The sequence below is a fragment of the Nostoc sp. TCL26-01 genome, from assembly GCF_013393945.1.
GTDB lineage: Bacteria > Cyanobacteriota > Cyanobacteriia > Cyanobacteriales > Nostocaceae > Trichormus.
Genome location: NZ_CP040297.1, coordinates 3,129,257 through 3,244,599, shown reverse-complemented (window position 1 = coordinate 3,244,599; position 115,343 = coordinate 3,129,257). Strand labels below are relative to the sequence as shown.

The 115,343-nt window shown below is 40.9% G+C and carries 96 protein-coding genes and 3 pseudogenes (1 of these 99 cut by a window edge); 49 read left to right on the top strand and 50 right to left on the bottom strand.

The annotated features are described in order from the left end of the window. Positions 1-268 precede the first annotated feature (268 nt). The 4 genes from FD725_RS14020 to psbC all read left to right on the top strand — a co-directional run bounded on the left by FD725_RS14020 (position 269) and on the right by psbC (position 5,191). Positions 269-1,054 (top strand): PIG-L deacetylase family protein, encoded by a 786-nt coding sequence (locus FD725_RS14020; protein ID WP_179048689.1) that lies wholly within the window; start codon positions 269-271, stop codon positions 1,052-1,054. A gap of 38 nt (positions 1,055-1,092) precedes the next feature. Further along, a complete protein-coding gene (locus tag FD725_RS14015; RefSeq protein WP_179048688.1) occupies positions 1,093-2,202 on the top strand; it encodes a glycosyltransferase family 4 protein in 1,110 nt (369 codons plus the stop codon). 561 nt (positions 2,203-2,763) lie between these two features. Further along, complete coding sequence (gene psbD, locus FD725_RS14010; protein ID WP_179047466.1) at positions 2,764-3,819, top strand: photosystem II D2 protein (photosystem q(a) protein); 1,056 nt, start codon at positions 2,764-2,766, stop codon at positions 3,817-3,819. Continuing rightward, positions 3,803-5,191: a photosystem II reaction center protein CP43 gene (psbC, locus tag FD725_RS14005; protein ID WP_179048687.1), complete on the top strand. Its 1,389-nt coding sequence runs from the start codon at positions 3,803-3,805 to the stop codon at positions 5,189-5,191. The genes psbD and psbC overlap by 17 nt, the downstream gene beginning before the upstream one ends. Positions 5,192-5,349: 158 nt before the next feature. Here psbC and FD725_RS14000 read toward each other — a convergent pair whose 3' ends face one another. The 6 genes from FD725_RS14000 to FD725_RS13975 form a co-directional block, all read right to left on the bottom strand. Continuing rightward, a complete protein-coding gene (locus FD725_RS14000; RefSeq protein WP_179048686.1) occupies positions 5,350-5,904 on the bottom strand; it encodes a Uma2 family endonuclease in 555 nt (184 codons plus the stop codon). Positions 5,905-5,967: 63 nt separating this feature from the next. Continuing rightward, complete coding sequence (locus FD725_RS13995; protein WP_179048685.1) at positions 5,968-8,178, bottom strand: tetratricopeptide repeat protein; 2,211 nt, start codon at positions 8,176-8,178, stop codon at positions 5,968-5,970. Between the two features lie 253 nt (positions 8,179-8,431). Then, positions 8,432-8,611, bottom strand: a complete 180-nt coding sequence (gene psb34, locus FD725_RS13990; RefSeq protein WP_179048684.1) for a photosystem II assembly protein Psb34 — start codon at positions 8,609-8,611, stop codon at positions 8,432-8,434. Between the two features lie 319 nt (positions 8,612-8,930). Then, positions 8,931-10,904, bottom strand: a complete 1,974-nt coding sequence (gene thiO / locus FD725_RS13985; protein ID WP_179048683.1) for a glycine oxidase ThiO — start codon at positions 10,902-10,904, stop codon at positions 8,931-8,933. 193 nt (positions 10,905-11,097) lie between these two features. Further along, entirely contained in the window at positions 11,098-11,583 is a 486-nt protein-coding gene (locus FD725_RS13980) for a hypothetical protein (RefSeq protein WP_179048682.1), read from the bottom strand. 21 nt (positions 11,584-11,604) lie between these two features. Further along, positions 11,605-11,943 carry a 2Fe-2S iron-sulfur cluster-binding protein gene (locus tag FD725_RS13975; protein ID WP_179048681.1) on the bottom strand — a complete coding sequence of 113 codons (339 nt, stop codon included), beginning with the start codon at positions 11,941-11,943 and terminating at the stop codon, positions 11,605-11,607. 75 nt (positions 11,944-12,018) lie between these two features. On the opposite strand from FD725_RS13975, the gene cimA reads away from it, so the two are divergent. Continuing rightward, positions 12,019-13,758 (top strand): citramalate synthase, encoded by a 1,740-nt coding sequence (gene cimA / locus FD725_RS13970; protein ID WP_179048680.1) that lies wholly within the window; start codon positions 12,019-12,021, stop codon positions 13,756-13,758. A gap of 100 nt (positions 13,759-13,858) precedes the next feature. Here cimA and FD725_RS13965 read toward each other — a convergent pair whose 3' ends face one another. Beyond that, on the bottom strand, positions 13,859-14,092 hold the full coding sequence (locus FD725_RS13965; RefSeq protein ID WP_179048679.1) for a hypothetical protein: 234 nt from the start codon (positions 14,090-14,092) through the stop codon (positions 13,859-13,861). A gap of 161 nt (positions 14,093-14,253) precedes the next feature. Here FD725_RS13965 and FD725_RS13960 point away from each other — a divergent pair, with 161 nt between their 5' ends. Next, positions 14,254-16,425, top strand: a complete 2,172-nt coding sequence (locus tag FD725_RS13960; RefSeq protein WP_179048678.1) for an NAD(P)/FAD-dependent oxidoreductase — start codon at positions 14,254-14,256, stop codon at positions 16,423-16,425. 170 nt (positions 16,426-16,595) lie between these two features. Continuing rightward, a complete protein-coding gene (locus FD725_RS13955; RefSeq protein ID WP_179048677.1) occupies positions 16,596-17,732 on the top strand; it encodes a phosphoribosylformylglycinamidine cyclo-ligase in 1,137 nt (378 codons plus the stop codon). A 20-nt stretch (positions 17,733-17,752) separates the two neighbouring features. On the opposite strand, the gene FD725_RS13950 is transcribed toward FD725_RS13955, so the two are convergent. The 4 genes from FD725_RS13950 to FD725_RS13935 form a co-directional block, all read right to left on the bottom strand. Further along, complete coding sequence (locus FD725_RS13950) at positions 17,753-19,300, bottom strand: hypothetical protein (protein WP_179051538.1); 1,548 nt, start codon at positions 19,298-19,300, stop codon at positions 17,753-17,755. Positions 19,301-20,014: 714 nt separating this feature from the next. Continuing rightward, positions 20,015-21,505 carry an Ig-like domain-containing protein gene (locus FD725_RS13945; RefSeq protein ID WP_179048676.1) on the bottom strand — a complete coding sequence of 497 codons (1,491 nt, stop codon included), beginning with the start codon at positions 21,503-21,505 and terminating at the stop codon, positions 20,015-20,017. Positions 21,506-21,645: 140 nt separating this feature from the next. Then, entirely contained in the window at positions 21,646-22,404 is a 759-nt protein-coding gene (locus tag FD725_RS13940; RefSeq protein ID WP_179048675.1) for a TIGR03943 family protein, read from the bottom strand. 91 nt (positions 22,405-22,495) lie between these two features. Next, complete coding sequence (locus FD725_RS13935) at positions 22,496-23,545, bottom strand: permease (protein WP_179048674.1); 1,050 nt, start codon at positions 23,543-23,545, stop codon at positions 22,496-22,498. A gap of 742 nt (positions 23,546-24,287) precedes the next feature. Between FD725_RS13935 and FD725_RS13930 the strand changes: the two genes are divergently transcribed. Continuing rightward, positions 24,288-25,646, top strand: a complete 1,359-nt coding sequence (locus FD725_RS13930; RefSeq protein WP_179048673.1) for a sensor histidine kinase — start codon at positions 24,288-24,290, stop codon at positions 25,644-25,646. Between the two features lie 197 nt (positions 25,647-25,843). Here the strand turns inward: FD725_RS13930 and FD725_RS13925 are convergent, their stop codons facing one another. The 4 genes and pseudogenes from FD725_RS13925 to FD725_RS13910 form a co-directional block, all read right to left on the bottom strand. Beyond that, positions 25,844-26,227: a hypothetical protein gene (locus FD725_RS13925; RefSeq protein WP_179048672.1), complete on the bottom strand. Its 384-nt coding sequence runs from the start codon at positions 26,225-26,227 to the stop codon at positions 25,844-25,846. A gap of 238 nt (positions 26,228-26,465) precedes the next feature. Then, positions 26,466-26,690 (bottom strand): annotated as a pseudogene (locus FD725_RS13920) (transposase); the annotation flags it as partial. 125 nt (positions 26,691-26,815) lie between these two features. Further along, a complete protein-coding gene (locus FD725_RS13915) occupies positions 26,816-27,067 on the bottom strand; it encodes a type II toxin-antitoxin system HicA family toxin (protein ID WP_015131012.1) in 252 nt (83 codons plus the stop codon). Continuing rightward, a complete protein-coding gene (locus FD725_RS13910; protein WP_179048671.1) occupies positions 27,060-27,569 on the bottom strand; it encodes a DUF4365 domain-containing protein in 510 nt (169 codons plus the stop codon). The genes FD725_RS13915 and FD725_RS13910 overlap by 8 nt, the downstream gene beginning before the upstream one ends. A 75-nt stretch (positions 27,570-27,644) precedes the next feature. On the opposite strand from FD725_RS13910, the gene FD725_RS13905 reads away from it, so the two are divergent. Next, complete coding sequence (locus FD725_RS13905; protein ID WP_179048670.1) at positions 27,645-27,809, top strand: hypothetical protein; 165 nt, start codon at positions 27,645-27,647, stop codon at positions 27,807-27,809. A gap of 82 nt (positions 27,810-27,891) precedes the next feature. Here the strand turns inward: FD725_RS13905 and FD725_RS13900 are convergent, their stop codons facing one another. Together FD725_RS13900 and FD725_RS13895 are read right to left on the bottom strand one after the other, a co-directional pair. After that, positions 27,892-28,173, bottom strand: coding sequence for a type II toxin-antitoxin system RelE/ParE family toxin (locus tag FD725_RS13900; protein WP_179048669.1), 282 nt, complete (start codon positions 28,171-28,173; stop codon positions 27,892-27,894). A gap of 8 nt (positions 28,174-28,181) precedes the next feature. Next, the gene (locus FD725_RS13895) at positions 28,182-28,451 is read right to left on the bottom strand and encodes a type II toxin-antitoxin system prevent-host-death family antitoxin (protein ID WP_179048668.1); all 270 of its coding nucleotides are present in this window, start codon (positions 28,449-28,451) and stop codon (positions 28,182-28,184) included. 217 nt (positions 28,452-28,668) lie between these two features. On the opposite strand from FD725_RS13895, the gene FD725_RS13890 reads away from it, so the two are divergent. Beyond that, the gene (locus FD725_RS13890) at positions 28,669-29,058 is read left to right on the top strand and encodes a hypothetical protein (protein WP_179048667.1); all 390 of its coding nucleotides are present in this window, start codon (positions 28,669-28,671) and stop codon (positions 29,056-29,058) included. 82 nt (positions 29,059-29,140) lie between these two features. Here FD725_RS13890 and FD725_RS13885 read toward each other — a convergent pair whose 3' ends face one another. After that, positions 29,141-29,932: an IS5 family transposase gene (locus FD725_RS13885; protein ID WP_179048666.1), complete on the bottom strand. Its 792-nt coding sequence runs from the start codon at positions 29,930-29,932 to the stop codon at positions 29,141-29,143. 85 nt (positions 29,933-30,017) lie between these two features. Further along, positions 30,018-30,983, bottom strand: a pseudogene (locus FD725_RS13880) (AAA-like domain-containing protein). Between the two features lie 321 nt (positions 30,984-31,304). Between FD725_RS13880 and FD725_RS13870 the strand changes: the two are divergent. Then, on the top strand, positions 31,305-32,681 hold the full coding sequence (locus FD725_RS13870; protein WP_179048663.1) for an AAA-like domain-containing protein: 1,377 nt from the start codon (positions 31,305-31,307) through the stop codon (positions 32,679-32,681). A gap of 100 nt (positions 32,682-32,781) precedes the next feature. Beyond that, positions 32,782-33,255 carry a hypothetical protein gene (locus tag FD725_RS13865; protein WP_179048662.1) on the top strand — a complete coding sequence of 158 codons (474 nt, stop codon included), beginning with the start codon at positions 32,782-32,784 and terminating at the stop codon, positions 33,253-33,255. Positions 33,256-33,448: 193 nt separating this feature from the next. On the opposite strand, the gene FD725_RS13860 is transcribed toward FD725_RS13865, so the two are convergent. Then, positions 33,449-35,533: an elongation factor G gene (locus FD725_RS13860; protein WP_179048661.1), complete on the bottom strand. Its 2,085-nt coding sequence runs from the start codon at positions 35,531-35,533 to the stop codon at positions 33,449-33,451. A 278-nt stretch (positions 35,534-35,811) separates the two neighbouring features. Between FD725_RS13860 and FD725_RS13855 the strand changes: the two genes are divergently transcribed. Together FD725_RS13855 and FD725_RS13850 are read left to right on the top strand one after the other, a co-directional pair. Then, entirely contained in the window at positions 35,812-36,759 is a 948-nt protein-coding gene (locus tag FD725_RS13855; RefSeq protein ID WP_179048660.1) for a lipopolysaccharide assembly protein LapB, read from the top strand. A 52-nt stretch (positions 36,760-36,811) separates the two neighbouring features. After that, on the top strand, positions 36,812-37,372 hold the full coding sequence (locus FD725_RS13850; RefSeq protein ID WP_179048659.1) for a phosphate-starvation-inducible PsiE family protein: 561 nt from the start codon (positions 36,812-36,814) through the stop codon (positions 37,370-37,372). A 204-nt stretch (positions 37,373-37,576) separates the two neighbouring features. On the opposite strand, the gene hemB is transcribed toward FD725_RS13850, so the two are convergent. Further along, positions 37,577-38,557, bottom strand: a complete 981-nt coding sequence (gene hemB, locus FD725_RS13845) for a porphobilinogen synthase (RefSeq protein WP_179048658.1) — start codon at positions 38,555-38,557, stop codon at positions 37,577-37,579. Between the two features lie 356 nt (positions 38,558-38,913). On the opposite strand from hemB, the gene FD725_RS13840 reads away from it, so the two are divergent. Further along, complete coding sequence (locus FD725_RS13840) at positions 38,914-39,492, top strand: hypothetical protein (RefSeq protein ID WP_179048657.1); 579 nt, start codon at positions 38,914-38,916, stop codon at positions 39,490-39,492. Between the two features lie 191 nt (positions 39,493-39,683). Here FD725_RS13840 and FD725_RS13835 read toward each other — a convergent pair whose 3' ends face one another. Beyond that, positions 39,684-40,445: a TetR/AcrR family transcriptional regulator gene (locus tag FD725_RS13835; RefSeq protein WP_218653168.1), complete on the bottom strand. Its 762-nt coding sequence runs from the start codon at positions 40,443-40,445 to the stop codon at positions 39,684-39,686. Positions 40,446-40,613: 168 nt separating this feature from the next. Here FD725_RS13835 and FD725_RS13830 point away from each other — a divergent pair, with 168 nt between their 5' ends. The 8 genes from FD725_RS13830 to FD725_RS13795 all read left to right on the top strand — a co-directional run bounded on the left by FD725_RS13830 (position 40,614) and on the right by FD725_RS13795 (position 58,383). Beyond that, the gene (locus FD725_RS13830; RefSeq protein ID WP_179048656.1) at positions 40,614-41,567 is read left to right on the top strand and encodes a Rieske (2Fe-2S) protein; all 954 of its coding nucleotides are present in this window, start codon (positions 40,614-40,616) and stop codon (positions 41,565-41,567) included. A gap of 340 nt (positions 41,568-41,907) precedes the next feature. After that, entirely contained in the window at positions 41,908-42,459 is a 552-nt protein-coding gene (locus FD725_RS13825) for a Rid family hydrolase (protein ID WP_179048655.1), read from the top strand. A 188-nt stretch (positions 42,460-42,647) separates the two neighbouring features. Further along, the gene (locus tag FD725_RS13820; protein WP_179048654.1) at positions 42,648-48,044 is read left to right on the top strand and encodes an ATP-binding sensor histidine kinase; all 5,397 of its coding nucleotides are present in this window, start codon (positions 42,648-42,650) and stop codon (positions 48,042-48,044) included. Between the two features lie 350 nt (positions 48,045-48,394). After that, positions 48,395-50,017 carry a peptide chain release factor 3 gene (prfC, locus tag FD725_RS13815; RefSeq protein ID WP_179048653.1) on the top strand — a complete coding sequence of 541 codons (1,623 nt, stop codon included), beginning with the start codon at positions 48,395-48,397 and terminating at the stop codon, positions 50,015-50,017. 196 nt (positions 50,018-50,213) lie between these two features. Then, entirely contained in the window at positions 50,214-52,391 is a 2,178-nt protein-coding gene (locus FD725_RS13810; RefSeq protein ID WP_179048652.1) for a zinc metalloprotease HtpX, read from the top strand. A gap of 959 nt (positions 52,392-53,350) precedes the next feature. Beyond that, entirely contained in the window at positions 53,351-53,851 is a 501-nt protein-coding gene (locus FD725_RS13805; protein WP_179048651.1) for an RNA-binding protein, read from the top strand. Positions 53,852-55,178: 1,327 nt separating this feature from the next. After that, on the top strand, positions 55,179-56,447 hold the full coding sequence (locus FD725_RS13800) for a glycosyltransferase family 1 protein (RefSeq protein ID WP_179048650.1): 1,269 nt from the start codon (positions 55,179-55,181) through the stop codon (positions 56,445-56,447). Between the two features lie 187 nt (positions 56,448-56,634). Beyond that, the gene (locus FD725_RS13795) at positions 56,635-58,383 is read left to right on the top strand and encodes an NFACT family protein (RefSeq protein WP_179048649.1); all 1,749 of its coding nucleotides are present in this window, start codon (positions 56,635-56,637) and stop codon (positions 58,381-58,383) included. A gap of 135 nt (positions 58,384-58,518) precedes the next feature. Here FD725_RS13795 and FD725_RS13790 read toward each other — a convergent pair whose 3' ends face one another. From FD725_RS13790 to FD725_RS13755, 8 genes are all read right to left on the bottom strand, one after another. Then, positions 58,519-59,202 (bottom strand): Uma2 family endonuclease, encoded by a 684-nt coding sequence (locus tag FD725_RS13790; RefSeq protein WP_179048648.1) that lies wholly within the window; start codon positions 59,200-59,202, stop codon positions 58,519-58,521. A 73-nt stretch (positions 59,203-59,275) separates the two neighbouring features. Then, positions 59,276-59,809: a DUF4330 domain-containing protein gene (locus FD725_RS13785; RefSeq protein WP_179048647.1), complete on the bottom strand. Its 534-nt coding sequence runs from the start codon at positions 59,807-59,809 to the stop codon at positions 59,276-59,278. A 436-nt stretch (positions 59,810-60,245) separates the two neighbouring features. Next, positions 60,246-61,328 (bottom strand): photosystem II q(b) protein, encoded by a 1,083-nt coding sequence (psbA, locus tag FD725_RS13780; protein ID WP_179046298.1) that lies wholly within the window; start codon positions 61,326-61,328, stop codon positions 60,246-60,248. A gap of 536 nt (positions 61,329-61,864) precedes the next feature. Then, positions 61,865-62,923, bottom strand: coding sequence for a 3-deoxy-7-phosphoheptulonate synthase (gene aroF, locus FD725_RS13775; protein ID WP_179048646.1), 1,059 nt, complete (start codon positions 62,921-62,923; stop codon positions 61,865-61,867). Positions 62,924-63,294: 371 nt separating this feature from the next. Continuing rightward, positions 63,295-63,765, bottom strand: a complete 471-nt coding sequence (locus FD725_RS13770; RefSeq protein ID WP_179048645.1) for a PAM68 family protein — start codon at positions 63,763-63,765, stop codon at positions 63,295-63,297. Positions 63,766-63,777: 12 nt separating this feature from the next. After that, on the bottom strand, positions 63,778-64,047 hold the full coding sequence (gene rpsO, locus FD725_RS13765) for a 30S ribosomal protein S15 (RefSeq protein ID WP_179048644.1): 270 nt from the start codon (positions 64,045-64,047) through the stop codon (positions 63,778-63,780). A gap of 173 nt (positions 64,048-64,220) precedes the next feature. Continuing rightward, positions 64,221-65,087 carry a cyanophycinase gene (locus FD725_RS13760; protein ID WP_179051536.1) on the bottom strand — a complete coding sequence of 289 codons (867 nt, stop codon included), beginning with the start codon at positions 65,085-65,087 and terminating at the stop codon, positions 64,221-64,223. A gap of 341 nt (positions 65,088-65,428) precedes the next feature. Next, the gene (locus FD725_RS13755; RefSeq protein ID WP_179048643.1) at positions 65,429-65,632 is read right to left on the bottom strand and encodes a hypothetical protein; all 204 of its coding nucleotides are present in this window, start codon (positions 65,630-65,632) and stop codon (positions 65,429-65,431) included. Positions 65,633-66,109: 477 nt separating this feature from the next. Between FD725_RS13755 and FD725_RS13750 the strand changes: the two genes are divergently transcribed. The 3 genes from FD725_RS13750 (at position 66,110) to FD725_RS13740 (ending at position 72,095) form a co-directional block, all read left to right on the top strand. Next, the gene (locus FD725_RS13750) at positions 66,110-68,041 is read left to right on the top strand and encodes an acetate--CoA ligase family protein (protein ID WP_179048642.1); all 1,932 of its coding nucleotides are present in this window, start codon (positions 66,110-66,112) and stop codon (positions 68,039-68,041) included. Between the two features lie 146 nt (positions 68,042-68,187). Continuing rightward, the gene (locus FD725_RS13745) at positions 68,188-68,751 is read left to right on the top strand and encodes a Uma2 family endonuclease (protein WP_179048641.1); all 564 of its coding nucleotides are present in this window, start codon (positions 68,188-68,190) and stop codon (positions 68,749-68,751) included. A 143-nt stretch (positions 68,752-68,894) separates the two neighbouring features. Continuing rightward, complete coding sequence (locus FD725_RS13740; RefSeq protein ID WP_179048640.1) at positions 68,895-72,095, top strand: glycoside hydrolase family 15 protein; 3,201 nt, start codon at positions 68,895-68,897, stop codon at positions 72,093-72,095. A 58-nt stretch (positions 72,096-72,153) separates the two neighbouring features. Here FD725_RS13740 and FD725_RS13735 read toward each other — a convergent pair whose 3' ends face one another. Next, entirely contained in the window at positions 72,154-72,441 is a 288-nt protein-coding gene (locus FD725_RS13735; RefSeq protein ID WP_179048639.1) for a YkvA family protein, read from the bottom strand. Between the two features lie 310 nt (positions 72,442-72,751). Here FD725_RS13735 and FD725_RS13730 point away from each other — a divergent pair, with 310 nt between their 5' ends. Both FD725_RS13730 and FD725_RS13725 read left to right on the top strand, forming a co-directional pair. Continuing rightward, positions 72,752-73,474, top strand: a complete 723-nt coding sequence (locus FD725_RS13730; protein ID WP_179048638.1) for a MotA/TolQ/ExbB proton channel family protein — start codon at positions 72,752-72,754, stop codon at positions 73,472-73,474. Positions 73,475-73,536: 62 nt separating this feature from the next. Beyond that, positions 73,537-74,154: a biopolymer transporter ExbD gene (locus tag FD725_RS13725; RefSeq protein WP_179048637.1), complete on the top strand. Its 618-nt coding sequence runs from the start codon at positions 73,537-73,539 to the stop codon at positions 74,152-74,154. Between the two features lie 160 nt (positions 74,155-74,314). On the opposite strand, the gene FD725_RS13720 is transcribed toward FD725_RS13725, so the two are convergent. Beyond that, the gene (locus FD725_RS13720; RefSeq protein ID WP_179048636.1) at positions 74,315-74,464 is read right to left on the bottom strand and encodes a hypothetical protein; all 150 of its coding nucleotides are present in this window, start codon (positions 74,462-74,464) and stop codon (positions 74,315-74,317) included. Positions 74,465-74,652: 188 nt separating this feature from the next. On the opposite strand from FD725_RS13720, the gene FD725_RS13715 reads away from it, so the two are divergent. After that, positions 74,653-75,018 carry a phage holin family protein gene (locus FD725_RS13715; RefSeq protein ID WP_179048635.1) on the top strand — a complete coding sequence of 122 codons (366 nt, stop codon included), beginning with the start codon at positions 74,653-74,655 and terminating at the stop codon, positions 75,016-75,018. A gap of 85 nt (positions 75,019-75,103) precedes the next feature. On the opposite strand, the gene psb29 is transcribed toward FD725_RS13715, so the two are convergent. Beyond that, positions 75,104-75,811, bottom strand: coding sequence for a photosystem II biogenesis protein Psp29 (psb29, locus tag FD725_RS13710; protein WP_179048634.1), 708 nt, complete (start codon positions 75,809-75,811; stop codon positions 75,104-75,106). Positions 75,812-76,149: 338 nt separating this feature from the next. On the opposite strand from psb29, the gene FD725_RS13705 reads away from it, so the two are divergent. Continuing rightward, positions 76,150-76,437, top strand: coding sequence for a hypothetical protein (locus FD725_RS13705; RefSeq protein WP_179048633.1), 288 nt, complete (start codon positions 76,150-76,152; stop codon positions 76,435-76,437). 273 nt (positions 76,438-76,710) lie between these two features. Here FD725_RS13705 and arsS read toward each other — a convergent pair whose 3' ends face one another. The 5 genes from arsS to FD725_RS13680 all read right to left on the bottom strand — a co-directional run bounded on the left by arsS (position 76,711) and on the right by FD725_RS13680 (position 80,723). After that, on the bottom strand, positions 76,711-77,721 hold the full coding sequence (arsS, locus tag FD725_RS13700) for an arsenosugar biosynthesis radical SAM (seleno)protein ArsS (protein ID WP_179048632.1): 1,011 nt from the start codon (positions 77,719-77,721) through the stop codon (positions 76,711-76,713). 29 nt (positions 77,722-77,750) lie between these two features. Next, positions 77,751-78,710 (bottom strand): inorganic phosphate transporter, encoded by a 960-nt coding sequence (locus FD725_RS13695; RefSeq protein WP_179048631.1) that lies wholly within the window; start codon positions 78,708-78,710, stop codon positions 77,751-77,753. 15 nt (positions 78,711-78,725) lie between these two features. Next, on the bottom strand, positions 78,726-79,694 hold the full coding sequence (gene arsM / locus FD725_RS13690; protein WP_179048630.1) for an arsenosugar biosynthesis arsenite methyltransferase ArsM: 969 nt from the start codon (positions 79,692-79,694) through the stop codon (positions 78,726-78,728). A gap of 115 nt (positions 79,695-79,809) precedes the next feature. Next, positions 79,810-80,187 (bottom strand): response regulator transcription factor, encoded by a 378-nt coding sequence (locus FD725_RS13685; RefSeq protein ID WP_179048629.1) that lies wholly within the window; start codon positions 80,185-80,187, stop codon positions 79,810-79,812. 248 nt (positions 80,188-80,435) lie between these two features. Continuing rightward, a complete protein-coding gene (locus FD725_RS13680; protein WP_179048628.1) occupies positions 80,436-80,723 on the bottom strand; it encodes a Mo-dependent nitrogenase C-terminal domain-containing protein in 288 nt (95 codons plus the stop codon). A gap of 294 nt (positions 80,724-81,017) precedes the next feature. On the opposite strand from FD725_RS13680, the gene FD725_RS13675 reads away from it, so the two are divergent. Next, positions 81,018-81,632, top strand: a complete 615-nt coding sequence (locus FD725_RS13675) for a class I SAM-dependent methyltransferase (protein ID WP_179048627.1) — start codon at positions 81,018-81,020, stop codon at positions 81,630-81,632. Positions 81,633-81,822: 190 nt separating this feature from the next. Here the strand turns inward: FD725_RS13675 and FD725_RS13670 are convergent, their stop codons facing one another. Both FD725_RS13670 and FD725_RS13665 read right to left on the bottom strand, forming a co-directional pair. Beyond that, on the bottom strand, positions 81,823-82,014 hold the full coding sequence (locus FD725_RS13670) for a hypothetical protein (RefSeq protein ID WP_179051535.1): 192 nt from the start codon (positions 82,012-82,014) through the stop codon (positions 81,823-81,825). An 18-nt stretch (positions 82,015-82,032) separates the two neighbouring features. Further along, positions 82,033-82,227 (bottom strand): hypothetical protein, encoded by a 195-nt coding sequence (locus FD725_RS13665; RefSeq protein ID WP_179048626.1) that lies wholly within the window; start codon positions 82,225-82,227, stop codon positions 82,033-82,035. A gap of 402 nt (positions 82,228-82,629) precedes the next feature. Between FD725_RS13665 and FD725_RS13660 the strand changes: the two genes are divergently transcribed. The 3 genes from FD725_RS13660 (at position 82,630) to FD725_RS13650 (ending at position 88,486) form a co-directional block, all read left to right on the top strand. Continuing rightward, the gene (locus FD725_RS13660; RefSeq protein ID WP_179048625.1) at positions 82,630-85,158 is read left to right on the top strand and encodes a mannose-1-phosphate guanyltransferase; all 2,529 of its coding nucleotides are present in this window, start codon (positions 82,630-82,632) and stop codon (positions 85,156-85,158) included. A 373-nt stretch (positions 85,159-85,531) separates the two neighbouring features. Continuing rightward, complete coding sequence (locus tag FD725_RS13655; RefSeq protein ID WP_179048624.1) at positions 85,532-87,667, top strand: hypothetical protein; 2,136 nt, start codon at positions 85,532-85,534, stop codon at positions 87,665-87,667. 75 nt (positions 87,668-87,742) lie between these two features. Next, entirely contained in the window at positions 87,743-88,486 is a 744-nt protein-coding gene (locus FD725_RS13650) for a hypothetical protein (RefSeq protein WP_179048623.1), read from the top strand. A 55-nt stretch (positions 88,487-88,541) separates the two neighbouring features. Here the strand turns inward: FD725_RS13650 and FD725_RS13645 are convergent, their stop codons facing one another. From FD725_RS13645 to FD725_RS13625, 5 genes are all read right to left on the bottom strand, one after another. Then, positions 88,542-90,038 (bottom strand): aldehyde dehydrogenase family protein, encoded by a 1,497-nt coding sequence (locus tag FD725_RS13645; RefSeq protein WP_179048622.1) that lies wholly within the window; start codon positions 90,036-90,038, stop codon positions 88,542-88,544. A 100-nt stretch (positions 90,039-90,138) separates the two neighbouring features. Further along, complete coding sequence (locus FD725_RS13640) at positions 90,139-90,858, bottom strand: cyclase family protein (protein ID WP_179048621.1); 720 nt, start codon at positions 90,856-90,858, stop codon at positions 90,139-90,141. 298 nt (positions 90,859-91,156) lie between these two features. Continuing rightward, positions 91,157-91,870 carry a carbonic anhydrase gene (locus FD725_RS13635; RefSeq protein ID WP_179048620.1) on the bottom strand — a complete coding sequence of 238 codons (714 nt, stop codon included), beginning with the start codon at positions 91,868-91,870 and terminating at the stop codon, positions 91,157-91,159. A gap of 240 nt (positions 91,871-92,110) precedes the next feature. Further along, positions 92,111-92,404 carry a P-II family nitrogen regulator gene (locus tag FD725_RS13630; RefSeq protein WP_179048619.1) on the bottom strand — a complete coding sequence of 98 codons (294 nt, stop codon included), beginning with the start codon at positions 92,402-92,404 and terminating at the stop codon, positions 92,111-92,113. Between the two features lie 4 nt (positions 92,405-92,408). Beyond that, positions 92,409-93,386, bottom strand: coding sequence for a sodium-dependent bicarbonate transport family permease (locus FD725_RS13625; RefSeq protein ID WP_179048618.1), 978 nt, complete (start codon positions 93,384-93,386; stop codon positions 92,409-92,411). Between the two features lie 777 nt (positions 93,387-94,163). Here FD725_RS13625 and FD725_RS13620 point away from each other — a divergent pair. From FD725_RS13620 to FD725_RS13595, 6 genes are all read left to right on the top strand, one after another. Further along, positions 94,164-94,751 (top strand): COP23 domain-containing protein, encoded by a 588-nt coding sequence (locus FD725_RS13620; protein WP_179048617.1) that lies wholly within the window; start codon positions 94,164-94,166, stop codon positions 94,749-94,751. A gap of 247 nt (positions 94,752-94,998) precedes the next feature. Continuing rightward, complete coding sequence (locus tag FD725_RS13615) at positions 94,999-95,793, top strand: serine protease (protein WP_256871912.1); 795 nt, start codon at positions 94,999-95,001, stop codon at positions 95,791-95,793. Then, a complete protein-coding gene (locus tag FD725_RS13610; protein ID WP_179048615.1) occupies positions 95,794-96,624 on the top strand; it encodes a serine protease in 831 nt (276 codons plus the stop codon). 209 nt (positions 96,625-96,833) lie between these two features. Next, complete coding sequence (locus tag FD725_RS13605; protein WP_179048614.1) at positions 96,834-97,553, top strand: hypothetical protein; 720 nt, start codon at positions 96,834-96,836, stop codon at positions 97,551-97,553. Between the two features lie 67 nt (positions 97,554-97,620). Next, the gene (locus tag FD725_RS13600; protein ID WP_179048613.1) at positions 97,621-99,450 is read left to right on the top strand and encodes a tetratricopeptide repeat-containing serine protease family protein; all 1,830 of its coding nucleotides are present in this window, start codon (positions 97,621-97,623) and stop codon (positions 99,448-99,450) included. An 89-nt stretch (positions 99,451-99,539) separates the two neighbouring features. Then, positions 99,540-101,057 carry a tetratricopeptide repeat-containing serine protease family protein gene (locus FD725_RS13595; RefSeq protein ID WP_256871911.1) on the top strand — a complete coding sequence of 506 codons (1,518 nt, stop codon included), beginning with the start codon at positions 99,540-99,542 and terminating at the stop codon, positions 101,055-101,057. Positions 101,058-101,125: 68 nt separating this feature from the next. Here FD725_RS13595 and FD725_RS13590 read toward each other — a convergent pair. Continuing rightward, positions 101,126-101,263: pseudogene (locus FD725_RS13590) on the bottom strand (transposase); the annotation flags it as partial. 515 nt (positions 101,264-101,778) lie between these two features. Here FD725_RS13590 and FD725_RS13585 point away from each other — a divergent pair. From FD725_RS13585 to FD725_RS13575, 3 genes are all read left to right on the top strand, one after another. Then, positions 101,779-103,767, top strand: coding sequence for a glycosyltransferase (locus FD725_RS13585; protein WP_179048611.1), 1,989 nt, complete (start codon positions 101,779-101,781; stop codon positions 103,765-103,767). 282 nt (positions 103,768-104,049) lie between these two features. Further along, positions 104,050-104,751: a PIG-L deacetylase family protein gene (locus FD725_RS13580; RefSeq protein WP_179048610.1), complete on the top strand. Its 702-nt coding sequence runs from the start codon at positions 104,050-104,052 to the stop codon at positions 104,749-104,751. Between the two features lie 92 nt (positions 104,752-104,843). After that, positions 104,844-105,170 (top strand): STAS domain-containing protein, encoded by a 327-nt coding sequence (locus FD725_RS13575; RefSeq protein ID WP_179048609.1) that lies wholly within the window; start codon positions 104,844-104,846, stop codon positions 105,168-105,170. 38 nt (positions 105,171-105,208) lie between these two features. Here the strand turns inward: FD725_RS13575 and FD725_RS13570 are convergent, their stop codons facing one another. Then, on the bottom strand, positions 105,209-106,399 hold the full coding sequence (locus FD725_RS13570; protein ID WP_179048608.1) for a SpoIIE family protein phosphatase: 1,191 nt from the start codon (positions 106,397-106,399) through the stop codon (positions 105,209-105,211). A 257-nt stretch (positions 106,400-106,656) separates the two neighbouring features. Between FD725_RS13570 and FD725_RS13565 the strand changes: the two genes are divergently transcribed. Continuing rightward, a complete protein-coding gene (locus FD725_RS13565) occupies positions 106,657-107,082 on the top strand; it encodes an ATP-binding protein (protein WP_372726712.1) in 426 nt (141 codons plus the stop codon). Positions 107,083-107,210: 128 nt separating this feature from the next. Then, positions 107,211-108,578, top strand: coding sequence for a hypothetical protein (locus tag FD725_RS13560; RefSeq protein WP_179048607.1), 1,368 nt, complete (start codon positions 107,211-107,213; stop codon positions 108,576-108,578). Positions 108,579-109,891: 1,313 nt separating this feature from the next. Here FD725_RS13560 and hisA read toward each other — a convergent pair. The 3 genes from hisA to FD725_RS13545 all read right to left on the bottom strand — a co-directional run bounded on the left by hisA (position 109,892) and on the right by FD725_RS13545 (position 111,475). Further along, entirely contained in the window at positions 109,892-110,665 is a 774-nt protein-coding gene (gene hisA / locus FD725_RS13555; RefSeq protein WP_179048606.1) for a 1-(5-phosphoribosyl)-5-[(5-phosphoribosylamino)methylideneamino]imidazole-4-carboxamide isomerase, read from the bottom strand. A gap of 175 nt (positions 110,666-110,840) precedes the next feature. After that, a complete protein-coding gene (locus FD725_RS13550) occupies positions 110,841-111,134 on the bottom strand; it encodes a DUF3593 domain-containing protein (RefSeq protein WP_179048605.1) in 294 nt (97 codons plus the stop codon). After that, positions 111,131-111,475, bottom strand: coding sequence for a DUF2499 domain-containing protein (locus FD725_RS13545; RefSeq protein WP_179048604.1), 345 nt, complete (start codon positions 111,473-111,475; stop codon positions 111,131-111,133). The genes FD725_RS13550 and FD725_RS13545 overlap by 4 nt, the downstream gene beginning before the upstream one ends. 138 nt (positions 111,476-111,613) lie before the next feature. Here FD725_RS13545 and csaB point away from each other — a divergent pair, with 138 nt between their 5' ends. The 4 genes from csaB to FD725_RS13525 form a co-directional block, all read left to right on the top strand. Further along, positions 111,614-112,663, top strand: coding sequence for a polysaccharide pyruvyl transferase CsaB (gene csaB, locus FD725_RS13540; protein WP_179048603.1), 1,050 nt, complete (start codon positions 111,614-111,616; stop codon positions 112,661-112,663). A gap of 912 nt (positions 112,664-113,575) precedes the next feature. Then, positions 113,576-114,217 (top strand): hypothetical protein, encoded by a 642-nt coding sequence (locus FD725_RS13535; RefSeq protein ID WP_256871910.1) that lies wholly within the window; start codon positions 113,576-113,578, stop codon positions 114,215-114,217. Between the two features lie 236 nt (positions 114,218-114,453). Then, complete coding sequence (locus FD725_RS13530) at positions 114,454-114,657, top strand: hypothetical protein (protein WP_179048601.1); 204 nt, start codon at positions 114,454-114,456, stop codon at positions 114,655-114,657. Positions 114,658-114,838: 181 nt separating this feature from the next. Further along, on the top strand, positions 114,839-115,343 hold the start of the coding sequence (locus tag FD725_RS13525; RefSeq protein ID WP_179048600.1) for an NAD(P)/FAD-dependent oxidoreductase. 1,199 nt of this gene lie beyond the right edge of the window; the window shows 505 of its 1,704 coding nt (coding positions 1-505); the start codon lies at positions 114,839-114,841; the stop codon falls past the right edge of the window.

The window sequence follows — 115,343 nt, the reverse complement described above, 5'->3', positions numbered from 1 at the left end:
CATCGCTACAGTTTTTGCAAAAATCAGCCAGATTTCTATATTTCAATAAATCAGCAAAAGATTAGACATTTTCCCTACACAATCTTTATCATAAAATATTGATATGCGATTATTATCTTATAGGGATTTATTCAACAAATGAAAAATCATTTAAAGCAAACAATAACCAATTGAATTTGTTTTCAGAGTATAAATCCTTCATAATAAATATAGTTATCACTTCTATCACTAAAAATATCTAGATTTTTCATATTCACCAAACAAATATATGATCGTCAAAAAACAACTACAATATGTACAAAATTTAATTCCTCATACATGGCTGGAGAAGTTGCAATTTCTCCATGCTTGGCTGTTATGGAAATGGTTGTTATCAGGCGGTAGTCAACCATTAGCCAATAACCAAAAATCAGCCATAATATTTTCTCCACACCAAGATGATGAAACCTTTGGTTGTGGTGGGATGATTGCCCACAAAAGAGAACAGGGAATACCAGTGACAGTAGTCTTTTTAACTAATGGACAAGGAGCATTCAGTCCAGAGTTACAAAATCATATTATTCAAACTCGTCAACAAGAAGCAGTCAAAGCATTACAAATTTTGGGTGTAGAAGCAAAAAATATTCATTTTTTAGGTAAGCCAGATGGATATTTACCAGATTTAAATCATCAGGAACGCCATCAGACAATTCAACAAATAGCTCAATTAATCAAAGATGAGCAACCAGAAGAAATTTACGTTCCCCATAGCAAAGATTGCCATAAAGATCATGAAGCAACTTATGACTTAGTAAAAACAGCGATCGCTCAATTAAATGTGACAACAGATATCTTTCAATATCCAGTCTGGTTATTTTGGCGATCACCCCTATTTATTTTACTGAAATTATCTGATCTCACTGCTGCTTATAAATTCTCTATTGCCTCAGTTCAAGATAAAAAAAAGCAAGCAATTCACTCATACTCATCCCAAATTACTAATCTACCTAGAGGCTTTATTCAGCAATTTTTAAATACTCACGAGATTTTCTTTAAAGTTACCTCGCTCAGATAAAAAATTACACCTGTCTTATTCATATGGAAAAAATTTAAATGAAAATATTACACCTATCTAATCATATACAAGAAATTGGTAACGGCATTGTCAATGTAGCAATAGACCTTGCCTGTTTACAAGCTAAAAATGGCCATGAAGTAGCCGTAGCTTCTGCTGGGGGAGAATACGAAATATTATTAACTCGTTATGGTGCTAAACACTTTCATTTAGATCAGACTAGGCAACCACTAAATATTATGAAATCTGGTTGGCGTTTTCGAGAGATTATCACCAAGTTTCAGCCAGATATAGTTCACGCACACATGATGACAGGTGTTGTACTAGCAGGAGTTTTGCGAAGTGGTTTTGACTATAGCTTAGTTTCTACAGTACATAATGAATTTCAGCGTAGTGCAGTTCTCATGGGATTGGCAGATCGAGTCATCGCCGTTAGTCATGCAGTAGCCAATTCTATGGTACAGCGTGGTATCCCTAGCCACAAACTGCGCGTAGTTGCCAATGGTGGATTAGGCAGTCCCCGCCATCGTCAACTCCAAGATTATCAACCCCAGCCCTTGCACCATCCAGCAATTACCACTGTCGCCGGGATGTATACTCGTAAAGGCATTGCTGAGTTAATCACAGCTTTTAGCCAAATTGCTGATGAATTTCCCCAAGCACACTTATATCTAGTAGGTAACGGGCCAGATCGAGCCATATTTGAAACTATGGCACACAACACACCTGTGAGCGATCGCATTCACTTTGAAGGTTTTCAGCCAGAACCACAACGCTATATGCTAGCCACCGATATTTTTGTCTTGGCTTCCCATTGCGAATCTTTTGGTTTAGTTTTGACAGAAGCACGAGAAGCTGGTTGTGCCATTATCGCTAGCGACGTAGATGGGATTCCTGAGACGTTAGACAATGGGCAAGCTGGGGTTTTAGTACCATCTAGAAACAGTCGCACCTTGGCACAAGCTTTAACTCGGTTACTCAAAGATCCTCAGCAACTCCGTAAGTGGCAAATCCGCGCTCAACAAAATACAGAAAGATTCCGTGCTGCTAGAGTAAATGAAGAAACACTAGCCGTTTACCGTGAATTAGTCCCTAATTATCATTTTGTATCCAGAAGGGAATCACGGGAAGTTTTAGTGAGCAAATAACCTTACCCACAAAGGGATTCAGTAGCTAGTAAAACACGGCGTAAATAAGTCTACCCATTGAAAATGTCTGAAACCCTTGTAAAAACGTAATTAATTACGAATTACGTAGCTTGCTTCTCGCCTTTGGCGAGTATTACGAATGACGAATGACGAATGACGAATTCCGCCTTGCGGTACTAGTGGGATGCAGGGGCTGACAAAAAGATTTCTGAGAAAAGTTGTGTCAGATTGTAAAATTTCTGATATTGATAGTATTTGATAGGTTCATGTTAAATCCTTGATTCACTTGCGTGGATTAAGCAAAAACCCCAACAAATGTGATAAGTTAAGAAGCATTAAGTTACCACAAGCTAGGTTACTAGCTAATGGTAGGTGTAACGGTACAACCCTGAGAAATAACGACTTAACAAAGTTGTAGACTCTCAGGAACTCAGCAGCAAACAACTACTGAGAGTGCCAAAAAAAACGTTATTTCCTCGTGGCACAGGCCTAAAGTTGGTTTTACCAACTCAGGCAATGCCTAAAGAACGTTGCAATTTTAGTAAAAGAGGATTTAGTTAAATGACCATCGCAGTAGGACGCGCCCCCAGCAGAGGGTGGTTTGACGTACTAGACGACTGGTTAAAGCGCGATCGCTTCGTATTCGTAGGCTGGTCAGGAGTATTACTATTCCCCTGCGCCTTCCTAGCACTAGGCGGTTGGCTAACCGGCACAACCTTCGTCACCTCCTGGTACACCCACGGACTAGCATCATCCTACCTAGAAGGAGCCAACTTCCTGACAGTAGCAGTATCAAGTCCAGCAGACAGCATGGGACACTCGCTATTGCTGTTGTGGGGACCAGAAGCCCAAGGAGACTTTACCCGTTGGGTTCAATTGGGAGGATTATGGCCATTCGTAGCGTTACACGGAGCCTTTGCATTAATCGGGTTCATGCTCAGACAATTTGAGATTGCGCGGCTAGTAGGGATCAGACCATACAACGCCCTAGCATTCTCAGCACCCATCGCGGTATTCGTCAGCGTCTTCTTGATGTACCCATTGGGACAATCGTCATGGTTCTTCGCCCCCAGCTTTGGAGTCGCAGCCATATTCCGGTTCTTGCTATTCCTGCAAGGGTTCCACAACTGGACACTCAACCCCTTCCACATGATGGGCGTAGCAGGTGTCCTAGGTGGAGCGTTACTTTGCGCCATCCACGGGGCAACAGTAGAAAACACCCTGTTTGAAGACGGCGATGGTGCAAACACCTTCCGTGCCTTCAACCCCACCCAATCAGAAGAAACCTATTCCATGGTGACAGCTAACCGATTCTGGTCACAGATATTCGGGATTGCTTTCTCCAACAAACGCTGGTTGCACTTCTTCATGTTGTTCGTACCAGTCACAGGTTTGTGGATGAGTGCTGTCGGTATCGTCGGTTTGGCACTCAACCTGCGGGCTTATGACTTCGTATCGCAAGAATTGCGTGCGGCAGAAGACCCCGAATTTGAAACTTTCTATACCAAGAACATTTTGCTGAATGAGGGTATCCGCGCTTGGATGGCTCCTCAAGATCAGCCTCACGAAAAATTTGTATTCCCCGAAGAGGTACTACCACGTGGTAACGCTCTCTAATAGACCTGCGGTAATAAGCGGCGGACGTGACCAGGAGTCCACTGGCTTTGCATGGTGGTCTGGCAACGCTCGCCTGATCAACTTATCTGGTAAACTGCTGGGCGCTCACGTTGCTCACGCTGGTTTGATTGTATTCTGGGCTGGAGCGATGACATTATTTGAAGTCGCTCACTTTGTCCCAGAAAAGCCGATGTATGAGCAAGGCTTAATTCTGCTACCACACGTAGCAACTCTAGGCTGGGGTGTGGGCGCAGGTGGTGAAGTTATCGACACCTTCCCCTACTTTGTTGTCGGTGTACTCCACCTGATTTCCTCTGCTGTACTAGGCTTTGGCGGTATTTATCACGCCGTTCGTGGCCCAGAAACCTTAGAAGAGTACTCCTCTTTCTTTGGTTATGACTGGAAAGACAAGAACAAGATGACCAACATCATCGGTTTCCACCTGATCATTCTAGGTGTCGGTGCGTTACTGTTGGTGCTGAAGGCAATGTTCTTTGGTGGTATCTATGATACCTGGGCCCCTGGTGGTGGAGATGTGCGGATCATTTCTAATCCCACATTGAACCCGGCTGTCATCTTCGGTTATTTGATCAAAGCCCCCTTCGGTGGTGAAGGCTGGATTGTCAGCGTCAATAACCTAGAAGACGTAATCGGCGGTCACATCTGGATTGCTTTAATTTGTATTTCTGGCGGTATCTGGCACATTTTCACCAAGCCTTTTGCTTGGGCGCGTCGTGCGTTCATTTGGTCTGGTGAAGCTTACCTCTCCTACAGCTTGGGTGCTTTGTCCCTCATGGGCTTCATTGCTTCCACAATGGTTTGGTACAACAACACAGTTTACCCCAGTGAATTCTTTGGCCCCACAGGCCCTGAAGCTTCTCAAGCTCAAGCCTTAACCTTCTTGATTCGTGACCAACGCTTAGGTGCTAACGTCGGTTCTGCTCAAGGCCCCACAGGTCTAGGTAAATACCTCATGCGCTCACCTACAGGTGAAATCATCTTCGGTGGTGAAACCATGCGCTTCTGGGATTTCCAAGGCCCCTGGTTAGAGCCATTACGCGGACCCAACGGTTTGGATCTCGATAAGATCAAGAACGATATTCAGCCTTGGCAAGCTCGTCGTGCTGCTGAATACATGACTCACGCACCTCTAGGTTCTTTGAACTCAGTAGGTGGTGTGGCTACCGAAATTAACTCTTTCAACTACGTATCTCCTCGTGCGTGGTTGTCTACTTCTCACTTCGTACTAGGCTTCTTCTTCTTGATTGGTCACTTGTGGCACGCTGGACGCGCTCGTGCGGCGGCTGGCGGTTTCGAGAAGGGTATCGACCGTGAGACCGAACCAGTATTGTTCATGAATGAACTCGACTAATTAGCCAAGTTTCTTTCATCACTGACAATCAAACGCTTTTAATAGCTCTTGCTTAACAGCAAGGGCTTTTTTTATGGATTTTATGCTTAGTTTTAGAACTTACGCACTCAACCAGTCAATAGTCAATAGTCATTGGTAAAACTCTTACCCATTACCCATTACCTATTCCCCGTAATACTCTCAACTTGGACAAAAATATCAGGAAAGGCTAAGGGTGAAATAGTGCCTCTAGTTAGCGTCAGTTCAGTTGTGTATTGCCCATTGTTGAGGTCACGAAAGACCTGCAATTGCGAATTATTCAGGTTGACAACCCAGTATTCAGTAATGCCTGCCTCAGCGTAAATTTCCTTTTTCTGACCTAAATCTTTGCTGAGGGTAGCTTTAGAAAATTCGATAATCCAGAAAATATCTTCAGGATAAGGATGATGTTCTAGATAAACTTTGCCTAAAGGTTTGACAATGGCAATATCAGGAGCAGGTTCTGAGTTGTTGGGGAGTGTGATTGGTTTGGCATCGCGGATTTTTACCCGTTCACCGAGCAGTATACGGAGATAATCTGCGGCTTCTGTGTTGTAGTAGGCGTGAGGTTCTCGTTCTGGAGGCATAACTATGAGTTCGCCGCGCAATAGTTCAATTGGCTGATCATCAAAGATGCCTGCTGCTATTGCTTGGTGATAGCGTTCAATTGTCCATTTATAGGTAGTTATCGTCATAGCTTTTATTTAGCCTTTTTCTACCAATCAGACAAGAAGTTTAATTTTATTTTCTGTGAAAAATTACAACTTCGGCAAAATTTCTGGTAACAAATGACCAGGAACTTTAGATAAGGCGAGATTTTGTCCTTGAATGCCTAATTCGCTGTGGAAAGCTCGGACTGTTTTGACGACATAAGCAAAAGTTGTTTGATAAGCCTCTGGTTGTTTACTCAAACCATTTAAGGCTTGCAAATGGTTTTCTAATGCTGCTTCTAGATGTTGCGATCGCTCCATTTTATCCCCATTAAAAGTATTATCTGTGACTAACTGATAATGGGCTAGTCCCAAGTTATTATGGGTGGCAAATAAATCAAAGCTCAAGGATGTGTGACTCAGAGAATGAGCTAAAGCGATCGCTTCTTTATAAGCAACAATACATAGTTGTAGCAACTTTTGTCGTATATCTTTAGGTGTTTGAGATAAATTAGCTAAATGCCAGTAAGCTGTACCCAGATTATTTTGGGTAGCCGCACAAGCATTAGGAACGGTGGCTGGAGTGCGATATTTTAGAGCTTCGCGGTAGACATCAACGGCTAACTGGAGATGTTCTTTTGGTTGCTCGTACTGTGACAAATTCCAGTAAGCAGTACCGATATTATTTTGAATCATCCCATACTTTAAGGGTTCTTCCTGGGGATTGTAATGAGCCAGGGCTTGTTTGTAAGAGGCGATCGCCAGCTTTAAATGCAATACTGGTTGATTATATTGTGCTAAATGCCAGTATGCCGTACCTAAATTATTCTGACAAGCAGCGTATTTTAGCGGATCTAAATCAACTGTTCTATGGCGCAAAGCTTCACCATAAGCCACAACAGCTTTTTGCCAATTCTCCGCCGGACTCAAAAAACGTGCCAAATCACCGTAGGCTGTTCCTAGATTATTCTGTACTCGCGCATAGGTTTCTGAGTGTGTCTCTGGAGAAATCATCTTCAGCGCCAACTGATAAAACTCAATTCCCTGCTCTATGTAACTCTGTCCTTCCTCAATATTCGTTGGTGTACGATAAAGCATCCAATAGAGTGTACCCAAGTCATTGAGAATATCTGGCAATTGCGGCGAATTTTCGTCATAGCTAATCGCCTCCTGATAGGCAATAATTGCCACCATGAGATTTTCTAACGTTGACTGTCCCTGTTCAATCCGCAGACGGTATAAATTACCTAACTGATGATAAGCTACCGCCAAAGCTTCTCCCGTTGCTGAACGAGAATGCAACTCTTCAATTTCTAATAAAAATTGCTGTGGTTGCCAATTATCCTCATTTTCTAAAGGAATTTGGGGATTAATCGTTGCCCAGACCAACTCACTCAACTCCTGGCTGACATGAGAAAATGACACCAATGATGGGCGATTAGCCGTACTCGACCTAGCAGTGAATTCCTGCTGTTTTTGCTTGGTTGTGAATAACTCTGAGATTGACGGCAAAACCTCTTCTTTTGTATCTGTCTGCTGCGGCGTTTCTATTGGCAAGGCTAAGTCATCCCCAAACTTCAAGTCTGTAGGTGATATAGCACTCACTTCTGTCTCTATATCTAACTCATCCAACACAGATTGCTCGATTTTATCTAAATTTAGACTCCGGGAATTAGAAAACCGTTCTGGATGACTGGTATTTTGCGTTGTTGGTGTCGGTTCTCCCGCGAAGATAAACACACCAGTCCGCCAACGCCAAAATTGTGGCGCTGACTGCTGAATAGCAGATAACCAAGGACGTGATACCCATAAAAGTACACTAGATTCAAGAAATCGGCTAGATTCTTGACTAGCAAAATACTGCTCACTTAAGCGAAGATAGTGCAGAAATAAACGCTGACTCGCTACTGGTTGTTTAGTCAGTTGTTCCACACCAACAATTTGAAATGTGGGTATTGGTAAGGGTTTTCCTGGAGAATCTTTAGATGCTCCCACCACTGGCGGGGGATAATTAGCCAACCACTGATTAATTTGTGTAATGGGATTGGGTTCTTGGAAATTTAACCGTAAAGTCACTAATCGAGGATAAGCAGGTGTACTAGTTTCCTGTCCATCAGCAGGCTGGTATAGTACCTGTCCTACAGGATAAGCCAAAGTCGAATGTAACCTAGCTGCAACCTGATTTCTCAGATGTAAATCATCACAAACTGCCAAAAACAGTTGCCGCCGCAAACCAAGACTGAGGGCAAGTTTTAGACGATGATAGACTTGCCGATTCCAAGCAGAATTATCGGAGTGTGCAGTATCATTCACGCTCATGACGGCTCAAGAGCCAAAACAAATTTAAGCCCCTTATAAATTTCATCCTAACAGGATCAATTTTTTAACTATGACCATAATCCACTTAATATTACTTTGCTCAGGATAAATTTATACATTTTAGATTATAGGATAACAAGTATAAATATATACTGTAATTGGCTGCTATTTTCCCAAAATACAAAAAACCAGGTTCCTGAAAAAAATAGGAACCTGAAAGAGAAAAAAATTAAATTTTATTAAAATTTTTGTCTCAACTCACATGGGAAACGGAGAAAGCGACAACTATTAAACCGCTAACCAAAACTATGGCGGCGACTCCTAAAATGACGTAAGTACGCTTTTGTCCTGCTGTTGGAGGTTCCGCTTGATAAACTTTTGGCTCCTTGGCAAAATTGTTTAAAAGTCCGCCTTCTTCGGTTGTATAGGGCATGAATTAATTCCTTGCTCTGATTTCTTTGTATTTCATTTTATAAAGACTCGTATCTTTTACTCACACAATTAGAGACAAATCGTTACATTTGGTCAATAGTCAATAGTCAATAGTCAATGGTCAATGGTCATTGGTCAATAGTCAATAGTCATTGGTCAATAGTCAATAGTCATTGGTCATTGGTCATTGGTCAATAGTCAATAATTAAGAACTTGAAAACGATGAGTTACACAAATTCTTGCCTATTGCCTATTGCCTATTCCTCATTCCCCATTCCCCAGTACCCATTCCCCAGTCCCCAGTCCCCATTCCCCATTCCCTATCCCGTAACCTTGCCTGTTAGCGGTGAACTGGCGCTGGCGTAGTCTTTGATGGGCATTCTGCCGGATAGGTAGGCGAGACGACCGGCGATGGTGGCTAGGCTCATTGCCTGAGCCATTGCTGGGGGGTTTTGGGCTAGGGCGATCGCACTATTAATTAACAAGGCATCAGCGCCTAATTCCATCGCTTGAGCTGCTTCTGAGGGTGCGCCAATACCAGCATCTACTACGACAGGGATTTTGGCATTTTCGATGATGATTTGAATATTGGCGGTGGTTTTTAGCCCTTGTCCTGAACCTATGGGTGATGCTAAGGGCATGACTGTGGCACAACCTACTTCCTCTAAACGCTTGGCTAGCATGGGGTCAGCATTGATGTAAGGTAATACAGCAAAGCCTTCTTTGACTAATTGTTCGGCAGCTGCCAATGTGCCAATGGGATCAGGTAGTAAATATTTCGGGTCGGGGATGACTTCTAACTTGACAAAATTGTTATCTTCCTGTCCTAATAATTTAGCCATTTCTCGTCCCAATCGGGCAACACGAATTGCCTCTTCTGCGGTTTGACAGCCAGCCGTATTGGGTAACATCCAGATTTTTGACCAATCGAGGGCTTCTGCTAAACCTTCGTGTCCAGGAGCTTTGGTTTGCACTCGTCGCACAGCCACAGTCACAATTTCACAACCGCTAGCTACAACACTTTGCTGCATTTCTTCAATGCTGCGATACTTGCCTGTGCCAGTCATCAAGCGAGATTGGAAGGTTTTGCCAGCGATGATTAGTGCTGAGTGCTGAGTAAGAGAGTGTGAGAGTGTGGGAGTGTGGGAGTGTGGGAGTGTGGGAGTGAGTGCTGAGTGGGTGAGCATGGGGGGGATAGATGGTTGGTTGTGGAAACGGGAATGATGGAAGTGAGAGAGTAGGGGTTCGGGTTTTTGTTCCCAGATTAAATCGGCGATGAGTGTGGCAGTTATGGGCGCAAGTAAGATGCCATTGCGATAATGACCTGTAGCTAGGGTGAGGTTTGGACAGTGGCTAGTGCCTAAAATGGGTAATTCATCGGGGGTGGCTGGGCGGAATCCCCACCAGAATTCTTGTATAGGGTAGTGCTGTAGCTGCGGATATAGGCGAATAGCTTGTGCGAGTAAGTGTTGAATGCCGGTTGGGGTGTTGTGGGGGGTAAAGCCGACATCTTCACTGGTTGCCCCAATTATAATAGAGCGATCGCGTCTCGGTACGATGTAAATATTCTCACCAAATAAGACTCGTTTTAAGGGTAATTCTGTGACAAATTCCGGTACTCTTACCTTCAACATTTGCCCCTTACGAGGACTGACAGGTAAAGGTAATAATTCACTTGCCCAAGCACCTGTGGCTAAAACATAGTGATCCGCACGGATTAATCCTATATTTGTTTGTATACCAGCTATTTGTCCCTGCTGTTGTAAAAATGCTTCTGTAGTAACCTGATCTTTAATTTCCACACCCAGATTTTGGGCAGCTGTCCACAAAACATGAACCAAGGCACGATTATCAACTTGGGCATCCTCTGGATACCACCATCCACCAACCACATCCGCACCTAACCCCGGCTGATATTGATGAATAGCAGCTGTTTCTAACCAATAAGCAGGTGATTCTCCCTGACACCCCTGAATCCCTACACCTTTATTCCCTTGTTCTTGATAAACAGGGGCTAAGATCCCACAAGGCCAGTAACCAGTATTTAAACCAGTTAAGTCTTCTAGCTTGCGTGTCCACTCTGGATAGAGAGAACGCGATCGCCAGCACAACGATTTCATCGCCTCATCTGTAATGTGTTCCGCATCTGGGGCTAGCATCCCGGCGGCGGCGTGAGCAGCAGCCTCTTGGAAGTCACGACAAAGCACGGTGACTTTTGCCCCGCGCAATTTGAGTTCAATGGCGATCGCTAACCCAATAACACCGCCACCAATAATTACAATGTCACTAGTCATTAGTCAGTAGTCATTTATTAATAGCTATTTACCATTAGTACATAACTAATAACTCATAACTAGAAAAATCTGGGGAGTGGGGGAGTAGTGAGTACTGAGTGAGGAGTGCTGAGTGCTGAGTAGTAAGTAGTCATTAACTATTTCCCCTGCTCCTCTGCACGCCTGCACCCCTGCACCCCCTCCAGCCCCTCTCTTACCACAAAGCGCGAATTGGTTCTCTTGCTTGATTGGTATCTGTTGATTGCACCTCTGTAGTATTGGTGTTTTGTGTATTTTCCGAGGGTGAATTTAGATCATCGGTATTGTTATTATTTTGAGCAACACTGGTTCTGTTGCTGGTGGAACGGCGTTCTTCTGTGTTGCTGTTGCCTCTTTCTTCAGCAGTGTCAGTAGAAGTATCACTATTAGTGTTGAAATTATCTTGGGCTACACTATTTTTGTTGTCAGTGGTATTAGTATTCGCGTTGCTCCGGTTGCGATTAGCAGAGGAGCTATTAACATTAATGTTAGCCGGGAGTACCTTTGATGTTTTGCCGCCAGGAGCATTAGCATTACTCGTTGCCGTTTGATTGCTGGCGGTTTGCTGCTGTCCACCCATAGGGAAGTTGATGCCTAGCAAAGTACCCATGAGAATTGCCAAGCCTCCAGCCATTAAAATTAGCGGTGTCCATCTACCCATCTTGATTTTCTCCTTTTTAACCTAACCTTCTGGTTGCCACACTATCTGAGAACCTTGACCCCAAAATCCATCAAATTTTGTTACTCTTACATCACCTAAGACCTGCGTTTGGCTTGTCAAACTCAGGTCTTTTGTAGGAGAATGAGGAGGCAGCGATCGCCGTGTTTGATCACGCCAGTTTGCGGCAGACACTTCACCTTCTATTTTGACCGCACAGGTTCCACAACTACCAATACCCCGACAGTTTATTACCTTAGCACCGTCATTGTAGAGGTCAATACCACTTTTTAGCAGAATTTTGCGTAAATTTTCTTGGCGACTACATTCAATTGTTTTACCCTGAGCTAATACCTTAGGCATATTCTAAATAGCAAACTGGCTTTTTGTTGTATCTTGGCACATTGCCTTTCAAGTTGTCTCCAAAGTCTTAGTCCTATGACCAAAAATTCCTCACCTCAGATTTGGCTTTATGACACCACACTACGAGATGGCACTCAGCGCGAAGGATTATCAGTTTCCATAGAAGACAAGCTACGCATTGCTCACCGACTCGACCAATTAGGAATTCCCTTCATAGAAGGTGGGTGGCCTGGAGCTAACCCGAAGGATGTTCAATTTTTCTGGCAACTTCAAGAAGATCCGCTAAAACAAGCACAAATTGTTGCATTTTGTTCAACTCGTCGCCCAAATACTTGTGCCGCAGACGAACCAATGCTCCAAGCCATCCTCACGGCGGGTTCTCGCTGGGTAGCAATTTTTGGTAAATCTTGGGATCTACACGTTACAGCGAGTCTCAAGACGACTCTAGAAGAAAATTTAGCGATGATCCGCGATACTATCGAGTTTTTTCGCTCTCAAGGACGGGGGGTAATTTACGATGCTGAACACTGGTTTGATGGCTACAAGCACAATCGAGATTATGCCCTACAGACCTTAAAAGCAGCGATGACAGCAGGCGCTGAATGGTTAGTCCTCTGTGATACCAATGGTGGTACTTTACCTCACGAAGTTAGCGAGATTGTCAAAGATGTGGTAAAGGAGACTGGGGAATGGGGACAAGGGGACAAGGGGAGCCAGCACTGTGCGGGGGTTTCCCTCGTTGAGGTGACTAGCGTGACAAGGAGAGAAGAAGAAAATTCTCGTTTCTCTTCCCAATCACCAATCACCAATCACCCATTACCCATTACCCAAATCGGTATTCACACTCATAACGACTCTGATATGGCAGTGGCTAATGCTATAGCAGCTGTGATGGCAGGGGCAAGAATGGTACAAGGTACGATCAACGGTTATGGTGAGCGTTGCGGCAATGCCAATTTATGTTCATTAATTCCTAATCTACAATTGAAACTAGGTCTTAGCTGTATCGCAGAACACCAGCTAGGTCAACTAGCAGAAGCCAGTCGCTTTGTCAGTGAAGTGGTAAATCTCGCCCCTGATGAACACGCTCCTTTTGTGGGACGTTCGGCTTTTGCTCATAAAGGTGGTATTCATGTCTCAGCTGTAGAACGTAATCCCCTCACCTATGAACATATCCAGCCGGAACAGGTAGGAAATCGGCGGCGGATTGTGATTTCTGAACAATCAGGTATCAGTAATGTTTTGGCTAAAGCCCGGACTTTTGGGATTGAACTCGACAAGCAAACACCAGAAGCAAAACAAATTCTTCAGCGCCTCAAGGAATTGGAAAGTGAAGGGTATCAATTTGAAGCAGCCGAAGCCAGTTTTGCACTCTTAATGTATGAAGCTTTGGGAGGCAGACAACAGTTTTTTGAAATTAAAGGCTTTCAAGTCCACTGCGACTTGGTAGAAGGGAAAGAAACAACTAATGCCTTAGCCACAGTAAAAGTTGCTGTCAACGGTAGGAATATTTTAGAAGCGGCAGAGGGCAATGGCCCAGTAGCAGCTTTAGACGCAGCTTTACGTAAAGCTTTAGTGAACTTTTATCCGCAACTGGCGACATTTGAGTTGACAGATTACAAAGTGCGGATTCTGGATGGACACACAGGTACAGCAGCAAAAACCCGCGTCCTAGTGGAATCTGGCAATGGTTATCAACGTTGGACAACTGTAGGGGTATCACCAAACATTCTGGCAGCTTCTTATCAAGCAGTTGTTGAGGGATTGGAATACGGCTTGTTACTGCACGCTCAAGCAGAAGCAGCAGTGCGTTGAGTGCTGAGTAGTGAGTGCTGAGTGCTGAGTAGTCATTAATTATTCTCCCCTGCTCCCCCTGCCTCCCCTGCTCCTCTGCTCCTCTGCTCCTCTGCCCCTCTCATGTAAAACTCTCCCACACTTGAGTGACCAACTTACTAAGCCATCGGCGTTGTTGCTGGTCTAGTAATGGGTCATCTGCTAGTAATTGGGCTGTTAAATCTTCTAGGGACTGGCCTTGCGATCGCACTATTTTAATCACTCCGGCGATCGCTGAGGCTACTAATTCTTCATCTACAGGTTGTTGTTTTAAAGCAAAAATTTCTTGAGGGCTGTCTGGAATGGGATAATTCATGGCGTGGGTTTACAAAGTTACAAAATGAGAAAAAAAATTTGACAAATTATTAAAAATTCTTTACGGAATCTTTATTAAAACCGATAGGGCGGAGTTTAGCGTACTTTATGCCGTTCGCATATCTGTCTGAATGAGTAGATTAGCAAAAATGTCAGAAACACATGAAAGAAATTCTTTATCTTGAAATTCCGATTCCTGATACGGCTACTGTACGCAGTTGGCTACAAGCAGATTTTGACCCAAAAAATTGGGAGAAAATACTGACTCCAGACGGCTTGCGTCTGAAATTATCTAGTAAATATACAACAAGTGGTACAAATATTTCCGAAAAATTACCGAAAGAAATTTCTGTATTTGTCTGGTCTGTCCAGAGAACTACTTACCTCAAGGTTTTTCGGTGGGCAGAACAGCCATTAGCAGGTGAGAAGGAAATTCTACAACGCCTCACCACGGAACTCAGAAAGCGCTTTCCGCACAACTACCCAGAACCACCCAAAATTGATTTATCCCAAGAATCAATTTTTTCAGCCCTAGCTCCCTACTACCCTCTTACCGTCAAATATTTCCAAAAAATGCCCAACGGGGAATACGACCTCCAACGTGCTTATTGGTGGGAACAAAGATGGCGTGAAGGAGTGCGGCATCCACAGCAGCCTCGTCAGGTTGTGTTTTCGCGGAATAGGGACTGGGGACTGGGGACTGGGAATCGGGAAAAAGCGGAGGCGCACAGGCGCACAGGCACAGAGGAGAGAATTAACTCTAATTCCCAATCGCCAATTACCAATCCCCAATATGACCTGATCTACATCGGCGGTGCATTAGGGGCAATTCATGCGGCGGTGATGGCGAAGTTGGGGTATAAGGTGTTGCTGGTGGAACGTCTGCCGTTTGGGCGGATGAATCGGGAGTGGAATATTTCTCGTGATGAACTGCAAAGTTTGGTGAATCTGGGTTTGGTGACGACAGCCGAACTGGAAACAGTGATTGCTCGTGAGTATAAGGACGGATTTAATAAGTTTTTTGACGGGAATAACCCAGCGAAATTGCGATCGCCTGTTTTACACACGCCAACGGTGTTAAATATAGCCTTAGATTCGGAAAAATGGCTCAAGCTGTGTGGGCAGAAGCTCAAAGCCACCGGTGGAGAAATCTGGGACGAGACAGAATTTATCCGGGCAGATATTGATGATACACACGTTGTAGTTACAGTCAAGCATTTACCCACACAAGTAGAGAAACAAGTGAGTGGGCGACTATTGGTAGATGCGATGGGAACGGCTTCCCCAATTGCTTGGCAATTAAACGGTGGTCGTGCTTTTGATAGTGTTTGTCCAACAGTGGGTGCAGTCATAGACAAGGGATTTGCACCAGAAGTATGGGATTCCCAGTATGGAGATGTACTGTATAGCCACGGTGATATTTCTCGTGGGAGACAGTTGATTTGGGAACTATTTCCCGGAATTGGTGAAGAATTGACGATTTACTTGTTTCACTACCACGAAGTCAACCCAGAAAATCCTGGTTCTTTGCTGGAAATGTACGAAGACTTTTTTACAATTTTGCCAGAGTATCGGCGTTGCGATATGGAAAAGCTGGTGTGGAAAAAACCCACATTTGGTTACATACCTGGACATTTTAGTATTGGCAGTAGCGATCGCACCATCGCCTTTGATAGATTGATTGCGATCGGTGATGCAGCTTCCCTCCAATCACCCCTAGTATTTACTGGTTTTGGTTCCCTAGTCCGCAACTTAGAACGCCTCACCACCCTATTAAATGTAGCCCTTAAGCATGATTTATTAAAATTCCGTCACTTGAATCTGATTCGCGCCTATCAGAGCAATGTTTCTGTGACTTGGCTATTTTCCAAAGGCATGATGGTTCCCACAGGGAAATTCATCCCACCTCAGCGCATCAACTCCATGCTCAATACCTTCTTTGGGCTACTCACAGATGAACCGCCAGAAGTAGCAGATAATTTCATCAAAGATAGGTGTGACTGGCTCACCTTCAACCGCCTAGCCCTGAAAGCCGCACGCAAAAATCCGGCTTTATTATGGTGGATTTGGGAACTGGCTGGAGCCAAAGATTTGCTCAGATGGTTAGGAAATTACGCTAACTTTGGTCGTGATGCTCTAGTTAATGCCTTACTGAGTGCCTGGTTTCCCAACTTTTTAGTCCAGGTTAAACCGTGGCTAGAAACCCACAATCCAGGCTTATGGTTACGATTGTTAGCTATTAATTACGCTATCACCACAGGCAGACCACAACATAACAATTCAAAATTCAAAATACCCACCGGGAAAGCTCACGCCTACAAAATTCAAAATTAAAAATAGAGGCTAGAGGGGCAGGGGGGCAGGGGAGCAGAGGAGCAGAGGAGCAGGGGAAAATAATTAATGACTACTCATCACTCCCTCACTCAGCACTCACTACTCATCACTCCCTCACTCAGCACTCAGCACTCACCACTCAGCACTCACCACTAATAAGGAACCACCCAATGACTCAAGCTCTCGATCAAGTCGATTACAACACATTAGATGCAGCAAAGCGACGCTTTATCGAGGCTGCGAAACGGACACTACAATTTGCTTCAGCTTATGGTGGCGTACCTAGTGGGGGGCTGGGGGGAAGTGCTAACGCTTTTAGTCTCAATCTGGCTTCGTTTTTGGATGTAAGCGCTCAAGAACTGTTTGTGACCCTTGTCCCCGAAGGTCTGGGTACTGCTGATGATGCTCGTCCTGATGACCTCTCAGAAGCAGAACTGCGGCAATTCTGGTGGAACATTGGGATTAAAATCATCTCTTGTTTGACCAATGATGCAGCATCGTCAGGAATGCAAACAGTACTGTTGGGACTATATTTACCTTCCAGCACGCCTGAAACCGTATTTACCTCTGCTTTCTTAGATGGATTTTTGGATGGAGTTGTGGAAGGGTGTAGACGAGTTGGATGTGTATATATTTCTGGAGAAACACCCCAACTTAAAACCAAAATTATTGAAGATAGACTTGATATTGCTGGTTCTGTATTTGGGATTATGCCCCCTGGTGTCGCTCCCATAGATGGTTCTAGACTCTCTCCTGGTAACACCATTGTTTTAGTAGAGAGTACAGGACTACATGAGAACGGCTTTACCCCCGTACGAAAGCTGGCTGAGTCACTACCAGATGGCTATAGAACAAAACTACCGAGTGGAAAACAGTTATGGGAAGCCATGAACGCCGCTTCTCACCTTTACACACCACTTGTGCAAGCCGTGTTGCGTGAAGGTATCCGTCCGACAGCAATGGAGAATATCACCGGTCATGGATGGCAAAAACTGATGCGCTCTGCCAAACCACTACGGTATGTTATTGATAATTTGTTACCAGTTCCCGAAATCTTTCAATTTGTTGAAAGCCAACTGGCAGGAGGAAAAGAAATGATGCTTTCCGTGTTTAATTATGGAGCAGGATTTGCATTTTATACAGAAACAAAGCTAGAAGCCGAGAAAATTGTCCAACTAGCACAAGTTCAGGGATTAAAGGCAGCGATCGCTGGTAGAGTAGAAGCATCCCCCACCCGTGAAGTCGTCATCACACCATTTGGTATTACATTAGAGGGAGAGTCTTTCGGCATTGCTAGAGGCGCATAGCCTATTTTGTGCATACATTGCTATTGACCATTAGGCTTGTGAAAATTTGGCAATTCTACCGACGCTAGGGACTTAAGCCCTTTCCGTGGTCGCTGGGGATAAACTACGGGTGAAGGTGATTGAGTATCATTAGCAATGTCATCAAATGAATCTGGCGCTAAGTCATTCATCGGAAACTCTTCCTCATTTATTGGTGACTCTGCTAAATTATGCTCCTCCGATACTGTAGAAGTTTTTTCAGTTGGGGATAAAGTGAAAGACAATAAGGAGTCAGTCGGAAAAGGATTTACTTCTACCGTTGGTGCTAATGGTTCTTCTGGTATTTCCGCTTCTTCTACATTTGTAACCAAGGTTTCCCAGACAGTTGTATCCACTGACTGACTTTCTACAACTACTTCAGGTGTAGATGGTGTTGGTGACACACTACTTGGTTGGGAGGCAAAAAACATTTGAATTAGACTATCTATTTGCTGATCTAATTCTGCTGAACCCACCGATGGTGCTGCTTGAGGAGTAGTAGGCGGTTCATCTTCTGTAGGTTCTGGTTCTGTGGGCTGGGAGATTGTCCGTATATCTTCCTGAACCTCATTTTTCACTGGCCAGTTCCACACAGAAGGTGGATTTGGCGTTGAATAATCGCTAGTAAATGGCTTTGGTGTTGAAGGTTCTTCCCAAGATGGCTCAGAATTTTCTTTTGGGGTTTCTGGTTCTGCTGACCAAGGTTGAATGGGCTGGGCATTGGGAAATAAAGATCGGGCTTTTCTCGCAAATCTTGTTTTGTGGCTATTGGTGTTACCAGAACTGCTATGATTTGCTTCTGGAATGTCGTAGTTAGGAATCGATGTATCTAAAGATTTTTCTAGGGCAGCTTTAAATTGCAAAGTTTGACGTTGCTGGCGCATTAAGCGAGTACGTAGCTCTCGACAAGCGTTTTCTGATTGAATTACTTGTTGTGATTGTTCACTATAGTTAGTTTGTAATATGGCGCATTCCCTCTCTAATTGGGCTAGGCGCTGTTGGCTAATTTGTAATTGTGCTTTATAACTTTCTATGAGGATTTCTTGACGTTGAGTAGTTTGAGAAGCAGTTTCTAACTGTTGAAATAGTGATTGGATTTGTTCTTGGGCGGCGGCTAGTTCTTGGGATTGTTGATTGAGCATCGACTCTGTGACACCAGAGCGTCTTTTTTGCCACTGCAAAGCTTTTTCTGATTCAGTTAAGTCATCTCGCAGATGCTCTACCTGCTGATACAGTTCGTTATTGGCACTACGCAATTCTTCATTTAATGCCAGCAACTTTTGAAATTCCACATCCACAAGTTTTTGCTTTTCACTCTCAGGCTCAACAACCCAATCTTTCTGAGTTGTGTCAGTGGATGAATGGGGATCTGGTATCTTGTCCTGTTCATCTTCTGCTGGTTTGAGGAGTGGCAAGTTGGCAATGGTACTATTTTCAGAAGGCACAACTGAGTAAAAAGGACACATTGCCTGTTCTGGTTGTAGTGAATTAGCAGAAGAATTAAGAGATTCCATCACAGCCCTATTGTTTGAGATGTCAGCTTCATTCATCACTCGTGAACCACCCACTGCAAAAATGCTCGCCTTGAGCATTGCTGATTAAAAGCTTAAGGGTTACGCTATGAGCCAAGTTCAACTTTTCTCTAGGATGGTTAATTAGTCACTTATTAGTGTTCCCTGTTTTGCATCCATAACTGATGTCGTTATAACATTATGGACTTATACTCCGTCAACCTTAGATATGACGGGCATTTTCAGTTGAAATGCTACAAATATACAATCACCAGTACAGATACTGAATAGGGGTGAGAACCTACTTGGCCTTTGTCAACAGTTATGAGTTATGGCAGTAGGCACACAGTATGAGACAAAAAGTCAAAACATTACTGCTGTTGACATTCACGCTCTTTAAATGTGCTAATCTATATGCCTTTGGCTATAGCAGGTCGTTGGTAGAAATTCGCACGCTGGAGAAATACCGTCTCTGTATATAATTTATCAAATACTCAGCTTATGGAAGCAAAATAAAAATTTAAAAAATTATTGGTCAATGGTCAATGGTCAATGGTCATTAGTCAATAGTCAATAGTCATTAGTCATTAGGGAACAGGCAATAGGCAATAGGCAATAAGCAATAGGCAATAGGCAATAGGCAATAGGCAATAGGCAATAGGCAATAGGCAATAGGCAATAGGCAATAATCATTAGCAATTCTTATTCTCCCCTGCACCCCTGCACCTCTGCACCTCTGCACCCCTCACTCCCTCACGGTAACCAACGGGGGTGAAAGCCGACGAAGGGTAGTTTTTCTGGTTTGATAGTGCTAAGGGCTGTGTCGGAGATGGGTAGAAGTGGCATTAGCCAGAGACTACTGGTAGCGATCGCTTCACCATCATCTGTCTTCAATGGGCTGGCTGTTTTGACGTTGGGGTTTACTTGGGGAACTACTTGGTCAAATAATAAGCCTAAACCATCTGGTGATAAGCTCATTTGGACGTTTCTTTGTTCCACGGGCAACACTAGTAATGGTCTTTGTTGTCCTGTTTTTACGTCAATGGCTACCAAGTATGGCTGTTCTATGTATTGTTCTTTTGATACTAGCTGTGTCAGCAAGCAATAGAGGGTGGGTGAGGCTGTATCGAATTGGCAGCTAAGAATTGAGCCTGTGGTTTTTAACAGGGGTTTTTGAGTGCCTTGGTTTGTCACTAAAAACAAATCTCTTGTGTAATCTGTATTAAATTTTACCATTGCCGCTTGGGAGCCATCTTGGGAAAATGCCTGAACTAGACCAAATTGAGGCAGAAAATCTAGAGGTTTACTGGCATCTTTTTGTAGGGGGAGAATGGCGGCTCCTTGCCCTTGGGCGACGGCTACAGCTTTACTGTCGGGGGTAATCATAAAATCCCCTCCTGGTTGGCTTTGTAGGCGTTGTGGGATGGGTTTTTCTCCTGGTTTGGTGGTGGCTGACATAAACCACAGTCCGAAGTCGCTGGGATTATTTCTATTTCCCCGTTGAATAACTATAGTCTCTCCATCTGGAGATAGGTCAAATTTGAGATTTTGGTAGTCTTTATTGTCTACAATCAGGTCAATTTTCCCGGCTGGTTCGGCTACTGTACCAGACTCGGCCAAGATTCCTGTAGTGACTGTGTAAATTTGGGCTGAGAGCAAGTCTTGGTTATTAGCAGCACGTGCCGATAATAAGATTTTTTCACCATTGGGAAATGGTTTAAAGTCCATCACTACCAAGTCTTTGGGCGTAAGTACTTGTTTCTGTTCTTGCGTCAGGTTATAAAGCACAAGTTGCCCCTGGTCTTGTGATTCGGCTCCTATGTAGAGAATAACGCGATCGCGTGTACGAAATTGCCCAGTAAAGGGTTGAATGACGCGATTTGATTGCTCTTGTTCAGCAAACTTATCTTTAGCTCCTTGTAACTGTACTTTATAGTTTGTCCCGTAAGGTGGTGGTGTAATCAGGGTATAAACCAATCTTCGCCCCGCCCAACTGACTTTACCAGCTAAGGGTGGTTCAATTTTCAAGTTATCTTCCACACTTTTTGTGTCCATAGGACGGCTAAAAGTCAGGGTGAAAGAGCTATCATCTGCCCCAATTTGTTGATTTTGCCAACTAAAATCTCTGACACGAGATGCCACAACATCCCCTTGTAAAATCAAGAAGCCAATTAGCAAACTCAAAATTAACATTGAGGCGATCGCTACACGATCTAATGGTTGGAGAAATGCTTTGTTGGTCATGAGGAGTGGAGAGTGAGGGAGTGCTGTTAGCGGAAGCGGGGCGTTCAGCCCGTGCTGTTAGCGGAAGCGGGGCGATGCAGCCCGTGCTGAGTGAGGGAGTTCTAACCAATGACTATTGACTATTGACTATTGACCATTGACTAATAACTATATGGATTTGCTGGTTGGGGAATTTTTTTGAGTGAGTCAGCGACAATGGTTAGTTGACGTTTACCACTTAGGGTTTCTGTTGTCATTTGGCCTGTTACTTCTAGCCAAGTGTCGGGGGAATAGCGTTCTTGATTTTTGCCTAGCTTGACTGGTAAACCTACTGGGTAAGCATCTGCTGCGCAGCAGGTTAAAACGAATCTTGCCAGAAAAATATACTCTTGACCAATATCCGGTGGGTGAATCACAAATCCTTGTACCTTGACTTTTTGCCCTGTATATGCGTCTGGTTCAGGGTAGACATTAAGTGTACGTACCCAGTCTACAAGCGATCGCTCTTCGGGACGCACGGAGGCGCGAAAGGCTTGGGGTTTGACACGACTGGTGGTTAATAAATCAGTCACACCTCTTTGGAGGGCTTTATCGCTGGCAAAAACTTGTGGTGTGATGATAAATCCCAGAATTGCCGCAATTAACAACAAGCCACTACCCCAACCAGGAGCAAAAAAGGTGATGTGTTGAGGATTGGCTGTTAAATCACGGGGATGGTGTTGCCACAGTTCTTTTGCTCTCAATAGACCAAAAACGATTAAGGCAATACCAGCTAATATTACTAACCAAAAATAATTAGGATGAATTAACAAATTTAACTTGCCAGTCACCCAATATCTCAGCATTAATACACCCCAAGCTGTAATTGCTAAGACATCGAGCCAAGAGAGTAATTTATGGGGAACTTGAGATTTAGTCATTGGTTATTAGTCATTAGTCAATGGTCAATGAATGGTCAATGGTCATCAGTAGTTGCTGTGGACTTTTGACTTTTGACTCTGGACTGATTTATCAAAGAACGTGCAAGTTGATGAATAGAGTTAACAAAAATGTCAGTAGTCCGGCTAGGGCAAATAGGTAGAAAATAGTTTTGGGCTTGAAGATGGATAACATTAAACCGACACCTTTAATATCAATCATCGGCCCAAAAACCAGAAATGCTAGTAGAGAACCACTACTGAAAGTTGAGGCAAAAGATAGGGCAAAAAATGAATCAACAGTGGAACAAATTGATACTACTGCGGCTAGCACTAGCATGACAAGAATGGAGCTAATTGGCCCTGCACCCAGACTGAGGATTAAATCACGGGGAGCTAATACTTGTATTGTGGCAGCGATCGCACTACCAATTACCATCACACCACCTAACTCGCGTAATTCTATAATGCTGTTGTCTAATAAGAGGCGTAGCCTATCTTTTAAGGGTTTGCTGGGAGTGTTTTCAGTTGCTGGGACTAGGTTGGCATCTAGGCGCATGGGCATACCTGGTTTACCGCCTAAAATATAAGTCCCTGGACGTAGCATACTCGGTGTACTTGTATCCTTTGAGGGTTGAGAGAATCTGCCCCGGCGTTTAGGTTCGGGTTTGCTTGGGGGATTAAATTTTAAGTATCGGGCAAGTGCAGGTTGGACTATGGGTTGTAAATCTGTTTGAAAACTGAACACAACACCAATAATCGTGGCAATCAATAAGGAAAATACCACACGCAAAACAACGATTTCTGGCTGTTCTCGAAATGCTGTCCAAGTTGCCCAAATGACAATGGGGTTAATAGTCGGTGCAGCTAATAAAAAACCCACTGCTACAGGTGTGGGTACTCCTTGCATCAGCAAGCGTCTTGCCACTGGGACATTCCCACATTCACACACTGGAAACAAAAAGCCCACCATACTACCGACTAAAGCACCCAATATGGGATTCTTGGGCATTTTTTCTACTAATTTGCTCTCATCTACAAAAAACAGTAGCAAGCTAGAGAATAAAACCCCCAGCAGCAAGAAAGGCATCGCCTCGACTAGCAGACTCAGAAATATAGTGAAACCATTGTTCAGTTGATTCATGGGTGTCGCAGTCAAAAGCGGTTGAGATTTTTGAGGTTATGCCTAGTCATTCTATCGAAATGGGGATCAAACGCATTGCAGGGTTACACAACATTATCAAAACTATGAGCTTGTACTCTCTTGAAAATGAGTTCATTTCTGCCTACCCCACTCCTTTACATACCTACACCCTAAAACCAGGGTTTTAGAGACACATCTGAAAAACTTATTTATTTGAGTAAATTTACTATTGATAGACAGTTTTTAGATTGCTGTAGTTTATAAATGGTTCCAAGTTTAGCAGAATGAGTCGTGATATACATAATGCGTAAGGATACATCCGTCAGAATACAGGAGTCAGAATAGTTCAAATTCTCATATTTGATGAGTAAGCTAATATTTCTAAACCCTGATTAATTCTGACTTCTGACTCCTGGGTGCTGAATTCTTACCATAATCTTTCATGAGCTATTTTTGCTTAAACCTATTTTAGGTAAGCGTTGGTGTATATGAATTTCCAGGAATTTTCCTCAATTATTTATAAATTTTTCACATCAGGGATAACTCTCACTTGATTCATGATCCCCATGTACAAGAGACTGAGTATTAATGCAGTGTTTTCACGTAATAAGATTTCAACTGATGGCAATGTATACTAAATTATTGCTTGGTATATATTTTCTAAATATTGTTTAAGTATTAAATCCAAGAGCTAGAATATTAGCTTCATACTAGCCAGTCTTCGTACACATCAGAATCTACCGTGTCACAAGAATATTGTTATCAAATCTCACCCCCAGTTTTATCTGTTGGCAGCGATCGCGATCTGGGTTTAGAGTCTACTCTCCAAGAGTTACCAATGTACAACTTTCAAGTGGAGGTTGGTTGTACTGGTGCAGAAATAGCCAAGTATTTTGATAAATATCCTTTGCTGCCAGGAGCCATTTTAGTAGAACAAGGCAAGTTTATCGGCATGATTTCCCGACGGCGACTGGTGGAGTGTTTGATTCGTCCCTACGGGCAAGAGTTGTTCTTTAAAGAACCTTTGGATGTTCTCTACAGTTATACTCGTATAGCAATATTAGTGCTAAATGATACGACTTCTATTTTAACAGCAATCCAACATAGCTTGAGGCGATCGCCAGAGTTTCTGGCTGAACCCATAGTAGTTCAAACAGCAGCAAAAGAGTACCGATTATTAGATATCAATGAATTGAACATTGCTGCTTGGCAAATTCGCGGTATAGAAACCCAGGTGCGCTACGAACGTAGTCAAGCACAAATGATTCAAAATGATAAAATGGCTAGGCTGGGCAGGCTAGTAGATGGGGTAGCTCATGAAATTTTAGATCCTGTCGGTTTTGTCTGGGGTAATTTAACTTATATTTCTAACTACAGCCAAGATTTACTGAAACTCATAGCTACATATGAAAAATTTTTACCCGAATGTCCGGCAGAAATAAGTTATCTCAAAGAAGAAATTGAATTTGATTATTTAGAACAAGATTTAGCGAAAGCCTTAACTAGCGCTCGTTCTGGAGCCGAAAGATTAAAAAAACTGGTTACTAGCCTGCAAAATTTTTGTCATATCGATACAATTTACCCTAAACCAGTAGATTTACACGCCTGTATAGACAGCATTGTCATTTTAATTAAAAGTCGCTTAAAAGGAGAAATTGAAATCATCAAAAACTACGGCAAACTACCGCCAATTTCTTGCTTTATTGGTCAGTTAAACCAAGTTCTTATGAATATTTTAAGTCAAGCTGTCGATACTTTATTAGATGAAGCAGTACGCCAGCAATTACAAGCAAATTGCCACAAAAATCATCAACAAGCAACAATCGAAATCACTACAGAAGTTCTTTCCCAAGCACCAACCAAACCGAACGAAGCAGACTCACGCTGGGTTTCTATCTGTATTGCTGATAATGGCCCTGGAATGTCTGAAGAGCTAAAACAGCAAATTCTTGATAATTTTTCAGTAGAAACAAGAGCAAATAAAGAAACAAGTTTAGCAGTCAGCTACCAAATTATCACTGCCAGACATGGAGGTAAGTTAAATTTTTATTCCCATCAAAATATAGGCACAAAATTTGAGATTTTACTGCCTTTAATTTAGGTAATAGGCAATAGTCAATAGGCGATAGATGTAAGAGGTTATTTGAAAAGTAGTTGGCTGTGATTTTAGGCACTTATTGATCCCCTTGAGCCTGCCCTTAAAAAGGGGTGAATATGAATCAAAGTCCCCCTTTTTGGGAGGAGCCAGTCGCTACAATTTTTTTGCTTTACTAACTGATGCACCCTACATATAAAATGTTAAGGCCCAACTCGTGTGACTCGCATACAGCCACGGCCATCATTGTAGACTTGAACAATGGAATATTGATCTGACCGAACTAACAGACCTACATACTGAGCTGCATTTGCACTAGTATCACAAATGGTTGTTGGTTCACCAGAACGGAATGCTCGATCTGACCAAGTACACTGACCAGGAGATAAACCTTGAGGTGCTGCACCTGGCCCAGCTTGGAAACCTATTTGTACGCCATTATTACCATCATTGCGTATGGTTAATGTGCCACCACCACGATAAGTTAATGGGTAGCTCTGTTGAGCAGAGGCAGTATGAATGGGCAAGGTTGGAGTTAATATAGCAACTACAGCAGCAATCTTGAATAAATTGGTAAATATTGTCATCTTTCAACTCCTGAAAATTGCAGAGTTAATTGTTTTTAAAGTTGGAGAGTAAGACTATACTTATTCTCCCAAAAACTATTAGGTTTGATGAATAAGTTTTATGCACTGTGTTCAAGAAGAAAGTCAGTGTGATGACTATTTACTCAAAAAGATTAGGGAGGTTCCTTACTCCATGAATTACTCTGACAATTTCTCTGCCTTCTTCATTGAATCTGTTAAAAATTAAATATGGCGTTTTTCAGTCTGGTGAAGTACAGTAGCAACAATGAGTAAACCAATTATAAATATCATTTAAGGAGACTTGGTTAAAAGCAGTTTCAATCGCCTTTGCTAAATCTGGATAACTCCTAGCACCGATAGAACGTAGTATGTTCTTAACCTTTGACCAACAATTTTCAATTGGTGAAAAATCAGGAGAATATGGTGGTAAATAAATCAACTTAGCTCCAGCAGCTTTAATTAATTAATGGACGCGAACTCACAAGTCAGATCAAGCGATGGCACATACCCAAAACCAAACGCGATAACTTCGTTAAGCTGCGCTAACGCACTTCTCCAAGACAACCAAAAGGTGATCGCATGCGGCATTTAGCTTGCTACCTTGTTCAAAAAACTGTTGAAGCGATCGCTATCCATCAAGCCATTTTCCGACAGTATTCGTCGCACTGCAACTAAATGCAATGTTCTTACATACGCTTGTTGCTCGTAACCAGGCAAAACTATTAATGTCCCAGATGATGGATGCTGGTAAATTTTTTGAGAGCCAAAGGTCTGCATGGTTACAAACCCTGTCTCTAAGAGCAATTTCTCTAATTCTGTGAATTTAATTTCTCTAACCATGATGACGAATTACTCCTTGTAACTGGCTGAGAACATCATTTTTAAATTTAGCAAATATTTCGATCGCCTGCCGATTTAATACGTTGTCTTTAGATAAACGCACAGTTACACTATCACCAACATTGGATAAATCCAATCCCTCAAGGCTTTCAAAATATGCTTGTATGTATAACCAATAAGCTTGGCTATTTTTGGCATCATATACAATTAAAATACATGGCATTGGTTCAAGCAACCATAGTTCTAAATCTGAGCGTGTGAGAACAAAAGTAATAGTTTTTTGGTCGGAAAGTATAGATAATGAATCTGTCGCCTTTAACTGTACATATATCTGACCATTTTCAATTTCACCTTCAGCATTATAAGTAAATATAACTAGATCGTAGCCATAATCGTACTCAATACGCTCTACAGAATAGCCACATAGCAGGACGTATCGTTCAACATAATTTACACTTAAATCTGCTATTATATGCTCTCTTGGTCGCTTTTTTCGGGGCATTTACTGAGATTTTTTCAATATCATCAATATTATCAAAGTTATGTAGGTTATGTAGCCGTTTATTCATATTAAGCTTTGTACATCGCACTCTCATCAACCCTAATAAATGCGATCGCACTTTCCCAACATCACAAAGGCGATCGCACATCTCTAAAACCAGACGCGATAACTTCGTTAAGCTGCGCTAACGCACTTCATCCCCTCAACAATAAATGGGATCGCACAATTCCCAAAACCTAATAAATGCGTAGCCGTAAGGCTTGTCGTCAGACATCGCCCTCTTTCCCATCAACCCAAATGCGATCGCACGCACTGCAAATCTCTAGCCCAGCAAACGTTTGAGTTGCTTATACACTTCATCGTCGTTACGTTTACCGACTAAAATCACCTCGACCAAATCTGCATCTATATCAAAGCGGTAAACAATACGATATTCTCCAGAATCTACCCGATAGTATCCTGGATAACCAGTTAATTCTTTATAATCTGCGGGTAAGGGGTCAACATTGAGTGACATTACTTTTTTCGCTATTTGGGCAGCTATTTTAGGTTGTAAACCTTTGAGGAAATCGAGAACCGTCTCTAAACCGTCTAATTTCGCCATACCATAAATTAATCATCAAACGCTGCTAGACGTTCTAGTTCATCTGTAAAAATCTCCGAACCAACCATTTTAGAATTAGCCACAGCCATTTGTGCTTGTTGACCTAAAATTAAATCTTCTAATTGAGCAATTTGATTCATTAATTGCTCGTAATTTTCCACTGACATAATTACGTAACTAACTTGCGATTGGCTTGTTAGTACGACTGGTTCCGTCGCAGCTTGTTCTAAAACATCGCTGTGGAGATTTTGGATGTCTCCAAGGGTAAATTGGCGCATTTTCAAGCTTTCCTAAATGCTTATGAAGAGATTATAGCAACTACATCATTTGCCCTTCATCCCATCAACAATAAATGCGTAAACGCACAGCGGCTTGTCGTCAAACATCGCACTTCCACAAACCATAATAAATGCGATCACACAATTCCCAAAACCTAATAAATGCGTAGCAGTAAGGCTTGTCGTCAGACATCGCACTTCATCCCATCAACAATAAATGCGATCGCACTTCATCCCCTCAACAATAAATGCGATCGCACAATTCCCAAAGCCTAATAAATGCGTAGCCGTAAGGCTTGTCGTCAGACATCGCCCTCTTTCCCATCAACCCAAATGCGATCGCACTTCTCAAAACTACCAAAATGCGATCGCACTTCATCCCATCAACAATAAATGCGATCGCACTTCCCCAACACCACTCAGGCGATCGCACTTTCTCCTCAACCCAATAAATGCGATCGCACTCTCCCTACATCACAAAGGCGATCGCCATCTCCTCAATCTCAATAAATGCATAGCGCAGCTATTTATTGTCAGGGCAAATTTCTTTTCGCACATTAGGACGAGTGGCAAGGTAATCATCCAACCAATTACAACTTCGTTCTAGCATTTCTTCTAGGTTATAAGTTAAAAACAGACGTATCATCCCATCATTAGAGGATGTTTTAAAAGTCAGAGCAAGTTAAAAATTATGCTAATCGCCTGACCATGATGCGAATCATAGCAATATAGATGAAAGTTTCAGAAGTTTCCGGCAGGTGTTCATAATCCTTACTCAAACGCCGACACCAATTGAGCCACCCAAATGTTCGCTCTACAACCCACCTTTTTGGTAAATGGACAAAGCCCTTTTGCTCTAAAGGTCTGAGAACAATTTCCACAATCCATCGAAACATATCTATGACCCAACGTGCAAACTCCTCGCCTCTATAGCCCCCGTCCATCCAAATTGTGTGCAATCGTTTTACCTTGCCACCCATACCATGAACTTGTTCTAGGACTTTTTTAGCCCCTTGTCGCTCAGGAATAGAAGCAGACGTAACCAAAACTCGTAAAACCAGCCCTAGTAAATCCACTGTGAGATGACGTTTCCTTCCATGTATTTTTTTAGCGGCATCATAACCAACTTCTTGGTAGATCATTGTTGCTGTTTCTACTGATTGGCTATCTACGGCAGCTTCCGATGGGCTTGGCTCCCGTCCGGCTGCTACCCTTGCCCACTGGTAAAGTTTGTCGTGTACTTTTAGCCAAGTACCGTCTACACGCCATCGGAGGAAATATCCGTAAACTGTTTGCCACGGAGGAAAATCCCCCGGTAACCCTCGCCAACTACAACCCTCATAAAGTACATACAAGATGGCATTTACCACTGCGTACATGACTGTATTCCGAGGACGACCGCCTTTCTTGGCTTCTGGAAACAGGCCTGAAATCAGTTCCCACTGTTCCCAAGTTAAGTTACTAGGATATGCTTTAGTCATTGACTCACAAGGTGCTGTTATCTGTAATCTCAGCTTAAACCTTGTGAGCTTTTTTACGATAGTCCCCCACTTTTAAAACATCCTCTTAAATTTGTTGATACAAACCCAACAAACTACCAGCAATTTGATCATCAATGACAACCCTTTCCCGGATTGTTTTTAAATGTTGTGGTTCATCTAATGATTCCCAATTATTAATTATTTTTTGTCTGACTACTTTCCCTATCCAATCTAAAGCGTTAGGTTCTGGGGTATAACGTTTGGAATATGTAGATAATTCTTGCAGGAGTAACTTACAAACTTTCTGTGTCAAAAATGGTTGTCCACCTGTCCAACCTAAAACCCCTTTCATCACTTCTTGAATATTGCTTACCTTCCCCCTCAATCCTTTGGCTAAGGGTTTGATTTCCTCCTCTTTAAAACCATTGAGTTGAATTGCTCGACCAATATTAAAAGGTGTTCGTCTTTTATCTTTAATTAAATCGCTAGGAGTAGCAACACCAAGTAAAGCAAAAGTCAATCGGTTATATTCTGCATTTAAAGTTCGCTTTTCATAGCAGCTTCTAATTAGTGCAAAAAAATCATTAGATCGGAATTTTAAACTAAGAATACTATCGATTTCATCAATAAAAATAATGATATTACTATTGACTTTTGGGAGCATTAACTCTTCTAGAAACAACCCAAATCGCTGCACAGGAGATAAATTGATGCGTTCATTCCACCAAGTCAATAATTCTTGTGGTGCTTCCAGAATTTTCAGTTTCGTCACCAACGTATAAGCGATACCCGCATATCATTGTTGGGGGTTGCTCTCATCGCTACCTATTTCATTCAAATCAATCTTGGCACAAGCGAATCCTTCATCTTGCAAACGTTTCATTGTCTGGTTAAGCAAGCTGGTTTTACCCATTTGTCGGGAGTTAAATACAAAACAAAACTCCCCCGCTTTCAACCACTGATAAAATTCTGTGTCGGCTTTCCTAAATACGTAACTGGGGGCATTTTCTGGTAAACTGCCACCAACTTTATACTCATAATCTCCGGTCATAATTTATCCACAAAAATAAAAAATATGTAGTGGCGTGGCAAGGCTAAAATAGTGCATTAGGTGTAGGTTGGGTTGAGGCTTTGCGAAACCCAACGCCCGGATAAATGTTGGGTTTCGTTCCTCAACCCAACCTACAATTTTTTTGCATCATTTTAGTCGTGTCAGTCCACTACTAGTAAGTTACATTAAATAGCTACACTACCTGATTTAAGGCAAGAGAATATCAAGTACTGATTGACTTTTTATCGATTTGTTATCGACTTTACTACATAAACACTTATCCTTTAAGCTAAATTTTGTAGCCATTTCGATAATTTAGCCATGCTTCGCTCAACACGCTCAGTAGTATTACGCGATAAGAAATGTCAACAACAGGTTATAGACCGCTTGCATGGACAATACTGTAGTCAGCAAGATTTAGCCGAGCATGTAGGAAAAGTCCAAAGTACAGTAAGCAATTTTCTCAATATGCAACCAGTTGACCGTGGAAAATTTATCAAGATTTGTGCAGCTTTGGGTATAGAAGATTGGCGAAGTGTTGGTATTCCCTACATTCGTAAAAAATCAGATAAAACCGAAAATGGCAATTCAGAGGAATTAGAAGAATTAGAGGAAGTCACAACTTCACCAACTCCAGCACCAACCAACTATCTAGAATATCCAGAGGGACTCGTAGCACTGACTTCCAGCTTTTATGTCGAACATCCCCCTATGGAAAAGTACTGTTTTGAGGAAATTCGCAAACCCGGTTCCTTGATTTGTATTAAAGCTCCCCAGAAAATGGGTAAATCTTCCCTACTAGCGCGGATTATTCAACAAGCGAAAAATCAAGGCGACGCAACGGTAGTAATCAACTTTGAGCTAGGGGAGAAGCAATTTTTCAGCAACTTAAGTACATTTTTACGCTGGGTTTGCGATCGCATTATTTCAGAATTGTCCAAAGAGAATCAAGCTTTAGGAACAGAACTGCTAAATAAACTAGATGCACATTGGCAATTTGCTCAAAGCTTTGGTGGTAAGGTGGCGGTAAAAGATTATTTTGAGCGATCTTTGCTTCCCCAACTGAACCAACCCTTGACTTTGGCACTGGAAGAGGTGGAGATATTATTTGAATATCCAGGAATTTATAAGGACTTTTTCGGACTGCTGCGGATTATGCATCAAGAAGCAAGTCAGCAAGAAATTTGGCAAAAATTACGCTTAGTCATAGTACATTCCACTGAAGCTTATATACCCATGAACATTAACCAATCCCCGTTTAATGTGGGTTTACCAGTGGAATTACCAGAATTCACCCCCGAACAAGTGCTAGATTTAGCAAAGCGTCATCAACTGCAATGGAGCGATACAGAAGTCCAGCAATTACAAGCAATGATCGGTGGACATCCTTTCTTAGTACGTCTAGCTTTGTATAAAATAGCCTATCAGGAAGTCAGTTTAACTCATCTGCTGGAAACCGCACCCACCGCCACCGGAATTTACAGTAACCACCTGCGCCATCTGGGGTTAATTTTGACACAACAAAGCGAATTAGGCGCAGCAATGAAAGAAGTGGTAAATGGTAACAGTTCAGGAAAATTCAGCGATGCAGTTAGGTATAAATTAAAAGCCCTGGGTTTAGTAAATCTGTTCAATGATGAAATGAAACCACGAAATGAGTTATATCGTCAGTATTTTCAGAATTTTTTAGGAAGTTAATAAATACTAAATAAAAGTCGTTAAATTGCGCGATTTTCTTTGGGCATAACTCACATAGGTGTAGGTGACATTAAGGTTGTCGAGTTCAGCAGACAATCTCATGTCACACAAAGCACTCAATAACAAACGAATCAAAAACCTCATAGCAAGCGCACTGTTTGCATTTATCTTCCTTGTACCAACCGTAGTTCGTGCAGAAGACGATACCGAATATATTTATCAAGTCGGAGAGCAGCTAGAAACAAAGGCATTTGCATTAGGTTTAGGAAATTACACTTTAACTCACGAACCTACCATCGATACCCTCCGTGAAGGTCGTTCCCAATATATCAACATAAATCTGCGTGCAGGTATTTCCTACGGAATTGTCGGAGTCTGTGACAGCGATTGTGCGGATTTAGATATTGCCATGACTGATGAGCGAGGAAATCTAATTGCTTCGGATTTAGAGGAGGATGATATTCCTGCTATTACTCTCAATCCCGATCGCAGTGGCAATTATCGCATCTGGGTAAATATGGCTAATTGTAATAGCAATACTTGTTACTACGGCATAGGTGTATTTGGTCGATAAATCCCAATCACCTCATTCAAATTATCCGATTCAAAAGGGTGCAAAGCGACAATTTAAGGTTTACTTTATAAATTACCTCTAAGTTGTTTAATGATGAAATGTCAATTTTTGCTAGTCACTTGCCGATGAAAAAAGAGTGGCGACAGTTGCCACTCCAAGAGTTTAAATAGAGGAGATGAAACTTGAGCAAAAATTACTTGCCGTTACCGTTGCTACCGTTACCGTTGCTAGCGATAACACGTTCGGCTAGTTTTTCGGGGACTTCTTGCAGATGATCATATTCCCAATGGAAGGAACCAACGCCGAGGGTGAGCGATCGCAGCTCTACAATAAAGTTCTGCATCTCGGCTTGTGGTAAGTAAGCCGAAACATGATCCCAACCTTGCCAGTCTTGTCTGCCTTCATAGCCTAAAATTTGCCCCCGTCTACCACTCAGCAGTTGCAGTACCTTGGAGGTAAATTCGCTGGGTGTGGTGACTTGCACTCGTAAAATTGGTTCTAATAAGGTGGGTTGAGCTTGGGGTATGCCTGTTTGCATGGCTAAACGGGCAGCTTGTTTAAATGCTTGTTCGGAACTATCAACGCTGTGATAGGAACCATTGGTTAAAGTGACAGCCACATCAACAATGGGGAACCCTAAAGGCCCGTGTACCAGAAACTCCCGCACACCCATTTCTACCCCAGGAATATATTGTCTAGGCACGACACCACCGACAATGGTTTCTTTAAAGTTAAAACCATCACCTCTGGGTAAAGGTTTAATATCGAGGAACACATCACCAAACTGTCCATGTCCACCGCTTTGATGTTTGTAGCGTCCATGAACTGAGTTTACAGGTTTGCGGATAGTTTCTTTGTAAGGTACTTGTGGTAAGTGAGTCGTCATGGGCAAGTTATATTTGCGGCGCAGTCTATCTAAGGCGACTTGCAAATGAATTTCACCTTGTCCCCAGAGAATCACTTCATGGGTGTCTCCGTGTTGTTCCCAAGCCAGGGAAGGATCTTCTTCTAATAATTTGGTGATAGCGGCGCTGAGTTTGACTTCATCGTTGCGCTTTTCTGGGGTGATGGCGAGGGCATAGACTGGTTCTAACTGTTCGGCTTTGGGTAGTTCTGTCGGTCGTTCTGTGGAAATGGTGTCTCCTGTCTTGACTCCTTCCAAACGACTCAAGGCGACGATTTCCCCAGCATGGGCTTCATTGACTGACTGTTGTTGTTGTCCCAGGAGGCGATAAATTCCACCAGTGCGAACACCGTTGACAATCAGACCATCGGTTAATGTACCTTGCCAAATCCGCACCAAGGAGAGTTTACCACCTTGAGGAGTGTAATAAGTTTTTAATACTTGCGCTAGCGGGGCTTTAGTGGTTTTACCTTTGAGGCGACGGGTAGCTGTGGTTTCTGGTTCTGGTGCTTCCCGGAGTAATGCTTCTAATAAAGGTCTCACGCCATAATCTTGTTCGGCTACACCAAAGAAGACGGGGACTACTAAATCTGCCCCTAACTCCATTTTTAAATCTTGGAGAATTTCTTCTTGGGGTGGTTCAATATCTTCTAAAAGTTCTTCCAATAAATGATCATCAAAATTTGCTAATGCTTCAAGCATTTCTGCGCGGGCAATATGTTCTTCTGCCTTGAGATTTTCGGGGAAGGGAATGGGGTCAGCAGGTGCGCCGGCATGATATTGATAAGCTTGTTCACTCACCATGTCGATGAAGCCGGTGAGTTGTTCCCCTCCGAAGTTTGGATCGGCGGAAGCCGCCGCTCCAACTTCTCTTTGCATGATGGGGTATTGATGTGCTACCAAGGGACGGCTGGAAACGGCTTTGAGGGCGTGTAATGTTTCGAGGACATGAATGTTGGCTCGATCCATTTTGTTAACGAAAACAAGATGGGGAATTTCCCAATCGTCTAGGAATTTAAATAAAGGAGCAAGAGTTAAAACGCGATCGCGTATTGGTTCACAAACGACAATTGCCGCATCAACGCCGATCAAAGCGTTGTATGTTTCTTGGGCAAATTCCACACTACCGGGACAGTCTATAAATGTAAAGCGAGTGCGGTTATACTCGGTGCTAGCAGTACTAATCTCGACGCTAATATGGCGATCGCGTGCTTCTGCTGCACTATCTCCGACTGTGTTACTATCCTTAACGCTGCCTTTGCGCGATATGGTTCCGGTAACAAATAATAAACTTTCTAGTAATGTGGTTTTTCCACTTAAATAAGGGCCGACAATGGCAACATTCCGCGAACCTAATCTGACTTTTTCGTTCATAAAGCCTCCCTTGCGGTTAGTCTCTCTGACCGCATAACCCTGTTTTCTCAGGGATGAATCATTGTTCTGTTGCAGGAGAATTATCCCCTCTTTAACTTGCCATTATCCTTCTTTTAATCAAAGGCAAAAAAAATTGTAGCCTCTCGTAAGATTTATCTTAAGAAAAGTTAAGCGTTCCAAACTTTAATGCCAAATCAAAACTTTTTGTTAAAACATAATTTTTAACGAAAGTTTTTATGAAGTAAAGATAACAAAAACGATTTTGAGCTATTTCCCCAATGAAACTATTATCTTCTCCATACCGCATCACAAAAATGCTGAGTTTGCTATTAATAAGTGGCATCTGGACACCAGCAATAGCCACTGTCCCCATCAAGCACCATTTCCCCATTCCTCTGTTGGCACAATCTATCGTACCTACAGCCACAACCTTTTTAAATCAAGGCTTACAGGCGATTCAATCTGGGAGAATTTCTGAAGCGATCGCCGCTTTTCAAACCGCCTCTCAATTAGATCCTACCTTAGCCCCGGCTCATTACAATTTGGGTTTAGCGCTGCGACAAACTGGCAAGTTACAACCAGCAGCCGACGCATTTTATCGAGCAACTCAAGCTGATCCTAATTTTGCTTTAGCCTTTGCAAATTTAGGCGGAGCATTGTTAGAAGGCAATAATTTACAACAAGCTAGTGACTATTTACAACGCGCTCTAGAAATTGAACCCAGGATAGGCTTTGCTCATTATAATTTAGGTTTGGTGAGAGAACAACAACAAAATTGGGAAGGAGCGATCGCCTCTTTTAAAAAAGCAGTAGAATATAGTAAAAATGCTCCAGAACCTCACTACCATTTAGGAATTTGTTACTTACAACAAAATAAAATCAATTTAGCCAAAGAAGCTTTTAATCAAGCTGTAAAAATCAATCCCAAATATCCCGAAGCTCACTATAATTTGGGAGTGGTTTTAGTTAATCAAGGGAACTTTACAGAAGCACTAGCAGCCTTTAGAAAATCAGCCGAAGCTAATCCTAATTATCCCAATGCTTATTACGGTGCTGGGTTAGCATTTATGCAATTAAAAAAATATGGAGAATCGGCTAAAGTGTTTAATTATGCGCGAAATCTATATAAATCTCAAGGTAACTCTCAGTGGGAAAAAAATGCAGAAAAATTGTTACAACAAGTACAAAATTTAAACTCTTCATCTCGCGGAGGTAAGAATAATTAATCTGCGGTAAAAATGAAAATATGGAGTGAATTAACTAATGAACTAGACGAAAATGGAAAACCAAATGCAAAAACGCAGCAAAAGCCGATTTTTATTTTGCGATCGCTGGCTTGATCGCCACTCAATTGTCCGCAATATGGAAGCCTTTCAAGACTTGTTAGTAGTAGTTTTATGCCTATCTTTGTTTGCCGTGATGTTAATTCAATTGTGGGGCATATTCATCGCCATCACACAAGCACTAGATTATAAACACATCACCGCCAAAATACTCTTTATCCTAATTCTGGTAGAATTATTTAGACTCTTAATGGTCTATTTACAAGAACATAGCATTGCTGTCGGTGTAGCTGTAGAAGTAGCCATTGTATCTGTTTTGCGGGAAGTAGTTGTTCATGGCGCACTCGAAATTTCTGCCATGCAAACAGCCGCCATTTGTGGCTTATTATTTATTTTGGGCGCTTTATTGATCGTCTGTGCCAAAACACCACACATGGATTGCATGAGTGCCAATACAAAACTTTGCCCCATTTCCTATCAAGGAAGCAAGCAAAGGCAAACAAATTTAGAGTTGCAGTACTCACGTCACCATGATGAAAATCAACTTTTAGGGTGAGTTATTCTGGATTGGGTGAAGCGTAGCTTAAAGCAATAATTGTGCTGTTTTCAATCACATTAAATCCAATCTAAGTTAATTAGAATCATTTAGTTAAACATGAGATCACTCTCGTTTAACTAACGCCATAAAACAATCTCACGCCTAGACACAAAAACTCAAAAGAAAACTTTGTACTTCTGCGTCTGTGCGTGAGATGAACAATTACTGCAACCAACGTGCTGCATCTTTGGCGTGGTAGGTTAAAATCAAATCTGCACCAGCGCGTTTAAACCCTGTTAAAGTTTCCATCACAACACGCTCCTCATCAATCCAACCATTCAGTGCCGCCGCTTTCACCATAGAATACTCACCAGAGACGTTGTAAGCAGCCACAGGTAAATTACTGGCTTCCTTCACCCGCCAGATGATATCCATGTAAGCCAAGGCAGGCTTCACCATCAGCATATCAGCCCCTTCCGCAATATCCAATTCAATTTCCTTAATGGCTTCGCGGGAGTTACCTGGGTCCATTTGGTAAGTTCTTCTGTCCCCAAATTGCGGTGTCGAATCTGCCGCATCTCTGAACGGCCCATAGTAAGCCGAAGCATACTTAGCAGCATAGGATAAAATCGGTGTGTCTTGGAATCCCGCTTCATCCAAACCAGCGCGAATTGCTTGGACAAAGCCATCCATCATCCCCGAAGGAGCAATGATATCCGCACCAGCCTTAGCTTGAGAAACTGCTGTTTGCTTCAACAACTCCAAAGTCGGATCATTAAGAACTCGTCCTGTCAAATCTCCTACTTGCAAATAACCACAGTGGCCGTGGCTGGTATACTCACACAAACAAGTATCAGCAATGACAATCAAATCTGGTACAGCTGCTTTTACCGCCGTTGCTGCTTGCTGGACAATGCCGCAATCATGCCAAGCCCCAGTAGCGTCTGTATCTTTATCTGCTGGGATACCAAACAAAATAATTGAGGGAATGCCTAAGTCATAAACTTGTTTTGCCTCTTCCACAATCTTATCTACCGACAATTGGTAGACTCCAGGCATAGATTTAACCTCATGGGCGATTCCTTCTCCTGGTACAGCAAACAACGGGTAAATCAAATCATTGGTAGTCAATACGGTTTCACGTACCATCCGGCGCAATTGAGGATGAGTACGCAAACGGCGAGGGCGGTGTGTTGGAAACATAAATTTGTGTAATGAATAACAATGTAAGGGACACAAAACAAAGCGTCACAAAAGTGTGACAAAACTCCGTTGTTGTCGGACAGACTACTGACAGTGCTTAACTGTCCATTGCCCTACGCTTGCTCAAGTTGTGGGGCAATTTTGTATTTTACCGCGCTGTTGCGTTCTAGATGTAAAAAGAAAACTTTACCACTTCAGGTTTAAATAAATTTTTAATTATCTGTAGGACGACTAATATTTGATATCGCAAATAAACGTAGTGAAGCCACTCTTGTGTGTGGATTTTCTGCGTTTAGAGAAGTGGCATTGGGTAATGCTCGCAAAAAATATGATACAGACAAATGCCAGCATAAACAATGTATAATTTTTTTGAAATCTATCAAAAAATACATATGAGACTAATAAAAATTACATTTTTGCTGTCTTTCATTACAGTCATTTCGTCAATTTCAGTTCCAGCTTTTGCATCGAATGACTCATTTTCAGAAAAGTTAAATTCCCTTACTGAACAGGAATTATCATATCCTTATTTAACAGAAAGAGGTGGTTCGATACAAGACGAGACGATCGCTGGCATTAAGTTAGGAGACAAAATGGATGATGTAGTAAGGTTATGGGGCAAGCCCAGGCTAATTTGGATGCGAGACAATGATATAGTACAGTTAACTTTTTTTAACTCAAATTTTATCTTTAGAAACGATCAGTTGATATCGATCGGTATACATTCTGTGGATTTACCAAATCTTGTTTTGAAGGAAGGTATATCATTTAAGTCAAAAATTACGGATTTAGAGAAAGTATTTCCTAGCGGAAAAGTTGAAACAGTTGTACTTGATATTCAAGTGTTTAACGTAGAGATAAGCGATAGATTAAATGGTAGATTTCAAATGGGTAGTGATGGAAAAATAATAGCAATTACAATTGAAAGACCATAAGGGACTTCCAACTAAAAAAATATACAATCGCTACCCATCTGTCGCATTCTTTTTTTAAATTGGTATAATTTACGTAGGTAGGCAATAGGCAATAGGCACTCTTGTAAGAAGTTTCTTAACTGGTACTAATTTTTTTCAATAATCAAATACTAGTCCTATAGTTTGGGAATGTTCCTCCTAAACCTCTATTCCTACATGGGTTTTTCTAAGAATTGTTTACCACAGTCTTTACAGAGATAGCGCTGTTTCCCGTGACGATGCCCATTTTTAGATAAACGAGATGAATGACAGTGTGGACATATCATTACTTTCATTACTTGCTGTGTGTGTTGTAGTGCGTAAGGTGTCAAATATGCTACTAATAAATCTTTGATTTCCCCATAATAAGCTTGTCTTTGATGCTGATCCTTACGTAAAGCATTGAGTAGTAAAGCGTTGTAACATAAATGAACTGTTTCTGCTAACAGTTGGCTTTTGTCCACAGCTAAGTCTGGATTCCACCTGCGGAATAAGCCAGCAAATTGTTGTATTAACCACTCATTAAAGGTTTCGTTAAATAGCTTAAACAAGTCTGGTGCAACGAAATACTGAATATACACAACACGCGGTATGGGATCTGCAAAATATTCAGCATAGGTATTTACCACGTGTTCAATAAACTTTGATAATGACTTTTGCTCATCTGCTGACTGCATCAACTTGGCATGAATAGCTGTCACCTGTTCCATATGACGAGCTTCCAGAGCATGAAAAATTGCCAGTTTATCAGGGAAAAACTGATATAGGGAACCAACCGCCGTTTCAGCTTTTGCAGCTATCACGTGGGTAGTTGCAGCTTCATATCCTACTTCAACAAAAACCTCTGCTGCTGCTTGGAGAATTTTCTCTACTCGTTGTTGACTACGTTTTTGTTGGGGTTGACGGCGCATGGAGTTAAGTTCTGGTTTGGTCACGTTCTCAGTTGACAAAAGTGAATAATATGTCGTATTTTAAGTTTTAAAGATGAAACTTTTGTCACAATTTTACTTGAACGATCGCAATCATGGAGCAATCAGCTTCCTCGATCATTAAGTCATCGCATTGATTTCTCATACCTTAAAACCAATCTTTGGGAGACCTTTATGGAACCAATTCTGCCGGGCGCACCTTGGTTAATTGCTCATCGTTCCATGTTGGGCATTAACAAACCTTACAAAGTCACACTCAATGAACATGACTATGTACTCTGGCAAAATCAACAAGGTGAAGTGTTTGCCCTTGATAACATTTGTCCTCATATGCAAGCACCGTTATCAGATGGTTGGATTTGTCAACACACAGATGCGATCGCTTGTCCTTTCCATGCGCTAGAGTTTGATGGGCAGGGAAGACTGCACAATGGCGACAAGGTGGGTGGTCAACCTCTACTCGCACCTCTGGAAATCGTCATTAAAGACGATTGTATTTGGACATACGGCGGTTATACTCCCAAAACTCCGATTCCGGATCTAATCTCCAAAGTCAGTGCAGGTATGAGCTTTTTAGGAGTTGCTGGAGAAAAAAGTATTCATGGTACTTTTTTGGATAGTATATCAATCAATTATGACTACAACCATCAAAATGGCACACACCGCGAGTTATTTGGCATCAAAGCCAATCGCATCCCTGTATTTGAGCATGATGGATATTGGGCAAAAGTTGTGCAAGAACTAGATCGTGACGACAGTACCTGGAATGATATCCTCCAAAACCCGGTTATCCTCACTGCACCCAAGACTTACACCGGAATATTAGAATATGCTTTTCCCTCACTAACAACTTTTCGTGCAGATTTTCCTATTGGAGAAGTTTTGCAAGTTCATGCGTTGTATCCAGAAACTGCAACCCAAACTAAAACCTTTGTTCTCGTCTACAGTCAACCTAAACACCCCATTTTGAAACCACTACTGGGGCGCTTTGTGTTAAGTGCAGTGGCAACAGTAATAGAGCAAGATACACGCGCCATTGAAACTTCTTATCCTCACCAGCCAGCCAAAATTCGCTTACCCAATGAAGAAATTATGTTTCTTGCCCAAAAGCTATATCGTGAATGGTGAGCAACAATTTGGCGTAGATTTCGCAATCAGATAAAGCTAGCTGCACTCAGTTGCCCGAAATCTTTGTAGAGACGTTGCACTGCAACGTCTCTACATTCATTTTCACCAGATATATAATCGATAAACCTAACCCTGTCCTTTGATTGACTGGCTTAGTGGTGAAGCAGAGATTAAATCTCTGTTAAGCAATTACGAAATCATGTTGCAAATATTTAAAACCAAGAATTATTGCGTGATTTCACAGAAAAATCATCACAAGACGGTGTTATTTTATTCAAACTTGATGGATAATAAAGTTAAGTATGAGTAAAAATAAAGCCATCATATTTAGGGAGCTGCAATGACACGACATATTACCAGTGCGGTAAATTCATTAGTGACAAAATTTTCACGACGAAATGCACTGTTGTGGCTTGGGGGTAGTGGGCTAGGTACTGCCTTTGTAGTGGGAACACAAAAGGAAGTGAAGGCTCAACCGAAAAAAGAGGTGCAATTAATCAACCCACCAATGTTATATGATGCAACTCGCAATGGTTATAGTCATATAGCTGTGACACCACCAAGAACGAGAACCGTCTATATTTCTGGTCAATTTGGTTCAGATTTACAGGGAAATCTTGTCTCGAATGAGTTTGAGCCACAGTTAGTTAAGGCTTTTCAGAACCTACGTTTTGCCTTAGACGCGGTGGGTGCGAAACCTAGTGATGTAGCAAAAACTACAATTCTTATTGTAGATTATAATCAAGATAAATTGATTCCACTAGGACGTGAAATCGTTAGTTTATGGGGATTTAAACCACCAGCAAACACACTCATTCCTGTGCCTAGACTGGCGCTTGACGGGATGTTGTTTGAGATTGATGCTTATGCAGTAATTCCCGATCAACCTTAAAAAAATTACTGTTAGTTAGGTTTTGGATCAAAATTCTCATAATCTTATGGATGTGGTAATAACGGTTGCCATAATCAAGCAACTGTATTACCTCATCTTTTATTGGATTTACCTTTAGTAAACATCGAGTTTGTGGGAATACTAACTTCATAACGCAAAAACAAATTTGCATTGTGAGGTAAACATAAATGATTACTGCGAGCCACAATCTAATTATTCCCGGATATCAAATCAATGAACAATTATATGCAGGCTCTAGAACCTTAGTTTACCGAGCCATCCGAGAGCAAGATACACTCCCTGTAGTCATCAAACTGCTTACTTCTGAGTATCCCAGCTTCAATGAGTTACTACAATTTCGCAATCAATATACCATTAGCAAAAATCTCAATATTCCTGGTATTATTCATCCATTAGCATTAGAAACATATGCTAATGGTTATATTTTGGTAATGGCAGATACGGGAGAAATTTCTTTAAGAGAATATATCAAGACTAATATTTTATCTCTGGGAGAAATTTTGGCGATCGTTATACAATTAAGTAATATTTTCCAAGACTTACATCACAATTGTGTGATCCACAAAGACGTTAAGCCAGCAAACATTCTGATTCATCCCCAAACCAAGAAAGTTCAACTAATTGATTTTAGTATTGCTTCTTTACTTCCCAAAGAAACCCAAGAGATCAAAAGTCCCAATGTCTTAGAAGGAACCCTAGCTTATATTTCTCCTGAACAAACTGGCAGAATGAACCGGGGGATAGATTACCGCAGCGATTTTTATTCTCTGGGTGTGACATTATTTGAGTTATTGACGAGAGAATTACCATTTATCTCTGATGATCCGATGGAGTTGGTGCATTGTCATATTGCGAAAATGCCGACTGTCTTAGGTAACAGGGAAGAAATTCCCCAGGTACTTTCAGATATCGTGATGAAGTTGATGGCAAAGAATGCCGAGGATAGATATCAGGGTGCTTGGGGATTAAAATATGATTTAGAAAATTGTTTGGCTCAATTAAGCAATACTGGCAATATTACATATTTTACGATCGCTCAAAGAGATGTGTGCGATCGCTTTTTTATCCCAGAAAAACTTTACGGGCGAGAAGCCCAAGTGCAGATGCTACTTGATGCTTTTGAGAGAGTGTCAAATAGTCAACCTGAGATGCTGTTGGTAGCAGGATTTTCAGGTATTGGCAAAACTGCCGTTATCAATGAAGTTCATAAACCGATTACCCGTCAGCATGGGTATTTCATCAAAGGTAAATTTGACCAATTTAATCGTAATATCCCTCTTTCTGCCTTTGTGCAAGCCTTGGGCGATTTAATGGGGCAATTGTTATCGGAATCTGACACGCAACTAGCCAAGTGGCGAGATAGAATTCTGGAAGCATTGGGAGATAGTGGACAAGTTTTGATTGAGGTGATTCCTGAATTGGAACTAGTGATTGGCAAACAACCCCCTGCACCCAATCTTGAGGGAACAGCCGTACAGAATCGCTTTAATCTATTGTTCCAAAAGTTTATTGAAGTCTTGACAACCGCCGAACATCCACTGGTGATGTTTCTGGATGACTTGCAGTGGGCAGATTCAGCTTCTTTACAGTTGATTAAATTGCTGATGGGGTATAAAGGGAATTTACTGTTATTGGGTGCTTATCGGGATAATGAAGTTTCACCCGTACACCCGTTGATTTTGGCGGTGGAGGAATTACAGCAAGCAGGTAAGAGTGTGAAAACAATTACCCTGGCTTCCCTTAAATTGGCCGACACAAATCAATTGATAGCTGATACCTTACATTGTACCCAAGAGCGATCGCTTCCTCTGGCACAATTCATTGAGCGCAAAACCCAAGGTAATCCCTTTTTTATTACCCAGTTTCTTAAAGCGTTACACGAAAACGGACAGATTACCTTTAATCGTCATCAAGGATGTTGGGAATGCGATATTGCTCAAATTAATGCCTTGTCCCTTACCGATGATGTGGTAGAGTTCATGGCGCAGCAGTTGCAGAAATTGCCCTCCGCAACGCAAAATGTACTCAAGTTAGCAGCCTGTATAGGTAATCAGTTTGATTTAGCAACTTTGGCGATTGTTTCTGAACAATCTCAAACCAATGTCGCTATAGCGTTATGGAAAGCGCTGCAAGATGAATTGATTTTGCCAACTAGCCAAGTTTATAAGTTCTTTCAGACAGAAGATGTAGAAAAATTAGACTCCCAGAAAATCATTAATCATCAGTCTATCAATCTAACTTATCGCTTTCTCCATGATCGTGTCCAACAAGCAGCCTATTACCTCATTCCTGAACCCCAAAAACAAGCAACTCACTTTCAGATGGGACAATTACTCTTAAATAATACACCAGAAAAAGAGCTAGAAAGTCGCATCTTTGATATTGTCAATCAGTTAAATATGGGAATTGATTTGATTGACAAACCCTCTGCAAAAGTGCAACTATCTCAGTTAAACTTAATGGCTGGACGTAAGGCAAAAGTTGCCACAGCGTATACTGCTGCTATTAGTTATTTAAACACAGCTTTAAAACTATTACCTACTGATAGCTGGCAATCTCATTACAATTTAACTCTAAAATTATATGAATTGTTAGCAGAATCAGAATATTTAAACACTAATTTTGAAACTGCAAAATATTTAATTCAAGAAACACTTGTAAAAGCTCAAGATTCATTAGATAAAATCAAAGTTTATGAAATTCAAATTCAATCATATACAGCCCAAAATAAATTACTAGAAGCCATCAATATAGGTAGAGAAGCTTTGGGATTACTGGGTGTAGATTTCGCTCAAGAATGTGATTTTGCGATGATGATAGCTGAACACCAAAAACTGAGACTTGTGTTAGGCGATCGCCCGATTGCCACACTAGTCAATTTACCTCAGTTGGGCAATCCTCACCAATCCGCAGCCTTGCGAATCCTTGTTGGTTTGTTCGCATCTGTATATTTAGCCAAACCTGAGTTATTACCTTTAAAGATATTCACAATGGTGAAAATCTGCATTGAACATGGTAACTCACCCCAAGCAGCGATCGCCTATAGTCTTTATGGATTATTCTTATGTGCCACTGGCGAAATCGAACGAGGATATCAATTTGGTCAACTAGCAACTATTATTTTAGATCGGTTTCAGGCAAAAGAACTAACTAGCAAAGTTAATCTGACATTTGCCTTATTTATTAAACATTGGCAAAATTCCATTCGTTCTACTCTACCTGTATTTTTGGCAGGTCTTAGCAGTGGGCTAGAACATGGTGACTTAGAATATGTAGGATATTGTGCTAATTGCTATTGCCAGTTTTTATTCTGGACTGGAGAAAACCTAGAATTTGCTGAATCTGAAGCTAATAAATATTGTCTGCTCATAGAAGAAATCAAGCAAGAAGTTTCTTTAATCTGGGCAAATACATGGCGGCAAACTGTAATTAATTTGCGTGGTCATGCCGAAAATCCTATGCTGCTGATTGGCTCATCATTTAATGAAATAGAAACTCTCCCATCTTTAATTCAAAGTCATAATGTCAATGGAATTTGCTATGTTTATCTCGCCAAATTATTACTATCTTATTTATTTGGAGATCATCAAAATGCGGCAGAATATGCTGATAAATTTGAGGCATACGAACAGGGTGCTGCTGGTTTATTGATTATTCCCTTAAAGAATTTCTATCAATCCTTAAATCTGCTGGCATTATGTGCCTATCCAACAGAGAAAACACTGATATTAGCTAAGATTGCGGCAAATCAAAAATCGATGGAGACATGGGCGCGTCACGCTCCCATGAACTATTTACACAAGTATCAACTTGTACAGGCTGAAACCTATCGGGTTTTAGGCCAGAATTATGAAGCAGGAGATTGGTATGATCGCGCTATTACCGGAGCGAAAGAAAACGGCTATTTCCAAGAAGAAACCCTCAGCCATGAACTAGCAGCTAAGTTTTACCTAGCTTGGGGGAAAGAAAAAATTGCCGCAGGTTATATGCAGGAGGCTTACTATGGCTACGCTCGTTGGGGAGCCAAAGCCAAAACAGACGATTTAGAACATCGCTACCCCGACTTACTGCGCCCCATTCTTCAGCAAGCAAAGATCACCCTCAACTCACTAGAAACCCTAGCCTCAATCGCCACCCCTAATGTTTCGATTCACGCCTCAACAAAAAACAGTTGTTCTTCTACTTCTAGCATCAATACTGCCTTAGATTTTGCTGCCATTCTCAAAGCCTCTCAAGGCCTCTCCAGTGCGATTCAACTAGATGAATTATTGTATCAACTGACTCAGATAATTTTGCAAAACTCAGGAGGCGATCGCTGCGTTTTAATTTTGCCCAATAGCGATGGTAAATGGCATTTAAAAGCCATTGCTACCCTAGAAAAAACAGAACTTTGTTCCGAACCCTTAGAGAGTAGCACCAACGTACCTATCAAGTTGATCCAATACGTCAAAAATACTCAAGAAGTAGTCGTGATTGATCATCTCAAAACTGATTTACCTATCATCGATGACTATTTAGTCCAAAGACAACCCAAGAGTTTGCTCTGCTTGCCCATTTTGAATCAAGGAAACTTAATTGGCATTTTGTATTTAAAGAATCGCTCAACCAGTGGTGTGTTTACCAGTGATCGCATTCTCATTCTCAATTTCCTTTGTACCCAAGCTGCTATTTCTTTAGAAAATGCCCGACTTTATCGACAAGCTGGGCAAGCATTACAAGATTTACAACAAGCACAATTACAAATAATCCAAAGTGAAAAAATGTTGGCATTGGGTAACTTAGTTGCTGGTGTAGCCCATGAAATGAATAATCCCTTGGGCTTTATTTCTGCCACACTCCAACAAGCTCAACCGACAGTTAACGATATTATTGAACATTTGCAACTATATCAATTAGGTCTACCAAATCCAGGACAAGAAATTCTTGAGCATCAGGAAGAAATCGACTTAAATTATATTTTAGAAGATTTGCCCAAGATGATTAACTCAATGTCAATGGCTTGCGATCGCCTGAAAAATATCAGTACCAGTCTCCGCACTTTTTCTCGTGCTGATCAAGATTACAAAGTACCATTTAATATTCACGAAGGTATTGACAGTACTATTCTAATTTTGAAACATCGTCTCAAAGCCAATGAACAGCGCCCAGCCATTGAAGTGATGACTGAATACGCTGATCTACCTCAGATTGATTGTTTTCCTGGGCAGTTAAATCAGGTATTTATGAATATTTTAGCAAATGCCATTGACGCATTAGAAGAATCGAATTACCAACGCAGTTTTGACGAAGTGAGGGCTAATCCCAATCATATTTTCATCAAAACGTTAATCATCAATAACAAAATTCAAATCGTTATTGCTGATAATGGTGTTGGCATGAGTGAACAAGTTAAACAAAAAATATTTGACCACTTATTTACTACTAAAGCCGTAGGCAAAGGTACAGGATTAGGACTGGCGATCGCTTATCAAATCGTCGTAGAAAAACATAACGGAACCCTCGTTGTGAACTCTACACCAGGCAAAGGAACTGAATTTATGATCACTTTACCAATTATGACTTAAATTCCAGATTGCCCAGATTAGCCTTGCTGCACCATTCCCTATCCCCTATCCCCTATTCCTTATTCCCTTTCATCGGCAATTTTCCGTAAGGACAATTCATACCAATTCACTAAAAATCTGATACAGAACCAAACACGGAAACCCTTGTAGAACAAGGCTTTCTTAATTTTGAATTTTGAATTTTGAATTGGTATCAGTTGTTGCTAAATTGAAAGGTATAGTTGTTCAGGCTTGTTGTCGGAGATGGGGAATTTTGCATTTACCTGAGCATCGTTGTTTTAAGATTAAGAGACTCGCTAAAGTAGAAAAAATTAAGTTAAGTTACATAACTAAGGAAGTCAACACATTTTATGTCAACCGAAATACAGACGGAACTCCACAAAGCTGTTGAGCTTCGCCGCAATTTTGCTATTATTTCTCACCCTGATGCTGGGAAAACTACGCTGACAGAAAAGTTACTCTTGTACGGAGGTGCGATTCACGAAGCTGGTGCGGTGAAAGCTCGGAGAGCGCAACGTAAGGCAACTTCAGATTGGATGGCAATGGAACAGCAACGGGGTATTTCCATTACATCTACAGTATTACAGTTTGAATACGAAAATTGCCAGATTAATTTACTCGACACACCAGGACACCAAGATTTTAGTGAAGATACTTATCGGACTCTCGCTGCCGCCGATAATGCGGTCATGCTGATAGATGTGGCTAAAGGCTTGGAACCCCAAACACGTAAGTTATTTGAAGTATGTAAATTACGGGGTTTACCAATTTTTACATTTGTTAACAAACTCGACCGTCCGGGAAGAGAGCCATTAGAGCTGCTAGATGAAATTGAGCAAGAATTGGGGTTGCAAACCTACGCTGTTAACTGGCCGATTGGTATGGGCGATCGCTTCAAGGGTGTATTTGACAGAAACCAACAACAAATCCACCTGTTTGAACGTAGCGCCCACGGGAGTAAAGAAGCCCGTGACACGACTGTAGACTTGGGTGATCCGCAAATTGAAGAACTCCTAGAACAAGAACTGTATTATCAACTCAAAAACGATTTAGAACTCCTAGAAGGTGCAGGGGCGGAACTAGATTTAGAGTTAGTACATCAGGGAAAAATGACTCCGGTTTTCTTTGGTAGCGCTATGACGAACTTTGGAGTTGAGTTATTTCTCAAGTACTTCCTAGACTATGCACTCAAACCAGGTGTCCACAATAGTACAGTTGGTGAAGTACCGCCAACATATCCAGAGTTTTCCGGGTTCGTTTTCAAACTCCAAGCCAACATGGACCCAAAACATCGAGATCGAGTGGCTTTTATCCGGGTCTGCACTGGTAAGTTTGAAAAAGATATGACAGTTAATCATGCTCGAACTGGCAAAGTTGTGCGGCTATCGCGTCCCCAAAAACTCTTTGCTCAAGAACGAGAATCGATTGATGTAGCGTATCCAGGTGATGTGATCGGTTTGAATAATCCAGGTGTTTTTGCGATCGGCGATACAATTTACACGGGGCAGAAGCTGGAATATGAAGGAATTCCGTATTTTTCACCAGAACTGTTTGCAACTCTCCGCAATCCCAACCCCTCGAAATTTAAGCAATTTCAGAAAGGCATTTCGGAATTGCGCGAGGAGGGTGCAGTGCAAATTATGTATTCAACTGATGAAGCCAAGCGCGACCCCATTATGGCAGCTGTGGGTCAGTTGCAATTCGAGGTGGTGCAATTTCGCCTACAAAACGAGTATGGTGTAGAGACTATTCTGGAACTACTACCCTACAGCGTTGCTCGTTGGGTAGAAGGTGGTTGGGAAGCTTTGAATAAGGTGGGACGTATATTCAACACCACCACCGTCAAAGACAGCATGAACCGCCCAGTTTTATTGTTCCGTAATGAATGGAACTGTCAACAGTTACAGGGAGATCATCCAGAACTAAAATTAAGCGCGATCGCTCCAGTTTTTTCCAGTCAACCAGTTGAATAATTCACAATTCAAAATTAAGAGACTATGCCTAGTTAGTAGCTTTCTTAATTACGAATTATGAATTACGTAGCTTGCTTCTCGCCTTTGGCGAGTATTACGAATTACTAATTATTTGGCTGGAAATTACCGACATTTTTAGATCCGCGCTTTTGCATCACCGTAGATCAATTAGCAGAGATGGAGTGCCAGAATTTCTATGCCTTCACATACTAAATCGTCTCTGGAGGCTGGTTTAGCTGCCCTCAAGCAGGGAAATTACCCAAGTGCGATCGCTCAACTTGAACCTTTAGCTAGCCATCAAGGTAACAGTACAGCTAGTCTACAAGCCAAGGTAGGCTTAGTCATGGCTTACGCCCGTAGCGGCGAACTCAAAAAAGCGATCGCCTTATGTCAAACTCTCACCGACAGTCAAAATACCCAGGTGAAAGAATGGGCAGAAGTCGCTTTAAGACATTTAACCAAAAATAAAAAAAATCGCCAAAAATCAGACAATTCTCCAGCCCCATCACAACAGACAGCAGCACCAACTAAACCGCGTTACCCATCTGCTGTAGCTTCTGCGGGCTATCAAAATAATTTTATTGGCAACAACGGATCATTAAATCCGAGTTACACAAAACCTAAAGAATTTGGGATTTATTGGCGACAGGCAAAACGGGCTAAAGTTTGGCAACCTCTCAAAAAACCTAACTTAATTCCCTTACGGTTGCTGTCAGCAGGTACATTTGTCGCCCTGTTTTGGGTGCTGCGAGCAATACTCAAGTTCATCATGGCAACAATCAACTTGGCTTTAGTCAAATTGCCATACTTAGAACCAGTTGATTTGTTATATCAAGATCCTAGTCCAGTTCTCTTGGTAATTTTGTTCGTAGCGATCGCCCTATCACCTTGGTTGTTAGATTGGTTGTTAGCTGAGTTGTATAGTCAGCGAGAATTGTCTAAAGATATGTTGCACAACTATAGTCGGGAAACTCCCCGTGTGCTACATCGCTACTGCCAACAAAAACATTGGCCATCACCCCAACTACGAATTTTACCCATAGCTGCACCTATAGCTTTAACTTATGGCAATTTACCCAGGAATGCCCGGATTGTCGTCAGTCAAGGATTGTTAGAGCAACTAGCCGACGATGAAATTGCCACCATCTATGCTGCCCAACTAGGACAAATTACCCACAAAGATTTTGTGGTTATGTCTTTAGTTATGCTGATCACCTTACCCATCTATAAAATCTATCAGCAAATCGCGGCATGGGGAGACAAGGCTGGCAAAGGAATATTCCACTGGCCATTCACAATCATCTCCAGTTTGGCTTATGGTTTGTGGTGTATCCTCACAGGTACAGCTTTGTTCCACTCCCGCTTGAGATTGTACTATAGCGATCGCCTAGCAGCAGAAATTACAGGCAATCCCAACGGACTGATCCGCGCTTTATTAAAAATCACCATTGGCATCGCCAGCGATATTCAACGAGAAGAATCCACTAGTGGGCTATTAGAAAGCTTAAATCTCTTATTACCTGTAGGTTATCAACAGAGTATTTCTTTAGGAAGTATTGCCGGTCATCTCAACTTTGAATCAATGTTGATGTGGGATAATATCAACCCCTATCGCCAGTGGTTTACAGTCAATAATAGTCATCCTTTAATGGGCGATCGCATCCGTCGCCTCTGTCAAATAGCTAGTCATTGGCATATAGATCCAGAAATTCATCTCACTAGTCAACAATCACTCAACCAGGAAGCATTGAACGTTACCCGTCAATCTTTTTGGTTACAAACGGCTCCCTTTTTGGGTGTGCCTATGGGTTTGGTCTTTGCTGGGTTGATTTGGTTGCTTTGGCAAGCTGCATTTGCCTTCAAAGTTTTAAATCTCAAGTGGATTTACGAAGATTGGTCATTTGTGACAGGTTGCCTACTCATCGGCTTTAGCATTGGCATTGTCATTAGAATGAATGCGTTTTTTCCCAACATCAAATCCACCAACATCTACTCTGACCAACAACTACCCCACCTCTTAGCAAATCCCACTACCATCCCCGTTGATAGTCTTCCTGTGCAGTTTATCGGTAAGCTCATAGGCCGCAAAGGTATCGGCAATTTTCTAGCCCAAGACCTAATTCTCCAATCCCACACGGGTTTAGTCAAATTGCATCATATCTCTTGGCTCGGACAACCAATCAACCCCCAAGACTTAATCGGTCGCCAAATCATCGTCACAGGCTGGTTCCGCCGAGGCGCAACACCTTGGATCGATATTCAAACCCTACAAACCCAAAATGGTAAAACCATCCACAGCCCTCATCCCATCTGGTCTACTATTTTAGCGATCGCCGCCCAAGCCTGGGGAGCTTATATATTTCTGGTTGGTTAACTAGTATTGAGTGCTGAGTGCTGAGTTATGAGTGAGGGAGGGAGTGAGGGAGTGAGGGAGTAAGAATTGCTGATGACTAATGACTAATGACTAATGACCATTGACTAATGACCATTGACTAATGACTAATGACTAATGACCAATGACCAATGACCAATGACCATTGCCTCCCCAAAATGTAAATAAATATTGCAATAATTCTCAAAAAGTGTTACATTTATTTACAAAGTATCCGATATATGAAATAACACCGTGCATTAGCTAGGTGATTGAGATTCGGTTGCTTGCGCCAATCTATCTGTTTATTCCTCCCAACACAGCAGCAAATCGACCAGCCTCAGGCTGGTTTTTGTTTCACAAGCTTATATTTGAGAATCAGATGTAGTTTATGTTACGATGTTAAAACTTTAGTGCGAGAAAAGTTTGTTTTGAACTAGCTACGTAGAAGATACCGTGGTAATGTAAGGAATGGTATTTAATTCTGCGGACAAGCCCATTCAAAAAAATTTTTACTGTAATCAGCAGTAAAATAACAAATTTGCAACTTTTAGAATTAAGGTGGTATTAGTTGAGCGTTGGTGCGCTCTATGATTAAACAAGCTTGATCCCAACAAAAAACTGTATTGTATAAGTTGACAGTTTGGAGCAAAAAATTGGTTTACAGCATTCTTGGTCAATAACACTTGAAGAAGAATTCAGAAGTCAGAATTCAGGAGTCAGAATCAATGAGTGGGGTATTCAGACCCGCCACTCATTGCAGACCGCTAAATTTTCGATTTAGCGGGGGTCCTAAACCAATTTATTCATCCGCTAGTCGCACAGAATTAAATTCTGTTAGCGGTAGCGGGGCGTTTAGCCCATTCTGGCGACTGACGCATGTATTCTGTTTTGATAAAAGTCAAAGCCAAGCAATTGTTTTGTTGCCTTGCCATGTTTACACATCTCTGGAGGTATAGTTCATGTCCGTGCGCCTATACATAGGCAATTTGCCAAAAGAAGAAATAGATCGTCAAGAACTGCAAGCTGTTTTTGCCGCAGAGGGCGATGCTGTGACAACTAAACTTATCAAAGACCGCAAAACCGGCAAATGTCGTGGCTTTGGGTTTTTGACAGTTAACAATGATGAGCAAGCAGACCAAATTATTGAAAAATATAATGGTCAAATGTTCAAAGAAACCCCAATTAAATTAGAGAAAGCCTTACCACGTACCAAGGGTGAGGAAGGCGAAGAACAAGGCGCGCAACCGAAAGCCGCTAGTGCTTCCGGTGGTAGTTCTACTCCAAACGTGAATAAAGACAACAGTCGTCGTGAGAAAGGCTCTAAAAAGTCTCGTCGTGGCGGTGGTACTCGTGAGAATGCCACAACCAGCACCGACTCAGACGCAGTTCGTCCCGATCCACGTTGGGCATCGGAGCTTGAAAAGCTCAAGCAAATGCTAGCTGCTCAAGCTACGAATTAGGTGATAGGCTTAGAGGATTAAAAATTAAAAGTCATACTTTTTTGATTTTTAATTTTTAATTGTTAAGTGCGACAAGCTGATTCAATAGGCGATCGCTATTTTTTGGCAAATATTAGTGATTGCCTTAGTTTGTCATATTAAATAGAAAATTTTCTCATTATCAGTTAGCTATTAACTACTCGCTCGTGACAGCAAAACTGAAGATAAGCAAGCTTAAAAAGGCTAAATGTGTCTAAAATTTATTGGCATTGGAGCTAGTGCTGATATTTTTATGTTAAACAGGCATTTTTTCATCCGAGCAACCTGTTTACTGTTCTAGATAGTCATAATTACCAGAGTTAAGAGCAAGGCATCACACTTCAATTGGAATTAATTCTCATTAAATATTTTTGACAGAAGGCGCAAAAGGTCTGTTTTGAATTCTTCCAGAGAAAAATATGGAAACTAAATAATTTAGTTTTCTTACCCCTTAAGTCGTTCTTGAGGGGTTTTGCATTAAGAATTGACAATGGGTGTAGAGAGTAGAGAGTGCTGAGTGAAAGAGTGAGGGAGTGAGGGAGTGAGAGAGTGAGGGAGTGGGGGAGTAAGGGACAAGGGGACAAGGGGAAAATAATTTTGACTAATGTGACCATTGATTAATGACTAATGACTATTGACTAATGACTATTGACTAATGACTAATGACTAATGACCAATGACTAATCTAAGTTTTGTCGAACAGGATTAAATTTTGTCATCATTACATCACATTGAGCAAAAACTCTTTGATAACAAAGAATCAAGTGTTTTTTGAAAAAACTGTATTAGAAATAACAAAATAATTATTATTTAATGGTATTGATCGTTACCTACTTGCTCGGAGTAGCTTTAAGCAGATTAAACCCTATCATCTCCACATCAATAGGAAAAATTACTCATCAATTCATATTAATCTTGGTCAGTGATTTAAGTAAAAATACGGTTGTTTACCATTTGTTCATTAATAATTAACGTAAATATGCTGAAGTGATCTATGTGAGTATTCGGGAAAAAACGGATGAATTCCTAACAGAGAAAAATCATATCTGCACATTGCTGATCAACCAAATAGAAGTTCATCTATCAAAGGCATTAAATATGAGTATGACTACTTATGTATAAATATTTTTAATCCAAACACCGAGCAAAAAAGTATAGTCCTTGTAGCAGATATATAAAAATCTTTGACATATTAAATTAAAATAAAGGTTACTCAATGTTCCTACATAATTCACGTATGAAGTAGTTGTGCTGACAGCACACTGAGAACCGCCTGATCTTTTATTAAAATCAGCAACACACACGAACTATGAACTCTACCACTGAAAAACGCATCGCTTTAATTTCAGTTCACGGAGACCCGTCAATTGAAATTGGTAAGGAAGAGGCTGGGGGGCAAAATGTTTACGTGCGCGAAGTGGGTCTAGCATTAGCCCAATTGGGTTGGCAAGTAGATATGTTTAGCCGCAAAGTCAGTCCTGAACAAGAGACGATTGTGCAGCATACTCCACTTTGTCGGACGGTTCGGTTAACTGCTGGGCCAGAGGAGTTTGTCCCCAGGGATAATGGTTTTAAATATTTACCAGAGTTTGTGCAACAACTTCTGCAATTTCAACGAGAAAATCACATCACATATCCGTTGGTGCATACAAACTATTGGCTGTCTAGCTGGGTGGGAATGCAGTTAAAAGCAATTCAGGGCAGCAAGCTAGTTCATACGTATCATTCATTGGGTGCAGTTAAATACAAAGCTGTAGATGCTGTCCCCTTAATTGCTACCAAGCGTTTAGCTATAGAAAAACAAGTACTGGAAACAGCCGAGAGAATTGTGGCTACGAGTCCTCAAGAACAGCAACACATGAGAACACTAGTTTCCACAAAAGGACATATTGACGTTATTCCTTGTGGTACAGATATTCGCCGCTTCGGCTCGATTGGTAGACAAGCAGCAAGAGCTGAGTTGGAGATTGATCAAGAAGCTAAAGTGGTGTTATATGTGGGGCGTTTTGACTCACGCAAAGGGATAGAAACTTTAGTGCGTGCAGTAAATCAATCTAAGTTCCGTGATTCCCATAAACTCAAATTGATCATTGGTGGTGGTAGTACCCCAGGAAATAGTGATGGTAAAGAGCGCGATCGCATTGAAGCAATTGTGCAAGAATTAGGCATGAGTCACTTGACTTCTCTCCCTGGTCGTCTCAGCCAAGATATTTTGCCAGCTTACTATGCCGCATCTGATGTTTGCGTTGTTCCCAGCCATTATGAACCTTTTGGGTTGGTGGCCATTGAAGCAATGGCTAGTGGTACACCTGTAGTAGCTAGTGATGTCGGCGGACTTCAGTTTACAGTCGTTCCCGAAAAGACTGGTCTATTAGTACCACCAAAAGATGTGGCAGCATTTAATGTGGCAATTGACAGAATTCTCACAAATCCAGCATTGCGAGATGAGTTAGGTGCAGCTGCTAAAGAACACACCAGAGCTAAGTTTAGTTGGGATGGTGTGGCAGAGCAACTAAGTGAACTATACACCCAACTTTTAGGACAATCGGTCAAAGAACCAGCGTTGGTGAGTAAATAAAATCGTCCAGTTCTCAGCTAATCGGTAATGGGGAATGGGTAAGACTGGGAAATAAACAAAGGTATGCGGGATGATATTTGGATTACCTTTTCCCTTTTACTGTTAGTTTTGATTCGTCATATCATACTGGGGTAAACGAGATAGCATATACTGGGCATCGGTATTTGAGAGCCGATGATTAATTCTTGTGCAACCAGTTGACTTTACTACCCTGACTGCTGCTTGTAGTGAACTCCGGGATGAATGGCTCCCATCACGACTAGAGCAAGTTTATCAGCGCGATCGCCACACTATCGCCATAGCTTTACGTACTATCAATCAGAGAGGTTGGTTAGAGATTTCTTGGCATCCTCAAGCCGCACATATTTGTATAAGTGAACCGCCACCACGTTTACCGGATACCTTTACTTTTAGCCAGCAATTAGTTCACCAATTAGGGGGATTAGCTTTAATCGGCATTGAAGCGATCGCTCCTTGGGAACGTGTGGTAGATTTACAGTTTGCCCGTCGTCCAGGAGAAAAAGCCTTATATCACCTATATGCCGAAATTATGGGCAAATACAGTAATGTGATTTTGACGGATGCCAATAATCTCATCATTACTGCTGCTCATCAAGTGAGTCAGCAACAGTCTAGCGTGCGGCCGATCCAAACTGGACAACCTTATGAAACACCACCAAAGCTGACAGGAACCATCCCCAATCGTGACGAATCTTTAGCACGTTGGCAAGAAAGAATCAGTTTAGTACCGGGACAGATTAAACGTCAGTTGCTAAAAAACTATAGTGGTTTGAGTGCAGTGCTAATAGAGTCGATGTTGCTAGCAGCAAATATTGCACCAGACACTAATACTGATATTCTGACTTCTGAAGATTGGCAAAATTTATATGCACGTTGGCAAGAATGGCTGCAAGTCTTAGAAGATAAGAAGTTTCAACCAGGCTGGACTAAAGACGGGTATGTAGTCATGGGTTGGGGGGCGGTGACTCCAGCCAAAAATGTGCAAACTATCATTAACGAGTACTACACAAAGCAGCTAAATCAGCAGTTATTTACTCAGTTACGCCATCAACTGAGCCAAAAAATCAGTAATATTTTGGACAAATTACGCACCAAAGAGCAAACCTTTGCCAATCGCTTGCAGCAATCAGATCGAGCTGACGAGTATCGGCAAAAAGCTGATTTATTGATGGCGCATTTGCAAACTTGGGAACCAGGGATGAAAGAGATCATCCTACCAGATTTTGAAACAAATCAACCTGTAGCGATCGCCCTCCAACCAGACAAAAACGCCGTCCAAAATGCCCAAAACCTTTACAAACAACACCAAAAACTCAAACGCGCCCGCACAGCAGTAGAACCACTACTGCAAGAAGTACAGACAGAAATTAGTTATTTAGAGCAGGTAGAAGCAGCGATCGCCCAAATAGACAACTACCAAACAGCAGAAGATTTACAAGCCTTAGAAGAAATCCGCGACGAATTAATCGGCCAAAAATATTTAGAAGAATTAGACTATCGCCGCACTAATACTAATAATGAAAATACCAGCATCAACTTTCGTAACTACTTGACACCAAGCGGCTTTCAAGTCCTCATTGGTCGTAACAATCGCCAAAATGATCAGCTAACATTTCGCTTGGCTGGAGATTATGATTTATGGTTCCATGCTCAAGAAATTCCTGGGAGTCATGTACTACTGCGTTTAGAACCAGGTGCAGTTCCTGAAACAGATGATTTACAATGTGTAGCCAATCTGGCAGCTTACTATAGTCGCGCTCGGCAAAGTGACCAAGTACCAGTAGTTTACACCCAACCAAAGCACGTATATAAACCCAAAGGAGCCAAACCAGGAATCGCCATTTACAAACAAGAGCGTATCCTTTGGGGGAAACCACAGTTAGTTCTCATAGAGAAAGAAATTCATAATTCTTAATTCACATCAGGCGATCGCTAGCAAATAAATGCTTAGTTGCACCGCCATGATGAGACAACAACAGATACATCAAATGTCTATATTTTTGCAGATTGATAATCTAATTTTTCATCATATGGTCGTCTAAAAAGCAGATTAATTTTCATCGACTACTGTTGATGATTTTGCTAACTCTTCTCTTACCCATTCCCGCACATGACGAATTAAACTTGTTTCACCCATTGTTAAACTTAATTCCAAAAACTTCATCAACACCGCACCATCAAACATCGGCAACACTGACGACATCTCACGGGGTTGGTAGTCATTATTAACTAAACTCAAAATCGTCAAAGTTTCCCGATCAAAACGCCATACTTCTGGCACACCCAACGCCGCATAAATCCCCATCCGATTCATCGAACTGCTAGTACTATCAACCTCAATCGCCAAATCAGGAGGTGGATCAATTGTCAAATCAATTACATCTTTACCGCGCACAGCTAACTCATTTTGAATGTAATAACACTCATCTGGTTCTAAACCCTTGCGTAAATCTTCTCGTGTCCAAGTTGTAGAACCTAAACTACGAATTTCAATTCCTAACTCTTCTGTGGTAACTTCAATGAAACGACCAAGTAGTTTCTTAAAAGTTTCGTGGGGTGGTAGCGGCATCAAAATCTCCAAAGTCCCATCATCATAAGTTAGTTTTGTTCCTGGTTGTGACTCCAAATCTCGCACCAAATTCTGATAGGTATCCCAGTGAATGCCTCGCAATATGGTTATGTTTTTAGGTAATGATTTAGCCAAAGGCGTATCGGAAGCGATCGCAGTATTCATAGTTTTCTCCTTTAGCTATAAATATCCAGTTATTTGAGATATTCCACTCGTCTTAACTCGCACCTTGAATTACTTATTTATTGTCTAATCTCACATCAACAACAGTGGCATTAAAGTTGTAGTTAAAGCCTTCTAACTCAAAGGGCATACCAATTTTTACTTTATTGTTACCTAAAACCGGGCCATCTTGAGTAACTTGGGCTTTCCCATCTAAAGTTAACAGCATATCTGTACTAAAGTTGTTAGCTTTGGGATCTTTCAATTCTTTAACAGATCCATCCGGTTGAGTAGCAACAACTGTTCTAGGTAAAATATCCACAGATTTAATTTCAATCTCACCGTAAGGCTGATTGCGAATGATTACCTTAGTTTTGCCGCCTTTTTTGAAGCCGTTGTCAAATAACTGCTGAGGATCACGCACATTTAAACCACGAACCACTAAGTCTACCTCTATAGGTACTGTTTTCGCACCGATTTGAGCAACAGATCCAGAAGTACCAGGAAATACGAAAATACCAAAGATAACTAGCAGAATAACTAGCCCAGCACCTAAGTCAAGGAGATTAATTTTGCCAAACAAGCGACCTTTGGAATCTAAAATAGCCATAACAAATTTTTCTCACTGAGTACAGTTGCCATTGCAGTTACGCGCCAGTTTATCACAAGATGAAAAATACAGAGTGGGGGAATCGATTCAATCACAATATCGGCGTTGCAGAACAGGGGGATAAATTTAGGCAAGCAAGGGAGGCAGGGGTGTGAACAGTGAACGTTTATTAACTGGTAACTGATTTGGCAGGGGGGAAAATTTGATAACTTGCTAAATCATCCCTCGATTCAGCAACGCCACAATATCAATTTCCCTCGACCTAATACCAATTTCCTTTAAATGTGAAACAGTAGAGACGTTGCATTGCAACGTCTCTACATAATTCATGTGTATCATGATTAACGTGAAATGGTATAACTCCCATCCCATTATGAACAGCAAAAAGCACCCTCCTTTGGAGAGGGCGCTTCTTACTCTATTTGAGTGATTTGGATTAACCGTGGATAGCAGGAGCGCTGATAGCCACAGGAGCAGACTCAGCAGCAGCCAAATCTAAGGGGAAGTTGTGAGCATTGCGCTCGTGCATGACTTCCATACCCAAGTTAGCGCGGTTGATGATGTCAGCCCAGGTATTGATTACACGACCTTGAGAGTCGATGATGGATTGGTTGAAGTTGAATCCGTTCAAGTTGAACGCCATTGTGCTTACGCCTAGGGCGGTGAACCAGATACCAATCACTGGCCATGCTGCTAGGAAGAAGTGCAAGGAACGGCTGTTGTTGAAGGATGCGTATTGGAAGATGAGACGACCGAAGTAGCCGTGGGCTGCCACGATGTTGTAGGTTTCTTCTTCTTGTCCGAATTTGTAGCCGTAGTTCTGTGATTCGTTTTCGCTGGTTTCACGAACTAAGGAAGATGTTACTAAGCTTCCGTGCATTGCACTGAATAAGCTTCCACCGAATACTCCTGCTACTCCTAACATATGGAAGGGGTGCATCAGGATGTTATGCTCTGCTTGGAACACGATCATGAAGTTGAAGGTTCCAGAGATACCCAAGGGCATTCCGTCTGAGAATGATCCTTGTCCGATTGGGTATACCAAGAATACTGCTGTTGCTGCTGCTACGGGGGCGGAGAAGGCTAGGCAGATCCATGGACGCATTCCTAGGCGGTATGATAGTTCCCATTCACGTCCTAGGTAGCAGAATACTCCGATTAAGAAGTGGAATACTACTAGTTGGTATGGACCTCCGTTGTATAACCACTCGTCTAATGATGCTGCTTCCCATATTGGGTAGAAGTGTAGTCCAATTGCGTTGGATGATGGTACTACTGCTCCGGAGATGATGTTGTTTCCGTACATTAATGAACCTGCTACTGGTTCACGGATGCCGTCGATGTCTACGGGGGGGGCGGCGATGAAGGCGATGATGAAGCAGGTGGTTGCAGCTAGCAAGGTGGGGATCATTAATACGCCGAACCAGCCGATGTATATGCGGTTGTTGGTGCTGGTGATCCAGTTGCAGAACTGTTCCCATACGTTGGCGCTTTGGCGCTGTTGTAAGGTTGCGGTCATTGCTTTATGATTGCGGTTGTATTTTATGTATGTATCAGACTTTGTTTGTCTGTGATATTACTTTACACTGCTTTACAAAAATTAATCAAGTATTTTCGCTTAAGTAAAATTAATATATTGAAGGTTTATTAAATATTTTTACTTATTAAAAATTAAGTTGGTAGTGAGTTAAGGGATTAGGACTAGCCCTTTCAAGGTGGATAAAAATTTTAGTTCAGAAATTGTTCTTCAACTCTTAACTTTGTGTCTCTGTCTTGAAAAGTTCAGATGCCTGCGGCAAGCCGCAAAGCGTCTACGGAGGAAACCTCCGCTCCGACTTTTCGCTGTGGCTTCGTGGTAAAAAAGGTAATTTATTTAACCACAAAGCCACAAAGACACAGAGTAATTTGTCACTAGAAGTTCAGAACATTAAAGTCACCTTGAAAGGGTTAGTCCTACGGTTATAAAAACCTCGAAGGCTCTCACTTATCGTTAGAGCCTTCGAGACAACTAGATATATTGATTTATGCCGTTATGAGGCTGCTATCTTTTACCTTTTATGCTATAACAACTGCTGGTTGTGGCCAACGTCCTACGGCTTTACCAATCACTGCTAATTCTTGCATGAGGTGATCGAAACGCTCTGGTGTGAGGGATTGTGGCCCATCAGATAGGGCTTTGATGGGGTTGGGGTGGACTTCAATCATGAGGGAATCGCTACCGACGGCGATCGCTCCCATCGCCATTGATGGCACAAATTCAGCCCAACCTGTACCATGACTGGGGTCGATCATGATTGGTAAGTGTGTTAATTTTCGTAACACTGGCACTACCGATAAATCTAGCGTGTTGCGGGTGTATTGGCGATCAAAAGTCCGAATTCCCCGTTCGCACAAAATTACGTTGGGATTACCTGCTGCCAAAATATACTCAGCCGCCATCAACCAATCTTCTATTGTAGCTGCCATGCCTCTTTTGAGCAGAACTGGCTTGGGCTGCGCTCCTACTTTTTTCAACAAGGAGAAATTCTGCATATTCCTTGCGCCCACTTGGATGACATCAGCGACTTCAGCGATGACATCCAGTTCAGCTGCATCCATGACTTCTGTAATCACACCTAATCCACTAACTTCCCTGGCCCTTGCTAGTAATTCCAAAGCACTTTCGCCATGTCCTTGAAAGGCGTATGGTGAAGTACGAGGTTTATAGGCTCCACCACGTAAAAACTTAGCTCCTGCTGCTTTGACGTGCTGGGCTGTATCAATGATCATTTCTTCATTTTCAACAGAACAGGGGCCAGCAACCACCACGAGTGGGTGATGTTCTCCAAAGACAACAGGGCCATCAGGTGTATTAACTACGACTTCTGAAGCTTCGCCGTGACGATATTGACGACTAGCCCGTTTATAAGGTAGTTCTACTCGTAATACTTGTTCAATCCAAGGACTAACTTCTTGAATTTGCAGTGGATCTAGGTCTGCGGTTTCACCAACTAAACCAATTACCACCTTATGCTTGCCCACAATTTTTTCTGGTATCAGTCCCCAGTTACCTAGTTCCTCACTAATACGGTTGATTTCCACTTCCGGAGAACCAACTTTCATGACTACTATCATATAAAATTCCCTGTTTAATACTTTTGTTAGAGGGATAGACCATAGCAAAGTAACTACCTGTTGATTTCAGCTAGCACTTCTATGAATAGGCTCTTGATCTTGGTTCTTATATGTTAATAGGTATACTTAAGTAATGATGGGATGTAAATACTTATGGTATTAAAAAATATAATCGGAAATTTACGGTTGATGACAAATATCTACATGATTTTTTTGGCGATCGCTCATATTTAGCAGCTATGTCATGATCAAGATAGAATAGCCTGACTAAATCATTGACATAGTAATGTTGAAGTTATCAAATGTAAACTTCAACATTGACCTGCAATTTGCTTAAGATTTCAGCTTTCTGAACACCTAAGCATCTTTTTTTACGCTTTGTTTTGTCGTGTTTCGCGCCAAACTTCTACCATTCGCCCCCAATTAGTGCTGAATTCACTTAAACCTAGAACACTTCCAGCCCTTTCTTCATCCCAAGAGGCTGAAAGAACACCATAAGTTATACCCAGTACACCTAAACCAAAAAGTCCCATGTTCACCAGTAAAACAGCGATGGGAGGGAGTTTGATATCGGAGTATGTAGCTAGCAAATAACTAGCAACTAGGGTAGCAATACCTAAAGCCGTTGGTACACCACAGAATGCTGCCACACGCCTGATCATTCTCTGGCTAACAACTTGGGGAATAGCCATCTCCTCCTTAGAGAAAGGTGGCTGTTTTAGTTCTTGCTTACCAGGGTTTTCCGGCTTTACTTGTGGCTGACTTGTCGCTTTCGCAGGTTTTTGACGCTTTTTTTTCGGTTCAAATGGCAAACTACTGCGTTCTGATTCTTCAGCAGGCATAAACGGTAGTTCCTATCCACGAATACCAAGACGACTAATCAAGGCTTGATATTTTTCCCGACTTTCTTTTTGGAGATAAGCTAGAAGACGCTTGCGCTGACCAATCAATTTCAATAATCCCCGGCGGGAAGAATGATCTTTTTTATTGGCTTGCAGATGCTCACTCAAGCGGTTAATCCGTTCAGTTAGCATAGCGATTTGGACATCGGTCGAACCAGTGTCAGTTTCGTGAACTTGGTAGTTAGTAATTATTTCTTGTTTGCGCTGTTGCGTCAGAGCCATGATTGATTCAATGTATATTCATTCTAAATGTATGCAGCAGTCTCCCATCATATCACAGCCTCTCAAGATGTGTGTTGCTACGAATAAATGAGTATTTGGGCTAGGGGCTACAGAAGTAAAGATTTTGTCTTCTTCAATCTCCCTGCTGATTTCTAGTTCCTAGCCTTTAGCCTCTAGCCTCTTTTTTCCCCACTCACTAAACCCACTGGCACTGTAGCAGATGCTTCAGTGCCATTATTTGAAATCGGTTTGCGGGTTTTGAGGTCAAATTTAAAACCGTGGGGTAGGATGTGCAGCTTGGCTCCAAAAATTGCTAATGCTTCATCTCTTAAAATTTCGCCCAGATTGTTGTATGTAGACTCTGATTCATCCACAATTGTGACGCAACCTTGACCGATAATTTCGATTTGGCTACCAGTTACCACCATCGCAGTATTCTCATCAATGCCAAATCCTAATACGGCTGGTTCTTTAATCAACGCTGTGATTAAACGTCCTAAGCGGCCACGTTGAGAAAAATGTTGATCAATGACTACCCCAGGAAGAAAACCTAGTCCCGGCCCCATTTCCACAATTTCTATCCGAGGATTAGTTTCGGAATCGCCTTCCACAATCATGTTATCTGGCATGACGGCTGCGCCTGCACTTGTACCACCAACAACGATACCTTCAGCGAAGCGTTGGTGAATAGCAGCATCAATTTCGGTATTCTTGAGAATACTAGTGATCCGTGCTTGATCTCCCCCTGTAAAAAATATACCTGTTGCTTTGGCGATCGCTTCCAGGGCAGTTGACGATGAAGCATCTTCACGAGTTTCTGTATCAACTATCCGCACCTTCTCTGCTCCCAAGCGCTCAAATACCCTAATGTAGTTTTCTCCCACTTCTCTTGGTAATTCGGTCGCCGCCGTCATAATCACAATATGGGCTTTTGTTCCACCAGCGCGGCGGACAAATTCTCGCAATATTTGAGCATCACCATCTCTATCTTCTGCACCACCAATAATTACTAACTGCCGTTTATTTTCACTTACTGTCATAATGTCTCCTAACATAAATTTAATTATGATAATTTCAATAAAGCATGACATTCGTATGTATAAAATCGTCCATCCGGTAGATTAAAATACTTTGCTAATTTTCCTAACAAAAATAAACTCTTACTTCAGGAATAAGATGACAAAGCCATCTGGTTTGTGTAGCCATAGTGAAATAGCCGACTTAGATCATAAAGTCGGCTATTAGATGATTATTATGGCTATAAACAGTGTTTCAATTTTTAGTTGTGATAGGTTTTTATCAATTGTTGCTACTATCACGTTAGAAAATTCAGATCATATTTGAATGTTGCTCAGAATAGTTTAGATGATGCCATTGTGTGCTAGTGAATTCTATTTCTGTAGAGCAAGTTGACCAGAAACAAGCGTGCTTGTTCTAGTGGCAGATGTCTGGGTTTACCTTGATAGACAATTTGATACTCAAGCGTATCTGGCCCGTCTCCATGACCAGAAATTAGCTTGAGGTGAAAAGCTTCTTCCGCAAGTTGTCTAACTTCGTCTCTGATACTTGCTTGTGTACTGTTCATAAACTGTTGCTATTTTTTATAACCACCTCTCTACTTGTACAAGTTTTGTGACTGCATGACACCTTTCAAAGGTTATATTTTTACTCTAATTGGTGTGTCATTGGTCATTGGTCATTTCCTTAGTCAAACAACTTTGACCGTGGGCTGTTGACAGTGCAAGACTTTCATCAGAATTGATGATGTCATACCAATTCAAAATTCAAAATTCAAAATTAAGAAAGCCTTGTTCTACAAGGGTTTCCGTGTTTGGATCTGTATCATATTTTTAGTGAATTGGTATCAGTTACGGAAGTCTGGTTGATGTAATTATGCCTTCCGATAGTAGAAAATGCTCACATATAAAGTTAAATTCCAACAGGATGACTTTATAAATGCACCTTGGTCAAAAAAGATAGGTTAGGTAATCTAGAGTTGATCAAGCTATTTAGTGAGATTAAACGTTAAATTTAAGGGTGTTTAGCCAGAGGTTTAGCATCAATGGTTCAGGAAACAAGCACCGATTTAGTCCGCATTAATGCTAGAAAGACAGATGTATTTGATATATTCAACTGTCGATATTATGTTGGGACTAACCCCTATTTAGATACGGGGGCGTTTGTATTTGATTTTGCTCTAGTGTTAGATAGAAAGGTTTTACCCATTGAAGATTATGTTACTAGAGTGAGCGATGCCTCCGGCGGGCTGGGCCTACGCTATCCTCATCTACGTGACCAACATTATGAATCCTACGCTCATCTATTTGCTCAGACTGTATCAGAAGTGGGCAAGCTGGATATGGATTTACACCTAAATCGCTGGAGTGTGAAACCATATGCTAATTATTCACGTATTGCTGTTCAAGCATTACATGAACGAACAATTAAATCAGTAGTTTATCTTGTTTGGGACTGGTTTGAAGCCATTACTCAAGAAGATGACTTTTTCTTCGATAACCAATTTTTGACTCTGCAAAATAGATTCCGCCAATCTGTTTACGGTGGCCCTACAGTTTATGCCTTATTGCGTACAGCCTATGAAAAAGGCATTCCCACCTTTTATCTGTGGGATGAAGGGCTAATGCAGTACGGCTGGGGAAAAAAACATATCCGGGGTGTAGCAACAACTTTTAATAGTGACAGTCATTTAGATTCAGAATTTACTACTCGTAAAGATGACTGCAAAGCATTCTTGCAAACTTTAGGTTTTCCCGTCCCCGCAGGTGATATCGTTTTTTCTGCCAGAGAAGCCCGCCAACTAGCTAGGGAAATTGGTTACCCAGTTGCAGTTAAGCCTGTGGTGGGACATAAGGGAATCGGTGTGACAGCAGATGTGCAAGATGTAGATGAACTAGAAGCGGCTTATGATAGAGCATTGTTAGCTATCCCCGAAACCGAACCAACACGAATTATCGTAGAAAAAAGCATCTCCGGTAAAGATTTTCGTCTCTTATGTGTCAACGGCCGATTTGTGGCGGCGACAGAACGTCGTCCAGCATCAGTAGTGGGTGATGGGTATTTAACAATTGGTGAATTAATTCAACAAGAAAATCGTCAATCAGCTCGTCTAGACACACCAACTTCACCGATGAGTAAAATTATCGTTGATGAAGCGATGGAACTTTATCTAGAAGAACAGCATTTATCGTTAAAAACTGTACTAGATAAAGGAGAAATAGTTTACTTACGGAAAGTAGCTAATCTTTCCGCCGGAGGTATGAGTATTAATGCTACTCATACAATTCACGATGATAATATTATTTTGGCGCAAGACATAGCTCAATACTTTCGGCTAACTTGCCTGGGTATTGATGTGATTGCAGAAAATCTGGACGAGTCATGGAAATCTGGGAATTTTGCCATTTTAGAAATCAACGCCGCCCCTGGTATATTGATGCACCTGAACCCGGCGGATGGTGATAGTGTGGATGTGCCATCCCACATTTTAGAAACATTCTTTACATCCGGTATTGATGCCAGAATACCGATTATTTCCTTTAATAAAATTTCTGTGGAAGAATTGCAAACCACAATTGACCATATTCTGTTACAACATCCAGAATGGACAATTGGTGCAATTTGTCATGAAGCAGTGTTTGTCAATCGGTCAAAAAAAGTATTACGCCAAGATTACAATAGCAATGTCCAAAGTTTGTTACGTAATCCCAAACTTGACTTACTAATTGCCGAATATCCAGATGACATCTTGGAAGAAGACGGGATGTTTTACTACGGAAGTAATTTAGTCGTTTTGGATAATCCTAGTGAAATAGAAATGATGCTGGCGCGGGATGTCTTTGATAGTTCTACTGTGGTGATTAAAAAAGACAATGATATTTCTATTCGCCGCAAAGGATTGATTGAAGATTATACTTTAGGTGCTGATGAACCATTCACACGGGTTTATCTCAAAGAAATTGCCACGATTTTGTAAGTTCCGATAAAGGTACAATTCAGAAATTTTAATGTAGGGTGTGTTGTCGCATAGCGCAACGCACCGTTAATAATTTTAAGGTGCATTAGCCTGAAGGTTAATTTACTTCTGCTAAACTTTTAGCTAAAGGGATGAGGAAAGGTTCAATGAATACTGTTGTGCTGAATCTAGAACCGATCGCTCATTTAACCGATGAGCAATTTTATCGCTTGTGTATTGCCAATAGGGATTTAAGTCTAGAAATGAATGCAGCCGGAGAATTAATAATTATGCCACCAGTAGGAGGAGAAAGCGGCAATCAAGAAGCTGGATTAATCACTGATTTAGAAATTTGGAATCGTCAAGCGAAATTAGGCAAAGTTTTTAGTTCTTCAACTATCTTTATCTTGCCTAATGGGGCAAAACGTTCCCCTGATGCGGCTTGGGTAAAGTTGGAGAGGTGGGAAGCTTTAACACTAGAACAACGCAAAAAATTTCCGCCACTTGTACCTGATTTTGCCATTGAACTCCGTTCCGAGACAGACCGACTTGCACCTGTGCAAGCGAAAATGCAGGAATATATAGAAAATGGTTTGCGTTTAGGTTGGCTAATTAATCCTCAAGATCAGCAAGTGGAAATTTACAGACACACAAAAGCTGTAGAAGTTGTGCAAATACCAGCTATTCTTTCGGGTGAAGATATACTACCTGGATTTGAGTTACAAGTATAGTTTGCTAGGTAGGCGGTCGCTAAGTCTATGATTAGTGCTAATTTCCACACATCCGCCAGAAGTAATATTTTTAAGATGCCAGTCCTTAATCACAGCCAATAACATGGTAATGTTGTATTCCCCAAGCTGTGCTGATCAAGATTATGAAAACAGCCACTACATTACCAGAGCGACTGGAATATTACTACCAACAAATCAAAGTGATTATTTTGGTGCGTCAGAATCCTATCACTGGCTTGCTACCTGCAAGTACGGCTGTGACTGCCCACGGTGATTATACTGATGCTTGGGTGAGAGATAATGTTTACAGCATTTTGGGCGTTTGGGGTTTAGCACTGGCGTACCGCAAAGTTGATGAAGACAAGGGACGCACCTATGAATTAGAACATAGTGTGATCAAATTAATGCGCGGTTTGTTATTCACCATGATGCGACAAGCCCATAAAGTAGAACAATTTAAACAAACTCAGTCGCCCTTGGATGGGTTACACGCTAAATATAATACAGCAACTGGTGATATTGTCGTTGGTGATGATGAGTGGGGACATTTACAATTAGATGCGACTTCCATCTTTTTATTGATACTGGCACAAATGACGGCTTCAGGATTGCCGATAATTTACACCATCGATGAAGTCAACTTTGTGCAGAATTTGGTTTACTATATTGGCAGAGCTTACCGCACCCCAGACTACGGTATCTGGGAACGAGGAAATAAAATCAATCATGGGAACGCTGAATTAAATGCTAGTTCCGTGGGTATGGCGAAAGCAGCCTTGGAAGCTATCAACGGATTAGATTTATTCGGGGTGCGGGGTAGTCAAACTTCAGTCATTCATGTACTACCAGATGAAATTGCCAGAGCGCGAATTACCTTAGAATCATTATTACCGAGAGAATCTGCATCGAAAGAAATTGATGCAGCTTTGTTGAGTGTGATTAGCTATCCCGCCTTTGCGGTAGAAGATGCACAATTACGGGAACGCACTCTCAACGATATTGTGAACAAACTCCAAGGTAAGTACGGTTGCAAACGCTTTTTACGTGATGGACACCAAACCGTTCTAGAAGACACCCATCGCTTACATTACGAACCGTGGGAACTCAAGCAGTTTGAGCATATCGAATGTGAATGGCCATTATTTTTTACTTATTTAGCCTTGGATGGGTTGTTTTGTGGTGATAAAAAGCGATCGCAATTTTACCAAGAACGGTTAAAAAACTTACTCGTTGAGCGTGATGGTTTTGGTTTACTACCAGAACTATATTATGTCCCTACAGAAAATGTAGAAGCGGAAAAATTAGTACCCCAAAGTCAACCTCGTTTACCAAATGAAAATATCCCCTTAGTTTGGGCGCAAAGTTTGTATTACCTTGGTCAAATGTTGAGTGATGGGTTGATAGCCTTGGGAGATATTGATCCTTTGGGTAGATACTTGTCTGTCGGTAAAAAACGTCAAGCGATGGTGCAAATTGCCTTACTCGCAGAAGATGAAGATTTACAAGCAGAGTTAGAAGTCCACGGAATTGAAACCCAAACACCCAAGCAAGTCGAACCGATGCAAGTTAGACAAGCAGGGGAACTGTCAACTATTTATACCCAAATTGGGCGAAATGATAAACTCGGTCTAACCGGTCGTCCAGTGCGACGTTTAAGGAGTTTGACAACATCCAGAATTTTTCGTCTCCAGGGTGAAACCGTCGTATTTTTACCATCATTTTTAGATTCTCAGCAATTTTACTTAACTCTTGATTACCACTTTCTCCTAGATCAAATTAGGACTGAACTGGCGTATATTCAAAAATGTTGGAGTGATTTAGGTCGCCCTACTCTGACATTAATGTTGACACATACCATGCTAGACACTGGTTCCCAAGCATTACTAGAACTGATGCAGGAACTCAAAGAGGGAGTGTGCAATGGTGTACAAGTCAAATTAGGCAAGCTGAATCAACTGATGTTGACAGGGGCGATGCAAAGAATTGATTTTATTCAGAATGTAGAGTTTTCCCAACAGCCTGTACAAAATGCAGCCAAACGTTGCTACTATCTAGCTGATCATCCTGATCAAAATTGGCGTTTAGGACATACTCAAGAATTCCAAATGGAATATGAAACCAATTTGGACTTGTTGCTGTCATCCCTACACGCCTCAGCAAATATTTACGAGCAAATTGAGTTATTGCAGACTTTAACTCGATTGCAAGGATTGGATTTTGATACAGGTTTTGGTGGGGCTGATGCTGTTGTCACAGTAGATGATTTACTGGATGAAGTTTACACCAAAGCTGGAGAACTAGGATTGTGGGGGGTAGTCCGCAGGGCGGCTGGTTTGCGACACATGGTAGATATTGGCTTGTCTGATACAGTGACGAGTATCTTGGTGAGGGGTAAGCAAATTGCTGTTGGTAGGGCTTATAGCGAAGCCTCACTGATTACAGTACCCATGTCCCACAATGAAATTGCCGAGAAAATTAATCACTTCTGTCGTGAGGATATCCGCGATCGCGTCTTAACGCAAGAAGTCCTAATTTATCTGGGTATCCTCATTAGATCACAACCAGAATCATTTCAAGGACTACTTACTCTGAGAGTTGGGTATTTGATTTTGTTAATCACCAGCGAACTAGCCCAAGAGTTGCAAGTAACTCAAGATGAAGCCTACGAACGCTTGATGGAACTGACACCCTTTGAAGTCAAAACCCGATTGCATCAAGTATTAACAGCCTATACAGGTATGAGTAAGCTACTACGTCAACAAGAATCATTGCACATCAAGCAAAAAGAAAGTGATATCGAGTGGGTAGTGCTACCTGTAATTGACGAAGAAGTAGAAGTAGCAACGGGAGGTTGGCGGAGATTTCGCCAAGCGGAAGGCGCTTTAAACCGTGTACCGAAAAACTTCTTTCAGCAAGTTTGGCTATTGATGCAGCATTGTAAAGGTTTAGTGATTGGTGATAAACTAGAGCGGCGCAATCGCCTAGATAGCGATGTCATGTTATCTGAAATGACCGCCGGCGAAAAGAATTTTGCTTTGCGAATTGAGCATCTATTAAACAAAATCGAAGCGCCAGAATACCGCCAAGTAAATATTGAAGCATTAATGGAGCTAGCTGCGATCGCTTCCAGTAACCCCAGCCTGCAAATCGAAGAATATATAGTCTTAGACGTATTAATTGGTCATGCTGTGCGCTTGGCGTGGTTAGAACACCATTCCGAACGCGGCGATCGCTATGATGAAGACAAAGCTAGTGCATGGCGATCGTTTTATAATACTTCTCCCAGAGATTGTGCTAGTTATATTCTCAAAGCGTTGAGGTTCTTGACGGAGTTTGTGAAATAATTTTCAGCGCGTAGCCAATGATCTCTGACTCCGCGCCCCTCTGCGTTAAAAAAACTCCCTACCTTTCAACCGCAACAGCATCAACATCAACAGTACTCTCAGTTGTCGGATTACTTTCTCCTTGACGCGCCTTCCAACCCTCAATCACCAGTCCAGAAACTTCCGTCACCAGGATCGTCAAAAGCAAAACATCATCGACTTCTCCCAAAACAGGGATAAAATCCGGCGCAAAATCAAATGGGCTGAGAATATAAACAATTGAACCTAAAATTACCCACCAACGGTATTTAGGATTGCGTATTAAACCACGATACCAGTTATACAGTGCTTGGATGGAAAATTTCATCTTTATAACCCTCTATTTACTTTTCATTCTGACAAATTGTGCTGTGACCTAGCGGTGGGAATAACCGTCATAGTTATTTCGGAACTTAGGTCAATTTCGCAAAAAAGTTTTTTATGGATATTTCTGAGCTAAGTTAACTCCCAAGTTGTAAAATTCGAGTGTTCTACTCACGTAATGTAAGTTTACGTTCCAGATGAGCTAGTTAATTGTCTGAAAATTTATGTTTGTAAGTCCTTAATTGTGCATTAATCTCTAAAATTAAAGTGCTTTGGGATAGTCGCTTGAGCAATGGAGGGAGGAAACTCAAACAGTGGATATTATAGATTTGTTTTATAAGGGCGGGCCGGCAATGTGGCCTTTGCTGGCCTTGTCAATTCTGGCTTTAAGTGTAATTTTTGAGAGGTTGTGGTTTTGGTTGCGAATTTTTTCTCAAGAAAAGGAGATTGTTGACCGTGTCTTAGATGCAGCTCATGATAATTGGGAAATAGCAGCAGATATTGCTAGACAAGCAACAGATCAACCCATCGGCAGATTTTTATTTGCACCCTTACATCTCCAGAAAAGTGATGCAGAAACTTTCCGATTAGCACTAGAGTCTTCAGCTGAAGATGAAATAGCCGGGATGCGCCGAGGTGAGAAGCTTTTAGAAGCGGTCATCGCCCTTGCACCACTCTTGGGATTGTTGGGTACAGTTTTAGGTTTAATTCAGTCTTTACGTTCAATTCGCATTGGTGATTTGGGAACTGAATCGGCTGCTGGAGTTACTACAGGGATTGGTGAATCTTTGATTAGTACAGCCACAGGGCTAATATTGGCTATTGTCAGTTTGGTATTTTACCGCTTATTCCAAGCTTTTATTGTCAATCAAGTGAAAGTTTTTCGCAAATCTGGGAATGAATTGGAATTGCTTTATCGTCAGTCTCCGCCTGATTTTAGTCGCAGTACATCAGCCATTGAGCAACGAGATACCTTACCTAGCAAGTCAACGAGAATTAAATTTCCTCAACCCCCAGAACCACCAAGTTCTACCTGATAATTGAAATCTTCAGTCATAGCCGAGAATGCGAACCCACAATTAAATGTAAGCGTGCAGCGATGAAAGTTAATCTACATACTCCAGTCGAAGAAGTTCAAATTCAGCTAATCCCTTTAATTGATGTCGTTTTTTGTATTTTGACATTCTTTCTCTTAGCAGCTTTGCAATTTACTCGCCAACAGGCGATAAATGTCGATTTACCTAAAGCCAGTACCAGTACAGCTGCTGGGATTAATTCTACAGGTGGTAGTCAGATTGTCACTATTGATGCTGTGGGCAATACTTACATTGAAAAACAACTAGTTAAAAGAGAGGAATTAGCACAAAAATTAAGGGAGTATGTGCAAGCTAATCCTAATGGGGTTTTGGTACTCAACGCTTCACGAACAGCAACTTATAATGATGTGGTGGAAACATTAGATTTGTTGCGCCAAGTGGGAGGCGATCGCGTATCTTTAGGAATTATCCCTACTTCTGCTCAACCTAATGTTCCCTATTTCCCGAATAATCCTGGTATAGCACCAATCCCAGGCATTAACCCCCCTCCCAGTGAACTGAACCCCAACTTACCCACAGATCCCAATCAACTCCCCTCTGGACAAGGGACTATTCCTGTAAATCCCACCTTTCCCCAGGTTCCTGTCGCACCGGGGAATACTCCTGCGCCTCCACGATAGAGGATGGGGGGATGGGGAGATGAGGGAAAGAATTATCTCCTTTTCCATAGTCAATGGTCAACAGTCCAAAAAAAACTTGATTTTGACTATTGACTATTGACTATTGACTATTGACCACCCTCAGAAGGGTCTATTGGTTGAGTGCGTAAGTCCTAGCTTATTAGCCAAACCTAAAGATATCCAAAATAAAATCTGCTGAAAGAAAAATCTCTGGTAATTTAAAAATAATTGGTTGCTGTGCAAACATTTTTTCATCCATAGACTTATAGGACTTACGCAGTCTCACTAAATTTCCTGGCTTTTTTGTCAATAGTCACCAGTCCAAAAAAAACTTGATTTTGAACGCCAGTCCGCACAACGGGGGACACCCCCGCAAGCGGCTGGCTCCCCTTGACTATGGACTATTGACCACCCTCAGAAGGGTTTATTGGTTGAGTGCGTAAGTCCTGACTTAGTAGTTTAACGCCAAGCGCCATTTACGTTTCAGGGGTTGAGGCAATGAATGAAATTGTAACGCTGTTAATTGTTTGGATTGTGACATCTCTCAGCTTGTTGATTATCGCTAAGTTGCCGTTAGGCGTTGAAGTTGACACTCCACAAAAAGCCTTTCTTTCTGCTGCTGTTCTAGGTATTGTTACGGCAATAGTTAGACCAATTTTACGGCTGATATTTGCGGTTCCCGATATCCTAACTTTTAACTTGTTATCGGGTTTTTTCACATTTATGATTGCCGTTGTCTGCTTTAGTATTGCAGCGTGGTTAGTTGAGGGTTTTCGCTTACGCTTCGGAATCTGGAGTGCCGTGCTAGGTGCTTTTGCTTTGACACTAATCAACAGCTTAATTTACAAGTTGTTGGGGTTATAACAATAGCTATTCGTCAGTCGTCAGTCGTCGATTGTCAGTTGTGAATTTTTTTGCCTGACTAATGACTAATGACTACTGACAATGACTACTCATTTCCAGTTGGAGGTGCGACTGGAGTGCTAGATTGTTGTTGACGTTGTTCGCGCTTTCTGCGATCTGCTGATAGCATATCAGCCATTACAGCCAGGGCTTGCGTCATTTTATCTAAATTAGAGCGATACAACTCTAAATCCTTGTTGAGTTTATCATCAACTAGGTGTAAGCCATCAGCAATGGTTTTCAGCGCCTCAGTGCGTTGCTTTTCGTCTTTAACTAAATCTGGGTTAGAAGATTCTAGTAATGTAAATAGACCGATCGCAAACAATCGACTGTATTTAAAGTTAGGATTATGAGCGATCGCTTGCAGTTGCGCTTGCAAGTCACCATCTTGCTGTGGGGTATTAGCTTGACTCAGCCAAGCAATTAAATCACTACTAGGAATGCTTTGAGCTAAAGCTTGCAAGCGTTCAGCATCTTGTCTGTAACGCTGAGGTTCTTGTTCTACAGCTTGACAGATAGCATTAAAGATCGATTCTTTATCCTGTTCTGGTTGATAGCCTTGCATGAAGCGGTCAAAGGTAGTGACAACACCCAAGGCATAGATAGGATTGTAGCTAAAATCAACATTGACCGATAGCAGGTGCATTTCCACCATCAACTCTTCCACCACCCGACGATAAATTGTGTTAATCGGTCGAGTGTGCAGAGAGTAGAAAGTTCGTTTTGTATCAGAAACCGTACGGACGTTATTCACAAGGAAAATGTTAAGGGCGACGTTGTATTATTCTCTCCTTTAAAGGCAACTTTGCCAAGTGAGATTGAGGGGTGGAAAGTAGTAAATTGTCGTCATTTATTTTTTCTGGAATTGGTATGAGCGATCGCTTCATCCCAATTTCCTCTAAATTTGCAACAGTAGAAACGTTGCATTACAACTTTAGATTCACAGCCCAGGTTTTTCTTGTCAGCTTCATCGCAGATATATTTGTTAGTTTCCACTCTCTTGCAGGATGACAGGTAATTAGCTGAAAAAATATCGCTATTACCTTAAGTTTTGTAAAGAAGTATGTTATTTTATTGACAAGGGTCTTAACCATGACTCACTTGGTATTTTCTAGCGATCGCTCTATGCTCCATATAGTGCGGTTGCTTTTACTTTTCATAACTACTCCGGAAACTAGTACCTTGGCGACTAGAAGTCGCAGCTACACAAACAAAACCCACCGACGTGGGTTGAAAATACTTGAGCTTTCAAGAGTCTGCGTAGTAGCGAATTATATTCGCCCCACACTTTTCAAACAACCTCTAGGACAACTTGATAGTATTAGTCAATGTCAAATAGGCAAAAAAAGCCGCGAAACTATAGAGTTTCACGGCTTTTAGTGTGGTGTGAGGAGCTTAACTAAATATCATCATAGAGTGATTATCCGTTAATGATACACTCGTAACACTTTTGGTAACAGACTTTTTAGTGACAGGAAGTTTTTATCTTGATCAAAAAATAAAAACCGTGGAATATTGCTTAATCCACGGTTCTTTGATGTGGTGTGAGGAGACTTAACTGAATCCATCATAAGCTAATTTAACTAAATCAAACCCTAAGTAACTTTGTTTGTAATAAAGTTAGTATTTGTTGACATAGATGAATTTTTTTAGTTATGACACTAAAGCACCGCCACAGCTCGAACCGCATCCAGCAGTACAACCATAACAATAGTCAGCCGTTTGGATTTGCTCAATTAAATCTAAACTACCAGCCTCTAATAATTTAGTAATAGTCAGAGGTTCACCAGTGGAAGTTTTTGCTGGTAAATTCATCATTTGATTAAAATCACAATCATAGATATTGCCGAGATAGTCTACTGATAATTGATGGCGACACATTAAATTTGCCACTGTGTTGGGATTGAAATGGGACTCTAAAAATTGCAAGTAACTCTGATCGAGGTTTTTCTTTTCTAAATGAATTTTAGTTCTACCAACTGGTAGATTGGTGATGGTGAATAGGTTGTTAAAGACAATATTAAAATGTTCTTGCAAGAACATTTTATAATCTTGTTCTAGCTTCCCCTGTTCAGGCGTTAAAGAAAATTTTTCACTTATGGGTAATTGGGGATTATAAACTAAGTCCAAAATTAAGTTTGGGTTTTGCCCATAGCCGACTTGATTTAACCACTGCAAAGCTTTAATTGAATTATCGAATACACCTATACCACGCATTTTGTCAACATTATCTGCTAGATAACAAGGCAGAGAAGCAACAACTTGTACTTGATTATCGGCGAAATATGTAGGCAAATCACCAAACCCATCGACAAAATAAATTGTCAAATTAGAACGGACAATGACGTGTTTATGATTTTCCCGTGCAGTAGCCACTAATGACTTAAAGCCATAATTCATTTCTGGTGCGCCACCAGTTAAATCGACAATTTGAATTTCCGGGAATTGATGAATTAAGTCGATTAGCTGTTGACAAATTTCTGGAGATAATTCTTCTGTGCGTTTAGGACTAGCTTCGACGTGACAGTGCTGACAAGCAAGATTACAGCGTTTACCTAAATTAATTTGTAAAACTTGAATCGCTTTTTTTGTCAAAGGAGCATTGAGTTGTGAGTCAAATGGTGTGATTGTTGTATTGATGGTAGAGCCTGATCCAGTTGTCATTAATAGCTACTCCTAAAAGACAAATAAAACTAGCCTTGTAATAATCTATAAGTTATGCCACTGAGAATTGTGGCCGTAGGTAAAGATAAAATCCACGAAATCAAGATTTTGCTAAAAACCCACATACGTGGTTTTCCCCCAATTAAACCTACACCAAAAATTGAACTAACAGCAACTTGGGTAGGCGATATAGGTAATCCCAAATAACTGGCTGTAATCACTAATATACTAGTAATAATATTCGCAGATAAACCTTGAGTTCGATTGAGCGAGGTAATTTCTGTACTCATGGTTAAAGCTATTTTTTGGGAGCTAAGTAAACCACCGAGTCCCATAGCCATAGCAATAGTAATCATGGCTCCTTGAATTGAGAAATACTCAATAATTAAAACTAGAGAAACAATCTTTGGCGTATCATTAAAACCTCTAGTGAAGCTGATAATACCAGCACTAATATAATGAGCAATATCAATAATTCTGGGGTTTGTTTGCAGGTGAAATTTGCCTTTAATATAATCAACTAAACTATAAATACCTGCGGCTAAAGGCATCGCAATTATCGGACTGAGAAATAGAGGCAAAAGAAAGTGACTTAGCAAAACAGCAAAGTTGACCTTCAGACCGATCGCTACTAATCCGGCTCCGAGAATTGCCCCAATTAAACTATGAGATGTAGAAATTGGCAACCCTAAGAGAGTGGCAATAATTACAGTCAAACCTGTAGCGATCGCCACAGCTATTTGAAACTCTGGTGCGTGAGCGATCGCATCTGCTAAAATCCCCTGACCACTAAAGCGTTGAACTAATGTACCAGCTAGAAAAGTAGCAGTTAATGCCCCCGCAAAAGTCGTAAAAGTTGCCCACAAAATTGCTGTTTGGTAGCTATTTGTCCGGCTGCCAAACAGTGTGGCTACACCCTGAAAATTTTCATTGGCTCCATTGGCATAAGCCAAGAATAAGGTAGCGATAAATAGACTAATTAACAACATTTTGAGGATGATAAATTAACAGCAACCACCACCGCTATAATACCAAGTGGAATCAGTAACGATGATTTCATCTGGCTTAATAGCTGCTAGTTTAGCAGCAGTTTTATCACAAACGGCTGCCGGAATGCCACGTTGCAAGATATGCCCAGCCGAGTCATCAAAAAATGCTTCAGAACCAGCATAAATTGCTGTTTTTCCCGTAAAAATACAAGCACCATCTTCCGGAATTCCGACTTTGAAGCAGACTGAATCCAGACTTTCTAAAAGTAGATGTGTTTCTAAATGATACGTTTGGCAATCGAGTAAACGATAGGGACGACGCGCACGGATTTCTATTTGACCGAAGCCAGCATTAATAATACGCTGAGTGTATTCTTCATAGGTGAGTGCGCCTGATAAACACATAGCTCTTAACTGTTCATCTTGCCGCAAATGTGCAGGTATGGGACGAGTGGCAATGGGATCACTCATTTGCAACCTGCCACCCGGTTTTAATACCCGATAGGCTTCTTTTAAAGCCTGGCTTAAATCATCTGGCTCAAAAATGTTAAACAAGCAATTTTGAGCCACGATATCCACACTGGCATCCGCTACAGGTAAATTAAAGGCATCACCCTCACGAATCTCCACAAAGCTGAGATCAAACCAAGGATTTTCTTGGGCAGCAACTTCCAAGTTACGCGCCGCCGCTTCTCTCATGGCCACCACTGGTTCCACAGCAATCACAGCCCCAGCATAACGGGAAAAGTAAGCAAATTGCAGTGCTTCTAAACCACCGCCAACACCGACATACAGCACGGTAGGTTGATTTGCAAGTTCTGTCGGGTGAACCGTGGTTCCACAACCATAGTTCATTTCTTGCATCAGCAAAGGAATGTTGAGTCCTGGGAGTTGTAGAGGAGTACTTTGAACACAACAAAGTCCCACTTGTGGCGTTTGGGCAACTTCACTATAAAATTGTGCTGCTGTTTCTAAATAAGTCATTTCCGTTTAGTTACGTGCTGAGGTCGAGGTTTAACTGTGTGCATCCTCAATATAACTAAATAACATAGTCGGAATTACGCACATTCCACCCCTAAACCCCTAAATTCTTAAATATCTACAGCGTCTGTTTTTTAGTTTTTTGCAAATGAGTGTAGATTCTCTCGGCTAATTCTTCCAAGCTAAAGGGTTTGACGAGATAATCATCAGCACCAGCATCTAACCCGATAATGCGATCGCTGACTTCATCTTTAGTGGTAAATAAAATTATCGGCACTTTCTTGCCAGTACTGCGTAAACGATGACAAATTTCCAACTCTCCTAAACCAGGTAGCATCCAATCTAACAGGATCAAATCCAACTGCAATCTACCTGCGGCGATGATTGCTGTTAATCCATCATAGGCAACACTAACCTGATAGCCTTGATAGTTCAGTCCTAGTTCAATAAATCTCGCTAATTTGACTTCATCTTCAATCAGTAAGATGTGCGTCATGATAGGGCAAAAAGTAGAAAAGCAAAGCCAAAAATTTGAGATACCGATAACTTGAGTTTGTTGGCGATCGCACATAGCTTTATAATTTCTACTGTGCTGCACTAGCCAAATAATACGAGCATCTAAATAGCTTTACATTAGCTTAATATACTTTTGCCTAAGTAACAACTGTAAATTTCCGCAGTGGGAGTGAGGAGTCAAGAATTAAAGCCTCAAGAGTTTTTCTCATCTTTTTTATCTCAATAGCTTTAACAATAAGCCGTCACATCCTCACCACACTCATCAGCTAAATAACACAGTGCTTTAAACCGCAAACCCACAACTTGCTCGTATAAAGGATTTAATTTACACATAGCCGGGATATGAAACAGTGTCCGACCAAACAATTTTATATCTCTGGCAAATGGGCATTGAGCAGGGATTGCTTTGCACAACAGATGAGCTAGTTTATAGTTATGAATTTCTCTTGCTTCTAACCAGCTGCGGATAGGATGCAGTAGGTCGGTTTGAGCATGAACTTGAGTAAAGCTTGTCATAATTAACCACCTTGTTTTCTGTGTTTGGCTCTCTATAAATAAATACGGTTAGATGATGTGTTTTTATGCAGTAATTGTTCGTCATTTTATGTTGAACAAATCAAGTTGTGATTTCTAGTCACACTGTTAGCTACAACTGCCATAATGTTGATTACAGAATCAGTCAAGGACTGCCAACAAATAAAATTGACAGTAGTCGCGTGAATTATTGCTGAGTTTGCCTTCCGGCTTTTGGTGATAGACGTTAGGCTAGGGCTGCAAATTCCTTGTTAAACCTCAAAGCCGTAAGCACAGATGACTAATAATTTTCTGCAAAATAAAAAACTGATTTTTGACCTTTGGGCATCTAGCTATGATTGGCTGTTACCTTCAGTCTTCTATCAAGCTGTTCACAGAAGGTTACTAGAATATGTCGATTTACCAAATCAAGCCAATGTCCTAGATTTAGGTTGTGGAACTGGCCGTCTATTAGAACGACTGGCAACTGAATATACCGAACTGCGGGGTACGGGACTAGATTTATCTACTAATATGTTGCGTTTAGCTAGACTTACTAACCGTCACCATCCCCGGTTAATTTTTCTTGAAGGTAAAGCCGAATCTTTGCCTTTTGCTGATGGTCAGTTTGATGCTATTTTCAACACTATTAGTTTCTTGCATTACGCACAACCAGAGCAAGTCTTGCATGAGGTAAGCCGAGTACTTGCCCCTGGTGGACGTTTTTACTTAGTTGATTTCACTAGCAAAATCGAGAACAGACTGCCAATATTCCCAATTTCTGTGCAAGGAATTAAATTTTATAGCCCTAATAAACGTCAAGTTCTTGGTGCTGCTGCTGGACTATCCTGTGTGAGTCACCATTATTTATTAGGGCCTGTCTTGCTGACAATTTTGGCTAAACCCTGTTGAGAAAAGTCAGATTACTTAAATATCCTAACTCTGTGTCTCTGTCTTGAAAAGTTCAGATGCCTGCGGCAAGCCGCAAAGCGTCTACGGAGGAAACCTCCGCTCCGACTTTTCGCTGTGTCTCCGTGGTTAAGTAACCTGACCACAAAGGCACAGAGACACAAAGCGAAAACTGTAAACTTAAAAGTAATTTTTAACCCTTTAATGCCTTTCTAAAATTCCGACGATACGCGCCATTAGCAATAAATAAAGCTGGCCAAAGCAAAGATAAACCAATACGATTAGGCAAAGATTGCGTGAAATTAGTTCGAGAAAAACCATTCCAAAACTTCCACACACCACCTACATAAATCACAATTAAACCAAAAATAATTAGCTTACCCATCATCATTAACTCCGTTAGTTAGACTGCGATAGACTTCGCAATCTTGGCAATCAATCTCAATGCTTCATTGACAGCAGCCGAGTCTCGAAAAATTTCTGCCACATCTGGATCAAGAACTATAATATTGCTTGATTGCATATAAGCTTCATAATACTTGCCACGAACTCCACCTGAAAAATCATACTCAGGTCTCATTTCATCATTGACTACCATGCTTCTTGGTGTTGCTACTCGCTTTGTTTAGGTTCCACTGAAACGTCATAATGATATTTTACTCTTAAACAGCAAAATCGGGTGAGCCATCTGCTCACCTTACCGCTACAATATGCCACTTTGACATTACACATATATTACTTTTTCCTTCTGGCTGGTTGCCTGTCTAGCTGATGGTAGTTAGCATAAATAAACCTGATTTCATTGGCATATCTCTCATTGCTGTTTTGGGGAATCTTTGGGAGATCACAAACCGGAAGCAATAAGTAAAAATACTTATTGCTGAACAGATGTTTCTTGCGGAAGTTTCTCAAAGATCAGTAGTCATAGGAAACTAGAGAAAACACAATATACTTTCACGGGTATGGAAGTAGCAAAGCGACAAAAAGTTATGGAGGATTTATGCGTGCAGTACTGATGGCAGGCGGTTCCGGAACGCGACTTCGCCCGTTAACTTGCGATCTGCCAAAACCAATGGTGCCAATTCTCAATCGCCCCATTGCCGAACATATTATTAATCTACTGAGAAAGCATGACATCACAGAAGTGATTGCCACATTACATTACCTACCTGATGTTTTACGAGACTATTTTCAAGATGGTAGTGATTTTGGTGTGCAAATGACCTACGCTGTTGAGGAAGACCAACCTCTAGGGACAGCAGGTTGTGTGAAAAATATTGCCGAACTTTTGGATGAAACTTTTTTAGTAATTAGCGGTGATAGTATCACAGATTTTGATTTAACAGCAGCGATCGCTTTTCACAAACAAAACCAATCAAAAGCAACTTTAATTCTCACTAGAGTTCCCAATCCCATCGAATTTGGTGTAGTAATTACTGACGAACAAGGTAAAATTAAACGCTTTTTAGAAAAACCTTCAACCAGTGAAATTTTTTCTGATACCGTCAACACTGGGACTTATATTTTAGAGCCAGAGGTTTTAGAATATCTGCCAGATAACACAGAATGCGACTTTTCTAAAGATTTATTCCCCTTACTCTTGGCAAAAGATGAACCCATGTACGGTTACATTGCGGAGGGTTATTGGTGTGATGTTGGTCACTTAGATGCTTATCGAGAAGCCCAATACGATGCTTTAGAACGGAAAGTAGACCTAGACTTTGCTTATAGAGAAAATTCTCCTGGGTTGTGGATAGGACAAAATACTTATATTGATCCTTCAGCTAATATTGAAGCCCCAGTTGTGATTGGCAGCAATTGCCGCATCGGGGCTAGGGTGCAAATTGAAGCGGGAACGATTATTGGTGATAATGTCACCATTGGTGCTGATGCTAATCTCAAGCGGCCAATTGTGTGGAATGGGGCCATTATCGGGGATGAAGCCCAGTTAAGTGCCTGTGTGATTTCGCGGGGAACTCGTGTAGACAGACGCGCTCATGTTTTAGAGGCGGCGGTGGTGGGTTCTTTGTCCACAGTGGGTGAAGAAGCCCAAATTAGCCCTGGTGTCAGAGTTTGGCCGAGTAAAAAAATTGAATCAGGGGCAGTTTTAAACATTAACTTGATTTGGGGTAACACTGCCCAACGCAATTTATTTGGACAACGGGGTGTACAAGGATTAGCAAATATTGACATTAGTGCCGAGTTTGCGGTGAAATTGGGGGCTGCATATGGTTCTACTTTAAAACCTGGGGCAAAAGTTACTGTCTCTCGTGATCAACGTAATGTTTCGCGCATGGTGACGCGATCGCTAATTGCGGGTTTAATGTCTGTAGGTGTGGATATTCAAAACCTTGATGCCACAGCTATCCCCATCGCCCGCACAGTTATACCCACAATGAATGTCGCTGGTGGCATTCATGTGCGAGTCCACCCTGATCGCGCCGACTATATCCTGATAGAATTCATGGATAATAAGGGGATTAATATCTCCAAAGCCCAAGAAAAGAAAATTGAAGGGGCTTACTTTAAGGAAGATATGCGCCGCGCCCTTAGTCATGAAATTGGCGATGTCGCTTACCCCAGCCAAGTTATTGACCGTTATTGTACCGCTTTTGAGAAGTTGTTAAATGTGGCTACCCTGTGCAACAGTCGCGCCAAAGTAGTCATTGACTATGTTTATGCTGTGTCTGGGGCTGTCTTACCCCAAATGCTAGATAAATTTGGTGCGGATGCAGTAGTGCTGAATGCCAGTTTAAATAAAAATGCTGTTTCCACAACTGATAGGGAAGCATTGCTACAGCAACTTGGTCATGTGGTGGAAGCATTAAAGGCTAATTTTGGTGTGCAAGTATCAGCTAATGGCGAACAACTGATTTTAGTCGATGAGTCAGGCTTTCCCATTCGTGGGGAAATGTTAACCGCCTTGATGGTGGATATGATTCTCACCTCTAACCCCAGAGGGACGGTAGTCGTACCAGTCCATGCCTCCAGTGGCGTGGAACAAGTCGCCCGTCGTCACGATGGCCGAGTTATTCGTACCAAATCTAATCCCACTGCTTTGATGGAAGCTTGTCAAAAGAACCCTAATGTGGTATTGGGCGGTAGTGGTGAGACTGGATTTATCTTTCCCCAATTGCATCCGGGGTTTGATTCCATGTTCTGCATTGCTAAAATTATTGAGATGCTGACTATACAGGAGCGATCGCTAGCTACTGTTCGCTCAGAATTACCCCGTGTAGTCCATAAAACTTATACCATACGCTGTCCCTGGTCGGCAAAAGGTGCATTGATGCGCTACTTGGTGGAAACGCACCCAGCCCAAAACCTCGAACTCATCGATGGTGTGAAAATTCGCCAACCCTTTGATGATAGTTGGCTATTAGTTTTACCCGATGCCAGTGAGCCTTTAGTACACTTATACGCTAACAGCAACGAGCGCGACTGGGTAGATGACACGGTGAGAGATTACCGTTCTCGCGTGCAAACTTTCGTGGAAAGACAACAAGAGTATCATCCGGCAGAAGTTTGATTAAGAACTTACATTCCGCAGATGTGACTTATATCGCTAGTAGTTTTGATCAATTAACCCAGAACATTGTTTATCGGTCTAATTTTTCTGGGTTAATTTAACTTTTGACAATGATTCATATTCAGTATAAAAGCGAAATTTCGCTTCTCCTAATCTAGATTATTGCATCAAAATCTGACGGACTAAAATACTCATTACCTCATCTGAGTTAGCAGTTAGTAATCATGCACTCCAATCTCTGACACTAGCGTTTAATAGGCAAATATCGCAGCTATGAATTTATATGAGGCAGTATTTTCTTCAGGGTTATTACGGTTGATAATGTATGAAAAAACATGGACTATGAAGATATATTATATTTAAATCCTAATGTATGAACCACCTAGATGCAATACTTAACAAGGCTTTGATGCTTGGTAGTTCAATGTCATTAGATTGTCACGATATAAATATTATTGAAAAACAATTAATTATAATTTCTAATAACATTTTAGATTTACATCATATCCAAGATGAGTTAGAACCTACACTCAAAAAACTCGATGAAGAAATTGCACGGATTGATGCTATTCGTTTGACAAAAGGTGTTGTAGGAGTTGGTTTAATCCTACTTGGTCAAAATAGTAGTGATGATGATATACTCTCACAAATAGGTTCAGAAATTGCTTTAGAAATTGGACATAATTTTCTAGATGAAGCAATTCATGATGAAAATCATCTGCGACAAATTCGGAAAACATTTGGAGATTTGGTGCAGAAGATTGATATATTTATTCATCAAGGTATATGGTTGAAAGAAATTATTTCTCAATGTTTTCTCACTTCAAATACTGTTTTTGATGCAGAAATTCATAAACACTCTCAAAGTTTACCATCTTTGGCTGCACAAATATCCAAATTATCATTTAGTATTCGGTTAGATTTTAGCTTTAGTCAACCAGAGTTAATGCAAGCTAAAATAGCACCAATCATGGTTGCATTACAACGGTTAATTATAATAAAAAATAAACTAAATAGTTTGTCATCTTCGATTGAACCTACAAATATTTTTGGGGCTACTTATCATACTGTAAATTCGTTATTTTTAGTGTTTGGTGCAGCAATTACACGAATAGAATTTAATCACAAAAATGAAATAATTATAAAGATAGAAAATCAAAATCATTTATTATTAGATATTATTAAACAGTGTGATAGTTATGAGAACAATATTAACAATATTATAGCATCTGCACATTTTTTACAAAATTTTATAAATACTTGTTTAAATGATACAAGATTTTTAGAAATTCTTGCTCAAGTTCAGTCAAAAATTAGTATTGATCAATTACACGAAAAATTTTTCACTATTATTCAAACAGTAGAAAGAAGGTTAAATTTTGATACTCTGCCTGTAATGGAGCAAAATTTAAATCGTATGTTTCAAGTACAAGTGCAATTAAGAAATATACATAAGCAATTAGATACAGTTATAAAAAAAATTAATAAGCAAGCTACTAATCCATTAAATATTGATGTGATTAAAGCCTTATTTAGTGTTCTTGGTCAATCTATTACAGCATTAGGTTTAGATGATAATGGAGTGATTATTTTATATAGCAACACTCAATACGAATCCATCAACTCTGTTATCAATAAATGTATTAATTTAAAACAGATTCTTGAAAAACCTACACGTCAGTTAACATATCTTGTTTCCTTTGGAAAAGAATGTACTCAAAATACTGGGCTGATAACTGCATTAGAAGAAATACATTCATATAAAACAATAAGTGATATTAAAAATGATGTCAAAACTAAGAGCCGTAAAATAAAAAGCACGTTTAATTTTGCTAATAAAGATGTCATGCTATCTCAATTTGAACAGATTAAAACTGTACAAGAAGATTTCAAGACAATAAATAAAAATTTACAAAATATTATTAATACAATTGATAAGGGAAAAGATATTTATATTCAACCTAATACATTAAAAAGTATTGTATTTCTTTTTGGTAGTATTTGTGCAGTTGAGTTTAGTCAAGAAGATGAACTTTTTATTGATTTTAATACTAAAAACGAAAAGGTCTTAGATATTTTAACTTTTTGTGAAAAATTTCAGCCAAGAATTGAAATATTAATTCAAGAAGCAGAAGCAAAAATAAAGGAAGCACAGGAATGTTTTAAAAATCCACTCTTGATGAAACAGCGTTTGCAACAACAACGAAAAAAAACTGTTCAAATAAAAACGGCAATTGCTGCAAGTATTATAATTTTATCTACCCCTGGAGTTTGGTTTGCTTGGAGTAGATTGTCTCAAGAAAAAATACTTAGAGATACACAAACATTAATATCTAAAATAAATGATGTAAAACAAGCTCAAGACATTAATGAAATTAGACTGATGAGTGACAAAATCAAACAATCGATTGTATCACTTGAAAGAATTCCAAATTCATTTGCATCTGCATACCCCGAAGCACAAAAATACATTAGCAAATTTCGTACTCAACTCAATACAGTTGAATAAAGACTACAGATAGAAGAAGATGCAGCAGCTAAGTTTGAATCTACAAAACAATTAGCTATAGAAGCAGAGATTTTGGTGCAAAATCCACCGCATCCTCCAACAGTATGGAAAGAAGCAAGTAATAAATGGCAAGAAGCAATCAGTATATTGGAGTCTATTCCCGAAGATTCATTTGTTACGGTAGAAGCAAATAGAAACCTCGAACAATATCGTAATAATTATGCTGTCATTTCATCTCGTTTATCAGATGAAATACAAGCATCTGAATTGCTGGCAAATGCCAAAAAATTGAGTTGGGAAGCAGTAAAAATCACTCAGAACCCTCCACATTCTAGTACAACTTGGAAACAAGCCAGTGTTCAGATTGAACAAGCAATAAAGCTTTTAGAAACAATACCTAAAAACTCACCACTGTATGTACAAGAACAGCAGCGACTAAAAGAATACAAGGCGAACTATACTACCATTAATCAACGAAGAATAATTGAAAATAATGCTGTTTTAAAATTTAAACAAGCACAAAATTTAGCCAGACAAGTTGAGAAAATTACTGAAAATACACCTTATACGTTAGTTGGACTTCAAGATGCACTTCTAAAAATTAAACAAGCAACAAATTTATTAAACAGTATTCCTTCTGGAACAACAGTTTCAGGAAAAGCATCAGAAGTTGTACAAATATATAGTCGTAATTACAATACAATTTACAATCGATTTCAAGCTATTAGTAGGTGTAGTTCTCCACAGTCAATTGATTGTTTTGATGCTAAATACAGTTTTTATCTAGAATCTGTAGACGGTAATTTATCATCACTTTAAATTATGAGGAAAAAACGTCAGATATTTTTATCTAGAAGTTCCTCAGTCAATTCACTTAACTACGATTATCTATCTGAGCGCGTTGCAAACTACCAGAAAAATCTACGTAAACACTTTTCCATTCAGTGAATACATCTAAGGCGGTTGTGCCGGCTTCTCTGTGTCCATTACCGGTTTGTTTGACACCACCAAAAGGTAAATGTACTTCTGCACCAATGGTAGGGCCATTAATATAGGTGATACCTGCTGCAATGTCACGCATAGCCGCAAAAGCCCGATTGATATCACGGGTGTAAATTGAGGAAGAAAGACCATATTTTGTATCGTTAAGGATAGCGATCGCTTCCACAAAACTGCTAACCTCAATTAATGCCACTACTGGCCCGAATATCTCTTCACGCGCAACCCGCATATTCGGCCTGACATGATCTAAAATTGTCGGCTGAAAAAAGTAACCCTGTTTGAGTTGTCCTTCTGTGGCAATTTTTCCCCCAATTAAAATCTTGGCTCCCTCTGCACGGGCAATATCCATATAATCATCTACCCGTTGCAGTTGTTTGTGATTAATAATTGGCCCAATATCTGTGTCAGCTTCAGTACCAGCACCCAAACGTAATTTGCTAGTCCGTTCCAGCAGCATTGTCGTGAATTTTTCTTTAATATCTCGATGTAAAATTAAGCGACTGGTAGCAGTACAACGTTGACCAGTTGTGCCAAAGGCTCCCCAGACTGCACCATCGAGAGCAAGTTCTAAATCTGCGTCTTCCATCACTACTTGAGCATTTTTCCCGCCCATTTCCAGACAAACTCGTTTGTGAGTTCGTCCACAGGTAGCACCAACAAAAGCGCCAGTTTCGGAAGAACCAGTAAAGGACACTAAATCAATATCTGGATGTTCAACTAAAGCCTTCCCCGCTTCTTCTCCTACCCCATGCACCAAGTTAATTACCCCAGGCGGTAAACCTGCATCTGCAAAAATCTCGATTAATTTCGTCGCACAAGCAGAGGTATCTTCAGCCGGCTTGAGGATGACTGTATTGCCACAAACTAAAGCTGGCATTGCTTTCCAACAAGGAATGGCGATGGGGAAATTCCAAGGAGTAATTAAAGCACACACTCCTATGGGCATTCGTACCGTCATGGCGAATTTATTGGGCATTTCCGAAGGTGTGGTTTGCCCAAACAGTCGCCTACCTTCACCCGCACTGTAAAAAGCACAGTCAATTCCTTCCTGCACATCCCCCCTAGCTTCGGTGAGGGGTTTACCCATTTCTCGACTGATTAACTGAGCTAATTCTTCTTTGTGTTGGAGTAATAATTCTCCGACACGAAACACATATTCTGCTCTAGCCGGGGCTGGCACTTTCCGCCAACTATCATAAGCTTGCCGAGCTGAAGCGACAGCTCTATCTACATCCTCGGCTTGAGAACGGGGAAAAGTTGCCACGACTTCGGTTTTATTAGCAGGGTTGTTGCTGTTGATAATAGTTTCTGTGGCAGCATTCACCCATTGACCATTGATATAATTTTGGCAAGTTAGCGGAGTTATCATTTGCCAGCCCTCCAGCTTGTGACCAATTTAGCCTAATTCGTAACTAAAAAACTTAATTACATAGCTTGCTTCTCGCCAAAGGCGAGTATTACGCATTATTCTAAGCTACTAATGCCAAAACTCCCACCGGTGAACCAGAGCCACAGCGTAACCTGAGGACAGCGATCGCTAGTGTAATCCCCGTTGGTGGCAATTGTTGTAAATTTGTCAAATTTTCTAACACAATACCCTGCTGTGCCAATACCAAACGGTTGGTAGTAAAACTACTATCCTGTCCAGGGTCTACACCATGAGTATCAATGCCTACACCAGCGATTTGTCTTTCGTCCAAGAGAAACTGAGTAGCATCGCCCCCAAAACCGGGAAAGTGCATGACTCCCTGAGCATCCTGGTTCAAAAAAGCATTTTTATCAGACCACTTATGTTCCCAGCCAGTATACAGTAGCACTAGATGATCAGCTGGAATCTCACCATGTTGCCCTTCCCAAGCCAGGATATCCGCAACAGTGAGTGTATAGTCAGGGTTGATAGTTGTGGTTGCAGAGATATTGATAGCGATCGCAGGTACAATTAAAGACTGAGCCGAGTATTGGTCAATGCCCACACCAGCCAGATAAAAGCTGTTAGGCGCATTCATATGAGTAGCACTGTGTTCTCCCAAGGAAAATTGTCGCAGATAGTAACCATCATCAGGTAGCTGGGCAACAGGGATAAACTCTACACCTGGGTCACCAGGCCATTGAGGAATGTTAGAGTCAATTACGTGACTCAGATGAATCACACGAGAGTAAGCAATAGTTTTTAAATTCGACACTCTCATCAACCCCCACCTTCATTAAAACAGTGAACAGTGAAAAGTTATCACGGCGTATGACGGGGGATTTAAACCCACCACCAACGCCTACCACCAATTGGTGGGGGACTTAAACCCAAGGATAAATACATCACTCTTCACTGATAACTGATAACTGATAACTGTTAAATAACCCCCCAAAGTCTGTAATTACAGCTTTTTGGGGGGCAAATGTTGCAGCAAAAAGTGAATTAGTAATAGTTAACAGCCTCTTGGTTAACATGGCAATAAAAACAGATAAATCTTCTGTAAAGAGATTGAGCAACTATGTTGGTACTACCGACTGTTTTGCTGCGCTTTTGAGATCACATGAGTGTACACCAATCAGAGGATTAGGCACGGGAAAAGGACGATTTTCTAAAATTTTAAATTGACTATTGTCAGCATCATAAGCAAACACCCCGCCGCTTTCAATTTCATAAATCCAAGCATGGAGAGTCAACTGTCCACTGTGAAGTTTAGAGCGAATTACTGGGTATGTTTCTAGATTTTCTATCTGGGTGAGAACATTTTGCTCGATGGCAATTTTTAAAAGTTGTTCATTGGAGTACCCTTGGTAATTGTCCATTACCAGACGACGGGTAGATTCGGCATGATATCTTAACCATTCATAAACCGAAGGCATTTGTTGTGCTAGATTACCTATTTGTAATAATCCTCTCATCGCTCCACAATGAGAATGTCCACAAACCACAACATCTTTAATCCCCAACGCCTCAACAGCATACTCAATCCCTGCGGCTTCACCACCATTGAATCTGCCGTAAGGTGGAATGATGTTACCAACATTCCGGATCACAAATAAATCCCCTGGCTGACTCTGCGTAATTAAAAACGGATCTATTCTTGAGTCAGAACAAGTTATGAACAATACCTCTGGATTTTGTCCATGAGATAGATGCTCGAATAATTCACGATGAGCAACGAAATAGTTATCATGAAACTCGTTTAGCCCCGCAATAATGCGTTTAATCGGCACAGTTTAATTCTCCTCACCAGAGTAAAATATATCGTTACTTTTAATCTTCAAAATCATGAATTGATTTTCCGCATACAGCTATTGTATAACTCATTTCTCTCATGAGGGGGTAGAGGATAGGAGACAGAGGATAGGGAGAGAAAGAAAAATTTTCAGTTGAATTTAGTTTTTGTAAACATCAAATAAGAGGTTAGACAAGAACTAATTACAATCATGATTTTCCCATACCTTATACCCTATTTAATGGGCAATCCACTTAGCATCAGAGACAATACATACACCACCATATTTTTTAATTACAGGTCTAATTGCCTCTACCAATGCTTGCTCTTGTGCTTCTGTACAAATACTCATGACATATCCATTAGTGAGTGTATGAGTTTCCAGATCATTGATAACTCTACCTCTTTTACCTTTGCCGATGACATTTTCAATCACTGTATACCCAGAAACACCAGATTTTTCTAAGATTTCTAGAACTTTTGGTAATTCTAAAGAGTTTGTCACTATCTCTATTTTCTTAACAGCTTCCACTTCGTTAAACTCCTATAAGTTTGATGATGTTGAAATATAACGGAATGCCAATAATAATATTGAAAGGAAAAGTTAGCGCTAAGGCCATAGAAACATATAAACTAGGGTTAGCTTCAGGTACTGTGATTCTCATAGCTGCGGGTACAGCAATATAAGAAGCACTAGCACAAAGCACAGCAAATAATAATGCGTTGCCTGGAGAAATCCCGATAAATTTAGCTAAAATGATGCCAATAAGTGCATTTACTAAAGGCATAAATATAGAAAAGCCAATCAGAAAATAACCTGTATTACTCAATTCTTTAACTCTCCTTGCGGCTACCATACCCATATCTAGTAAAAAAAATGCTAGAACTCCATAAAAGATATCTTGAGTAAAAGGATGTAACTTTTCCCAACCTTTTTCTCCGGTAAGTAAGCCAATTATGACACTCCCAACTAATAAAAAAACTGAACCATTTAAAAATGCTTCTCGTAATACTTCACCCCAAGAAAATTCTCCTTTATCTTGTTCTTGATCTTGGCTAAATATTCTCAGCAATACAATACCCACGATAATTGCTGGTGATTCCATCAGCGCTAAAGCTGCTACCATATGTCCACTAGAGTCAATGCTGAGAATTTTCAGAAAAGATTGTGCAGTAATAAAAGTCACGGCACTAATAGAACCATAAGTGGCAGCGATCGCCGCAGCATTATGGTTATCAAGTTTGATTTTTAATATAAAAAAAGAATAGATAGGAACGATGGAAGCCATAAGTATAGCTGCCGCTAGCGTCATAGCAATTTCTGCGTTAATGCCACTTTCGGCAATTTCATATCCGCCTTTAAATCCAATAGCTAGTAGTAAGTAGAGAGAAAATAATTTTGGTAAAGGTTGAGGAATATCTAAATCAGATTTTAAAAAAATTGCCAGCATTCCTAGAAAGAAAAAAAGTACTGGCGGATTTAATATATTGGATACAATAAGATTTAAATTCATACCTAACGAACCCGTGATTTGTAAAGAGTTTCCAGAACTAAAACAGTAGTTTTGCTAATGACCACAGTTTTTTAAGCAATTAACAGCTTGAGAAGCAAGCATATGTTAGCATTTTGTGCCATTAGTTTGTGCGTGTTGTTGTCAGGAGTCAGAATTCAGGAGTCAGGAGTCAGGAGTCAGGATTCAGAATTCAAAATAGAATTAGCATAACCAGTTAGTAGTTTACTAACCTGCTGCTCATCTAAACATTGATGACATATATGAGGGAACAGGGAATAGGGGATAGGGAATAGGAAATAGGAAATAGGGAATAGGGAACAGGAATGAAGGGATTTAGGAGTGTAGTTAGTTTTTGTGTAAGCACAGGCTACGCCAAAATAAATCAAATACGAATCCTATAGGAATCCGATTTGATTTTTGAACAAAATTCAGTGTACATTCATTTTCTAGAACCCTATTGCCTATTGCCTTTCATTAAATTGAGTGAGGGAGTGCTGTTAGCGGAAGCGGGGCGTTTAGCCCGTGCTGAGTTTTGACTCTAATGACCAATGACCAATCACCAATGACCAATGACTAATGACTCTTCCCTATTGCCTGACTACGCAAATCAGTTTAGTAATCAAAGCGGATTCCTACATCACACACAAACAGCAACAATTAGGCCACGATGTAACTTAACGTAAAACTTTCTGGGAACAAATACTGAGAATTTCCTGTCGTTTAGTTTTAAACTTTCAATATGATACCTGTTGTTTTTGAGGAAGTGCGGCACTAACCATGAAAATACGGTTACTTGGTCAAGGATTGACAGGGCTAGCAATAGCTTCCATGAGTGCATTAGTTGCCACCGCAACTATAAATCAGCCAAGCTATGCTGGAGGCACAACATTTTACTGCGGCAAGAGCAGAGGCGTACCCGTGACATTTGCCCGGACTCAAGACGGCAAAAATGTCCCAATGGTTCGCTGGGTGTCTGGTGGTTATTTTCCACCGCCTTGGACGGCGCAAAAGCGCTGTCTGGAGGTATCCCGCAGATTTCAAAAAAACTACGATAACGGTAGATTAAGAACTATCAAAACTGGCTTACTCCGGGGAGAACCTGTAGTTTGTGCAGCGACAAATCCCAATAATCCCTGTACAGATAGCACTTTGTTATTTACAGTCAAGCGTGGTGCTGATCCTAATGTCATTGTCCGGAGATTATTTGACCGTCGTGGTTTGGCAGCTGGCAATGCGCTCAATGAAAGCAGCAATAGCACAGTTAATATCGATTTCGATACTTACGTGCAAAATGCGGCAACAGACTCCAGCAATGATCTCATCTATGAACCAAACGATAATACATCTGAAGCTGGTGTTCCTTAATGGTAAAGAGGACAAGGAAGGGGACAAGGAGCAGAGGGGCAGAGGGGCAGAGGGGCAGAGGGGCAGGGGAGGCAGAGGAGAAAAACTTCTTAACTCACTCCCGCACTCAGCACGGGCTAAACGCCCCGCTTCCGCTAACAGCACTCACAACTCAGCACTCACAACTCAGCACTCAGCACTTCCTTTTTCATCCCAGGAGGCATAAGGATATGGCATTGAATGTAATATGACTGGACGAATTTTGAGAATGGCTGTTTTTATTGGTGTTTTACCAATCACTTTGTCAGCCTCAGCAATGGATAGCAAGATTTGTCTGCCATCGAGCAATGTTAATTGTCGTATTGCTCCATCAGTGCAGGCATTGTCTCAATTGTCGCTCAAACAACTGCGTCGTCAAGCTGAAGCCATCACCGTCAGAGTTATGTCTAATGAGTTGTTGGGTTCAGGAATCCTGCTGAGAAAAGAAGGTAACGTTTATACGGTGTTAACTAACGCTCATGTGCTAAGGGCTGGTACTTCCCCTTATCGGATTCAAACGTCTGATCGGCGGATACATAATGCGAATTTAGCACCAAAGGTTAGCTTTGGCAGTAATGATTTGGCGATATTGCAGTTTAAGAGTGCTAGTCATGTCTACGAAGTGGCTACTTTAGGTGCTTCTCCTACCGTAGAGGATGAAGTGTTTGCTACTGGTTTTCCTTTTGCTCAAGAAGAGTCTCAAGAGAAAGGCTTGATGTTTACGGCTGGTAAAGTATTGCTAGTACTGAATAAAGCGCTGGAAGGAGGCTATCAGGTGGGTTATACCAATGAGATTGAGAAAGGAATGAGTGGTGGGCCACTACTAAATCGGCGTGGTGAGGTTGTGGGGATCAATGGGTTGCACGCCTATCCTCTGTGGGATACTCCATCTGTTTTTATCGATGGCTTGGAAGCAGATGAAAAGCTACATCAGAAAATTACTCGTTTGAGTTGGGCTGTGCCGATGGAAAAGGTGGTAAAAATGATACCACAAGCAGCGCAAACTTTACATAAGGCTGATTAGATGATGAGGCTCGATAGTAGACTAGCGACAGTAGTAATTGGTGGAGCGATCGCCTTTTTTCCCGCGAAAATTGCTGTATCATTAACACCGCAAGGCGTAAGTAATATTGCCAAAGAAGTAACAGTCCTCATCGGCGGGCCAAAACTTGGTTCTGGAGTGATAATTCACCAGCAAGGTAACACTTACATTGTGTTGACAAACTGGCACGTTGTAGACCAAGCAGGAACCTATACAGTCCAAACTCACGATCAAAATCTCTATCAAGTCACATCAAATTTGGTCAAACGTCTACCAGGAGCAGATTTAGCTGTACTCCAGTTTACCAGTAACCAAAGATACAAAATCGCTACTATTAGCAATTCCGATGTAGCCACGATGGAGGGAGCGACTGTTTATGTTTCTGGCGCACCACAACCAGTACAAGGTATCGAAAACCGCACTGTATTGGTTCCCGATGGGCGCATTGTCGGTACTAATACCCGACCTCAAGATGGTTATGCTTTAATTTATAACAATATTACTTATCCAGGCATGAGTGGTGGGCCTGTACTAGATGAAAATGGACGCTTGGTAGGGATTCATGGACGAGGTGCAAGAGATAAGGATGGTCAAAAGGTGGGTTTCAATTTAGGTATTCCCATCCGCATTTTTACTAACTCTCAGCTAGCCGGCACGCTGAATTTACAGATAGTGACAACAACTACACCACCCGTAACTAACTTTCTCCCGCCATCAACCCCCAGTACGCCAATTACAGGACGACCAATCACTATCAATGGTTCTGGTGGAGATGCTACAGGGTCTAGCGTTTGTCCTGGTAGACGTTGTTAAATAAGAAGAAGAAACGAAGACAAGTCAATGCAAAATTCAAAACAAAAGAAGCATAAAAGGAGAGTGAGGAAGTGCTGAGTAGGGAGTGAGGGAGTGAGGGAGTGGAGGAGTGAGGGACAATAAGAGAATCTATTGACCATTGACTAATGACTATTGACCAATGACCAATGACCAATGACTATTGACTATTGACCAATGACTTTAAATCTATGTTTTCAAAATACTTAAAATCTAGTTTTGTAGCTTTAGTAGTGATGTCAGCACTATTTTCTCAGAGTATAGCGATCGCTCAAACTACTATTGATGAAGATAAACTAGACACCGTTAATGGAATGCCCTGGGGTGGTGATGGTTTACCATTCGATAAGGTAGCTGGGATTAAAGATGCTTTGGTGAATTCTTCCTTGGGTAAGGTAGTGATTGACCGTCATGGGGAAGATCCTTTGGGAACTCTGTTTCAACAACCCTTTAATGGCCCTAGTCCTGGTAGATTTGTCATAGTTTCATTTTGGGGTAGCAAAATAGAAGGCTGTTTTGTGAAAATGGTTGTGCAAAAAGCACCCACAAACGGTGAAGCAGAAATAGCCGAAATTGCCCCCAAACTTATCGAATTGGGGATTGGAGAGCAAATTCTCCAACTGAATCGCAGTCCCAAAGCTCAGGTAAGAGGGTTAAAAGGACAGTACACATATACTGAATATGCAAACAATACAAAATACCAACGTTCTAGTACTTGGTATATGACAGATACGCTGTTTGATATCACTGCGGAGGCGGCAAACTTACTCAGAAATGCTCCCGCCAAAGAAGTCAAAGCACGTCTAACTTTCGATAATGGGGATACGAAAATTATCCCCATTGGTAGTGGGAACGTAAAACGATGGCAAGAAGCTTTTGGATTTAATAATTCTTGTCGTGCGCCTCAATAAAAAACATCATCCCTGACTTTATACAAAAGTAGGGGAGCAATAACTAATACAGGATAAAAATAAAACTATGAAATACTATCATGCCATTGCACCAACCATCTTAGGAGTATCTATCGCTCTGGTACAACCACAAATTGCTGCTGCCTTGTCGTCATCGGAAGTGGCAAAAGTAGCAAAAGCAATTACAGTGCTAATTGATAGCAAAAATGGTGCGGGAACAGGTGTAATTATTAAAAAAGAGGGTGATACCTACACTGTTTTAACCGCCCAGCACGTAGTCGCAACTCAAGCTAAATATGAAATCGTTACCCCAGATAATCAGCGCTATCCACTCAACTACAGCACGATGAGAAAGTTACCTGGGGTTGATTTAGCTTTGGTACAGTTTACTAGCAACCAGACTTACACTGTAGCCAAGATTGGTAACTCTGATAATTCTACAGAAGGGACAACAGCTTATGTCGCAGGTTTCCCCAGGGCGACAGCCGCAATTTCTAATTCGATTTTTAACTTTATCGATGGACGAATTACGGCTAATGCCTCAAAACCCCTGAAAGATGGCTATGCTTTGGTGTATAGCAATAATACCCTGCCAGGGATGAGTGGGGGGCCAGTATTGAACGAAAACGGTGAACTGATCGGCGTGCATGGGAGAGGGGATACAGCAGAAAACTATCAAGTATCAGATAAAAATCCTGACATTATTATCAAATCAGGTTTTAATTTGGGTATTCCCATCAATACCTTTTTGCGGCTATCATCGAAAACTGATGTAGCAGTGGGCGTAACTGTACCTAAAGTCCCGGTAAATATCACACCGAAAGCCGACAACTTTTATATCCAGGCTGGGGATAAGTATGACAAAGGAGACTTGAGAGGAGCGATCGCCGATTATACTCAAGCAATTAGCCTCAATCCTAACTATGTCAATGCCTACAATGATAGGGGAAATGCTCGGAGTGAGTTGGGAGATAAAAAAGGAGCGATCGCTGATTATAACGCAGCCATCAAAATTAACCCCAGATATGCTAAAGGCTTTTATAATCGGGGGGTAGCTCATGCGGAATTGGGTAACAATAAGCAAGCGATCGCTGATTACACCGAAGCAATCAAAATTGATCCTGAATACATCAACGCTTACAACAACCGGGGGATTTCCCGTGGTGATTTAGGAGACATCAAAGGAGCGATCGCTGATTACACCCAAGCCATCAAAATTAATCCCAATTATGCCAGAGCTTTTTATAACCGAGGGGTTTCTCGCCGTCAGTTAGACGATAAGCAAGGAGCGATCGCTGACTACACCGAAGCAGTGAGAATTGATCCTAAATACGTCAATGCCTACTATAACAGGGGCAATGCTCGTGCTGATCTAGGTGACACCAAAGGAGCGATCGCAGATTACACCCAAGCCATAACCATTGATCCTAAATATGTCAATGCTTACTACAACCGGGGCAATATCCTCGCTGACTTGAAAGATCATCAAGGAGCAATCAACGACTATACCAAAGCCGTCAACATTGATCCCAAATACGTCAACGCCTTCTACAACCGGGGAATTTCTCGTCGTCAATTAGGAGACAATCAAGGAGCAATAGCAGATTATACCGAAGCTGTGAGGATTGATCCTAAATATGTCAACGCCTATTACAACCGAGGAAATATCCGCGCTGATTTGGGAGACAACGAAGGAGCGATCGCAGATTACAGTCAAACCATCCAGATTGATCCCAAGTACGCCAATGCTTACTACAACCGAGGCTTATCTCGTCGTGATTTGGGAGATAAACGCGGAGCAGTAGCAGACTTACAAAAAGCCGCTAGCCTTTATTTAGAAAAAGGTCAAACACAATATTATCAAGATGCCCTAGCTTTAATTAAAAAGCTGATGTAGCAAATCTTCAGTAGGGTGTGTTGTCGCACAGCGCAACGCACCCATTTTATCTGGCGGTAAGTTAAGTAGCATGGGGCAGATCAACTCAGATGATGAAATTTTATGGTGAACTTGCACCAGTAATTTTTGGGGTATCAATTGCTCTGATACAACCACAAATTGCTGTAGCATTATCTTCATCAGAAGTAGCCAAGATTGCGAAAGCAATTACGGTACTAATTAATTATCAAGAAGGTTCTGGGACTGGGGTAATTATTAAAAAAGAGGGTGATATTTACACTGTTTTGACTGCTGCTCATGTAGTCGCAACTCAAGCTAAATATGAACTTGTCACCCCAGATGGACAACGTTATCCACTCAACTACAGCACTGTTAAAAAACTGCCAGATGTAGATTTAGCAGTTGTCCAGTTTACCAGCAGTCAAAATTACCCTGTTGCCAAGATAGGTAACTCCGACGAATCTCCAGAAGGAACAACCGCTTATGTAGCTGGCTTCCCCAAAACAGGATTTTTCAACACGGTTTACAATTTTGTTCCTGGGCAAATTACGGCAAATGCCTCCAAACCCCAGCGTGATGGATATGCTTTAGCTTACAACAATCTGACCCTACCAGGGATGAGTGGTGGCCCGGTGTTGAATGACAAAGGTGAACTGATCGGAATTCATGGTCGAGGAGAGGAAGCAAACTACGAAACATCGACAATCAATCCTACAGTTGCCCAGTTAAAATCAGGTTTTAATTTAGGGATTCCCATTAATACTTTTTTGAGACTATCAGCCCAATCTGGGGTCGATGTGGGTATTCGTCCTCCTAGTTCTTCCTTAGCTACAGCACCGAAAGCCGACGACTTCTTCATTCAAGGTAAAGATAAATCTGATAAAAACAATTTTCAAGGAGCTATTGCTGACTATACTCAAGCAATTCGTCTCAATCCCAATTATGCTAATGCCTACGCCCATAGGGGAATTGCCTACTTCCTTTCAGGAGACAAAAAAAGGGCAATTGAGGATGCTAACCAAGCTATAAAGATTGATCCTAAGTCTGCTGATGGTTATTTATTCAGGGCCTCTGTGCATTATAGCTTGGGAAATAAGAAAGAAGTCCTTGAAGATTTTACCCAATATATCAAGATTAATCCCAACGATGCCAATGTCTATTACGTTAGAGGATTAGTTCGCAGCGACTTGGGAGATAAAAAAGGAGCAATTGAAGATTACAATCAAGCTCTCAAGATTAATCCCAACGATGCCAATTATATCAAGCGGAGCAATGGGCGCAGAGAGTTGGGAGATAAAAAAGGAGCAATTGAAGATTATAATCAAGCTCTCAAAATTAATCCCAGAAATACTAATGCCTATTTTTATAGGGGATATGTCCGCTATGGCTTGGGAGATGAACAAGGAGCAATTGAAGATTATAGCCAAGCAATTAAGATTAATCCTAACTATGCCTTAGCTTATGGCATTCGAGCTGTTGTCCGTAGAGACTTGGGAGATAAACAAGGAGCAATAGCCGATTTACAAAAAGCAGCTAGTCTCTTTCTAGAACAAGGAGACACAAATGCGTACCAAAAAGCGCTGGAAGCTATTAGAAAGCTTCAGTAGTAACTAAATAGGGAGCATCCCCCAACCAAGTGAGCCGTAAGGGTTGGAATTTACGATTACGTCCGGCGGCTTTGTGACAAGCTTACAAATGATGGGATACTCAGACTTGTCAATACTGCATCCATCAATTTAAATACTGCATCTTTGGCCTTCCCCAAACTATCGTAGATAGCTTGGCGGAATTTTTCTAGTTGCGTCAGGATCATCACGTCAATGATTTATCGATTACTTTTATTGACTTTACGCCAGTCAGTGTTAATGTGACGTGAGTTCGACGACGGGAAAAACCCCTCTCCAAACCTCTCCCCCACGGGGGGAGAGGCTTTGAAACAAAGTTTTGTTTTTTCTCTGTTTGTATGAAACCACACTGCCCTCTGTGCGTCGGAGAGGGGTTGGGGGAGAGGTCAAAAAAGATTTGTCGAACTCACGTCAGTGTTACTGCTGACTGCTTTTCTCTAGCTTTTTAGTCCAAAGTCCAGCTCTCTGCAATTACCCAGATATTTGTGTGATTAATCAGTTTTATTGGGGAATACTTGTATTAAGTCTTTTATCCCCTCTCACCACCCTTGAAAAGCTACTGTGTATGCACAAGTTGCATTATCCTCTTTAATCTCAGAAGTAGGTTGGGTTAAGCGCAACGCAACCCAACATAGATCAAGGTGTTGGGTTAACCCAAAGCTTCAGTTATTTATCAAGTTTTCCGCATCCAAAATCCAAAATTATGACTTCAGTTCCTATTAGTAATAGTTCAGCCAATTTTTCTGGTAACAGTCGCTCATTCTTGAAAAAAAGAACACTATTATTTCGCTATCTAGCAGAAATAAATTTAATTTTTGGTTTCTGGTATTTGCAATGGCGCATTACCCATTCGATTAATTTTGATGCGCTGTGGATTTCTATTCCTTTGCTAATAGCCGAAATTTATAGCTATTTTGGCGGCATGATGTTTGTAATTGGCTTGTGGCGGCCTTTAGTTCGACAGATTAAGTCTCTCGATCAGCTGACTCCACCGATACCAAGTTCAGACTGGCCAACAATAGATGTATTTGTGACGTGCTACAACGAGCCGCCCGAAATTGTCGAAAAAACTGCCAAAGCTGCTCTAGCAATGGATTACCCCCCGACAAAGTTGCGTGTTTTTGTCCTGGATGATGGTAATTCAGCCCAGATACGCACGATGACAGAAAGATTGTGTATTGAGGATTTGCAATCACCACAATTACGGCTAGAAGCAGAAAGGATTGATGCAGAACACGCTTGTTTATTAGAGCGCTTAAAGCAACTAGAAAATCTGATACCTAATACTCAAGCTGCTGAAAAATGGCTGCAAGCATCCTCAGCATCAGAAGTTAACGAGTCTGCTACTGGATTTGTGCAAAGTTTGCGATCGCTGATTCTGTGGCTACCTCCAGAACATCATACTATTAGCGATCGCCTCACGACTGAACGTAATGCCTTAGAAGCAGATATTCGTCAGAAAGAATTGGAACTAGTGGAACTTGCTCGTTTTCGCTATATTGCTCGTCCCAAACCAGCTGGTGTACCTCATCACGCTAAAGCAGGCAATCTCAATTACGCGATTTTTTCTGGAGAAACTTCTGGACAATTTATTCTGACCCTAGATGCTGACCATATTCCTAAGCCACAATTTCTCAAGCGAGTTCTGCCTTATTTCTACACCTATAATCTTTTCACAGGAAAATACGACCAGAATCAAATTGCTTTTGTCCAAACACCCCAGGATTTTTACAATCTTCCTCCAGGCGACCCGTTTGGACATCGAGCAAATTTATTTTATGGGCCACTCCAGCAAGGCAAAGATGGCATGAATGCCGCTTTTTATACGGGTACAAATGCCATTCTGCGGCGAGAAGCACTGATTAGTGTTGGACTACAACATTTTGCTGATGAGTTTGCCAAAGATGAAAAGCGTTTAAATGAATTTCAATTAATTGGTGGTCTATCCAGCAACAGTATCACAGAAGATATGAATACAGCAATGCGTCTGCATGGTGCTGGCTGGAAATCTATTTATCATCATGAACTTTTAGCAGAAGGTTTAGCACCAGATGACTTAAAATCTACCCTGAAACAGCGACTACGTTGGGCGCAAGGCACTATCCAAGTACTACTCAGAGAGAATCCATTCACAAAACCAGGGCTAACATTTTGGCAACGATTGCATTACTTTAAGACAATGTATAGCTATTTTTGTGGTTTTTCTACTCTGGTTTTTCTTTGTTGCCCCATCATCTATTTTTTCACAGATATCGTTCCAGTTAAAAGCTACGGGGCTGATTTTGCTATCCACTTTTTTCCCATTTTTATTATCAACCGTTTGACTACGATGACTGCTACTTGGGGCATTCCTGCTGGAGAAGTTTGGCGCTCTGAACAATACACAATCTGTTTATTCCCCTTATTCATTCAAGCCATATTCAGTGTATTTTTTGGGGGTAATCTCAAATTCCAAGTAACACCTAAGCTGAGGCAATCTGGAACATATATCCAACTTGTTTGGCCGCAACTACTTATTTTTACCCTGACTATTCTAGGAATGTTATGGAGCCTTTATCAATTTGCCATTGGCAATTTAAATAATCCCTGGCTTCACCTCATCAATGGTGCATGGGCTATCTATAACTTGTCACTTTTGTGGGCTATTATCAGTGCATCTGTTTGGCAGCCATTGCCAGCAGTGCAAAAATAAACAGGAGTCAGAATACAGAATTCAGAATACAGAATACTCTACCCTTAAAGAGATAGAGTTTTAATTAGGAAGAATATTTTAATTTTTTTCGCCTACTAGGAACGAGATTTTAAACCACTATTCTTCACTCAGCAATGTACTGATTCAGTCGAAGTGTTGGACTCTAATTCATGCTGTTAGCGGTAGCGGGGCGTTTAGCCCATTCTGACTCCTGATTTCTGAATTCTGTTCGATAAAGACGCAGGCAAAGATCAAATAACTAAAGATGTACAGAAAACAGCGATGAACACTTATTTAGAGGCAAATAAATTTGATCGGAGAACTGTTTTAACAGTTTATGCTCATGCTGATGATGAAGTTCTACCTGCTGCTGGTACTCTGAGCTTAATGTCTAAGACAGGATGGAATGTTCACTGTTTAATATTGACTGATGGTAGTCTTTCTAGTTCGTCCATGAAGGGTACACGTCATCAAGAAGCAGAAGAAGCAGGTAAAATCATCGGTGCAACTTATGAGTTTCATGCACTTGAGGAGTGTAATTTCTCAACACAAGCAGTAATCAAAGTTACTGAAGCATCTATTGGACGTTGGCAACCCGATTTGATTATTACTCACGCACCACAACCGGAAAAATATGGGCATAGAGATCATGAAGTGTGTGCGATCGCAGTTTCTAATGTAGCCACTCGCAAAAACATCCCTCTGTGGTATTCAGCACCACCTGTTTTTTTGCGTGGTTTTGAACCCAACTTTTTTGTTGACATCACGTCTGTAATTGAGGAAAAAATTGCTGCTATTGGTTGTTATGAATCTGAGTCAAATAAAGCATTTATGCAACTAGATGCCATACTTGTTTTATCCCGATTTTGGGCTAGAGAATTAGGTCAGAGAAATGGCTATTTTGAAGCTTTTGAAATTTCTCGGCAATGGGTTGATGCTGGTTTTTTTGCGGCGATCGCCAATAGTAATAAGCTATATATTTAAAATAAAAAAACTAGACATCTTGCCGTTTCTATTCGGTCAATGCCAAAATAGTAGTATATAGTTAACCAGTCAAGTTACCAGGGATTAACATCATGAATTCGAGTGTTGAGATACTAGAATTATCGGGAATTTTAGATGGAATTAGAGGTAATGAACTGCGGCGCGAAGTTAGCAGCATTGTGGAAACCGGAGTGCAGATTTTACTAATCGATATGCAAGAAGTAAAATTTATCGATAGTTCTGGCTTAGGTGCTTTAGTATCGGCAATGCAAATGACAAGAAGTGCTAATGTCAAACTTTTTCTCTGTTCTATCAATGATCAAGTGAGAATGTTGTTTGAACTAACTAAAATGGATAGAATATTTCAAACTTTTGCTGACCGAGGTGACTTCCATCATCAAGTTATGTCAATTCAATAAGATGCTCAAGAATGCCAAATCCCAGCTAATTTTCTCAACTAACCAAAAGTGATTTTTATCAAAGACAAGTCATCGTCAAGATGGTTCTGAGTATTCACAGCGAGAATATTCGCCAATATCTGATTTAGCTCACAAGTATCTTCTTGACTGCGCTTGGTTAGTAAGTTAATGAAAGCATCAATACCCCAAATCTTCCCATCTGGCTGATTAATTTCATAAGTACCATCACTGAAGATGTACAAATTGCTGTTGGGTTCGACATCAAAAATAGCTTCACTAAATTGCACATCAGGTAAAAAACCAATGGGTAAATCTAAAGAAATTAGCTGTTGAACTTGGATGTTTGTTGGAGAATTACTAGCTAAAAGTAGAGCCGGTGGATGTCCAGCATTAGCATAAATCAGTTGACGTTTGAGGCGGTCATAAACTCCATACCAAATTGTGAAATATTTATCACCGTGCTTTCTCATTTGAAAAGCGTTATTGAGTGCTTTGAGAACTTCCCCAGGTTGACAAAAGTTAGTGTTTGGTAGAGATTGCGATCGCAAAACATTTAGCACAGATACCGATAGGAGGGCTGAACCTACTCCATGTCCTGATACATCCAACAAATAAATTACCAAATGATCATCATCGAGCCAATAATGGTCAAAGCAATCACCTCCTAGCTGTGCAGAGGGAATAAAAATATTTTCTGTATTTACACATCCTATAAGCGGTGAAGGTAAAAGCGATCGCACATAATCAGCTGCTTCCGCTAATTCGGTTTCCAAAATTTGCTTTTGAGTTTGTAAATCTCTATTAAGTATCTCCAATGCCTGCTTTTGAATTTGTAAATCTTGATGCAGTTGATGTAATCTTAGCCCTGCTCTTACTCGTGCTTTTAATTCATTCATTTCTATTGGTTTAGAGATAAACTCATCGGCTCCAGCATCAAGCCCTCTAACTCTATCTTCCTCCTCTCCCGTAGCTGCTCCTTTAGCCGTCAATAAAATAAAAAAAGTAGTTGCTAATTCTGGATTTGCTTTAATTCGACGACACACTTCCAATCCATCTAGCTGGGACATCATCCAGTCACAAATAATCAGAGCCGGATGTAGCAGTTGTGCTTGTGCAATTCCTTCCTCACCATTACTGACTACAGTAATATCATAACCTTGTTTTTGCAGCGTTCTTTGCATGACTGCTCGCACTATTGGGTCATCATCAATAACTAAAATTTTTAACATAAATTACTTTTTACTAAGTAAAATGATAAGAAATTCCTTTTAATTAAAACTACAGGCAATTGAGATTTAAATGTATAGTAGAAATACTCAAATTAAATAAGATAATTAGCGCATATAAGACTAGTATTTGATTATTTAAAAAACTTAGTATAAGTCGATAAACTTCTTACCTATTGTCTACCTACGCAAATGATTAGGCTGCACCAAGCTACGCTAACAGTAATCAAATCGTATTCCTATACAATGATGATTTTTCTATGAAAATTAGTAAAACAATCCACATTAAAGTTAACACAGACCTGACAGCTTCACCTCAAGTTTTGTCTTGGTTTGAGCAGATTAATCAACCACCCCTCTCCGATCAACAAATTTGGTGGCAATGTCAAACCCTGCTCATAGAAGGCTTTACTAACATTGTGGAACACGCCCATAAAAATTTACCTATAGAAACTCCTATTGCCATAGAGGCTGTGCGGTTAGATCAATCTATAGAAATTCGTATTTGGTCTCAAGGTGCATTTTTTGACTTAGAGCAAAAATTGCAACAAACATCTGGATTTGAAGAAAATCAGCAAGAACGTGGACGTGGGTTAAAAATCATGTCCGCCATTGCCGACAAGTTAAGTTATCAGCTAACAGTAGATAATCGCTACTGTTTATTTATTAGTAAGAATTACTGTTGAGGGTTGATTACTTAAGTAAATATTATGCTCTCAAAAAAAATGATAAAAGAGGGAACTTTTGGGCATTATAATCCCAAGCCGAATACATCAGCTAGTTTTGCATTGATATACAAATACAGTATCGACCAATGGCAGATAGTTTGAGAGTTTTTCGATATAGTTTGTCCACTGCCCTCATTTTGAAATGCCTACAAATCCAGTTGGGAGTAATCGGTAGCATAGGTATTTGTACATTATCACCAGCAAAGTCACAAGCTGCCGAACCACATCACAATGAGAAATCAGCTTCAGCATTGACTGAGCCAGCCACCAAAATAAATTCTCTCCCAGCAGAGCAATTTTCAGATATAACGGGGGAATTCCCACGCCAGTATCTTCAAGTCGAGGAATCATCCCTCAAATCTGTCTTGAAAACTCATGCGCTCCTCAGAACTGAGAACTTAGAATTATCGAAACCATCTCTCTATAGATTAGAGCCAATACCTATTTTGATGGCGGCTCCCGAAAACTTCAATCCCGATTTGCGATTACCGCCAGTCTTACCCAAACTACCAGAGAATTCTAGCCCACCAACAACTTCTCCCAAACCAGAAACACCAGATGCAGTTTTGGAAAGTATTTATACAGACTATCGTTATGACACAGACAACTTTGGTCAAACTAATTTATTCATCGAACCAACAGTGCAGTTTCGATTGAGGAATGGCAATAAAATCTTTATCAAAACAGGTTTTAATTTCTTTGAACAACGTGGAGTGGAATCAATTATTAATTATCCCTTGCAAGTTGGATGGCAGGGAAAAATTGGGCAAGTGACGCTGCAAACAGCAGCTGGAGTCGATGTTTTCAACCGTTTACCGAAAGCAATTAATTTCAATGCTAAAGTTGATACTCCCATTTCGTCACCGCAACTTTCACCATCGGGTAAATTGCTATCAATAGTAGTACTATCAGCTAATTTAGAACAAGGACCTTATAAATCCAATGCTCGAACTTTAGATAACCAAATTACTGCTTGGCGATTTGGCCCTGATTTATACTGGCAAATTGATCGTCATACCAGCTTGTTTTTATCATTGCGTTTGGGTAACTACAACGATGGTAATTCCGAAGTGCAGACTTTTAGTCGGTTAGAGCGCAAGTTAGGACAATTTTCTCTAGCAGCTAACTTATTTACTTGGAGTTATGAACGCGATTTAGAGCGTACAAGTGGCTATTTTTCCCCATTAGATTTCCTCGTATATAACGCTGAGTTGGCTTGGCAGGGTAATATCACTAATTTCTTAAGCTGTCGTCTCGCTGCTAATTTAGGAAGGCAGAGACTCAAAGGAGAATTTGACAACGCCAATACCTATCAAACGCGCTGTACGGTAAAGCTATCACCTAATCTTGAAGCAGACTTGGGTTATAGTTTTAGTAATGTCCGTAATCAAGATACAGGAGAAAGTGCTTACACTGGCAACTCCTTAACAGGACAAATGCGTGTCAAATTTTAAGAGTCAATTAATATTAGGACTTACGCACTAAACCAAAAAACCCTTCTAAGGGTGGCATAGTAAACAGTGAACAGTGAACGTTTATTAACTGGTAACGGAAAGGGAACTTGTACCAAGATTTTTGTTTATTAACTGGTAACTGATAACTGTTAACTGGTAACTGATTTGGTCAACAGTCCAAAAACCTCGATTTTAGCTGAGATGCGTGCAAAATGGGACTCGTTGTCAAGAAATGCTCAATTAAATATGAATCTGCTCAGAGATTGATAGATTATTGGTCTGTTTTACCTGGTTTACCATTATTTAGTGGTTTTTTCCTATTCTTATTGACTGCGTTGATATTTTTAGCAGGTTGCTTAGAGTTGGGTTGTTGGCTAGCCATAAGATGCAAACTGATATTGAGTATTAAATTTAGCTACACTCAGTATAGTACCATTTCCAGAAATTAGTCAAAAAGTTTACTCTCTTTGCCAATGAAAGCTACGCAAGTGCTTGTTTGTTGTCATATGGTCTATCTAACTCAATACGGTTCAGTTAAGCAGAAAAGTAGGTTGGGTGGAGCGACAGCGAAACCCAACAAAGTCCTGATACCGTTGGGTTTCATTCTTCAACCCAACCTACTGGCGTGTCTAGGTTAAAATGCAATACGGTTCAGTTAAGAAAATAAATGAATTACTACACATAAAACATATCTATTTTTTGGAGGGGGTTTGGGGGACGCAACCGTCCCCCAATCGGGGGTTTGGGGGAGAATCCCCCAAGTCTTGGTTTTTGGGAGATCAATAAGCTGACAACCTTAACTGAACCGTATTGGGTTAAAATGAGGCATTAGTTAAAAATCTAACATCTTATTCATCTGCGTTTATCCGCGTACCCTCTGGGAAGCAAGCTACATCTGCGTTCAATTTTTTCCCAATTTATTGCAACATTTTAGGCTTGCCACGCTACTACACTAGTTGTAGTTTTTAGCCTTAACTGAACCGTATTGCTATCTAACTATCAAAATAAAAATAGAGACGTGATCATATTTACGTCTCTATAACAAAGGAAACCCATTATTTTTACAGAATAGTTTGTCTAGAAATAAATTATTTTGGTACTGATTAACTTGATTGCGCCTAAGTTTAACAAAATTATGGACAAATTATAGAAAAAATCGCTTTGGATAATTTCTATACATACCTACAAAAGTGTTATGGGAGATTCCAGAAATCACAAAAACCAATCTAGCAAAACAGGCTGTTAACCAGATATGGAATTAAAGTCAACTTAGGGAACACTAAAAAACAAATAAGTCCCTAAGTAAGCTAAGGTTAAGCAAGATATGAGGAGCCTAAATTGGGTGGGATATCTTGAATGCGGGTTGGGCCGATCGCCTGCAATGCTTCCCTTAAAATAATATCGCCAGTGTACAATGCCCGTCCCACAATTACACCAGTCACCCCTTGTGGTTCTAACGCTAACAAACTCAATAAATCAGTGACAGAACTGACTCCACCAGACGCAATGACAGGGATAGATATAGCAGCTGCCAGTTCCCGCAATGCTACCAAATTCGGCCCCGCCATAGTTCCATCACGATGGATATCAGTGTAAATAATTGCAGATGCACCTAGTTCTTGCATTTGTACTGCTAGTTGTGTAGCTAAAACTTCCGAGGTTTCTAACCAACCACGAGTAGCTACTAAACCATTACGAGCATCAATGCCAATAATAATTTGTCCAGGATATTGTTGACAGAGTTCTTGGACTAAATGGGGTTGTTCGACGGCGACAGTACCCAGAATTGCCCAGCGTACACCCAAATTAAACACTTGTTCCACACTAGAACGATCGCGCAATCCCCCACCAATCTCAATTGGTATAGAAACTGCTTGAGCGATCGCCTCAATTGCTGCTAAGTTTACTACCTTACCAGCCTTTGCACCATCCAAATCAACTATATGTAATCTTGTTGCACCTTGATCTACCCACTGCTGGGCAACATCCACAGGATTTTCACTAAAAACCTGCGATCGCTCATAATCTCCTTGATACAATCGCACACACTGTCCTGCAAGTAAATCAATTGCTGGAATTACTTCCATTTACTTCACCCCCATGTTTATAATTCGTAATTCGTAATACTCGCCAAGGGCGAGAAGCAAGCTACGTAATTCGTAATTAAGTTTACTAATCATTAATAATCTGAAATAGCCAAAAAGTTTACAGAATAAGTATCATTTCTATCCCCTATCACCTGTCCCCTATCACCTTCTTGTACTAATTCTTTGACCGCAATTGTCTAATAGCTTGTCCAAAACCCAAGACAATCAAGATATTAGAAAGAGTTAAAAATACTTCCGCACTACCGTGTAACCAGTCTACATTCGCTAAAGATTCGCCATAATGCACTTGAGCATAAATCCCGGCGGGGATGGTTACACCAACGAAAACCAGCGTACCGTAAAATCCATATAGGGCTAAACGAGGCATTTGTGGACTGCGGCTGATAAACCACAAGAAACCCAAATAGGGAAATAACGATAAGGCAAACAGGGTTTCTTTTGATATCATCTCTTTGATTCAATAGCTTTTGATTCAATAATCTGCTCTGCTTCGGCAAACTTGCTAGAACGCCAAATCAACACCGCCGCCACCCAAAGGGTAAAATTCCCGACTAAAGTCATAGTAGCTTGCAATGTTACCAACCATTCCAAAAATTCAGCATTATCGAAATAATGCCAAGTACAAGCACACATAGCACTTACTAAAGCAGGTAACATCGCCAAAGACAATCCCCACCAACTACGGTTCCCAGTAAGTTCCCCATAAGTCCAAATTAACCAAATCGCGGCAATCCACTCGATAACGCTAGAAATATGAATAATCCAAGTCGGAATTGATAAAGCGTGCATAAGTTTTAGTCAATAGTCAATAGTCAATAGTCATTGGTCATTGGTCATTATTTCTTCATTTTGAATTTTGAATTTTGAATTGTTTCCCCCACTCCCTAAAAAAGTTGATAATCTAAAATCCAACATTCATAATTTTAAATGGGAACGATGCGGGCTTTATTATCTGGGTATTACGGTAAAGGTAATGGTGGTGACGAAGCTTTGTTGGCAACGCTTCTGCAAATGTTACCATCTCATGTTACACCTGTGGTGCTTTCTGGTAATCCAGAAGAAACTAGCGATCGCTATCATGTAGAAGCTCACAATCGTATGGCTATTTTGCCTGTGGTGCAAGCTTTGCGTTCTTGTGACGCTTTGATTTGGGGTGGTGGAAGTTTAATCCAGGATGTCACTAGCACTCTTAGCCCATTTTATTATGGTGGGTTAATGGCCTTGGCACAAACAATGGGCTTAAAAACTATAGCTTGGGCGCAAGGTATCGGCCCTTTGTTACGTCCACCAACTCGCTGGTTAGCTAGACAAAATTTTGCTGGTTGTCAGGCAATTAGTGTACGCGATCGCGTTAGTGCTGCTTTATTATCTGAGTGGCACATTCCGCATATCCTTGCACCAGATCCGGTTTGGGCTTTACAATCTCAGCCAGTGCCGGGACTTTGGGATTTACCTGCACCTAGAGTTGCCGTTACTTTGCGATCGCATCCTCAGTTGACAGAAACTCGTTTAGCGAATTTAACTCGTGCATTGGTAGATTTTCAAACAGCTACCCAGGCTTTTATTTTACTATTACCGTTTCAAAAAAGTGAAGATTTAGCGATCGCTCAAGCCATACACCCACATCTCCCAGATGTCAGTAAAATCTTGTGTCTGGAAGATCCACAGATACTCAAAGGAGTGTTTCGCGGTGTAGAAATGGCTATTGGAATGCGGCTACACAGTTTAATTATGGCAGCAGCTGAAGGCTGTCGTTGTTTTGCCTTGAGTTACGATCCTAAAATTAATCGTTTAATGGAAGAATTAGGGATGCCAGGGTGGGATTTAGCAAATTTACCAGATGATGCCAATTTGATTGGTAAGACTTGGATAGAACATTATGCTAATGGTGATCCACTTTCATCTGAACAAATCCAGTCTTTAGTTGATCGAGCATTAATTCATCGTGAGTTATTGAGTCAGTCACTAATTCAATAACCTGTAGTTGCGCTACTCTGCGACAATTAGCTCTGCATATATAAGTGTTATATCTCAACTATGAACATAATTTAAGAAATTTTACATAAAATCAAGCACTACTCAAAATTTTTCCATCTCATGTATGAATTTCCGCTTCACGCATTGATATAGATGGAAATTTTGAGATGAAGACTTTTTGATGGGTAAATTTTTTATAAGAAACATACAAAGTCACTTTTTGTTATCTATATTTAGAGTGATATTTAGGTATATCTTTGTTAGGATTTAATCAATGTAGTATTAGCTACATACCATTTTATGAGAATTTTACATCTTACCTTTGATATAAAAGCTCTGTCAGTAAATCTTTTTATTTAATTTTTTGATAGATAAATACCTTCTGAGATACTTTGGGAACAAATAAAATGTTGCGTTTTGATGACATTTAAGTATATCTTTCATTGCACAAGTTGCTAAAATCACTCTTCTGTATTTAGATTAACATCGAAATAATTTCGCAAAGACGGATTTTTGTTCGTAAAGAAGGCATAAATATATACACCATTGCATTAAATGTCATTTAAAAATTATAAATTTTATGATTTAAGTCAATGTATTATTAATCACAAGTATTATTGTGCTTTATTTAACTATTTTAATTAAGTATTATTTCGGTTACACTTTATTAAACAAAAAGATTAAAAATTAATTAAGTAATTAAAGTTTTAAAACAAAAACTTAACACTTAGAAACATTAAATCAAAATTATTTGCCAGAGTAAAAGGCTAATAGATTTGACTGGTGTTGTGCAGAAATGAGTTTTTCTCCAAATCAACATTGATGAAAGTTAGGGCATAAATAATGAAAGAAGTCCTTGAGTTCATTGAGACTAGGAAGAGAGAATTTGCCCAATTACCTCTGATAAAATTTATGCAAGATCAAAGCATAGAGCCTGACAAGAGATTGGCTTGGGGCCCTTGTGCTGTTCCTTTTATTATGAGTTTTGGAGAGCTAAATAAACGCGGATTTCGTGATGAAGATAGTAGCGATCCATTACAACTGCTGATTAATAATCATACAGAGGAAGATGATCACCACTGGTTATGGTTTCTATCAGACTTAGAAAAACTTGGTTTTGATAATTCCTTAACATTTACAGACAGTATAAAATTTCTGTGGAGTGAAGAAACTATGACTCCACGCTGGGTGGTATATCAATTATTTCGTTATGCTTTGGAAGCAACTCCCATTCAGAAGCTAGTCATCATTGAAGTCTTAGAATCAACGGGAAATATTGTCTTTGCTAATGCGGCACAAGTGGCTCATCAACTACAATCTGTCACTGGTAATAAATATTTGTATTTTGGCGACTTTCATTTAGCTGTAGAAACAGGTCATACAACAGGATCTAGCGATATAGAAGAAGTTTTAGCAAATATCCAGTTAACAGAAATAGAAAATCAAGCAGCTTTGGTATTAGCTGATAAAGTCTTCGACTTAATTACAGAATTAGTTAATTCGCTTTTTGTCTATGCAATTGGTTATTGTGACCGTCAGCAGCTAGTTGCATGAACATCGGCTTAACTTTGATTGCTTTTGTTGGGTATGTCTTATTCAGATCAACAGCTAGTTTTAGAGGCTAGAGATTACCTTATGTAATTGGAGATTTTTACAAGCAGTGATACCAAAATATCAGGATTAACTAAGGTGACTGTGATGTAGTCACTAGAGTTTTTCCTATCTAAATATATTGAGAAATTTTATGTTTAGCACCTATCCCATTTCACTAATCTATCAGGAGTAGAATCATGTCTCAAGCAAACCAACCAGGAATTCAACTTTTACACACTTGGACTGAGAACTTAGAAATTTCTCATACTTGGACAGAAAATCTAGAAATTTCCCACACTTGGACTGAGAACTTAGAAATTTCTCATACTTGGACAGAAAATTTGGATATCTCCCATCCTGCAATAGCTAATGCAGAAGCAGCATTAACTGCTAACGCTTAAAAACTAGGTAAAACATAGCATACTGAATAATTTACTGTGGATAGGTGTTTTTTTCAGTATGCTTTGTCGAGCCAGCTATGAGATTTTCTGGCAATTATGAATTCTGTCGAAATTGCCAGATTTTTACTAGTTCTTGAAACTTGTCATTCACAATCCCATTAAGTTAATTTCCCACTTCTTTATGAATCACTATGATGTTGTAATTGTTGGTGGCGGCCCTGGCGGTAGCACAACTGGCACTCTACTAAAAAAGTATAATCCTCAACTGCGTGTATTGATTTTAGAAAAAGAAAAATTTCCGCGAGATCACGTAGGTGAAAGTCAGTTACCGCAGATTAGTGACATCCTGAATGAAATGGGGTGTTGGGATAAGGTAGAAGCTGCTAATTTCCCGATTAAAGTTGGGGGAAACTATCGGTGGGGAAAAGATCCAGAACCTTGGGAATTTCACTTTCTCAGATTAGAAGAGTTTAAAGAAGAGGCTCGTCCGGCTAAGTATGAAGGACAACGCCGACAAACAGCTTTTCAAGTAGATCGCTCCATCTACGATGATATTTTGCTACGTCATGCAGAAGAGCTAGGATGTGAGGTGCGAGAGCAGACAGCCGTTGTGAAAGTCGATACAGTAGGCGATCGCATTACAGCTTTACATCTGAGTTCTGGGGAACAAATCACCGCGACTTACT

Excerpts from the sequence above, each read along its gene's own strand:
- FD725_RS13580 (WP_179048610.1), top strand. The coding sequence starts at position 104,050 with ATGAACACTTATTTAGAGGCAAATAAATTTGATCGGAGAACTGTTTTA.
- FD725_RS13565 (WP_372726712.1), top strand. The coding sequence starts at position 106,657 with ATGAAAATTAGTAAAACAATCCACATTAAAGTTAACACAGACCTGACA.
- hemB (WP_179048658.1), bottom strand. The coding sequence starts at position 38,557 with ATGTTTCCAACACACCGCCCTCGCCGTTTGCGTACTCATCCTCAATTG.
- FD725_RS13955 (WP_179048677.1), top strand. The coding sequence starts at position 16,596 with ATGACTCAAGCTCTCGATCAAGTCGATTACAACACATTAGATGCAGCA.
- FD725_RS13915 (WP_015131012.1), bottom strand. The coding sequence starts at position 27,067 with ATGGTTAGAGAAATTAAATTCACAGAATTAGAGAAATTGCTCTTAGAG.
- FD725_RS14020 (WP_179048689.1), top strand. The coding sequence starts at position 269 with ATGATCGTCAAAAAACAACTACAATATGTACAAAATTTAATTCCTCAT.
- aroF (WP_179048646.1), bottom strand. The coding sequence starts at position 62,923 with ATGATAGTAGTCATGAAAGTTGGTTCTCCGGAAGTGGAAATCAACCGT.
- FD725_RS13855 (WP_179048660.1), top strand. The coding sequence starts at position 35,812 with ATGAAACTATTATCTTCTCCATACCGCATCACAAAAATGCTGAGTTTG.
- FD725_RS13715 (WP_179048635.1), top strand. The coding sequence starts at position 74,653 with ATGAATGAAATTGTAACGCTGTTAATTGTTTGGATTGTGACATCTCTC.
- FD725_RS13640 (WP_179048621.1), bottom strand. The coding sequence starts at position 90,858 with ATGAGAGTGTCGAATTTAAAAACTATTGCTTACTCTCGTGTGATTCAT.
- FD725_RS13890 (WP_179048667.1), top strand. The coding sequence starts at position 28,669 with ATGCGATCGCACTTCATCCCCTCAACAATAAATGCGATCGCACAATTC.
- FD725_RS14015 (WP_179048688.1), top strand. The coding sequence starts at position 1,093 with ATGAAAATATTACACCTATCTAATCATATACAAGAAATTGGTAACGGC.
- FD725_RS14000 (WP_179048686.1), bottom strand. The coding sequence starts at position 5,904 with ATGACGATAACTACCTATAAATGGACAATTGAACGCTATCACCAAGCA.
- FD725_RS13910 (WP_179048671.1), bottom strand. The coding sequence starts at position 27,569 with ATGCCCCGAAAAAAGCGACCAAGAGAGCATATAATAGCAGATTTAAGT.
- FD725_RS13535 (WP_256871910.1), top strand. The coding sequence starts at position 113,576 with ATGCAAGATCAAAGCATAGAGCCTGACAAGAGATTGGCTTGGGGCCCT.
- FD725_RS13560 (WP_179048607.1), top strand. The coding sequence starts at position 107,211 with ATGGCAGATAGTTTGAGAGTTTTTCGATATAGTTTGTCCACTGCCCTC.
- FD725_RS13975 (WP_179048681.1), bottom strand. The coding sequence starts at position 11,943 with ATGCCTAAGGTATTAGCTCAGGGTAAAACAATTGAATGTAGTCGCCAA.
- arsM (WP_179048630.1), bottom strand. The coding sequence starts at position 79,694 with ATGACTTATTTAGAAACAGCAGCACAATTTTATAGTGAAGTTGCCCAA.
- FD725_RS13935 (WP_179048674.1), bottom strand. The coding sequence starts at position 23,545 with ATGAATCAACTGAACAATGGTTTCACTATATTTCTGAGTCTGCTAGTC.
- rpsO (WP_179048644.1), bottom strand. The coding sequence starts at position 64,047 with ATGGCTCTGACGCAACAGCGCAAACAAGAAATAATTACTAACTACCAA.
- arsS (WP_179048632.1), bottom strand. The coding sequence starts at position 77,721 with ATGACAACTGGATCAGGCTCTACCATCAATACAACAATCACACCATTT.
- FD725_RS13665 (WP_179048626.1), bottom strand. The coding sequence starts at position 82,227 with ATGGTAGTCAATGATGAAATGAGACCTGAGTATGATTTTTCAGGTGGA.
- FD725_RS13885 (WP_179048666.1), bottom strand. The coding sequence starts at position 29,932 with ATGACTAAAGCATATCCTAGTAACTTAACTTGGGAACAGTGGGAACTG.
- FD725_RS13810 (WP_179048652.1), top strand. The coding sequence starts at position 50,214 with ATGCCTTCACATACTAAATCGTCTCTGGAGGCTGGTTTAGCTGCCCTC.
- FD725_RS13695 (WP_179048631.1), bottom strand. The coding sequence starts at position 78,710 with ATGTTGTTAATTAGTCTATTTATCGCTACCTTATTCTTGGCTTATGCC.
- FD725_RS13725 (WP_179048637.1), top strand. The coding sequence starts at position 73,537 with ATGAAAGTTAATCTACATACTCCAGTCGAAGAAGTTCAAATTCAGCTA.
- FD725_RS13550 (WP_179048605.1), bottom strand. The coding sequence starts at position 111,134 with ATGATATCAAAAGAAACCCTGTTTGCCTTATCGTTATTTCCCTATTTG.
- FD725_RS13735 (WP_179048639.1), bottom strand. The coding sequence starts at position 72,441 with ATGAAATTTTCCATCCAAGCACTGTATAACTGGTATCGTGGTTTAATA.
- FD725_RS13785 (WP_179048647.1), bottom strand. The coding sequence starts at position 59,809 with ATGGCTATTTTAGATTCCAAAGGTCGCTTGTTTGGCAAAATTAATCTC.
- FD725_RS13960 (WP_179048678.1), top strand. The coding sequence starts at position 14,254 with ATGAAAGAAATTCTTTATCTTGAAATTCCGATTCCTGATACGGCTACT.
- FD725_RS13950 (WP_179051538.1), bottom strand. The coding sequence starts at position 19,300 with ATGAATGAAGCTGACATCTCAAACAATAGGGCTGTGATGGAATCTCTT.
- psb34 (WP_179048684.1), bottom strand. The coding sequence starts at position 8,611 with ATGCCCTATACAACCGAAGAAGGCGGACTTTTAAACAATTTTGCCAAG.
- prfC (WP_179048653.1), top strand. The coding sequence starts at position 48,395 with ATGTCAACCGAAATACAGACGGAACTCCACAAAGCTGTTGAGCTTCGC.
- FD725_RS13670 (WP_179051535.1), bottom strand. The coding sequence starts at position 82,014 with ATGGGTAAGCTAATTATTTTTGGTTTAATTGTGATTTATGTAGGTGGT.
- FD725_RS13760 (WP_179051536.1), bottom strand. The coding sequence starts at position 65,087 with ATGACAGTAAGTGAAAATAAACGGCAGTTAGTAATTATTGGTGGTGCA.
- FD725_RS13740 (WP_179048640.1), top strand. The coding sequence starts at position 68,895 with ATGAAAACAGCCACTACATTACCAGAGCGACTGGAATATTACTACCAA.
- FD725_RS13980 (WP_179048682.1), bottom strand. The coding sequence starts at position 11,583 with ATGGGTAGATGGACACCGCTAATTTTAATGGCTGGAGGCTTGGCAATT.
- FD725_RS13530 (WP_179048601.1), top strand. The coding sequence starts at position 114,454 with ATGTCTCAAGCAAACCAACCAGGAATTCAACTTTTACACACTTGGACT.
- psbA (WP_179046298.1), bottom strand. The coding sequence starts at position 61,328 with ATGACCGCAACCTTACAACAGCGCCAAAGCGCCAACGTATGGGAACAG.
- FD725_RS13790 (WP_179048648.1), bottom strand. The coding sequence starts at position 59,202 with ATGAATACTGCGATCGCTTCCGATACGCCTTTGGCTAAATCATTACCT.
- FD725_RS13870 (WP_179048663.1), top strand. The coding sequence starts at position 31,305 with ATGCTTCGCTCAACACGCTCAGTAGTATTACGCGATAAGAAATGTCAA.
- FD725_RS13895 (WP_179048668.1), bottom strand. The coding sequence starts at position 28,451 with ATGCGCCAATTTACCCTTGGAGACATCCAAAATCTCCACAGCGATGTT.
- FD725_RS13645 (WP_179048622.1), bottom strand. The coding sequence starts at position 90,038 with ATGATAACTCCGCTAACTTGCCAAAATTATATCAATGGTCAATGGGTG.
- FD725_RS13820 (WP_179048654.1), top strand. The coding sequence starts at position 42,648 with ATGATTACTGCGAGCCACAATCTAATTATTCCCGGATATCAAATCAAT.
- FD725_RS13680 (WP_179048628.1), bottom strand. The coding sequence starts at position 80,723 with ATGACAAGCTTTACTCAAGTTCATGCTCAAACCGACCTACTGCATCCT.
- FD725_RS13575 (WP_179048609.1), top strand. The coding sequence starts at position 104,844 with ATGAATTCGAGTGTTGAGATACTAGAATTATCGGGAATTTTAGATGGA.
- FD725_RS13595 (WP_256871911.1), top strand. The coding sequence starts at position 99,540 with ATGATGAAATTTTATGGTGAACTTGCACCAGTAATTTTTGGGGTATCA.
- FD725_RS13770 (WP_179048645.1), bottom strand. The coding sequence starts at position 63,765 with ATGCCTGCTGAAGAATCAGAACGCAGTAGTTTGCCATTTGAACCGAAA.
- FD725_RS13620 (WP_179048617.1), top strand. The coding sequence starts at position 94,164 with ATGAAAATACGGTTACTTGGTCAAGGATTGACAGGGCTAGCAATAGCT.
- FD725_RS13750 (WP_179048642.1), top strand. The coding sequence starts at position 66,110 with ATGGTTCAGGAAACAAGCACCGATTTAGTCCGCATTAATGCTAGAAAG.
- FD725_RS13805 (WP_179048651.1), top strand. The coding sequence starts at position 53,351 with ATGTCCGTGCGCCTATACATAGGCAATTTGCCAAAAGAAGAAATAGAT.
- FD725_RS13655 (WP_179048624.1), top strand. The coding sequence starts at position 85,532 with ATGAACCACCTAGATGCAATACTTAACAAGGCTTTGATGCTTGGTAGT.
- FD725_RS13625 (WP_179048618.1), bottom strand. The coding sequence starts at position 93,386 with ATGAATTTAAATCTTATTGTATCCAATATATTAAATCCGCCAGTACTT.
- FD725_RS13800 (WP_179048650.1), top strand. The coding sequence starts at position 55,179 with ATGAACTCTACCACTGAAAAACGCATCGCTTTAATTTCAGTTCACGGA.
- hisA (WP_179048606.1), bottom strand. The coding sequence starts at position 110,665 with ATGGAAGTAATTCCAGCAATTGATTTACTTGCAGGACAGTGTGTGCGA.
- FD725_RS13705 (WP_179048633.1), top strand. The coding sequence starts at position 76,150 with ATGACTCACTTGGTATTTTCTAGCGATCGCTCTATGCTCCATATAGTG.
- FD725_RS13925 (WP_179048672.1), bottom strand. The coding sequence starts at position 26,227 with ATGACAATATTTACCAATTTATTCAAGATTGCTGCTGTAGTTGCTATA.
- FD725_RS13615 (WP_256871912.1), top strand. The coding sequence starts at position 94,999 with ATGGCTGTTTTTATTGGTGTTTTACCAATCACTTTGTCAGCCTCAGCA.
- FD725_RS13545 (WP_179048604.1), bottom strand. The coding sequence starts at position 111,475 with ATGCACGCTTTATCAATTCCGACTTGGATTATTCATATTTCTAGCGTT.
- FD725_RS13585 (WP_179048611.1), top strand. The coding sequence starts at position 101,779 with ATGACTTCAGTTCCTATTAGTAATAGTTCAGCCAATTTTTCTGGTAAC.
- FD725_RS13940 (WP_179048675.1), bottom strand. The coding sequence starts at position 22,404 with ATGACTAAATCTCAAGTTCCCCATAAATTACTCTCTTGGCTCGATGTC.
- FD725_RS13830 (WP_179048656.1), top strand. The coding sequence starts at position 40,614 with ATGGAACCAATTCTGCCGGGCGCACCTTGGTTAATTGCTCATCGTTCC.
- csaB (WP_179048603.1), top strand. The coding sequence starts at position 111,614 with ATGGGAACGATGCGGGCTTTATTATCTGGGTATTACGGTAAAGGTAAT.
- psbD (WP_179047466.1), top strand. The coding sequence starts at position 2,764 with ATGACCATCGCAGTAGGACGCGCCCCCAGCAGAGGGTGGTTTGACGTA.
- FD725_RS13850 (WP_179048659.1), top strand. The coding sequence starts at position 36,812 with ATGGAAAACCAAATGCAAAAACGCAGCAAAAGCCGATTTTTATTTTGC.
- FD725_RS13965 (WP_179048679.1), bottom strand. The coding sequence starts at position 14,092 with ATGAATTATCCCATTCCAGACAGCCCTCAAGAAATTTTTGCTTTAAAA.
- FD725_RS13945 (WP_179048676.1), bottom strand. The coding sequence starts at position 21,505 with ATGACCAACAAAGCATTTCTCCAACCATTAGATCGTGTAGCGATCGCC.
- FD725_RS13755 (WP_179048643.1), bottom strand. The coding sequence starts at position 65,632 with ATGAACAGTACACAAGCAAGTATCAGAGACGAAGTTAGACAACTTGCG.
- FD725_RS13840 (WP_179048657.1), top strand. The coding sequence starts at position 38,914 with ATGTATAATTTTTTTGAAATCTATCAAAAAATACATATGAGACTAATA.
- FD725_RS13600 (WP_179048613.1), top strand. The coding sequence starts at position 97,621 with ATGAAATACTATCATGCCATTGCACCAACCATCTTAGGAGTATCTATC.
- FD725_RS13605 (WP_179048614.1), top strand. The coding sequence starts at position 96,834 with ATGTTTTCAAAATACTTAAAATCTAGTTTTGTAGCTTTAGTAGTGATG.
- FD725_RS13900 (WP_179048669.1), bottom strand. The coding sequence starts at position 28,173 with ATGGCGAAATTAGACGGTTTAGAGACGGTTCTCGATTTCCTCAAAGGT.
- FD725_RS13865 (WP_179048662.1), top strand. The coding sequence starts at position 32,782 with ATGTCACACAAAGCACTCAATAACAAACGAATCAAAAACCTCATAGCA.
- FD725_RS13860 (WP_179048661.1), bottom strand. The coding sequence starts at position 35,533 with ATGAACGAAAAAGTCAGATTAGGTTCGCGGAATGTTGCCATTGTCGGC.
- thiO (WP_179048683.1), bottom strand. The coding sequence starts at position 10,904 with ATGACTAGTGACATTGTAATTATTGGTGGCGGTGTTATTGGGTTAGCG.
- FD725_RS13825 (WP_179048655.1), top strand. The coding sequence starts at position 41,908 with ATGACACGACATATTACCAGTGCGGTAAATTCATTAGTGACAAAATTT.
- FD725_RS13685 (WP_179048629.1), bottom strand. The coding sequence starts at position 80,187 with ATGACGCACATCTTACTGATTGAAGATGAAGTCAAATTAGCGAGATTT.
- FD725_RS13660 (WP_179048625.1), top strand. The coding sequence starts at position 82,630 with ATGCGTGCAGTACTGATGGCAGGCGGTTCCGGAACGCGACTTCGCCCG.
- FD725_RS13995 (WP_179048685.1), bottom strand. The coding sequence starts at position 8,178 with ATGAGCGTGAATGATACTGCACACTCCGATAATTCTGCTTGGAATCGG.
- FD725_RS13745 (WP_179048641.1), top strand. The coding sequence starts at position 68,188 with ATGAATACTGTTGTGCTGAATCTAGAACCGATCGCTCATTTAACCGAT.
- cimA (WP_179048680.1), top strand. The coding sequence starts at position 12,019 with ATGACCAAAAATTCCTCACCTCAGATTTGGCTTTATGACACCACACTA.
- FD725_RS13570 (WP_179048608.1), bottom strand. The coding sequence starts at position 106,399 with ATGTTAAAAATTTTAGTTATTGATGATGACCCAATAGTGCGAGCAGTC.
- FD725_RS13675 (WP_179048627.1), top strand. The coding sequence starts at position 81,018 with ATGACTAATAATTTTCTGCAAAATAAAAAACTGATTTTTGACCTTTGG.
- FD725_RS13610 (WP_179048615.1), top strand. The coding sequence starts at position 95,794 with ATGATGAGGCTCGATAGTAGACTAGCGACAGTAGTAATTGGTGGAGCG.